Source organism: Chitinophaga sp. Cy-1792 (assembly GCF_011752935.1).
GTDB lineage: Bacteria > Bacteroidota > Bacteroidia > Chitinophagales > Chitinophagaceae > Chitinophaga.
Genome location: NZ_VWWO01000001.1, coordinates 2537543 through 2652885, shown reverse-complemented (window position 1 = coordinate 2652885; position 115343 = coordinate 2537543). Strand labels below are relative to the sequence as shown.

General features: G+C 44.7%; 95 protein-coding genes and 3 tRNA genes (2 of these 98 running past the window's edge). 56 read left to right on the top strand and 42 right to left on the bottom strand.

The features are described 5' to 3' along the window. Positions 1-1577: the end of a translocation/assembly module TamB domain-containing protein gene (locus tag F3J22_RS10835; RefSeq protein WP_167016986.1), read on the top strand. It extends 3217 nt beyond the left edge of the window; only the last 1577 of its 4794 coding nucleotides appear in the window; the start codon falls outside the window, past its left edge; it ends in the stop codon at positions 1575-1577. 89 nt (positions 1578-1666) lie between these two features. Here F3J22_RS10835 and F3J22_RS10830 read toward each other — a convergent pair whose 3' ends face one another. After that, positions 1667-2869 (bottom strand): bifunctional 3,4-dihydroxy-2-butanone-4-phosphate synthase/GTP cyclohydrolase II, encoded by a 1203-nt coding sequence (locus tag F3J22_RS10830; RefSeq protein ID WP_167016984.1) that lies wholly within the window; start codon positions 2867-2869, stop codon positions 1667-1669. Positions 2870-3296: 427 nt separating this feature from the next. Here F3J22_RS10830 and F3J22_RS10825 point away from each other — a divergent pair, with 427 nt between their 5' ends. Next, positions 3297-6530, top strand: a complete 3234-nt coding sequence (locus F3J22_RS10825) for a carboxypeptidase regulatory-like domain-containing protein (protein ID WP_167016982.1) — start codon at positions 3297-3299, stop codon at positions 6528-6530. Between the two features lie 237 nt (positions 6531-6767). Continuing rightward, the gene (locus F3J22_RS10820; RefSeq protein ID WP_167016980.1) at positions 6768-8027 is read left to right on the top strand and encodes a M12 family metallopeptidase; all 1260 of its coding nucleotides are present in this window, start codon (positions 6768-6770) and stop codon (positions 8025-8027) included. Between the two features lie 66 nt (positions 8028-8093). Here F3J22_RS10820 and F3J22_RS10815 read toward each other — a convergent pair whose 3' ends face one another. The 6 genes from F3J22_RS10815 to F3J22_RS10790 form a co-directional block, all read right to left on the bottom strand. Then, positions 8094-9719 (bottom strand): serine hydrolase, encoded by a 1626-nt coding sequence (locus F3J22_RS10815; RefSeq protein ID WP_167016977.1) that lies wholly within the window; start codon positions 9717-9719, stop codon positions 8094-8096. A 49-nt stretch (positions 9720-9768) separates the two neighbouring features. Continuing rightward, positions 9769-10581, bottom strand: a complete 813-nt coding sequence (locus F3J22_RS10810; protein WP_167016976.1) for an AraC family transcriptional regulator — start codon at positions 10579-10581, stop codon at positions 9769-9771. A 68-nt stretch (positions 10582-10649) separates the two neighbouring features. After that, positions 10650-10925 (bottom strand): hypothetical protein, encoded by a 276-nt coding sequence (locus F3J22_RS10805; protein ID WP_167016974.1) that lies wholly within the window; start codon positions 10923-10925, stop codon positions 10650-10652. Positions 10926-10932: 7 nt separating this feature from the next. Continuing rightward, the gene (locus F3J22_RS10800; RefSeq protein ID WP_167016972.1) at positions 10933-12372 is read right to left on the bottom strand and encodes a radical SAM protein; all 1440 of its coding nucleotides are present in this window, start codon (positions 12370-12372) and stop codon (positions 10933-10935) included. Next, positions 12365-13126 carry a prolipoprotein diacylglyceryl transferase gene (locus F3J22_RS10795; RefSeq protein WP_167016970.1) on the bottom strand — a complete coding sequence of 254 codons (762 nt, stop codon included), beginning with the start codon at positions 13124-13126 and terminating at the stop codon, positions 12365-12367. Before F3J22_RS10795 ends, F3J22_RS10800 begins: the two co-directional genes overlap by 8 nt. Before the next feature lie 117 nt (positions 13127-13243). Then, entirely contained in the window at positions 13244-14557 is a 1314-nt protein-coding gene (locus tag F3J22_RS10790; RefSeq protein ID WP_167016968.1) for a M12 family metallopeptidase, read from the bottom strand. 263 nt (positions 14558-14820) lie between these two features. On the opposite strand from F3J22_RS10790, the gene F3J22_RS10785 reads away from it, so the two are divergent. Then, entirely contained in the window at positions 14821-16350 is a 1530-nt protein-coding gene (locus F3J22_RS10785) for a sulfatase (protein ID WP_167016966.1), read from the top strand. A gap of 21 nt (positions 16351-16371) precedes the next feature. Next, positions 16372-17838, top strand: coding sequence for an OmpA family protein (locus F3J22_RS10780; RefSeq protein ID WP_167016964.1), 1467 nt, complete (start codon positions 16372-16374; stop codon positions 17836-17838). Here the strand turns inward: F3J22_RS10780 and F3J22_RS10775 are convergent. Continuing rightward, positions 17810-18586, bottom strand: coding sequence for an esterase family protein (locus F3J22_RS10775; protein ID WP_167016962.1), 777 nt, complete (start codon positions 18584-18586; stop codon positions 17810-17812). The two genes, F3J22_RS10780 and F3J22_RS10775, sit on opposite strands and share 29 nt — an antisense overlap. A gap of 61 nt (positions 18587-18647) precedes the next feature. Here F3J22_RS10775 and F3J22_RS10770 point away from each other — a divergent pair, with 61 nt between their 5' ends. The 7 genes from F3J22_RS10770 to F3J22_RS10740 all read left to right on the top strand — a co-directional run bounded on the left by F3J22_RS10770 (position 18648) and on the right by F3J22_RS10740 (position 25332). Next, positions 18648-19355, top strand: a complete 708-nt coding sequence (locus F3J22_RS10770) for an alpha/beta hydrolase-fold protein (RefSeq protein ID WP_167016960.1) — start codon at positions 18648-18650, stop codon at positions 19353-19355. Between the two features lie 4 nt (positions 19356-19359). Next, positions 19360-20316 carry a RimK family alpha-L-glutamate ligase gene (locus F3J22_RS10765; RefSeq protein ID WP_167016958.1) on the top strand — a complete coding sequence of 319 codons (957 nt, stop codon included), beginning with the start codon at positions 19360-19362 and terminating at the stop codon, positions 20314-20316. A gap of 45 nt (positions 20317-20361) precedes the next feature. Continuing rightward, positions 20362-21462, top strand: a complete 1101-nt coding sequence (locus F3J22_RS10760) for a carboxylate-amine ligase (protein ID WP_167016956.1) — start codon at positions 20362-20364, stop codon at positions 21460-21462. Between the two features lie 182 nt (positions 21463-21644). Beyond that, complete coding sequence (locus tag F3J22_RS10755) at positions 21645-22529, top strand: type 1 glutamine amidotransferase (protein WP_167016954.1); 885 nt, start codon at positions 21645-21647, stop codon at positions 22527-22529. Positions 22530-22541: 12 nt separating this feature from the next. Beyond that, positions 22542-23744, top strand: coding sequence for a hypothetical protein (locus F3J22_RS10750; protein ID WP_167016952.1), 1203 nt, complete (start codon positions 22542-22544; stop codon positions 23742-23744). Positions 23745-23797: 53 nt separating this feature from the next. Further along, positions 23798-24901, top strand: coding sequence for a hypothetical protein (locus tag F3J22_RS10745; protein ID WP_167016950.1), 1104 nt, complete (start codon positions 23798-23800; stop codon positions 24899-24901). 41 nt (positions 24902-24942) lie between these two features. Then, entirely contained in the window at positions 24943-25332 is a 390-nt protein-coding gene (locus tag F3J22_RS10740) for a RidA family protein (RefSeq protein ID WP_167016948.1), read from the top strand. An 80-nt stretch (positions 25333-25412) separates the two neighbouring features. On the opposite strand, the gene F3J22_RS10735 is transcribed toward F3J22_RS10740, so the two are convergent. The 5 genes from F3J22_RS10735 to F3J22_RS10715 all read right to left on the bottom strand — a co-directional run bounded on the left by F3J22_RS10735 (position 25413) and on the right by F3J22_RS10715 (position 28586). Beyond that, positions 25413-25718 (bottom strand): rhodanese-like domain-containing protein, encoded by a 306-nt coding sequence (locus F3J22_RS10735; protein ID WP_167016945.1) that lies wholly within the window; start codon positions 25716-25718, stop codon positions 25413-25415. Between the two features lie 47 nt (positions 25719-25765). Further along, entirely contained in the window at positions 25766-26578 is an 813-nt protein-coding gene (locus F3J22_RS10730; RefSeq protein WP_167016943.1) for a PASTA domain-containing protein, read from the bottom strand. A 36-nt stretch (positions 26579-26614) separates the two neighbouring features. Beyond that, on the bottom strand, positions 26615-27604 hold the full coding sequence (locus F3J22_RS10725; RefSeq protein WP_167016941.1) for a D-alanine--D-alanine ligase: 990 nt from the start codon (positions 27602-27604) through the stop codon (positions 26615-26617). 135 nt (positions 27605-27739) lie between these two features. Then, entirely contained in the window at positions 27740-28087 is a 348-nt protein-coding gene (locus F3J22_RS10720) for a 4Fe-4S dicluster domain-containing protein (RefSeq protein WP_167016939.1), read from the bottom strand. A gap of 151 nt (positions 28088-28238) precedes the next feature. Further along, positions 28239-28586 carry a 4Fe-4S dicluster domain-containing protein gene (locus F3J22_RS10715; protein ID WP_167016937.1) on the bottom strand — a complete coding sequence of 116 codons (348 nt, stop codon included), beginning with the start codon at positions 28584-28586 and terminating at the stop codon, positions 28239-28241. A 93-nt stretch (positions 28587-28679) separates the two neighbouring features. On the opposite strand from F3J22_RS10715, the gene F3J22_RS10710 reads away from it, so the two are divergent. Both F3J22_RS10710 and F3J22_RS10705 read left to right on the top strand, forming a co-directional pair. Next, complete coding sequence (locus F3J22_RS10710; protein ID WP_167016935.1) at positions 28680-29678, top strand: acyl-CoA reductase; 999 nt, start codon at positions 28680-28682, stop codon at positions 29676-29678. A 269-nt stretch (positions 29679-29947) separates the two neighbouring features. Further along, positions 29948-31534, top strand: a complete 1587-nt coding sequence (locus tag F3J22_RS10705; protein ID WP_167016933.1) for a trypsin-like peptidase domain-containing protein — start codon at positions 29948-29950, stop codon at positions 31532-31534. Positions 31535-31790: 256 nt separating this feature from the next. Here F3J22_RS10705 and F3J22_RS10700 read toward each other — a convergent pair whose 3' ends face one another. The 3 genes from F3J22_RS10700 to proS all read right to left on the bottom strand — a co-directional run bounded on the left by F3J22_RS10700 (position 31791) and on the right by proS (position 37078). After that, complete coding sequence (locus tag F3J22_RS10700; protein WP_167016931.1) at positions 31791-32552, bottom strand: LytTR family DNA-binding domain-containing protein; 762 nt, start codon at positions 32550-32552, stop codon at positions 31791-31793. Continuing rightward, complete coding sequence (locus F3J22_RS10695; RefSeq protein WP_167016929.1) at positions 32549-35485, bottom strand: two-component regulator propeller domain-containing protein; 2937 nt, start codon at positions 35483-35485, stop codon at positions 32549-32551. The genes F3J22_RS10700 and F3J22_RS10695 overlap by 4 nt, the downstream gene beginning before the upstream one ends. Positions 35486-35602: 117 nt before the next feature. Next, positions 35603-37078, bottom strand: a complete 1476-nt coding sequence (gene proS / locus F3J22_RS10690; protein WP_167016926.1) for a proline--tRNA ligase — start codon at positions 37076-37078, stop codon at positions 35603-35605. Between the two features lie 281 nt (positions 37079-37359). Here proS and F3J22_RS10685 point away from each other — a divergent pair, with 281 nt between their 5' ends. From F3J22_RS10685 to F3J22_RS10670, 4 genes are all read left to right on the top strand, one after another. Further along, complete coding sequence (locus tag F3J22_RS10685; RefSeq protein ID WP_167016924.1) at positions 37360-38448, top strand: hypothetical protein; 1089 nt, start codon at positions 37360-37362, stop codon at positions 38446-38448. A gap of 155 nt (positions 38449-38603) precedes the next feature. Then, complete coding sequence (locus F3J22_RS10680; protein ID WP_167016922.1) at positions 38604-40172, top strand: OmpP1/FadL family transporter; 1569 nt, start codon at positions 38604-38606, stop codon at positions 40170-40172. A 263-nt stretch (positions 40173-40435) separates the two neighbouring features. Then, positions 40436-41023, top strand: a complete 588-nt coding sequence (locus tag F3J22_RS10675; protein WP_167016920.1) for a hypothetical protein — start codon at positions 40436-40438, stop codon at positions 41021-41023. A gap of 388 nt (positions 41024-41411) precedes the next feature. Beyond that, positions 41412-42023 carry a hypothetical protein gene (locus F3J22_RS10670; RefSeq protein WP_167016918.1) on the top strand — a complete coding sequence of 204 codons (612 nt, stop codon included), beginning with the start codon at positions 41412-41414 and terminating at the stop codon, positions 42021-42023. Positions 42024-42263: 240 nt separating this feature from the next. On the opposite strand, the gene miaA is transcribed toward F3J22_RS10670, so the two are convergent. The 5 genes from miaA to F3J22_RS10645 all read right to left on the bottom strand — a co-directional run bounded on the left by miaA (position 42264) and on the right by F3J22_RS10645 (position 47091). After that, a complete protein-coding gene (miaA, locus tag F3J22_RS10665; protein WP_167016916.1) occupies positions 42264-43163 on the bottom strand; it encodes a tRNA (adenosine(37)-N6)-dimethylallyltransferase MiaA in 900 nt (299 codons plus the stop codon). Between the two features lies 1 nt (position 43164). After that, entirely contained in the window at positions 43165-43746 is a 582-nt protein-coding gene (locus tag F3J22_RS10660) for a plasmid pRiA4b ORF-3 family protein (RefSeq protein ID WP_167016914.1), read from the bottom strand. A 123-nt stretch (positions 43747-43869) separates the two neighbouring features. After that, the gene (locus tag F3J22_RS10655; protein ID WP_240155035.1) at positions 43870-45306 is read right to left on the bottom strand and encodes a CCA tRNA nucleotidyltransferase; all 1437 of its coding nucleotides are present in this window, start codon (positions 45304-45306) and stop codon (positions 43870-43872) included. A gap of 69 nt (positions 45307-45375) precedes the next feature. Then, positions 45376-45948, bottom strand: a complete 573-nt coding sequence (locus F3J22_RS10650) for an L-threonylcarbamoyladenylate synthase (protein ID WP_167016912.1) — start codon at positions 45946-45948, stop codon at positions 45376-45378. Between the two features lie 9 nt (positions 45949-45957). Then, positions 45958-47091 carry a glycosyltransferase family 1 protein gene (locus tag F3J22_RS10645; protein ID WP_167016910.1) on the bottom strand — a complete coding sequence of 378 codons (1134 nt, stop codon included), beginning with the start codon at positions 47089-47091 and terminating at the stop codon, positions 45958-45960. A gap of 93 nt (positions 47092-47184) precedes the next feature. On the opposite strand from F3J22_RS10645, the gene F3J22_RS10640 reads away from it, so the two are divergent. After that, positions 47185-47997 carry a 2,3,4,5-tetrahydropyridine-2,6-dicarboxylate N-succinyltransferase gene (locus F3J22_RS10640; RefSeq protein ID WP_167016908.1) on the top strand — a complete coding sequence of 271 codons (813 nt, stop codon included), beginning with the start codon at positions 47185-47187 and terminating at the stop codon, positions 47995-47997. A gap of 215 nt (positions 47998-48212) precedes the next feature. On the opposite strand, the gene F3J22_RS10635 is transcribed toward F3J22_RS10640, so the two are convergent. The 3 genes from F3J22_RS10635 to F3J22_RS10625 all read right to left on the bottom strand — a co-directional run bounded on the left by F3J22_RS10635 (position 48213) and on the right by F3J22_RS10625 (position 52543). Then, positions 48213-50582: an ABC transporter permease gene (locus F3J22_RS10635; RefSeq protein ID WP_167016906.1), complete on the bottom strand. Its 2370-nt coding sequence runs from the start codon at positions 50580-50582 to the stop codon at positions 48213-48215. 154 nt (positions 50583-50736) lie between these two features. After that, the gene (gene fabF / locus F3J22_RS10630; RefSeq protein ID WP_167016889.1) at positions 50737-51978 is read right to left on the bottom strand and encodes a beta-ketoacyl-ACP synthase II; all 1242 of its coding nucleotides are present in this window, start codon (positions 51976-51978) and stop codon (positions 50737-50739) included. 10 nt (positions 51979-51988) lie between these two features. Beyond that, positions 51989-52543 carry a TetR/AcrR family transcriptional regulator gene (locus F3J22_RS10625; RefSeq protein ID WP_167016887.1) on the bottom strand — a complete coding sequence of 185 codons (555 nt, stop codon included), beginning with the start codon at positions 52541-52543 and terminating at the stop codon, positions 51989-51991. 162 nt (positions 52544-52705) lie between these two features. Here F3J22_RS10625 and F3J22_RS10620 point away from each other — a divergent pair. From F3J22_RS10620 to F3J22_RS10605, 4 genes are all read left to right on the top strand, one after another. Next, positions 52706-52789, top strand: a tRNA-Leu gene (locus F3J22_RS10620). 878 nt (positions 52790-53667) lie between these two features. Continuing rightward, on the top strand, positions 53668-54861 hold the full coding sequence (locus F3J22_RS10615; RefSeq protein WP_167016885.1) for a hypothetical protein: 1194 nt from the start codon (positions 53668-53670) through the stop codon (positions 54859-54861). Then, positions 54858-57242: a hypothetical protein gene (locus tag F3J22_RS10610; RefSeq protein ID WP_167016883.1), complete on the top strand. Its 2385-nt coding sequence runs from the start codon at positions 54858-54860 to the stop codon at positions 57240-57242. The genes F3J22_RS10615 and F3J22_RS10610 overlap by 4 nt, the downstream gene beginning before the upstream one ends. A 94-nt stretch (positions 57243-57336) precedes the next feature. Continuing rightward, the gene (locus tag F3J22_RS10605; protein WP_167016881.1) at positions 57337-57900 is read left to right on the top strand and encodes a hypothetical protein; all 564 of its coding nucleotides are present in this window, start codon (positions 57337-57339) and stop codon (positions 57898-57900) included. Between the two features lie 17 nt (positions 57901-57917). On the opposite strand, the gene F3J22_RS10600 is transcribed toward F3J22_RS10605, so the two are convergent. From F3J22_RS10600 to F3J22_RS10580, 5 genes are all read right to left on the bottom strand, one after another. After that, on the bottom strand, positions 57918-58226 hold the full coding sequence (locus F3J22_RS10600) for a hypothetical protein (protein ID WP_167018396.1): 309 nt from the start codon (positions 58224-58226) through the stop codon (positions 57918-57920). 327 nt (positions 58227-58553) lie between these two features. Further along, on the bottom strand, positions 58554-61037 hold the full coding sequence (locus F3J22_RS10595) for a chondroitinase-B domain-containing protein (protein ID WP_167016879.1): 2484 nt from the start codon (positions 61035-61037) through the stop codon (positions 58554-58556). A 356-nt stretch (positions 61038-61393) separates the two neighbouring features. Further along, a complete protein-coding gene (locus F3J22_RS10590; RefSeq protein ID WP_167016877.1) occupies positions 61394-61990 on the bottom strand; it encodes a CPBP family intramembrane glutamic endopeptidase in 597 nt (198 codons plus the stop codon). 344 nt (positions 61991-62334) lie between these two features. Further along, positions 62335-62769, bottom strand: coding sequence for a hypothetical protein (locus tag F3J22_RS10585; protein WP_167016875.1), 435 nt, complete (start codon positions 62767-62769; stop codon positions 62335-62337). A 150-nt stretch (positions 62770-62919) separates the two neighbouring features. Next, positions 62920-63804, bottom strand: coding sequence for an NAD(P)H-binding protein (locus F3J22_RS10580; protein ID WP_167016873.1), 885 nt, complete (start codon positions 63802-63804; stop codon positions 62920-62922). Positions 63805-63886: 82 nt separating this feature from the next. Between F3J22_RS10580 and F3J22_RS10575 the strand changes: the two genes are divergently transcribed. After that, positions 63887-64282, top strand: a complete 396-nt coding sequence (locus F3J22_RS10575; protein ID WP_167016871.1) for a helix-turn-helix domain-containing protein — start codon at positions 63887-63889, stop codon at positions 64280-64282. 124 nt (positions 64283-64406) lie between these two features. Further along, positions 64407-65813, top strand: coding sequence for a hypothetical protein (locus F3J22_RS10570; RefSeq protein ID WP_167016870.1), 1407 nt, complete (start codon positions 64407-64409; stop codon positions 65811-65813). A gap of 52 nt (positions 65814-65865) precedes the next feature. Here F3J22_RS10570 and F3J22_RS10565 read toward each other — a convergent pair whose 3' ends face one another. Then, entirely contained in the window at positions 65866-67938 is a 2073-nt protein-coding gene (locus F3J22_RS10565) for a beta-L-arabinofuranosidase domain-containing protein (protein ID WP_167016868.1), read from the bottom strand. A gap of 319 nt (positions 67939-68257) precedes the next feature. Between F3J22_RS10565 and F3J22_RS10560 the strand changes: the two genes are divergently transcribed. Beyond that, positions 68258-69034 (top strand): alpha/beta hydrolase, encoded by a 777-nt coding sequence (locus tag F3J22_RS10560; RefSeq protein ID WP_167016866.1) that lies wholly within the window; start codon positions 68258-68260, stop codon positions 69032-69034. Between the two features lie 59 nt (positions 69035-69093). Here the strand turns inward: F3J22_RS10560 and F3J22_RS10555 are convergent, their stop codons facing one another. Together F3J22_RS10555 and F3J22_RS10550 are read right to left on the bottom strand one after the other, a co-directional pair. After that, on the bottom strand, positions 69094-70014 hold the full coding sequence (locus F3J22_RS10555; protein ID WP_167016864.1) for a hypothetical protein: 921 nt from the start codon (positions 70012-70014) through the stop codon (positions 69094-69096). A 386-nt stretch (positions 70015-70400) separates the two neighbouring features. Further along, positions 70401-71726 carry an ATP/GTP-binding protein gene (locus F3J22_RS10550; protein ID WP_167016862.1) on the bottom strand — a complete coding sequence of 442 codons (1326 nt, stop codon included), beginning with the start codon at positions 71724-71726 and terminating at the stop codon, positions 70401-70403. A gap of 123 nt (positions 71727-71849) precedes the next feature. Here F3J22_RS10550 and F3J22_RS10545 point away from each other — a divergent pair, with 123 nt between their 5' ends. The 3 genes from F3J22_RS10545 to F3J22_RS10535 are packed head-to-tail and all read left to right on the top strand — an operon-like array spanning position 71850 to position 75554. Continuing rightward, positions 71850-72710: an AraC family transcriptional regulator gene (locus F3J22_RS10545; RefSeq protein ID WP_167016860.1), complete on the top strand. Its 861-nt coding sequence runs from the start codon at positions 71850-71852 to the stop codon at positions 72708-72710. Positions 72711-72745: 35 nt separating this feature from the next. Continuing rightward, entirely contained in the window at positions 72746-73540 is a 795-nt protein-coding gene (locus tag F3J22_RS10540; RefSeq protein WP_167016858.1) for a response regulator transcription factor, read from the top strand. Between the two features lie 55 nt (positions 73541-73595). Then, entirely contained in the window at positions 73596-75554 is a 1959-nt protein-coding gene (locus F3J22_RS10535; protein WP_167016856.1) for a M1 family metallopeptidase, read from the top strand. An 89-nt stretch (positions 75555-75643) separates the two neighbouring features. Here the strand turns inward: F3J22_RS10535 and F3J22_RS10530 are convergent, their stop codons facing one another. Beyond that, entirely contained in the window at positions 75644-75799 is a 156-nt protein-coding gene (locus tag F3J22_RS10530) for a hypothetical protein (RefSeq protein WP_167016854.1), read from the bottom strand. Positions 75800-75897: 98 nt separating this feature from the next. Further along, entirely contained in the window at positions 75898-76230 is a 333-nt protein-coding gene (locus tag F3J22_RS10525) for a hypothetical protein (RefSeq protein ID WP_205195176.1), read from the bottom strand. A gap of 225 nt (positions 76231-76455) precedes the next feature. Here F3J22_RS10525 and F3J22_RS10520 point away from each other — a divergent pair. The 7 genes from F3J22_RS10520 (at position 76456) to F3J22_RS10490 (ending at position 83236) form a co-directional block, all read left to right on the top strand. Beyond that, positions 76456-76539, top strand: a tRNA-Leu gene (locus tag F3J22_RS10520). Positions 76540-76776: 237 nt separating this feature from the next. Continuing rightward, positions 76777-77442, top strand: a complete 666-nt coding sequence (locus tag F3J22_RS10515) for a hypothetical protein (protein WP_167016850.1) — start codon at positions 76777-76779, stop codon at positions 77440-77442. A 337-nt stretch (positions 77443-77779) separates the two neighbouring features. Beyond that, a complete protein-coding gene (locus F3J22_RS10510) occupies positions 77780-78481 on the top strand; it encodes a sensor histidine kinase (protein WP_167016848.1) in 702 nt (233 codons plus the stop codon). Next, on the top strand, positions 78435-79208 hold the full coding sequence (locus F3J22_RS10505; RefSeq protein WP_167016846.1) for a LytTR family DNA-binding domain-containing protein: 774 nt from the start codon (positions 78435-78437) through the stop codon (positions 79206-79208). The genes F3J22_RS10510 and F3J22_RS10505 overlap by 47 nt, the downstream gene beginning before the upstream one ends. A gap of 472 nt (positions 79209-79680) precedes the next feature. Then, the gene (locus F3J22_RS10500) at positions 79681-81264 is read left to right on the top strand and encodes an arylsulfatase (protein ID WP_167016844.1); all 1584 of its coding nucleotides are present in this window, start codon (positions 79681-79683) and stop codon (positions 81262-81264) included. Positions 81265-81398: 134 nt separating this feature from the next. Continuing rightward, positions 81399-82076, top strand: a complete 678-nt coding sequence (locus tag F3J22_RS10495) for a TIGR02117 family protein (RefSeq protein WP_205195175.1) — start codon at positions 81399-81401, stop codon at positions 82074-82076. Positions 82077-82132: 56 nt separating this feature from the next. Beyond that, positions 82133-83236 carry a hypothetical protein gene (locus F3J22_RS10490; RefSeq protein WP_167016842.1) on the top strand — a complete coding sequence of 368 codons (1104 nt, stop codon included), beginning with the start codon at positions 82133-82135 and terminating at the stop codon, positions 83234-83236. 45 nt (positions 83237-83281) lie between these two features. On the opposite strand, the gene F3J22_RS10485 is transcribed toward F3J22_RS10490, so the two are convergent. Continuing rightward, positions 83282-83716: a hypothetical protein gene (locus tag F3J22_RS10485; protein WP_167016840.1), complete on the bottom strand. Its 435-nt coding sequence runs from the start codon at positions 83714-83716 to the stop codon at positions 83282-83284. Between the two features lie 118 nt (positions 83717-83834). Further along, the gene (locus F3J22_RS10480) at positions 83835-84689 is read right to left on the bottom strand and encodes a YXWGXW repeat-containing protein (RefSeq protein ID WP_205195174.1); all 855 of its coding nucleotides are present in this window, start codon (positions 84687-84689) and stop codon (positions 83835-83837) included. Positions 84690-84953: 264 nt separating this feature from the next. On the opposite strand from F3J22_RS10480, the gene F3J22_RS10475 reads away from it, so the two are divergent. Further along, positions 84954-85334 (top strand): VOC family protein, encoded by a 381-nt coding sequence (locus F3J22_RS10475; RefSeq protein WP_167016838.1) that lies wholly within the window; start codon positions 84954-84956, stop codon positions 85332-85334. Positions 85335-85363: 29 nt separating this feature from the next. Here the strand turns inward: F3J22_RS10475 and F3J22_RS10470 are convergent, their stop codons facing one another. Both F3J22_RS10470 and F3J22_RS10465 read right to left on the bottom strand, forming a co-directional pair. Then, complete coding sequence (locus F3J22_RS10470; protein WP_167016836.1) at positions 85364-87289, bottom strand: gamma-glutamyltransferase family protein; 1926 nt, start codon at positions 87287-87289, stop codon at positions 85364-85366. A gap of 46 nt (positions 87290-87335) precedes the next feature. Further along, positions 87336-87830, bottom strand: coding sequence for a DinB family protein (locus tag F3J22_RS10465; RefSeq protein WP_167016834.1), 495 nt, complete (start codon positions 87828-87830; stop codon positions 87336-87338). 125 nt (positions 87831-87955) lie between these two features. Here F3J22_RS10465 and F3J22_RS10460 point away from each other — a divergent pair, with 125 nt between their 5' ends. Continuing rightward, complete coding sequence (locus F3J22_RS10460) at positions 87956-88789, top strand: class I SAM-dependent methyltransferase (RefSeq protein WP_167016832.1); 834 nt, start codon at positions 87956-87958, stop codon at positions 88787-88789. A 15-nt stretch (positions 88790-88804) separates the two neighbouring features. Here F3J22_RS10460 and F3J22_RS10455 read toward each other — a convergent pair whose 3' ends face one another. The 3 genes from F3J22_RS10455 to F3J22_RS10445 all read right to left on the bottom strand — a co-directional run bounded on the left by F3J22_RS10455 (position 88805) and on the right by F3J22_RS10445 (position 92728). After that, positions 88805-90448 carry an acyl-CoA dehydrogenase family protein gene (locus F3J22_RS10455; protein ID WP_167016830.1) on the bottom strand — a complete coding sequence of 548 codons (1644 nt, stop codon included), beginning with the start codon at positions 90446-90448 and terminating at the stop codon, positions 88805-88807. A gap of 55 nt (positions 90449-90503) precedes the next feature. Next, complete coding sequence (locus F3J22_RS10450) at positions 90504-91418, bottom strand: hypothetical protein (protein ID WP_167016828.1); 915 nt, start codon at positions 91416-91418, stop codon at positions 90504-90506. 296 nt (positions 91419-91714) lie between these two features. After that, complete coding sequence (locus F3J22_RS10445) at positions 91715-92728, bottom strand: YafY family protein (RefSeq protein ID WP_167016826.1); 1014 nt, start codon at positions 92726-92728, stop codon at positions 91715-91717. 105 nt (positions 92729-92833) lie between these two features. Between F3J22_RS10445 and F3J22_RS10440 the strand changes: the two genes are divergently transcribed. The 15 genes from F3J22_RS10440 to F3J22_RS10370 all read left to right on the top strand — a co-directional run bounded on the left by F3J22_RS10440 (position 92834) and on the right by F3J22_RS10370 (position 111385). Beyond that, positions 92834-94339 carry a TROVE domain-containing protein gene (locus F3J22_RS10440; protein ID WP_167016824.1) on the top strand — a complete coding sequence of 502 codons (1506 nt, stop codon included), beginning with the start codon at positions 92834-92836 and terminating at the stop codon, positions 94337-94339. Between the two features lie 454 nt (positions 94340-94793). Continuing rightward, positions 94794-95387 (top strand): RNA polymerase sigma factor, encoded by a 594-nt coding sequence (locus F3J22_RS10435; RefSeq protein WP_167016822.1) that lies wholly within the window; start codon positions 94794-94796, stop codon positions 95385-95387. A gap of 133 nt (positions 95388-95520) precedes the next feature. Further along, positions 95521-95829, top strand: coding sequence for a helix-turn-helix domain-containing protein (locus tag F3J22_RS10430; RefSeq protein WP_167016820.1), 309 nt, complete (start codon positions 95521-95523; stop codon positions 95827-95829). A 168-nt stretch (positions 95830-95997) separates the two neighbouring features. Next, positions 95998-97149, top strand: a complete 1152-nt coding sequence (locus tag F3J22_RS10425) for a FecR family protein (RefSeq protein WP_167016818.1) — start codon at positions 95998-96000, stop codon at positions 97147-97149. Positions 97150-97322: 173 nt separating this feature from the next. Then, the gene (locus F3J22_RS10420; protein WP_167016816.1) at positions 97323-100643 is read left to right on the top strand and encodes a TonB-dependent receptor; all 3321 of its coding nucleotides are present in this window, start codon (positions 97323-97325) and stop codon (positions 100641-100643) included. Positions 100644-100653: 10 nt separating this feature from the next. Further along, positions 100654-102273, top strand: coding sequence for a RagB/SusD family nutrient uptake outer membrane protein (locus tag F3J22_RS10415; protein ID WP_167016814.1), 1620 nt, complete (start codon positions 100654-100656; stop codon positions 102271-102273). Between the two features lie 253 nt (positions 102274-102526). Next, on the top strand, positions 102527-103294 hold the full coding sequence (locus F3J22_RS10410) for a metallophosphoesterase (protein WP_167016812.1): 768 nt from the start codon (positions 102527-102529) through the stop codon (positions 103292-103294). Between the two features lie 89 nt (positions 103295-103383). Continuing rightward, positions 103384-103740, top strand: a complete 357-nt coding sequence (locus F3J22_RS10405) for a hypothetical protein (protein ID WP_167016811.1) — start codon at positions 103384-103386, stop codon at positions 103738-103740. A 75-nt stretch (positions 103741-103815) separates the two neighbouring features. Then, complete coding sequence (locus F3J22_RS10400; RefSeq protein WP_167016810.1) at positions 103816-104268, top strand: DUF3347 domain-containing protein; 453 nt, start codon at positions 103816-103818, stop codon at positions 104266-104268. A 121-nt stretch (positions 104269-104389) separates the two neighbouring features. Continuing rightward, positions 104390-106576: a multicopper oxidase domain-containing protein gene (locus F3J22_RS10395; protein ID WP_240155034.1), complete on the top strand. Its 2187-nt coding sequence runs from the start codon at positions 104390-104392 to the stop codon at positions 106574-106576. Between the two features lie 98 nt (positions 106577-106674). Beyond that, positions 106675-107121 (top strand): AAA family ATPase, encoded by a 447-nt coding sequence (locus F3J22_RS10390; protein ID WP_167016808.1) that lies wholly within the window; start codon positions 106675-106677, stop codon positions 107119-107121. Next, positions 107111-107878: a tRNA(His) guanylyltransferase Thg1 family protein gene (locus F3J22_RS10385; RefSeq protein ID WP_167016807.1), complete on the top strand. Its 768-nt coding sequence runs from the start codon at positions 107111-107113 to the stop codon at positions 107876-107878. The genes F3J22_RS10390 and F3J22_RS10385 overlap by 11 nt, the downstream gene beginning before the upstream one ends. Positions 107879-107918: 40 nt before the next feature. Next, complete coding sequence (locus F3J22_RS10380; RefSeq protein ID WP_167016806.1) at positions 107919-109823, top strand: AAA domain-containing protein; 1905 nt, start codon at positions 107919-107921, stop codon at positions 109821-109823. Positions 109824-109918: 95 nt separating this feature from the next. Continuing rightward, positions 109919-110002: transfer RNA gene (locus F3J22_RS10375), tRNA-Leu, on the top strand. A gap of 297 nt (positions 110003-110299) precedes the next feature. Then, a complete protein-coding gene (locus F3J22_RS10370) occupies positions 110300-111385 on the top strand; it encodes a site-specific integrase (RefSeq protein ID WP_167016805.1) in 1086 nt (361 codons plus the stop codon). Positions 111386-111655: 270 nt separating this feature from the next. Here F3J22_RS10370 and F3J22_RS10365 read toward each other — a convergent pair whose 3' ends face one another. After that, complete coding sequence (locus tag F3J22_RS10365) at positions 111656-111889, bottom strand: helix-turn-helix domain-containing protein (RefSeq protein ID WP_167016803.1); 234 nt, start codon at positions 111887-111889, stop codon at positions 111656-111658. A gap of 447 nt (positions 111890-112336) precedes the next feature. Between F3J22_RS10365 and F3J22_RS10360 the strand changes: the two genes are divergently transcribed. The 3 genes from F3J22_RS10360 to F3J22_RS10350 form a co-directional block, all read left to right on the top strand. Further along, complete coding sequence (locus tag F3J22_RS10360) at positions 112337-113077, top strand: sensor histidine kinase KdpD (RefSeq protein ID WP_167016801.1); 741 nt, start codon at positions 112337-112339, stop codon at positions 113075-113077. Positions 113078-113678: 601 nt separating this feature from the next. Further along, positions 113679-115082 carry an AAA family ATPase gene (locus F3J22_RS10355; RefSeq protein ID WP_167016799.1) on the top strand — a complete coding sequence of 468 codons (1404 nt, stop codon included), beginning with the start codon at positions 113679-113681 and terminating at the stop codon, positions 115080-115082. Beyond that, positions 115069-115343, top strand: the 5' end (the start) of a protein-coding gene (locus tag F3J22_RS10350) for a DUF4435 domain-containing protein (protein WP_167016797.1). The gene runs 634 nt beyond the window's last position; only the first 275 of its 909 coding nucleotides appear in the window; its start codon is at positions 115069-115071; its stop codon lies beyond the right edge, outside the window. The genes F3J22_RS10355 and F3J22_RS10350 overlap by 14 nt, the downstream gene beginning before the upstream one ends.

The window sequence follows — 115343 nt, the reverse complement described above, 5'->3', positions numbered from 1 at the left end:
AGCTGAAAGTCAATGTAGACGATAACCTGATCGAATTCGGGCAGTTTACCGTTATCGATAAATATGGTACCAAAGGCGTAGCCAACGGCTATATCAGCCATGACCATTTTGATAAACTCAACTTCGACTTTGACGTAACAGGCCGGAAATTCGTTTTCCTCAATACCAATGCAAATGATAATGACCTGTTTTATGGAGACGTAATTGCAGATGGTAAAGTGTATTTTTCAGGCCCCCTGAACGATTTACAGCTGCACGTACTGGCACGCCCGGTAAGTGGTACGCATTTCTATCTCCCCATCTCCGACAGTAAAGATATCGGCAAGTACGACTACATTACGTTCAAGTCGTATGGTACTGAGATTAAAGAGAATAAACGCAAGAAAGACAATACCAAGCTGACTGTTAAACTGGATATTGCCGCCAATCCGGATGCGCAGATCGATGTTATCCTCGATGCCACTACCGGTGATGTCATTTCCGCAAATGGTACGGGTAACCTGCAGATCATCGCCAATACCGACGGCGATTTCACCATGTTCGGTAACTATGAGATCAGCAACGGTTCCTATAACTTTACCTTCCAGCGCGTAACTTCCTGGAAATTCGATATTGAAAAGAACAGCAGCATCAGCTGGAATGGTAATCCCAGCGATGCCAAAATGAGTATCACGGCCAAATACTCCCTGCCTAAGGTGAGTTTATATAACCTCGTAGGCCAGGCCGCTACGCTGGCTGCGAATGACAAGCTGGCTACCCGCTCCGAAAAAGTGGATGTGCTCATCAACCTGCGTGGTGCACTGATGAAACCGGATATCACCTATTCCATCGAGCTGCCGGACGTAGGTACGATGTCGTACGAAAGTGGTGTGGCCGCCAAGCTGAAAGAAATTAACAACGATCAGAATAAGGCGCTGTTGCAGATTTACGGTCTGCTGATCGCCAATCAGTTCCTCCCCGATGATGCCGGCGGTGGTGCCAACGTGGGTATCACTGGTAAAAACAGTGTGGGGCAGGCATTATCAGCGCAGGCATCTGCCATCCTTAACAATATTACCGGCGCCCTGCTCAAAGGCAGTGGCATAGGTATTAACGTGAACTACCGCGCCTACAACGTAGGCGGCTTGCCGGATAACTCTTCGGTAGACCGTAACCAGGTGAGTGCCGGTGTTACCAGTACCTTATTTAATAACCGTTTCCGGCTATATGCCGGTGGCGACTATGACTGGGGCAAAACAGCGACCTCTGCCAGCACAAACCGCTTTGCGGGCGACTTCCGCATTGAGTACCTGCTCACCCCTGATGGCAGGTTCCGTATCAATGCCTTCAGTAAATCAGATTATGACGTATATAACCTGAACAACCGTACGAAATCGGGCCTGGGCATCAGCTACATCCGTGAATACGACCGTTTCCTGGAGTTATTTAATCATAATCGCCGGAATCAGCGGGATTCTATCAGGAAACAGGAGATAGAAAAGGACAGCACCGTACATCCTGTCGGGACAGCTGAGCCAGACAGCAGCAAGCATGTAAAGGAGACCGCACAGCAGGAAAATCTGCATAAGAATAAATAGGATCAGCCTTCGGCAGATGATATAAGCGGATAAAAAAAAGCAGACCATATATTATGGTCTGCTTTTTTTATATATGGATAAAGCGGTAATTAGCCTTTCAGGATTTCGTGTCCCAGTTTATCTCTTTTTGTTTTGAGATAATTTTCGTTGTGTGGGTTGGGATGGATTTCGATAGGAACATTTTCTACGATTTCCAGTCCATATCCCAGCAGGCCTGCGCGTTTGCGTGGGTTGTTGGTGATCAGACGCAGCTTGCAGATATTCAGGTGACGGAGGATTTGTGCGCCTACGCCATAATCACGTTCATCCATTTTAAAGCCCAGTTCGAGGTTGGCCTCAACGGTGTCGCGGCCTTCTTCCTGGAGTTTGTAGGCACGGAGTTTATTCATCAGTCCGATACCACGACCTTCCTGGTTCATATAAAGGATAAGTCCTTTACCTTCTTTTTCGACCATCTGCATGGCAGCGTGGAGCTGTTCGCCACAGTCGCAGCGCAGTGAATGGAGAATATCGCCGGTAACGCAGGAGGAGTGAACACGTACTAAAACGGGCTCATCTTTTTCCCAGGTACCTTTTTTCAGGGCCATGTGGATTTCTCCGGTATTTACCTGTTTGAAGGCGATGAGTTCGAAGTTACCGTATTTGGTAGGCATCTGAACGCTTACCCCCTCTTCGATCAGGGTTTCCTGATTGAGGAGGTAAGAGATCATGTCTTTTATACTGATGAGTTTCAGGTCGAATTTGGTAGCGATCTCGCGGAGTTCCGGGAGACGTGCCATGGTACCGTCTTCATTCATAATTTCGACGAGTACGCCGGCAGGTTCGAAACCGGCCAGTCGGGCCAGGTCGATGGTAGCTTCTGTGTGGCCTGAGCGGCGTAAAACGCCACCGCTTTTGGCTTTCAGCGGGAATATATGGCCAGGTTTGCCGAGGTCTTCCGGTTTTGTCGCCGGGTCGATCAATGCCTGGATGGTTTTTGCTCTGTCGTGTGCGGAGATACCGGTTGTACAACCGTGACCCAGGAGGTCAATGGAAACGGTGAAAGGGGTTTGATGTAGTGCGGTATTATCTTTTACCATGAGGTCCAGTCCGAGTTCTTCACAGCGTTCTTCCACAAGGGGAGCGCAGATGAGGCCACGGCCATGCATACTCATAAAGTTGATGATTTCAGGCGTTACGTTTCGGGCGGCAGTGATGAAGTCTCCCTCATTTTCGCGGTCCTCATCGTCCACAACAATAACCAGTTTACCGTTTTTTATATCTTCTATTGCAGCTTCAATTGTATCTAACATAAAATATCCTTCTTCGATCAAGTAATAAAGAATGCCGCAAAGTTACGACTATTCAGCGAGGAAAACCCAGGCAATACGCTTTGGTTTCTGTCTAAAAAAACAGCTGCTTTTATGAATATTATGCAGGAATATTTTAAAACATATTTTTCAATTTGCAAATGAGGTCAGCTATAACAAAGTGAACTTATTGAAAGTTCAATAAAAAAGATTGTCTTATGCATAATCAAATTTATCAATTTGACGACTGCTAAATTTTAGCAGGAAAATTATACAAACCTATTGCAGGAATTTACTTTTATAAAATGCTTTCAATTTTTTGTTGGACCTGTGAGTTATCAACAATGGGCTTAACAATTAGTTAATATTGAGTTAAAGTTTAACGGTGAGAATGTCGCATCTTTGCGCCATGAATCAAATTTCCGAACTTATGGGATTTAGAAAATTACTTTTAACATTTTCTTTATTACTAATTACGCTCTTTACTTTCGCCCAGGTGACCACAAGTAGCCTGTCCGGTGTTATCACCGACGCTAAAGGTCAGCCATTGATCGGCGCCACTGTTAAAGCGACCCACACACCTACTGGTACTATCTACGGTACCACTACAAGATCAGGAGGAGAGTACACTATCCCTAACATGCGTGTTGGCGGACCTTACAAAGTGGAAGTATCCTTCATCAGCTATGCAACCGAATCTTTTAACGACCTGTACCTGAGTCTGGGTACGCCACTCCGTTTGAATGCCAAATTGAACGAGGGCTCTACCAGCCTGAAAGAGGTAAGCATCACTGCCAGCAAAGCAGTTGCTACCGGTAACGGTGGTACCGCCATGAACGTTAACCGTTCTACACTGGATGTGTTACCTACTGTAAACAGAAGTGTACAGGATTTCGCTCGTCTGAGCACCCAGGCTTCCGTATCTACCAACGGTAAAGACGGTTCACCAATGGGTATCTCTTTCGGCGGTCAGAGTAACAAATACAACCAATTCGCAGTAGATGGTGCGGTTGCCAACGATGTATTCGGTTTGTCTGCTTCTGGTACCAATGGTGGCCAGGCAGGTGCAAACCCTATCTCTATGGAAACGATCGATCAGCTGCAGATTGTACTGAACCCATATGACGTTAAACAAAGCGGCTTCACCGGTGGTGGTATGAACGCGATCACTAAAAGTGGTACCAACGATTTCCACGGTGCTGCTTATATGTTCCTTCAGAACCAGTCAATGGTGGGTAAAGCTCCGGATACCACCAAATCCAAATATGGTGATTTCTCCAGCAAAACTTACGGTGCTTCCTTCGGCGGTGCGATCATCAAGAACAAACTGTTCTTCTACGCCAATGCTGAAAGAAGTGAAAGAAACAACATGGCTGATTTCAACCCGGCTACTGGTGCTTCTAACGTAACAGTTGCTGAACTGCAGAAGATTTACGACTTCGTAAAAACTACCTACCAAACTGATCTCGGATCATTCACTGACCAGGAACGTAAGAAAACTTCTACTTCCCTGTTTGGTCGTATCGACTGGAACATCAACAGCGTTCACAAGCTGACCGTACGTCACAACTATGTGGATGCAAGCGATATCAACCTCACCAGAAGTGTTTCCAGCGCTAACTTCATGAACAATAACTACGCGTTTCCTTCTAAAACAAACTCCAGTGTTATTGAGCTGAACTCCAGCTTCTCCAATAAACTGAGTAATACTTTCCGCGTAGGTTACAATAATATCAAAGATAGAAGATCTTACCTCGGTAGTCCGTTCCCGAACGTTACCATCAATGATAACGGTCGTACCATCAACCTGGGTTCTGAATTCTCTTCTACTGCCAACGCACTGGACCAGTCTATCTGGACTATCACCGATAACGTGACCATGTACCATGGTAAACATACCATCACTGTTGGTGCAAACGCAGAATTCTACAAAATCAAAAATACCTTTATCCAGGGTGCTTTTGGTGCTTACACCTACGATTCTATCAACGGTTTCCTGAATGGTCTGAAACCAAGACAATACCAGATCAACTATACCACTGCTGACTCTACCCTCAGAGACGGTATCGGCTTCAAAGCTGCACAGATCGGTTTCTATGCACAGGACGAATGGAATGTAAGAAAGAATTTCACCCTGACTTATGGTCTGAGAGTGGATATTCCTGTATTCCCAACCACACCTCCTGATAACGTAGCATTCTCTAAAGATCCAACTATCGTAGGTTACTCTACCACTACCATTCCTAAATCAACTCCTCTCTTCTCACCAAGAGTTGGATTTAACTGGGATGTTACTAATGATGGTAAAACTACTATCCGTGGTGGTGCTGGTATCTTCACCGGTCGTGTACCATTTGTGTGGATCTCCAACCAATACGCTAACTCCGGTAACGTATACACTAACATCTCTCTGAGCGGTAACGCACTGCCTAATAACTTTGCTTTCCGTTTCAATCCTAATGATCCATTCTACGGTCAGTATTCTTACCAGAACCTGAAAGACGCGGGTGCAACTTTGACCAGCCGTCCTTCTAACATCAACCTGACTGATAAATCATTCAAATTCCCTCAGCTGTTCAAAACCAACCTCGCTGTTGAAAGAAAACTGCCTTGGGGTATGACTGCTTCAGTAGAAGGTAATTTCAGCAAAACTATCAACAACGCCATCTGGCAGAACCTGAACGTTGTTCCTTCTGTTACCAACGGTGTACCTGATAGCGTATCACTGGGTGGTGGCTTAATGCGTCCTAAATGGAAACAGGCTACAACTGCCTGGGGCCAACAGGTATTGCTGATGAAAAATACCAGCGAAGGTTATGCATATAACATCTCTGCTGAAATCAGCAAAGTTACCAGAAACGGCTTCTTCTTTAAAGCTGGTTACTCTTACGGTGACTCTTACGGTATCAATGATGGTACTTCTTCTACCGCAGGTTCCAACTGGCGCTTCAGCCCTAACGTTAATGGTCTGAATAACCTGGAACTGGCACGTTCTAACTACAGCATGGGTAGCCGCGTACTGGGTGTGGTTTCTAAAGCATTCAAATACGGCGATCCTAAATACAACCTGAAAACTACAGTTACCCTGTTCTACAACGGCCAATCCGGTGTTCCTTACTCATGGGTATACTTCAACACAGTTGATCCAACCGGTGACGACTTACAGGCAAGTGGCAACAACGATCTGATCTACATTCCTAAAGCTTCTGAAGTAGCTACCATGAAGTTTGATCCTATCTCCACAAGTACTTACAGCCGCACTGAAGCTCAACAAAGACAAGATCTGGAACGCCTGATCTCTAACGATAAATACCTGAGCAAACACAGAGGCGAAAATGCTAAGAAAAATGCTTCCCGCACTCCTTTCGAAAACATCTTCGACCTGAAAATCGCTCAACAGATCGGTTTCAAACAACACAAACTGGAAATCACTTTCGATATCCTGAACGTTGGTAACCTGCTGAACAGCGACTGGGGTAAAACTTACTTCATCGCCAACAACGCAGCTACTCCACTCACCTTCAGAAGTTACAGCAATGGAACTCCTGTATTCCAATACGACAGAAGAAGAGTTGTAAATGGTTATGGCCAGGAAACGCCATACTACATCAACAACTTCACCGCTCGTTGGAGAGGTCAGCTGGGTGTTAGATATAGCTTCTAATTTCCAATAAAGATTATAACAAAAAGGCCGTCTCTACCAATAGAGACGGCCTTTTTGTTTATCCATTACCCACACGCAGATACTTGAAAAGTTCTTCTTTCAACCATTAAAAATAATAGGGAGCCGCCCCCTGCATTTACCCCGGAAAGCAAAAAATTAATATCAATCTCCCCCGTCTTTCAGTTATTTTGATAACCTGTACTGCAATGTCAACCCACATTAACTCAAACGAACTCTATGAAACTATTTTTTGTACCGTTAACCATTAGCATTTTGTTTTTAAGTGCTTGTAAGAAGGATGTCACTGTACAACAAACTTCAACTCCACCAACGGAAAAATCAGGCATAGGCCCAAGAGCCGCTTTCTTCCACCAGGACAGAGAAGCCGACGAAATAATAGAATTGAAGTCTGCCGGCAAACCACTTTACATTGAGCGATTTGGTGATAAATATGTACTGGAAGGGGATATCGTACTTGGAAAGGAACAGTTGGAAATGCTCAGACAAGGCAGCAATGACCAAAACGCGAGAAACTATATCGCTGGATTTGCTAAAAGATGGTCAGGCATTAACCCGACAAATAAAAAATCAGTGATCCCTTACACTGTCAATGGTAATGTTACTGCCCAGGGACAATGGCAAATTACCAATGCAATTTCTGAATGGGAGTATTATACGAATATCTCATTTGTTCCAAGAACAACCCAGACAGATTATGTTGAATTTGTACTGAGCACAGTTAATGACTCTCCAATCGGAAGACAAGGAGGTAAACAAATCATCAACTTCATCCAGAGTGACTGGTATGGTTCCCTGGCACATGAAATCGGACATGCCCTGGGAATGTTCCACGAACAAAGCCGTGCAGACCGCGATAACTATATCATTATAAAGTGGGATAATATTAAGGAAGCCAAGAAACATAACTACCAAACGTATATTGCACGGGGATATAGCGGGTATGATTTAGGTACGTTTGATTTTAATTCCATTATGCTTTACGGCTCCTTTACAGATGACCTGAATTTTGTGATCAATCCTAGTTTGCCACAAATGACCAAATTAGATGGCAGCACCTTTGACGCCAATCGTTGGGGACTTTCCAGCGGTGATATTGAGACGATCGCATACATTTATGGTCCTCCATTTGCACGCATCGAAAAAATTAATATTTACGACAATGAAGATCCTTCAGGTTTAGGAGGATATAATGCCAGAGATGAATTTATCATCAAATTCTACCAGGATGCTGCAGGTACCATCCCGTATACACTCAACAGCTCTAAAAGAGTTAATATCAGCGTATACAGAACCCAATGGGTAGCAAGTATGAACCGCTACTGGGATTATACAGATCCATTACAAGTGATAATACCGGCAGGTGTGCAATCCTATTCTCTCGGAGAATATGACTCCTTTGAAAACAGCTACCTCGGCTATGTGTCAGATGGTGTTAATTACCAGATGGGAGTGAACGAAGCCTATTTCACCAGATAATTTTAACCAACATTGCGTACAGCAGGCAGCACCCTTTTCAGGATGCTGCTTTTTTATTTTATCAGTCTATTTTAATACCGCAGGTAAAATATAATCCTTCATCATCCTGTCTACCTGCGAATGTGCATACGGCTGCCCATAAGCACTGGCAGTAACCACAATTACCAACGGCTGATCTTTAAATACGAAAATCTTATTTCCACCATTTCCTGTACAATACCAGGTTTCATAAGTCTTTCCGCCTACCTGATATTGTTTGTTCCAGAAAAGATAACCGTAATATTCCCCTGGTTTTCCCGGGATCTGCTGATATTTTGTAAATGTTTTCTCCACCCATTCTCCCGGTATTAACTGCCGCCCCTTCCATCTTCCCCTATTCTTATACAGCAAACCATAGCGCGCAAAATCCAATGCACTCAACCGGATGCCTCCTGCTGTATTAGGCACATGTTGTGGGGTATATTGCCACTGATAACGGATATCCAGTGGCCCGAATAACTTGTCTGCTGCATATTTCTCGAGTCCGCCAGGAATGGTTTTGTTCAGTATATCCCCCAATACCACCACGCCTGCTGTGAAATAATGCCAGTCGTATTTACCGCTTTTTATTAATGGTAAGTCCAGCGCAAACTTTATCCAATTTTCCGTTGGGTACATGTTCTCTTCGTTTCCAGGAGAATTATCATCGTTATCATCTCCGTCGAAAGCAGCATGCATGGTCAGTAAGTCCTGCAGTGTGATGCGGGCCTTTTCTGCCGAATAATTACTGAAGGCCTGTAAGGAATAGAAATTGCTTAAGGGTAGGTATTCGTCGTTAAAATAGCCCTCTTTTATAGCTATTCCCAAAAGTGTAGATGTAAATGATTTTCCCACAGAGCGGGGATCGTGTAATGAATCCCTGGTATCGCCATTAAAATACTCTTCTACCAGTATCTTCCCATTCTTTATAACTATTACACTGTTTATTTTTCTGAATTCTCCCTGTTTTATCCTGGCTTTTAACTCTTTTATCCTGTCTTGATTGAAATGTTCTTTTGATGCCTTCAGTTCTTTGAAAGGCTGAATGACATTCAATTGAACTTTCCTTACGTCCACGGCCGGATGCCTGTTTACCACCAAATCCAGGTTGCCTGCTGCGATAATCGCTCCTATGGTATCCCTCAAATAAGGACGTATTTCTAATCGCAACAGATGCCTGCCATCTGTCAAAGCGCTGTCGCCGCCGTTATATAGAAACCGCCTCCAGAAGAACTGCGTCCACCAGCCATTTTCCGCTGCATTATCAATTAAAGGCTTGCGTATAACAGTTTCACTATCCCTTACCGCCGGCAATGGCGCCCCCTGAATACGGGATGCATAAATCAGCCGCTTATCTACAAATATGGAAAACTGGTATCCTCCTATTTTATGGAGACTGTCGGCCGGTAATTCAGGACCTAACTGATGAAGATAGTTAGTTAAAGAATGCGCCATGAATGCAGTGAAAAACAAGTCGCTGGTGTTAGTCAGCTCATAGGTTTGCAGAAAATCCTGCGCCGATGATCCAGTTAAGGGAACCTCCTTCGCCGTAAATCTTACCGCTCCTATATTACTTTCATGCAAAGGGGTTTTTACGCCGGCATCTGGCACAAAGCCTTGTGATAACAGCTTTCCGGGTATAAATATCAAAAGGAGAATAAAATAGCATTTCATATTTTAAAACTACTGTCATCCGTTTATTAAAAATAGAAGATTCTTAACATTAGCGTGTCGGGTGCAATAATTTCCGGAACTGCAACGGGGTTATCTGATGAAAAACTTTAAAACTGCGTATAAAATGGCTCTGGTCCGAGAATCCACAGTCATATGCTACGTCGGTAAGTGATACATCGCTGGCTGACAATAACTTCATCGCTTTTTGCATCCGTACGGCCCGGACAAATTCTCCCAGAGAAACACCATAAAATCTGGAAAATTCACGGGAAAGGTGCACGGGGTGCACGTTTGCAATGCCCGCCAATACTGTCAGACTGAGTTCCACTGATCCGGCAGATAACAATTCCTCCATATTTTTCAACCATTGCGGTTTTTGCTTTTCAGCAATGGTCTTTATCTCCCCTATCCTGCCAAATATCTGCACCAGCAACACATCTATTGCCAGCTGTGATTGGATACCAGATAATTTCATCTCCCTGAAAATCTCATATATCCATTGCTTTACCACAGGATCATTTATCCGGCTGCTTCCTGCGCTGACATTGCTGTTGATACCAGCAGCGGCAAACCACGATTCATGGACTTCTATATGAATACCTCGGGTATATTTATCTGATGCGATGTTATAATGGGCATCATCCCAGTTGTGAAAAAGCAGGTCGCCCGAGACGCACTCATAGGATTTTTTCTTGTTGGCTTCTGTCATGCCGCCTGCCAGCAGGAAAGTAAAGTAGCGGTTTTCATGATAATGCCAGGGCACCCTCGGCTGCGTATACACTGTATCTGTCAGTGTAAAGCCAGGCAAATGAATAGCTTCATTTGTCGAACCATAGAACTTTCCTGCAGGCGACATTTTCATACTAAAAGGTACGATTTCCGGCAGAGAAATAAATTCATCCGGTTAAAAATCATCTCCCGGTATTTCAATTACATATGTCCCAATTTCAAATTTGACAGTATCAGGCCACAGGTAGAAAAACCAACTACTGCAATTACCAGGCTGGATAAAAGCATTACTTTCCCCCATTCATTTTTGTCATTTACCATCACTGCTATCAGCCCTCCTATAAAATATACTGCACAAATAACCATCAACAGTATTCCGGCGCCGATTACACCGCCGTCTGGAATCAAACATATCAACAATAATATGCCCAGTGTAATACCGGTTAATTGCAGAAATTTCTTAGTAAAATTGCTCATATTCCAGTTATTTTATCGGGTCAGATATAATCTTATTCGTTGGAGTGAGTACCGCCTGACGCTCTGCCTGTAACTGTTTCAGATACTCTTCCTTATCATCTCTGTAAAATAAATTCATGGTTTCAAACGGAATAATACGGCCGTCTTTATGTAGAATATGTACGCAGGATTTCTTAATGGCCCTTACATCAAAATCATAGGCATCCAGGAAACGCATGATCACAATCCTGAACAGATTGGTATAATCCAGTCCGGGCGCCTGTACCTGTGGCAGGCAGCACAACAATGACTGCATATCGTTCACGGCAGCATCGGTAGAAATCCCTGTACTGAATATCTTCAGCACATGCTGATGCAGGCGCTCGTCCTGCTCATAGACAATGGTATTTTTGCTGTTGTTCAGCAATACGGCCGGATCTACGTAGCGTGTCAGCGGAAATACCTGGCCATCAATTTTCAATGCATAGGCCATTGCCAAAGCGTCCGGATTACAAGGCACTGGAATAATATCATTGCCCTGCCATATCGGCGACTGCTCCAATATCCGCTGGCGTACTTCCGTCAACGTTATACGGTCTGTTGCAGGGTCAAAATCGTCTGTACGACCCGCCACCTGCACCGGCTGGAACGTAACACCACGCACGCAGCGCTGCTTCAGTGCAAAATCAATAATGGCGCCCATCTCATCATCATTCTGGCCCTTTTGTAACGTCACCACCAGCGTAGTACTGAGATTCACTTCATTCAGGTTTTCCAGCGCCTGACGTCGTATATCCGTTAAATCCTTGCCACGCATGCGTTCCAGCACTTCCGGCTTAAAGGAATCAAATTGCAGGTAGACTTCAAAATCCGGCAGGTACGTAGCCAGTTTCTTCGTAAACTCCTTGTCTTTTGCAATACGGATACCATTGGTATTTATCATCAGATGCCTGATGGGCTTGGTTTTGGCAATATCCAGAATTTCGAAGAACTGCGGGTGCAGGGTAGGCTCTCCACCGCTCAGCTGCACCACATCAGGCTGCCCTTCATTGGCCACAATGATATCCAGCATCTGCTCTATCTCCTCCAATGTCCGGTGACGGCCATAATGCGGGGATGACATAGCATAGCAGGTAGGACAGGTAAGGTTACAGCGGTCTGTCAGCTCAATCACACTCAGACAGCTGTGCTGCTCATGGTCCTGGCATAAACCACAATCATACGGACAACCATAATGGGTTTCCGTATTCGTTTTGCAGGGCGCCTCCGATGGCTTATTATAGTTGCGGGTATTTTTGTAATAGTCAATATCAGTAGCTATCAGAACTTTTTCGCGGCCATGCTCCGGACAGTGTTTTACCATAAACACCTTATTATCTTCAAAAATCACCTTTGCATCTACTCTGCGTAAACAAGTACTACAAATACTTACCGTGAAATCGTAATAGGTGTAATTCTTTTCAGGCATATTGCTCTTTTTTTAATAATCGTGATGGAAAAATGATCACCCTCGCATAATAAACCAATCCCAGCAAACAGGCTATCTGTATAGAACCTAAACCTCCCGGAAACCGGTATCCCGGCTTGATAAAGTCCAGTAAAAAGCGAAACAGCAAATAGGCGATCATAAATAGTTTAAACAATGCACCCGACTCCAGTACAAATCGTTTACTTATCAAGTGCAGCGTTATCCATAAAATTATCAGGAACACAATTTCATAAAGTGAAACAGGATGACGCAGGATGTGATCGCCCAGGTCCATGCCCCATGGCAGCGCTGTTGGCAGGCCATAGGTCTCTTCATAAACACCCATGGTAAAACATCCGATTCTTCCTATTATAATAGCCAACATCAAAGGATATACGAAAAGATCACCGGTGGAACTCCGCTCTCCTACTATCTTCTTAATACCTTCTACTCCTATTAGTCCACCGAGAAGCCCGCCCACTATTGTTTTGCTTTTGTAGATGTATACCAGGAGATTACCGGCAGATGAAAATCCCGGCGGATACTCAAGTGCCCCGAGCAGGCGGCTGCCCAGCAAAGCCCCGAACATGGCCCCTATAATCGCCCAGATACGGTTGGAATCATGCACCTGATCGCCCTGGCGCCGACGCAAGAAAAGGAAATAGCGAAACCCAAGGAACATGCCCAGCGTTTCAGTGAGAGTATGCAACGGGAGTTGCAACCCACCAAGGGTTATCGTGACAGGAAATACCAATAATTATCAGATTTGTATACAATTTAGGAATTTTATGTTCAATTTGCGCAGACTACAGCCAAAACAAAAAACCCCAACCACGAAAAGGTTGGGGTGTAATAACTGAAAATAAAATCGTTATGATTTGGTGTAAGTAGGTAATAAAATGCACCCTACCCAATCGATCAAATTAATAGATTCCCCAGCCATATTCCCATTGGAATAATCCTGCAGATAGATTTTCCCCCAGTAATAATTGGTTGAATTTGGATTAAGGCGATAATTCCAGGCCATCACTTCTCCATTTGTTGTCTGACGGTATGTATAACCAGCACCGGCTGGAGCTGTTGTTGGAATAGTGCATGCCTGATCCTTGTAGAACCGGATGTACAAATCTGCTTGGGTCCAATATCTATCCCAGTCAATAAAGTAATCTCCATAATTCTCCAACTCTATTCGTGCATATACAGGAGTAGTGTTATATAGCATATTATAGATATCAACGTCCCCTTGTGAAAGGCCATCACGTTGAGCAGAAAAAGTGGTACCATCTTTTCTGGTCATAGAATAAGGAGCTCCAGGTTTTAGAAAGGCCGATGAAGGGTACAACATTACTGAGTTAAAATCAAGCGTACCAAGAGCTAAACCATAAATGGTTGTATTTATTACCTTATCAAATTGCGGCAGCTTTTCCGGGTCAATGTTGTTCGGATAAACTGTAATATAATTATCCCGGTCATCACGACACTGCTCATGGTACAACCCAAGTGCATGACCAATTTCATGAATTGCATTACCTGTTGTGGCTCCTGGTCCTAAATTAACTATTGTCAGACCATTTGCTTTGCCTATTGAGTTAGTAAAGGCCCCTGGCTCGTTAGATTTGAAATACACATAATCGCTCTGGTTAGTACGTGGAACAAACTGGATGTTAGTAACATTCATCCAATGCGCGATAGCATTATTAGCTCTGGATACGTCCGCAAAATTATTGTCGATGGTATAATACACCGTCCTATTAGGCCACAATGATTGCGGCAATGGATTGCCAGTTCGGTTAGTTTCACCCGAAAGCATCCTCGGTAACGGCAACTTGTTTTTCACTAGCATTGCCCCCGGCGATTCTACATGATGTAATCTTGAAACTTTTGCAGCATCGCCAATAGCAACCTGAGCATAACTGTTTTTTAATGACTGGAAGGCATCTTCAGTATATACGACATCTCCACCGAAAATGTAATTGCCTCCGGACTTCAGAAAACTCATTACGGGTATTCCAACTTTATCCGTAATATTTATATGCTCACCAGTTGCAACTGGATACCCCTCATAATTAATTACTTCAGCAGATGGTTTATTTGCTTCGGAAACATCGTGAGCTACTTCTTTTTTACAGGATACAGAAATAAAAAGTAACAGCAGTACCAGAAAGGACTTCAATTTAACAAACATGATTCTTGTTTTTGAGAATAGGGAAATAAAATTTACGCTATGAGATTAGGTTAACTGATTAAAGGTAAGGGAGCATTACACGTTAGCAAAATTAATTATACACCTGGATAACTTAATTCCACAATATCATTCCACCAAGGGTTATCGTGACAGGAAATACCAATAATTATCAGATTTATATACAAATTATGCATTTTGTGCGCAACTTAAACGGATAATAAACTAATCTTACCATCCGTTATTTACCTGATCAACCACATTACATGAAATTTCTGGTACCCGCATTTACCTTGTTGTTGTCATCTTTTGTACTGTCTGCACAAAATTCCCCAGCCAGCCAGCGTCCCAATATTATCTTGTTCCTGGTAGATGATATGGGCTGGATGGATACCTCACAGCCATTCGGCGACTCCGTGATGCCCCTTAACAGGAAATACCATACGCCCAATATGGAGCGGATGGCCAGAGAAGGCCTGTTGTTTCATCAGGCATATGCCAATCCCGTTTGCACACCTACACGTACTTCCCTCATCAGCGGCATGAGCTCCGCCAGCACACATATCACCAACTGGACATCTATCACTCCCAATCAGGCTACTGATTATAAAGATGATCAGCTGGAGGCACCACAGTGGAATGTCAGTGGCATCAGCAATGTCAGGGAATCGAATACCTACCTTTGCCCCAAGCCGCTGCCACAGCTGCTCCGCGATGCAGGGTACTTTACCATCCATGTAGGCAAAGCACATTGGGGTAGTCTGGGGACACAAGGCTCCGACCCGATGAATCTGGGCTTTGTTGTGAATATCGCCGGCTCTTCATTAGGCCATCCGCAAAGCTATTATGGTGAACAGAATTTCGGGAATATGCCCGGCAAAACCACGTTCAATGCGGTTCCCGACCTACAGGCTTTCTATGGTAAAGACACCTTCCTGACCCAGGCGCTGACCCAAAAGGCAATAGCAGCCATGCAATACCCTATCAGCCATCAGCAGCCCTTCTTCCTTTACCTGGGACATTATGCTGTTCATCTGCCTATACAACCAGATAAAAGATTCCTGGACAAATACCTGGCCGCAGGCCTCGACTCTACCGAAGCCAGCTATGCCACGCTGATAGAAGGCATGGACGAAAGTCTCGGGAATATCCTGGATTTCCTGAAGGCAAAAGGTATAGAGAAAAATACAGTGGTGATTTTTATGTCAGACAATGGAGGACTTGCCAACAGCGGCAGAGGAGGAATACGTAACACACAGAATGCGCCACTCCGCGCCGGCAAAGGGTCTCCCTATGAAGGCGGCATCAGGGTACCGTTGATGGTGAAATGGCCAGGGGTCGTGAAACCCGGTACCAAAACCAATAATTATGTGGGCGCAGAAGACTTCTTCCCTACCGTGCTGGATATCGCCGGCATAAAACCAATCACCGCTATAGATGGCATCAGCTATCTGGGCATCCTGAAAAATCCTGGTATTAAAATAAATGACCGTCCACTATTATGGCATTACCCTAACCGATGGACAGTAAACGAAGATGAAGGATACGCCTGGTCAAGCGGTATGCGCTATGGCAAATGGAAAATCATCTACCTCATGAAACAACAAAAACTGGAATTATACGACCTGGAGCAAGACCTCAGTGAACAACATGATCTGTCGGCATCCAATCCCCAAAAGCTCGCAGAACTGGCCAAACGCTGGACCCTTGTCCTAAAACAGCGGGGGGCAGAACTGCCTGTCTGGAAAAATACTGGGAAAACCGTAGCATGGCCGGATGAACTGATCAATAAGTAAAATGTCTATTCACCGCAACGTATGAAAACTATCCTGACGACTTTCGGATTACTGTTATCCACCCTATTGCAGGCACAGAACCTAATACCCAATCCTGGCTTTGACGACGTGAACATCTGCATTGAATATACGGCCAAATGTGCGCCCCAGGCCTGGACGCCCACAGCGCCCTTTTTCAGTAAAATAATGTACGATGGCGATAACCCTGTCAGCAACCATAAAGTGACGCTGCCAATGGAAATCTACACTGATCCCAATAACCGACCTTATTACAAAACGCAGCTGCTCAATCCCATGCGGAAAGGCACCCGCTATAAGGTAGAAGCCTATGTTTTGGATAACAGATATACTTCCTGCTTCCTGGATATCAGGCTGGATACAGCAGAAACCTTTCAGGACCTGCCACTGCGACTACCGGTACCCCCTACACTGAGTTTTAACAGGGATACCGGCAAATATGTGGCCGTCAGCAAGACCTACATTAAATTTGAACAGGAAATCAAAGCGGGAGATAATTACCGGTATATCGTGCTGGGGAATTTTCACGAAGGCAATACCGTAAAGGGCTCAAACAATATCTACACCTATATCGACAGCATTGCCATTACACCGCTGGATAACCAGCCGTATAATGCACATACCGCCGACAGCATTAAACAACTGCTGTATAGTGACCACTGGCGCCATTCATATAGCAGGCCGGCCATGCCCATGCAGGGTGGACAACTGAAAGCAAAAATAGTATTGCCAACAAGAGTAATACAGCACAGCGGCCGCTGTGATACAGTAGTGCTGGCATCAGAATTTTTCAGCGGTAACCGTAAAGATATCAACTCCGTATATGCGGACCAGTTAGGGAATACCTTTCTCCTTAAACCGGAAAATGTAAAAGAAAAGATCATCATCTCCGGTTATTCTTACCTAAAGCCCAATCCCCGCTATAATGAAATCATCGCCACAGACAGGGCCAATGAAGTAGCCAATTACCTGGTCTATAAAAAGGGTTTCAGCTTCGATGACTTCATCATCAAAGGTTATAGTAAGCCCAGGGAAGGGATGGATACCGTAGAAATGGTGGAAATTATCAGCTGCCAGCCGGCGCCGGAACCTCCGGCTACACCTGTCACCAGAACGGATACCTTACTGATACCGGATGTATTGTTTAAGTTCGATAGCAGCACACTCAATCAGCGGCTGTACGCCTCGCTGGATAGTATCCTGATGCTTATTCCTGATAAGCCAGGCATACAACTGGCCATCACAGGGCATACAGACAATAAAGGCACCAATATCTACAACGAGGAATTATCCTTAAAAAGAGCCAATGCTGTTGCAGCTTACCTGCGTAGGAAGAAACCTGCCGTGAGTATACTTACCATTAACGGAATGGGTGAAACCATGCCTGTTGCGGATAACAGTACGCCTCAGGGGCGGCAGAAAAACCGGCGGGTAGAAATTATTATCTTCTATCCCCAGGAGCAGGATTAAAGTAAGGAAGACTGAACATCTCCTCCAGGGCCAGTTTCCAGGTAACGGGATGATGGCGGCCACCCTGAATTTCGAGGTAGGAGATATCGGTATGCATCTCGTAGCCTTTGGCCAGCAGTTCTGTGATCAGATCTTTGGTATCATCAATACTGTCGATGATACCGTTGTTGTTACGGTCTGCCAGTTCATCTGCGGTACCGCATTCAAAGAAGAAATGCAGGCCGGCTTTAAACTCACTGTTGCGGATAACGCGGTGCATGATGCGGTCGGACAGATCACTGTAACCTTCTCCCAGTGGCTTGTCGCGCCACCAGAAGGAGCCAGACATTACGCCGGCAAAGGAAAACTCAGTGGCATGGTTCCAAACGATATCCAGGGCAGAGAGTCCGCCCAGCGACCAGCCGGCGAAGCCCAGTGGCAGCGTTTTCCATTCCGGCTGCTGCTCGTAGAGTGCCGGCAGCAGGTCGTCCATAATAAAGGAAGTATAGTTGCCGGCAGCGGCGCCCTCTCCCTGAAAGTTAGGAATACCTGCTACGCCATACTCCTGCAGCCGTTGCGGGCCGGCGTGTATCCCGACAACCACCACCGGAACGTCCATGTTAATTAATAATGAAGAAATGTCCATATCACGGAGGTCCTGACCGTCGTTCATTAGCAGTACAACAGCCGGTTTCCCTGTATAATCGTAAATATCCACTATCACATCCCGCCGGAGTTGCGGAGCATAAATGAAAACATTTCTGGTCATAATGGAAAGGTAACAAATATCAAATCACGAAACTTTTTTAAATTTAAGCAAAGGAAATCCCGTGATCGAAAACTTCTATAAATGGCATTCCCCTCATCTTGACCGGGAATTTGAAATGCTGACGTTTGGACACAGCGGCCTGCCACTGCTGTTATTTCCTACGTCGATGGGCCGCTATTACGAAAGTAAGGACCGCGGCCTGATAGACGCCATTCAGTGGTTTATAGAAGAAGGGAAGATAAAAGTCTATTGCCCCGATAGCTATGACGCCCAGAGCTGGTACAATATCAAAATCCCGGCAGCGGAAAGAGCGTATAACCATAACCGTTACGACCGCCTGCTGATGGAAGAAGTACTGCCCCGGATGCAGGAAGAAACCGGACATCAACGGATAGTGGCTGCTGGCTGCAGTTTTGGCGGATTTCACGCCACTTCTTTCGCCTTCCGGCACCCCGAATTGGTATCCTACCTGTTTAGCCTCAGCGGTACCTTCGATATCAAATCCAGGGTAGACGGACATTACGATGAAAACGTATATTACAGCAATCCGGCAGATTTCATGGCAGACAACAACCACGAAGCACTCTGGCGTATGGGCATCGTACTGGGAGTACCTTCCAGTGATGTTACCCGCCACCAGAACGAAAGTATGTCGGGCATCCTGGCAGCCAAAAACATTACCCACTGGCTGGACGTTCGCCCGGAAGGTACCCACGACTGGCCTACCTGGCGTAACATGCTGCCCGGATATCTCTCATTAATCAGATAAAAACATGAAAAAGATCGGCATTTTGTTCGGACAGGAAAACACCTTTCCACAGGCTTTTGCAGACCGCATCAACCGGAAAAACCCCAGCGGGATCTTTGCCGAATTTGTTACCCTCGACAAAGTACTGCAGGGACAGGCAAGCGAATACGCCGTTATCGTTGACCGCATTTCACAGGATGTACCATTTTACCGGGCATTCCTGAAAAATGCTGCCGCTACCGGCACCGCTGTCATCAATAACCCCTTCTGGTGGAGCGCCGATGATAAATTCTTCAATAACGCTCTCGCTGAACAGATCAACGTGACCGTTCCCAGAACAGCCCTGCTGCCTTCTTATCAGCATCCGGACAATACCAACGCCAAATCTTTCCGTAACCTTATATTTCCCCTCGACTGGCAGGGCATTTTCGATTATGTCGGCTTTCCTGCCTACCTCAAACCCTACGATGGCGGCGGCTGGAGGAATGTTTACCGCCTCGCGGATAAAGAGGAGTTCTATAAAGTACACCAGGAAACAGGACAGCTGGTAATGATGCTGCAGGAAGAAATCGATTTTAACGCCTATTACCGCTGTTATTGCATCGGAGGCAAAGCCGTCCGTATCATGCCGTATAATCCACGCCATTCGCACCAGGATCGTTATAAAGCAACCTTTGAGATAGATAAAGGAGTTTTAGCAGAGATAGAACGAGCGACCATCGCCCTGAACCAGTACCTGGGTTATGATTTTAATACAGTAGAGTTCGCTGTAAGAGGAGATGTTCCCTATGCGATCGACTTCTGTAACCCGGCCCCGGATGCGGATATACATTCCATCGGCCAGGAAAACTTCGAGTGGATAGTGGAAACCAGCGCTCAATATGCCATAGAAAGAGCCATGGCACATGATTGGAGCAAGGACAACCTTACCTGGGGTAAATTTATATCTCCCGGTATCATTAAAAAAAATTCAGCCGAATAAATTAGCAACATACATTTGCAGATAAATTAAAAAGTAAGGAGCATTATGCGCAATGCGTTCACGCTGGGTATAGAAGAAGAATACATGGTAATGGACCCCGTTACCAGAGAGTTGAGATCGCATGAACAGAAGATCGTGGAGCAAGCCCATAAGGTGATCCGTGATCAGGTTAAAGCGGAATTTCACCAGGCGGTAGTAGAAGTAGGCACACAGATCTGCGCCAACATCCATGAAGCGCGGGAAGATGTTGCCCTGCTTCGCAGAACCATCAACCAGATTGCCGGCGACCTCGGCTTCAGCATCGGCGCCTCCGGCACCCATCCTTTCAGCCACTGGCAGCAACAGCTGATCACCGACCATCCCCGCTATTTCGAAATCGTCAACGAAATGCAGGATGCCGCCAGGTCTAACCTGATCTTTGGACTCCACGTACATGTAGGTATGGAAAACAGGGAAATGGCCCTGCATATCGCCAATTCTGTCCGTTATTTCCTCCCGCATATCTTCGCACTGAGTACCAACAGCCCCTTCTGGGAAGGCCGTAATACCGGCTTTAAATCGTTCCGTACAAAAGTATTCGATAAGTTCCCGCGTACCGGTATCCCGGATTACTTCGCCAGTATCGAAGAATATGACAAATACATCAACCTGCTCGTTAAAACCAACTGTATAGATAATGCCAAAAAAGTCTGGTGGGACCTCCGCGTTCACCCATTCTTCAACACTGTTGAATTCAGGATATGTGACGTGCCGATGACCCTCGATGATACCATCACCCTGGCAGGACTCTTCCAGGCTGTCTGCGCAAAAATCTATAAACTGCGCATGCAGAACCTGAACTTCATCATCTACAACAGAGCACTGGTGAATGAAAATAAATGGCGCGCATCCCGTTATGGAATCGATGGAAATCTCATCGATTTCGGAAAAGAAATGGAAGTGAACGCCCGCTCCCTCATTTACGAACTCCTCGATTTCATCGACGATGTAGTGGATGAACTGGGCAGCAGAGAAGTCATAGACGCCACCTCCCGCCTCATGGACAGGGGTACCGGCGCCGACAGGCAATTAAAAAAATTCGAAGAAACCAACGACCTCGTTGCTGTTACGGATTACATCCGTGAACAGTTCCTCGCAGGTTGTTAAAATACCTTCTAACATTGTGTGGTGGCGTCCCGCCGGCGGCGGGACGCCACCACACAAAAAGGGCGGATGCCGAAGGCGTCCGCCCTTTTTGTGTCCGGAAATACAAACAACAATCTATTTATTCTATGACGCTCCGCGAGAAAAAGAAAGCACTACCGCCGCATATTTTGTAATTTTGCAGTATGCGAACCATTAAGATAGCAGTACTGGATATGTATGAAGGTGTACCTAACGAGGGTATGCGTTGTATCCGGGAGATATTGACAAAATATGCAGAGATGCATTCGCTGTCTCTGCAGTTTGATGAATTTGAGGTAAGAATAGCCAGGCAGGTACCAGACACCAACTACGATATTTATATCTCTACTGGTGGCCCGGGAAGCCCGGTGGATAGTGAAGGATCAGCATGGGAAACAGCTTATTTCTCCCTGATAGAAGACCTGATGAAATGGAACCGTGAAGAAGATGTTAAAAAGCCGGTCCTGTTTATCTGCCATTCGTATCAGATCATGTGCAGATATTATAAACTGGGGAATGTATGCAAACGTAAATCACCGGCATTCGGTGTATTTCCGGTACATAAAACAGCTGCAGGCATGCAGGAAAAAGTATTCAGCGCCCTGCCAGATCCTTTCTACATCGTAGATAGCCGCAACTGGCAGGTGATAGAGCTGAATGAAGATAACCTGAATGCCATGGGCGCTCAGGTACTGGCCATAGAAAAAGAAAGGCCCCACGTACCGCTGGAACGTGCCACCATGTCTATACGGTTCAACGATCATTTTATCGGTACCCAGTTCCATCCGGAAGCAGATGCTGCCGGGATGCGGATGTACCTGCTCCAGGAAGAGAAAAAAGAACAGGTCATCGCTCATCATGGTATCGAGAAATATGAAAGCATGATAGAACAACTGGAAGATCCTGATAAAATCATGCTCACACACGACCGGTTTATTACTGCCTTCCTCGATTATGCTATCTATGGTGAACTGTCTGAGCGACTGGCTGCCATCGAAAGAAGTGTGCAGGTAGCCGCCCATAATGATGATGAAAATACTTTCTTCTAAGATTGAATGCTTATGATCCCGTCTGTAAGAAAAGCCTATAACGCAAACTTTAGTGAAGAGCAATACCAACGGTTTCTGAAAGCCATCGCTGAAGATGCCGGTACCGCTCCCGCTTTCAGGATTGCAGAAACACCGGTGTTCGTACCGGCAGACCTTACCGCAAAACTGGTACAGGCCTGCGAAGAAGTCGTGAACGTAATATTACGCCCCGACTTCAAAGACCTCACGGAGAATGCCATTCCGCACGGACTGAGAGTGCCCAACGAAAATGATCATCCGCATTTTATCGTTATAGACTTCGCCGTAACAAAAAATGAAGCGGGTGTACTGGAGCCCCAGCTGATTGAACTGCAGGGCTTCCCAACCATGTTTGCCTTCCAGCACGTGATGGCCAAACAATTCAGGGCTAATTTCAACATACCATCCAATCTTAACAACTACTTCAACGACCTCAATGACGAGCAGTATTATGCGTTGTTAAGAAAGATGATCATCGGAGACCATAAACCCGAAGAAGTGATCCTCCTCGAGGTAAAGCCGGAAGAGCAAAAAACAAAAATCGACTTTTATATAACGGAGAAATATCTCGGCATCCGCCCGGTATGTATCACTACGCTGATCAAAGAAGATGATCACCTGTTTTATATGCGGGATGGTGTACTGACACCGGTGAAACGTATCTATAACCGCATCATTTTCGATGACCTGCACCAGCAGGAAGAAATGCTGGGGCCACACGTCGACCTCTTTGATGATCTTGATGTGGAATGGATCACACACCCCAACTGGTTTTACCGTATCAGCAAATATACCATGCCACTGCTGCACAGCGAATTCATACCTAAAAGCTGGTACCTGAATGAACTGCCGGTAGTGCCTGGAGACCTGGAAAATTATGTGTTAAAGCCCTTATTTTCCTTCGCAGGCAGAGGAGTAAAAATAGATGTCTCCCGGGAAGATATCGACGCGATAGAAGACCCGGAAAACTGGATCCTGCAGCGAAAAGTACAATATGCGCCGGCGATAGAAACACCTACCGGACCAGCCATCTGCGAAATACGCATGATGTATATCTGGCCGGACGATGCGGCAAGGCCGATATTGGTACATAACCTGTCCAGGCTCAGTAAAGGCAAAATGATTGGCGTAGGCTTCAATAGCAACGACACCTGGGTAGGTGGCAGCTGTTGCTTTTTTGAGTCGCTGCCAGCTTAATACGCGCATTGCCTGCGCACTACTATCCTATATTTGACCCAAATACCTGTGAAATGTTTAGTAACCTTGCCATTGATGTTGCTTTAGGACTTGTATTCATTTTTTTACTGTACAGCCTGTTTGTAACAATACTACAGGAAATGATAGCACGCGTCTTCAGCCTGCGGGCGCGTACCCTTTCCAAAGCCCTCCGGCGTATGCTGGACGGAGATCCCCGACGCAACGACCTTGGTTTCTTCGGAAGATTTACGCTCTTTACCTGGTTCTACGAGCGCGGCTGGAGTGTGGTTCATTTCTTCTTCCCCTTTAAATACAGTCCCATCCTCCAACAGTTCTACGCCACCTCCTCTATCCGCTATCTTGGTGAAAATACCGCCGCTTCCAGACCTTCTTATATCAGCCCTGCTATCTTTTCCCAGACCATGGTACATCTGCTAAGAAACAGTACCACCGCCCGGAATACCGACCAGCAAACCATTCAGGCCGCTCTAGATGAAAATAGCCTGCACTTCAATGATGCAACGCTGACGTATATACGAAATATTTTTACAGATGCCGGCGGCAATACAGACAGGTTCAGGGCCTTACTGGAAGACTGGTTCAACGAAACCATGAGTCGCGCCAGCAGCTGGTACCGCAAGCATACACAAAGCTGGCTGCTGATCATCGGTTTCTGTATCGCCGGGATTTTCAATGTAGATACCATCGCCATTGCCAGAATACTGATGAAAGATAAAACCGTAAGGCAGGAAATGGTGCAACTGGCCTCCAGTCGCAGTTATGCCATGGCGCCCATCGTAGATACCCTGCAACAGAAACACGTCATGTATAAGGATAGTGCCTTCTTCCGGCAAGACAGCTCCCTTCGTGTATTCGTTGGCGATACCTCGGTGATCGGCGTATATGCTATGCTGCGCGCAGATGCCGGCGATGCCAGGAATGTACTGGGCATCCACCGCGAATTCAGTGCGGCGCATCCATACGGCCTTTCGCACCCGCTGCAGCAAAATGGCTGGATAGTACTCGCCGGATGGCTTATGACAGCCATGGCCATATCGCTGGGGGCGCCTTTCTGGTTCGATTTGCTGGGAAAAGTAGTAAAATTCAGGAACACACCGGCAGATAACAGCGCCGGAAGTATGCCCTCAAAACCGTAGAAAAACAGCGATATTCTTTAATTTTGTCAAAATAATATGCCATGACACGAATGAACTATTCCTCAGGTGCTACCTGGGAAGAAAAAGTGGGTTATTCAAGAGCAGTAAAAGTGGGAAACACGATTGAAGTTTCCGGCACTGTTGCAGAAGATCAGGGCAAAGTGGTGGCTCCGGGTAACGCTTACGAACAAACGAAATTTGCACTGGCAAAGATCGAATCTGTTTTAATACAAGCTGGCGCCAGCTTACACGACGTGGTAAGAACACGTATGTTTGTAACAGACATCAGCCGCTGGGAAGAATTTGGACGTGCTCATGGTGAATTTTTTGCGGCTATCAAGCCTGCCACTTCAATGATTGAGGTAAGCAAGCTGATTGATCCGGGATACCTGGTAGAGATTGAAGTAACAGCGATTATTCATAATAAATAATACAGCTATCGTATTTAAATAAAAAACGGTCTCTACTGAGTAGAGACCGTTTTTTTATTTAAAATTATCTTTTTACGGTATTAACCGTAGATTTCTCTCCATTTCAGCATACCACCTACCAGGTTGTTCACGTTGGTGAAGCCTTGTGTTTCCAGCAGCATAGCAGCCTGACCGCTACGGTTGCCACTACGGCAGTAAACGATCACTTCTTTATCTTCCAGGCCTTCCAGTTCATCGATCTGCATCATCTGGATCTGACCCAAAGGAACATGAATACCACCGATATTGAATTCTTCACGCTCATGTGGTTCTCTTACATCCACCAGGATCAGTTCTTCTCCCGCATCCAGGCGCTTTTTAACATCTTCAGCTGTTATGTTTTGCATAAAATTATCTTTTTAATGATTGTTTTTACAAAATTAACCAATTCTCACTATTCCTGGGTAGCTGGCTGTTGGGCAGCGGAATCTTTTACAGGTTTAGTGGCACTGAGGTAGAGGTCTACGGATTCTCCCGCTCTTACCATATTAAAATCTCCTATCTCGTTTTTGCGGGTAGGATATTGTTTGTAGATAAAAGCATTGGCGGTATCACTCACACCCGGATCGATGATAACGGTACCAATATTCAGGTTGCTGGCACTGAGAATTTCTTTTGCTTCCGCATAGGAAAGACCAATGAAGTCAGGAACCGGATTTTCCGTGTTACCACGGCCACTACTGAGAATCAGGGTGATGTTGGTGCCTTCGGCCACCATAGTACCCGGTTTCAGCGGTTTGCCATTCAGCAGTTGCTGCAATACGGTATTGGTCGCAAAGTCAGGTTTGTAAATGGTGTCTCCCACATTCAGACGCAGGCTTTTCAGCACCATTTCGGCACTGCGGAAAGTCAGCCCTTCCAGTTCCGGCATAGCCACCATCGGTGCTACCGTTTTGTTTACGGTTAGATGGATGGTACGGCCAATTTTTACTTCCGCACCTTTGTCAGGGGTTTGTGCCCATACTGCCAGTGGCGGAATACTATCGATGTATATCGAATCTCTTACTTCAGCATCAAATCCGGCAGCTTCCAGTTTGGCAACTGCTTCTTTAATGTTCAGGCCCTTCACATCAGGCACGGTCATACTTTTACCGTGTTTGGTAATTATGCCTAACAGGGAAAAGAAAATGATCGCCAGCAGAAAAAACAGTGCAATTACTGCCAGCAGATTGACTATAAAAGAACGTTTCGTAATAAAATCAAACACAGTTTATTACATTAAAAGTGATAAATCAGTTACAGGTTAGTGTGCCATTGCCTCTTCCAGCAGTGCGCCATAAAACTCTTGCAAAGTTTTACCTGCAGCACGTACCTGTTGCGGAACCAGGCTGTTTTCAGACTGGCCAGGCATTGTATTCGCTTCCAGGAAATACAGCTTGTCATTTGCCTCATCGTAGATAAAGTCTATACGGACAATACCACGGCAGTTGAGCATATAATACAGCTTGGAGGCGGTTTGTTCCACCCTTTCCTTCAATCCCTGCGGAACAGGAGCCGGTGTAATTTCGTTGGTAACACCTGGTGTATACTTCGCTTCATAATCGAAGAATTCCTTGGTGCTCACGATTTCAGTGATAGGCAGTACGTGCAGGTCGTTGCCGGTACGATACAGTCCTATGGTCAGTTCGCGGCCTTTGATAAATTCTTCAATCAGGATCTGGGAATCTTCCCTGAAAGCTTTATCAATGGCTGGCTGCAGCTCTTCTGCAGTTTTAACTTTAGACATACCTATGCTGCTGCCACCTTCTGCCGGTTTAACGAACACGGGTAAACGCAGTTGCTGCAGGATATCTTTCACATCATAAGGCTGATTGCTGAAGATATGTGCAGATTTGGAAACATTTACCACATTCAGGGCAGCCACTACTTTATTGCAATAGCTTTTGTTGAAGGTCAGTGCTGAAGTTACCATGCCACAGCTGGTATAAGGGATACCCAGCATTTCAAAGTAGCCTTGCAGACGGCCATCTTCTCCTGGTGTACCATGAATACCAATAAAGACACAATCAAATTTGATTTTATTGCCGTCTATCAGCAAAGAAAAATCATTCTTGTCGATTTCGTGGGTTTTACCGTCGGCAGCCGTATGTGTCCAGCCTTCACGTGTTACCACCACTTTGTAAACTGCATACTTGCTGCTATCCAGGTTATTTTCGATGGTAACAGCACTTTGTACTGAGATTACATATTCTCCGGAATATCCGCCGGCAACTAAAGCAATATTTTTCTTCATAAGATGTCTTAGCAATAAAGCGGGTAAAGTTAAGGAAACTTTTCGGCCGTACAAGAGGCGGCGGTCAGGGCCGGTATAAAATATATAAGGCCGCCTCTACTGCGTAAAGACGGCCCTTCCATACCTGGAAAATTCCTAAACATGCAGCTTTTCCTTCTTTTCCAGTAGTGCAGCTACGGTTTCCTGGTACATTTCGTCCGGCACACAGCAGTCTACCGGGCAAACGGTCGCACACTGGGGCTCCTCATGGAATCCCTGGCACTCGGTGCATTTGTCTGGTACAATGTAATAATAGTCGTTGCTGAGCGGGGAATGTAAGCTGCCGGCATCGGTGGCAGTCCCGTCGTGTAGTGTAATCTGGCCATGGAGCGACGTTCCGTCTGCCATTGCCCATTCTGTCCCGGCTTCATAAATAGCGTTATTGGGACATTCCGAAATGCATGCGCTGCAAACGATGCACTCGTCCGTAATTTTTAATGCCATAGGAATAAGATTTAGTTATTAAGCTATGTCGGGGCCAAGATACGGTTTTGCCGGGATTTAACGTGTCAGTATATACGAATGGAGGGGCTATATAATAAAAAAGCCGCTCCGGCACCACCCGGAACGGCCTAAGCTTCCTTGAATATATTAATTAGATATGCAGTTTTTCTTTCTTAGCCATCAGTTCATCCACTGTTTCCTGGTACATTTCGTCCGGAACACAGCAGTCAACTGGGCAAACAGCCGCACATTGTGGCTCCTCATGGAAACCCTGACATTCGGTACATTTATTTGGAACGATATAGTATGTATCTACGCTCACAGGTGCATTACGATGGTCAGCATCCATAGTGGAGCCGTCCATCAGGGTGTACGCACCTTTAACGGTTGTACCGTCAGACATGGCCCATTCCACTCCGCCTTCGTAAATTGCATTGTTTGGGCATTCAGGTTCGCAAGCGCCACAGTTAATACATTCGTCTGTTATCTTAATTGCCATAGAGTAAACTTTTTATTTAAGTAGTAAGCCATTAATTTTGTGGACAAAAATAAAATATTCCCGGTTTAATCAAGCCATTATTTATAAAGATTCATGAATATAGCAGAAAAAGAAAAAGCGCTGGTACGTTTGGGCGAATATCTTGCCGGAAACAGCCCTGAATGGGAAGAGGTTAAGGAGCGGGCTTACAGGGCCAACGGATGGTTTATCCCGGCATTCATCGATAATGCGCTGGAAAATATCTGCCAATACTTCCTGGAACCTGCAGCCCTGCAACAATGGCTGGCCGCATATCCTGCCGCCGCCAATGAAAGGACTCCCCGCAAAGTAGGCATCGTCAGTGCCGGTAATATACCGCTGGTGGGCTTTCACGACTGGTTATGCGGATTCATCAGCGGACACCAGGTTAAACTGAAACTCTCCAGTAAAGACGACATCCTCCTCAAACATATCCTTCGGAAAATGGAAGAATGGTACCCTGCCATTGCCGGCCAAACGGAAATCCAGGATACCCTGAAGGATTGTCAGGCCTATATCGCCACCGGCAGCAACAACTCTGCCCGCTATTTTAACTACTATTTTGCCAAATACCCGCATATCATCCGCCATAACCGCACCTCCGCAGCCATCCTTACCGGACACGAAACGCCGCAGGAACTGGAAGCGCTGGCCGATGATGTCATGCTCTACTTCGGCCTGGGATGCCGTAACGTTACCAAAGTATTTGTGCCGGAAGGCTATAACTTCCAGCCACTCCTGGATGCCCTCAACAAATATGAGTATCTGATGGACTACCACAAATACAAAAACAACTTCGATTACCAGCTGGCCCTGCTGCTGCTGAATAATCACCCGTATATCACCAATGGCAGTATCCTGCTCCATGATGCTCAAAGCCTCTTCTCCCCACTGAGCGTACTGCACTATGGCTTCTATAACGATCAACAATCGCTCGCTGCAGAATTAGGACAGGACGAAGTGCTGCAATGCCTTGTAGGTAAGGATTATACACCTTTCGGCCAGGCCCAGCAACCTTCCCTCAGCGACTATGCCGATGGGGTAGATACCATGGCATTCCTGCTTGAACTCTGATTTTCAGCAAAGTAATTATACCTCCCCTTTTCTGCCCGGACACTAACAAAATGTCCGGGCAGTTTGTTATCTTGACATATAGTAAATGAATCATTGTCAGCCCACACCAGCATGACGTTTAAAGTAAATTAACGATTGATATAAAAATCTGTTAAAGTGAACGTTATAGTGGATATTTCATTAAACACGACCATTAAATTTGTATCGAAGGCATATTAATTGACCTGACAGGAGCATACAAATTTAGTTTCAGCTAAACACACTATAATATGAAATTCAAGCAAATTGTTACAATTGTCCTTATCAGCTTTGTGACTGCTTCTGCCTCCATATTTGTGTACAGCAAATATTTCCAGACAAGGCAGACAGGTATCTTTCAGAATGGATCCAACGACGTCCCCGTTAACTATGCCCGGTATATGCCCGGCACTGAACACACAGCATCCGCTTTAGCTCCGTCCGACTTCACCACCGCAGCCAAAACTGCTGTGCCGGGAGTAGTGCATATCAAAACGAAAATCAACCCACGCCAGGTAACCAATGGTAACAATCTGCAACGCAGACGCTCCATATTACAGGACTTATTCGGTGATGATTTCTTCGGTGATGAGTTTAATGGTGGCGGAGATGGCCGCAAATACTATGTTCCGGGCCAGATGGCCTCCGGTTCAGGGGTCCTGATCTCCGACGATGGCTACATTGTTACCAACAATCACGTTATTGATGATGCAGACGAAATCTCCGTATCCCTCTCCAACAGCGGCAAAACCTATACTGCCAAACTGGTAGGCGCTGATCCAAGCACCGACCTGGCTGTGATTAAAATCGAAGGCACCGGACTACCTTACCTCCTGTACGGTAATTCGGACAACGTCGACATCGGACAGTGGGTACTGGCAGTAGGCTATCCTTTAAACCTGGATGCCACCGTAACCGCCGGTATCGTGAGCGCCAAATCCCGCACCATAGGTATTAACAAAGGCCGCGGCGGTAGCAGAAATACAGCGATTGAATCCTTTATCCAGACAGATGCCGCAGTGAACCAGGGCAACAGTGGCGGCGCCCTCGTCAATACAAGCGGTGAACTGGTAGGTATCAACTCCGCCATCGCCTCTCCTACCGGCTCCTACGCAGGTTATTCCTACGCAATCCCGGTAAACCTGGTGAAGAAAGTCGTGAATGACCTCATGAAATACGGTAACGTACAACGTGCCTACCTCGGCGTATCCTATATGCCTAGCTCCGTAATCGCCTCCCTCTCTGATGATCAGCTGAAGGAACTGGGCGTAAAAAGGGATGCTCCCGGCGTACAGGTGACCGAAGTAGTGGATAATGGCTCTGCCAAAGCTGCCGGACTCAAAACCGGTGACGTCATTACCAGGATTAATGGTATCGCCATCGCAGGCCCTTCCCAGATGACAGAACAGATTGCCCGCTACAAACCAGGCGATAAAATCAGCATTACCTATCTGCGTAATAACAAGGAATATACGTCAGACAATGTAGTGCTGCGTAACCTCCAGGGTAATACCGACGTGGTGAAAACTACCGCGCTGGACAAACTGGGCGCTGATCTGAGTGCCCTGGATAAAGACGATGCCCGCAGGTTAGGTATCCGTGGAGGTGTATGGGTGAGCAGTATCGGTAACGGTATCCTGAAGAAACAGACCACCATGGCCCCTGGCTTCCTGATTATCAAAGCCGGAGATATCCCTGTGAGCAGCCCGGAAGAACTGGCCAAAGTGCTGGATAAAAAAGGTACCGTGCAACTGATCGGACTCTATCCGGAGAAAAGCACCAATATCTTCTATTATAATATCCAAACCGGTGCTACTACCGCCAGCGAAAGCTTCTAAACCTTTTACCAGAGATATTCCAATACATAAAGAAGGCGCTCAATTGAGCGCCTTCTTTATCTTAAGCAATACCTGTTTTGCTTGAAAAAACTTTACAGGCAATCAGCCATATCTATGAAAACCCATGTTCAAAATAAGATATATATATGATTTACCCCATGCATTTTGGTGAATGCTGATTTTGGCCTAGGGAAAGCATAAAAAAGCCGGTTAATCGTTATGATTACCGGCTTTAAATATTTATAAAAAAATTAAATTATAGATTAATCACACCTTTCAGCTGAGTAAAGAATTCATCTTTCTTACGGGAAGAGATAGGAATATTCTTCTGGTCGCTCATCACAACGGCAGTACCTAAACCTTTGATAATCTTAACAATATGGTGAATATTGATCAGGAAAGATTTGTGTACGCGATAGAACCCTTTATCTGAAAGCATTTCTTCGTATTCTTTCAATGACTTGCTGATCAGGTGGGAAACGTTATTGATGAGTTGGATTTTGGTATAGCTATCGAAGGCCTCGCAGTAGATGATATCTTTCAGGTCTATCACATTGTAACCATCATTTACCGGGATTACAATTTTGGAAAACGCATTGTCATTGTTTTTGACATAGTCTTTCAGGATAGAAGCCAGTTCATTGAGGCGGCCCTTTTTGCTCTTCTTAACTTTTTCCAGGGCATCTTCCACCTCACTGACCTTGATCGGTTTCAGGAGATAGTCCAGTGCGGCAAATTTAATGGCCTGCAAAGCATATTCCTGGAAGGCGGTGATAAAAATTACTTCGAAATTCAGGACAGGAAACATTTCCAATAGCTGGAAGCCGTTGTGCGGCGGCATTTCAATATCCAGGAACAGAACATCTATGGGGTTGTTCTTAATCATTTCTGCCGCGTCATGGATATTCTGCGCCTCTCCTACTACTGTAACATCTTTACAGTAGTTTTCAAGGATGTTGCGCAAAATATGAATGTTGCGGACTTCATCGTCGACAATGGCAGCTTTTATATTACTCATAACATCTTAACAATGGGAATCAGGATCTCAACTAAGGTACCTTCCTTATTGCCAAAACCTGATTTCAATTTATCAATAATTTCTAATTTACCATTATTTCCATTAAAGGACTTAATAATCTGCAAACGCTCTCTGATTACGCTGAGCGCGGTTGATTCATGTTTTACAAGTCTTGAACTCTTTAATGTATTGGACTTATCCCAGCCTATTCCATCATCGTCTACGGAGCAGTATAATAAATCCTGCACCATTTCAAGTCTTATTTCCAGGCATCCGCTGCTGTTTTTTGGTGCCAGCCCGTGTTTGATAGCATTTTCCACGATGGGTTGAATGATCATCGGCGGAATATAAATCGTATAGTCTTTCAGTTTATCCTCCATGATAAACCGATAGCTGAAAGAGTGTGCGAATCTGATTTTTTCCAGTTCAAGGTATCGGGTCAGAAAAGCGATTTCTTCTTCCAGTGAGATATAGGACTTTCTTGAATTATTCAACATCTGACGCATCAGCGTGGCAAAATCCGCCAGAAAATTAAGTGCCTGTTTTTCTTCTTTTTCAAGGATCAGGTGCTGTACAGAATTCAGCGAATTAAATATGAAATGCGGATTCATCTGGTTGGTGAGCGCCTTGGCTTCCAGTTCGGCAATTCTTCTGTTGTATTCCGTTTTACGTTTCTCTGCCTGCTTAATCCGCCGTACAATATAGCGCAAAATTATCAGTATTACCAGCAATCCTAATAATAAAAGTATTCCGCGTGCCCACCACTGCTGGTACCAGCGCGGCAGAATATTCACGTTGATGGTCAGTGGCTGCGACCAGTCGCTCTTATATTTTCTGGCCCTTACCATCAGCTTATACGTACCTGGCTGCAAATCAGGGAAAGGTATAATATTAGACATGGTGGTCACCCAGCCACTGCTGCTATCGGTGGTAAAATTGTACTGATATTCCACCAGGTCCGGCAAATCGAATACAATGGTCCCGAACTCGGCTTCAAAGGAGGCCTTGCGCTGGTAAAGGTGCACGAAATCCCTCCCTGGCAGGAAAGTACTGTCGCCATACCTGATATTACTGAGATAGATGACCGGCGGAACGGAATCTATCGGCAGATGATCGCCCTGGAAATAGCATAAACCGTTACTGGTAGCTATATACAGCATACCATCATCGGAATAGACGCCCCTGATATCATCAGAACTGAGCCCATCGTTGGAAGTGATATTCCTGACAATATGCTGTGTTTTGACGTCTATAACAGAAACACCCTTATTGGTAGCCACATAGAGGCTGCCTCTCCCGTCGTAGTAAAGCTGCTGGCAGATATCACTGGCCAGATCATTGGCGGTAGACAGGTGCTTCACCACCGAATCGTGGTGCATTACATAAATGCCCTGATCACTGGTACCTATCCAGAGGTAACCATCAATCCATTTCAGGTCTTTAATGCTTTGCTTCAGGTGGGTATTATTACCGGGCCTTACGAGCTGGCGGTTGTTATCGTCGCAATAGTATAAGCCGTTGTTGGTACCTACAAAATAGGTAGAATCATCGATACAGGCGATAGAGGTAACCAGCATATCGAGGTCGTTGATGCTGTAGTTATCCAGACAAATCACCTGGTTTTTGGCGGCTATACGAATTTTCCCTTTCGGCGATACGTCCACTTCTTTCAGCATCTTCACCTGTTTCAGCAAAGCGGGCTTCTGGGTGAGCGTATTAAACTTGAACAGGCCATTGTCTGTACCAATCAGCACTTCATTATCCCTGTAAGGGAGAATGGCCAGCAGACTATTTCGCCCGGTGGTGGTATCCAGCGTGAACTGACGGATACTCCCCTGTTCGTTCATGGTATTGAGAATACCCGCATTCTGCCCGATCAGCAGGAGATCATTTTTTTTGTCTTTGTAGATGCTGAAAATCGAGTGGGAATAGAGTCCGTTGGTATTATCCAGGTAAGAGAAGTAGAAATTTTTATACGGGATATAGTATACGCCGTCTCCGAAGGTGGTGATCCATATATTCCCATCCCTGTCTTTCAACAGCGAGGTGATATAGTGGTTTTGCAGCAGGCTGGTTACTTTTTTCTCTCCCTTGAAGAAATTTTTAAGGAGATATAAAGCCTTTTGTGTACCTACCCAGAGGTTATTACCATCCAGGCAGATGTTGGAAATATCTTCCCTGATACCCCATTCGGCACCGTTGAAAAAGCATACGGCTTCTTTGGTAGTGAAAGAATAGATCGTATTTTTTACGATTACCAGTGGATGGTTTCTGAGGAGTGACCTGAAGGCGGTATCATCCAGTGGTACAGTCGGAGCAGGTAAAATTCGCTGGTCTGTATTGGTATTGGGGTCCCTGATGGATTCCAGGTTAAAAGCCGTCTGCAGGGGTTTGAATATCGAATCATTGCGCAGCATGAAGTAGATATCACTTTGTGTAGCCCCGAGCTTATCGTAGATGATTTGTTTGCCGTTATATAATAAGATGCGGTTGTTGGTATTGAGGAACCACATATACCCTGCTTTGGTTCCTTCGAAGGCGTATTGAATATAATGACTTCTGGGATTGAAGGTCAGGGAGGTGTCGTTGTCTTCGTTGTGGATGACGGAATTGGCGTAGAAGGAAGGTTTGCCGTTGAGGGTAAAAAACCAGACTCTTCCTTTCGAGTCGGCTGCCAGCCGGACTACATCATTATCGGTGAGTCCGTCTTTTTTGGCGTAGTTGCGGAATCTTTTTCCGTCAAACTTGCTGACGCCGGTGGGTGTGGCGAACCAGATAAATCCGTCTTTATCCTGAACAGCCGCATAAACAGTGGCATTGGCCAGTCCGTCCTTAACGTTATAGTTTCTGATCATCAGCCCCTGGGAGCTGGCGGCAGTACTCACGCAAAAGAAGGCCAGCATCCAGAACGGTATGTAGCGGATAAAGGGCATCGGATAAATTTAGTGGTTTCTTTTGAATGCGGGGAAAGAAATTATAAATAATTGCAATGAATTACTGATTTACAGGATGACATTCCTATAAATCAGTAATTCATTATATATAATGATCTAGTAAGCTCTTGCGAAAAGCACTCTTTCTTTAGAAGGTTTTCCGGTAAGTACGCAAACGCCGTCTTCCTGCGGATTGTTCAGCGGGATACAGCGGATGGTAGCTTTGGTCAGCTCCTTGATTTTCTCTTCTGTTTCGGAGGTACCGTCCCAGTGAGCGGAGATGAAACCAGTTTTTTCGTCCAGGACTTTCTGGAATTCTTCGAAAGTATCTACGCGGGTGATATGTTCGTCGCGGAAAGCCTTTGCTTTATTGAAGAGGTTCTGCTGGATATCTTCCAGGAGCTGCTGCAGACGTTCAGCCAGGCCATCCAGTGGCATGCTTTCTTTGGTTTTCTCGTCGCGGCGGGCAACTTCAGCTACGCCATTTTCGATATCACGGGCGCCGATAGCTACGCGAACAGGCACACCTTTCATTTCGTATTCAGCAAATTTCCATCCAGGGCGCTGGTTATCGCTATCATCGTATTTAACGCTGATACCTAAACGTTTCAGTTCCGCGATCAGTGGATTTACTTTTGCGTCGATGGTTGCTTTCTGTTCTTCACCTTTAAAGATTGGAACGATCACCACCTGCAGCGGAGCGATTCTTGGTGGCAGTACCAGTCCCTGGTCGTCGCTGTGGGTCATGATCAGCCCACCGATGAGGCGGGTAGAAACGCCCCAGGAGGTAGCCCAAACATATTCCAGTTTATTTTCCTTATTGGAGAACTGTACGTCAAAAGCTTTGGCGAAGTTCTGACCCAGGAAGTGGGAAGTACCGGCCTGCAGTGCTTTACCGTCTTGCATGAGGGCTTCGATACAATAGGTATCGATGGCACCGGCGAAACGTTCGTTGGCGGTTTTCACACCACGGATAACCGGCATAGCCATGTATTGTTCTGCGAAGTCGCCGTAAACATTCAGCATCTGCGTAGTTTCAGCGATTGCTTCTTCAGCAGTAGCGTGTGCGGTATGACCTTCCTGCCAGAGGAACTCAGCAGTACGAAGGAAGAGGCGGGTACGCATTTCCCAGCGAACAACGTTTGCCCATTGGTTGATGAGCAGCGGGAGGTCTCGATAAGATTGTATCCAGTCTCTGTAAGTATTCCAGATAATAGTTTCAGACGTAGGGCGAACGATGAGTTCTTCTTCCAGTTTAGCGGTAGGATCTACAACAACGCCACCGCCGTTCGGATCGTTCATGAGGCGATGGTGAGTAACAACAGCACATTCTTTAGCGAAGCCATCCACGTGAGCTGCTTCTTTAGAGAGGAAGCTTTTGGGGATGAATAACGGGAAATAGGCGTTCTGGTGTCCGGTATCTTTAAATTTACGGTCCAGGATGTCGCGCATGGCTTCCCAGATTGCATAACCGTGTGGTTTGATAACCATGCAACCCTTTACGGCAGAGTAATCTGCCAGTCCACCTTTCTGCACCAGGTCAGTATACCATTTGGAATAATCCTGGGACCGGGCGGTGATCTCTTTACTCATAGAAAAATAATATAATTTATATATGCTTGTTGCTTAGCTAAAAGATTATTAATTTATCGAGCTATAAAAATTGTTTATATCAGGAAAAACAAATAATAAATTGGCTTAATTTTTGGATAATATTCAAAAAGAAAATGCTACAAACCTACGTGAAAATCATAAAGAGACAAATATTTGCACCAAAATAAAAGAGGGATGTCGGCAAATTGTAACTTTACGTCGATAAATTCCGTTAAAATAGAGTAGATTTACGTACAGATCACGCTTAAATTATATTTCAAATGAAGCCTATATCATATTCTATCATGCTGGCCGGAATCCTTGCCCTGGGGGCATGTTCCAGCGCCTATAAAACGGCGTCTACCCCGGATGATGTGTACTACTCACCGAGGCAGCGTCAGCAGACACAAGGCTACGCTACCAATAACCCATCCAATGGCAATACCCGCCAGGACGATAATACTTTTTCTGCTGTGCCTGCATCAGAAGACGACGGTGGTACCTATGTAACCTACAGTGACGAGCAGGGAGATTACGAACGCCGCCTGGACCGCTTCGGTGGTGGTGGCAGCAGTTACTCCGGTAATTACATGGACGGCTACAATGCCGGGTATGTTGCCGGCAGCAATATGAGCTACAGCATGTCTATGGGCTACGGATACGGTGGTTATGGCATGGGCTACGGCTATCCTTATTCCAGCTTCGGTTATGGCTATAGTCCATACTGGGGTTCCAGTTTAAGTCTGGGCTTCGGCTGGGGCATGGGTGGTTACTATAACCCATGGTACTATGGCGGTGGCTGGCCTTATTACTCCTACTACCCTTACTATGGCTACGGCTATGGTTATCCATATTATGGTCACGGTTATTATGGCGGCGGCGGTTACTATGGCCACGGTGCTTATTACAGCCGTTCCAACTATGTACCGGTAAACAGGGTGAATAACTTCAACCGTCCTGACGGTTCAGGTGGTGTACCTCGTCCATCCAGAGGTGGTTATCAGCCAGTATATTCCAATACAGGCAATGGTAGTGGTTATTCCCGCCCAAGCAGGGTTAACTATCAGCCATCCAATACCAGCAACGGTACCAGCAATGGCAGTTACACAGCACCATCCACCGACAGACCACGCAGGGTATTCCAGCAGTCTGGCAGTGAAAGACCTGTATACCAGAACAGCAACAGCAACAGCGGCAATAACAGCGGTTACAGCCGTCCTTCCAGAACAGAATACAGCAGACCACAAAGTCAGCCTTCCTATTCTCAGCCTAGCTACAGCGCACCTAGCGGCGGTGGCGGCGGCGGAAGAGTGAACAGCGGCGGCGGTGGCGGTGGTGGTTATTCCCGCCCTTCCAGAGGTGGTCGTTAATTATACTGAAATAAGCGTAGCCTGAAAAACTACGCTTATTTTTTATACCCACATTCGAAGAGAACTATAAGACACGTTTATAGCCAACAACTGATAGCAAAAGGTTAAGCAATCATTTATTCCTCAGCAAATCGCATTTATTTAAGATCTAGCATATGATTAAGAGTATCTATCCTCTTTTGGGAGGGTTGTTTTTATCTGTTTCCGCCATGGCACAGACTCCTTCCGGAGCCCTGCTGCTCTCCAATCTGGACCCGGTCGGAACAGCCAGGACACAGGCATTAGGAGGCGTTTCAATAGGTTTGGGTGGTGATTATTCCTCCGCATATTCAAATCCTGCAGGTATCGGCTTTTTTAAGACAGGAGAATTTCTGATCTCTGCCGGTGTAGGCATTACCGGCAATAAAACCAGCTATCTCCCCTATGCTGACCCACAGGATACCAAAGGCAGCAGAACAAATTTCCAGCTCCCTAATTTCGGGATTGTTTTCGCCAACAATAGGAACAACAGTAGGGATACCTGGAATAACTTCAGCTATGCAATAGGTATGAACCGCCTGGCAAACTTCAACAACCAGGTAAATATCGGTGGTGTAACCAGCACTACTTCCATCACGGAAAACTGGATCGATGATATGTGGGCCGCAGGTATGGACCCACAATATGCTTCTTCTATCGGGGCAGCCCTCGCATGGGACCAGAAACTGATCAGCCAGTTCACCAATTCAAAGGGCCAGACAGATCTGATTTCACAGGCATCACCTGCAAGGCAGATCCAGACGCCTAATCCACTAACCGCCATTTATCAGTACGCAAATATCAAAACCACCGGCGGTATTAACGACTATAACTTTGCCATGGGCGCCAATTACGGCGATCGCCTGTACATCGGGGGAAGTATTGATTTCCCTAGTGTAAATTATAAAGAAACCATGTCGGTATCTGAAATTGATAACGACCCTGCTGCCAAATCCAATAAATTCGGTTACCTGGATTACAACCAATATACCACCATGACAGGTGTGGGTATCAGCGGTAGCCTGGGTATCATTTATAAAGTAGCTGATCGTTTCCGTCTGGGAGGTTCTTTCCACCTGCCTACCTGGTATAATATGAACGTGAAACAGAGCGGCGACCTGACTACCAATACAGAAAACTGGAATGGTGTACAATCCGGCAGTGCAGCGGCCAGCGGCTATTTGAAAGATTTCAGCTACAGTGTAATGGCTCCTTTACGCGCAGGCGTTGGTGCATCCTACTTCTTCGGTAACCTGAAAGATCCGAAGAGCGTAACCGGTTTCCTGGCGGCAGACTACGAATATGTGAACCACAAGTCTTCTAAATACAATTACCCTGACTATAAAGATGCACAGGATGCTGCCAATGCAGGCATCAAACAGCTGTTTACCAGTGCATCCAACTTCAGAGTTGGTGGTGAACTTAAATTTCTGTCGCTTTATGCACTGAGATTAGGTTATGCAGAAACCGGCAGCCCATACTCCAGTGATTCCTACAATATGAATATCAAAGCCGGCCGCAAAACATACAGTGGCGGTTTAGGTGTACGTACCAAGGGTATTTATGTAGATGTCACCTACAGCTATACACAGGCGAAAGACTACTACCAACTGTATACTACTGAAATCGCTGACCTGTATCCTCCGGCTGCCTTGCTGGATTATACCAGAAGCAATATCATGGCTACTGTCGGCTTCAAATTCTAATCTAACTAATTAAAATAGCCGAAAGCGGAGGCAACCCTGGGTGGTTGTCTCCGCTTTTTTTATCTACCTAAAACCTTTAACAAAGCTGCTACAACAAAGTAATTTCCATAGCTGTTACAGTAGTAAGATTAACCTCCAAAAGATCAGCTAACGCGACAACAGCCCCTTGTACTTATTAGCATAGTTATATTTATCTCAAAATAAATCATCACTTATCTCACAGTACTACTTACCAGATTATTCATCAGAAAAATCAAAGCATTATGACAAAACAAATTTTTCTTGCTTTAGCTGGTATACTATTGATCCATACCGCTACTGCGCAGACTACAGTTACGCAGTCTAAGAAAGACATCAGGAAGGAAGAGAAGGCCTTAAAGAAAGAAGAGAAGCCGGAGAAAAAAGAACAGAAGAAAGAAATGAAGAAACTGGAAGGAACGGAAGTCAGTAAGGAAACGCAGGACCAGTTTTATGAAGACTTCGGCCAGGTGGCTGTCTCCAAATGGCAGCGTGACCCATACCTGGACCTGGTTTACTTTACCAAAGACAATGCGAACGCCATTGCCTATTATGATGCCGATCATAACCTTGTAGGTACCGTATACGACAAAACCTTCGCGGATCTGCCTGAAAAGGCACAGAAATATATTGATACAAAGATGACAGACTTCACTAAGGGGAAGGTCATTTATTATAAAGATAATGAGCTGAACGACACAGACATGATCCTTTACCGTACGCAGTTTGATGATGCAGATAACTACTTCATCGAAATGGAAAAAGGTGGTAAAACGAATGTTTATGAAGTGACACCTTTGGGAAACGTTACTTTCTTCAGTGTAATTGAATAAAAAAATATTGGGCTGAGCAGCTAACCTGTTTGTTGTTCAGCCCCTTTGTAAACCCGCTACTATGTTAGCTTTTAAACGAAAAAGAATGAAGTATGCAAGCAGTACAGCTGGCATAGTTGGCAATTTTTTAACAAAAATGCCGGAACAATACGGAAACAACAGCTGTTATACCTTCTGCAATATCATTAAATGAAAATCCAGATTAATCGAAAGATCTGTTGACCCGCAATTCTAAAGCGCCGATAGCCCCGATTTAAGACTTACAGACTCATCATCGCGATCTATTATGCATTATTTGTTAACCGTATTCACGAACAGTTTTAACTATCCGATTTTTTTAAACTATCCGAATTTCTAATTAACCGAAGTATCGAAAATCCGATTTATTATGAAAAAGCTATTTTTTCCTGTGATAGCAGGGGTGCTATTCGTGCACACTGCTGTTGCTCAAAGTAACACTGATCCAGCAAGTGTGGCATTTAATACTCCATCTGCCATCTCATCCGCTACCCCGGCCGCTCCTGCTGTTTCCTCAAAAGCCATGTCGCGTGCCGATAAAAAAGCAGAAAGAAAAGAATTGAGAAAGATAGTAAGTGCGCAAACGCAGAACCAGTTCTATTCTGATTTTGGAGACATCAACGTAGCTAAATGGGAGCGTATGCCTTACTTCGATAAGGTATTTTTCGAAAACGACAGCGTTAGTGCATGCGCCTTTTATGACACAGACTCAAAATTAGTAGGCGTAGTGTACAACAAAACCTTCAGTGATCTTCCACCAAAAGCACAGGATTATATTAATGACAAGATGGGCGAATACACTAAAGGAAAAGTCATCTATTACCACGATATGACCCGGTATAATAACAAGACGGTTCGTGATCGTAGTCAGTATGATGATATAGACAACTATTATATTGAAATGTCCAGGAATGGTAAATCTGCCATTTATGAGGTTACCCCTGTTGGAAGCGTGAGCTACTTTAATACATTATTGCATTAAATAGATTGATGGAATTGCGGCTCGATTAATCCCTAAAAGAGGGTGTTTCAAAAGTAATATCAATAATGCCTGGCATGTGATCTGACCAAGGTATATTTTACCCAAAGTTGGATTTGCAACCGATACCTCCGGTATCGGTTGGTCGGGTTCCGCGCTGCGCGCGGGGGGCTTTCGCCCGATATTTACTTTTGAGACATCCTCTTTATTTTGGAGGTAGTTTGTATAGTATATTGACGTAGATTACAGCTGGGTTTGGATCCATTTTTCCATTTCTTCTCCTTCTCTGGCATCGAACCATTGGTAATCCTTATCCTTCCGGAACCAGGTCAGCTGGCGTTTGGCGTATTGCCTTGTATGCACTTTAACATCCTCCAATGCCTGCTGGAGTGAGCAGTTGCCATTCAGGTAGCTGAAGATTTCGGTGTATCCTACGGTACGCAGTGCGTTATGGTTGCGGTAAGGCATTACAGACTTCACTTCTTCCTCCAGGCCGGCTTGTTCCATCAGGTCCACCCTTTTATTGATATTGGCGTGGAGCAGTTCTTTGGGCAGGGTGATGGCTGTTTTGATGATGCGGAAGTCGCGCTGTCTTTTAACAGCGGTACGGAATTCCGTAATGGATTTGCCGGTAGCTTCGAGTACTTCCAGTGCGCGCATGAGCCTTGCCGGGTTTTGTATTTCGGCGGTGGCATAGAATGCGGGATCTCTGTTGCTGAGTTCTTCCTGGAGCCATGGCAGGCCTTTTTCCGCGAACTGTTCCATGATGGACTGGCGGGTGGCCGGTGGTATTTCCGGCATATCGTCAATACCTTCCGCGAAGGCTTTGATATACAAACCGGTGCCGCCGCACATGATGGCTACGTCGTTGTGCCGGAAGATATCGCTGGTGTATTGCAGGGCCAGTTTTTCGTAGAGGCCTGCATTGACTTCTTCGCGGATGCTGTGGGAGTCAATAAAATAGTGAGGCACTGCTGCCAGCTCTTCAGGAGATGGCTTTGCAGTGCCTATGCTTATTTCTTTATAACATTGCCTGGAGTCCGCCGAGATAACGGAGGTATTAAACAGTTTTGCCATTCGTATAGCCATGGCCGTTTTTCCCGATGCAGTGGGTCCTGCAATTACGATAACAGTTTTTTGCATATTAGAACATCAGGTCATCCGCTTCGCCCATTTCCTCCGCCTGGTCGCCGGAATCTTCACCTTCGCTTTCTTCGCCTTCTTCACCAAAACCTTCCTCGTCCATGCCCTCTTTATTGAGGTCATATTTTTCTTCCATTTCGACGAGTTTGTCGCCAACGAGGCCTTTGGTACCATATTGACTAGGTGCCAGGCCTTCTTTGCGAACGCAGGCAGGGTAAGAAAGCTTAATATTTTCTTCCTTGGAAACACCGATCAGTTCCACGAGGAAAGTCCAGTTTTTAGCGAAATCGTATACGTAGATAAATTTCTGGTTAGGATCTTTCACGGCGGCGCCGATGGGAACTTCCGCCATTAGCAGTGGTTCAACTTTGCGTGGGGCATTATCCTTTTCGAGGATAATTTCTCTGCCACGTTGCCAGTTATCGTTGCTACGGAAGAATGTTGCTTTATGTTTGGTGTCAAATTCGAACGCTTGCAGGATTGCCTGGTGAAACTGCAGGAACATCTGATCAGGCTTAATAACTATATCTCTGTAAACGCTTTCGTCTTCTTCCCAGTAGACTCTGAATTTCAAAACCGGCATGACAAATTAGGTTATTAGTTAGTTAGATAAATATATAAAGATTTAACACTCGTTGCAGAGTATTGTTGTTAAGTTAATATCACTTCCTGAAACAACAGTGCCAATATTGTAAAAATACCAATTTTATTTTACAGGGGTCAGGTTGTATTCCTTTGCTTTTTCGAGCATGAAGTTATAGGCTGCATCGTAGGTATTTGGGATTACGCCGTCGAGAATAGCTTCTCTGATGGCCGTTTTCAGATCTCCTACCACGCGGCTTGGTGTCAGGTTGAATGTTTCCATAATCATTTCACCTGTTACCGGGGGCTGCCAGTTTCTGATACGGTCCGTTTCTTCCACTTCCTTCATTCTGGCCCGTACCAGTTCGAAATTCTCCAGGTAGCGCTTTACTTTCGCTTTGTTTTTGGAGGTGATATCGGCATCACAGAGGAGCATCAGGCCGTCGATATCTTCACCGGCATCGAATAACAATCTTCGGATAGCCGAGTCAGTTATATTTTCTTTGGTGAGGCTGATGGGTCTCAGATGCAGTTCTACCAGTTTTCTGACCTGTTTCATTTTATCTCCCAGGGGGAGTTTGAACCGGGTAAAGATGCGGGTTACCATTTTGCCACCAACGGCATCGTGGCCGTGGAACGTCCAGCCGTGGCCGGGTTCAAACTTTTTGGTGGCTGGTTTGCCGATATCATGCAGCAGTGCAGCCCAACGGAGCCAGAGGTCTTTGGTATGTTCTGCGATATTATCGACCACCTGTAATGTATGGTAGAAATTATCCTTATGTCCTTTTCCTTCATACATCTCTACGCCTACCAGGTCTATCATCTGCGGGAAAATAATTTTCAGCAGTCCTGATTTATACAGCAGGTCGAGGCCTATGGAAGGTTTTGGAGACAGGAGGATTTTATTGAATTCGTCCGTAATTCTTTCCTGGGAGATAATTTTTATCCGTTCTGCATTTTCCTGGATGGCAGTAAAAGCTTCCGGGACAATGGTAAATTGCAGCTGGGAGGCGAACCTTACGGCGCGCATCATCCGCAGCGGGTCGTCGCTGAAAGTCTGTGCAGGTTCCAGCGGGGTACGGATTATTTTGGCGTCGAGGTCTTCCAGGCCATTGAATGGGTCGAGCAGGGAGCCATAGTCTTCTTCCCGGAGACTGATAGCCAGTGCGTTGATGGTGAAATCGCGGCGGTTCTGATCATCCTGGAGGGTTCCTGCGGTTACTTCCGGATTTCGGGAGTCGCGGTGGTAGCTTTCTTTTCTGGCGCCGACCATTTCTATTTCGAAGTCGTGCCATTTAACCTGGGCGGTACCATAGGTTTTAAAGAAATTGACAGGGATATCGGGGCCAAGGTATTGGGCTACTTTGTGTGCTAGTGCGATACCATCGCCGACGCACACCACATCCATATCCTTCGTTCTTCTGTTCAGCAATTTATCGCGCACAAAGCCTCCAATCAGATAGGCCGGCACGCCTAAGTCCTTGGCTGCCAGTGCTATCTTTTCCAGTACTTTTCTTTCCTGCAGTGAGCAGGGAATATCCATCGGCTTGTTGCTTATCATATTAAAATTATCCAGTTAGGGTTGGTCCGTTCGCGAAAACCAGGGCGCAAATGTAAGAAATAAACGCCTTTAGTCGCGAATAATAGAGATAGAACCGTCTTTATGGATCTTAATTATCCTGGAAGCCCTGGCAGCGGCGGCCTCAGACTGCCGGTATTTCACGACATAGTCTACCCCGTTGACGATGGCCGGGTCTACCTCCTGAAAAGCGGCTGGTGATGGCTGTCCGCTGATATTGGCGGAGGTGGAGACCAGTGGTTTACGTAATCTTTTGATCAGGTGGCGGCAGAACGGATCTTTTACGATACGGATGGCGATACTGCCGTCGGTATTGATAACATTGGGGGCCAGGCCCAGGGCGCCTTCATAGATGACAGTAGTGGGGCGGTCGAAACCGGCGATCACGTCGGCGATGTCGGGGCGCGGGTTGGCAACAAAATGGAGCAAATCGCGGACATCTGCCAATAAAATTACCAGACTTTTGCTTTCTTCCCGTTGTTTCAGCTCATACACCTTTTTAACTGCCGTCTCATCGGTGGCATCGCAGCCGATGCCCCAGATGGTATCTGTAGGGTAAAGGATAAGTCCGCCTGTGCGTAATACCGGCAAGGCGGCGGTGATATCATCTTCAAAAATCTCCATCTTCACAAATTATTTTAACTGGTTATAGACATTCATCATTGCAGCAGCACATTTTTCCGGCGTAAAACGCTGTGCGTGGATAAACCCTTTATTGCGGAGGGTTTCCGCGAGTCCGGGTTTTTGCTGGATTTTCAGCATAGCATCTGCTATGGTAGCCGGTTTGAGCGGATCTATATAGATGGCGGCATCACCAGCGGTTTCGCCAAAGCAGGAGCCTTCGGAGGTAATCGCAGGCGTTCCGCTCCAGAGGGCTTCCAGGATGGGAATGCCGAAGCCTTCGAATAGCGAAGGGTATACAAGTGCCACGGCTCCCTGGTACAACAGGGGAAGCTCCTCATTGTCCAGGCGGGCTTTTTCGTTAAGAAAAATCACGTCATTGGACATTTTATTGGCTTCCAGCCAGGCTTTCACCTTTTTCTTATAGCTGCTGCCGCTTCCCAGCACTACCAGTGGCAGGCGTTCGGCCGCACTGAGTGTATGCATCGCCGTTACGATACCCAGCAGATTTTTGCGTTCTATTAAAGACCCTACATAGAGGAAGTATTTTTCCGGCAACTGGTACTTATGGCGGAAGGCCTCCACCACCGTTTTCGGGTGGATGGTGGCAAATGCCGGGTCACAGCTCTGGTAAACCACTTCTATTTTTTCTGCAGGCGTATTATAATAAGTAATGAGATCTTCTTTTGTCTGGATGCTGATGGCGACCACCTTATCCGCGTACTGACAGGCGTAGCGGGCTTTACGGCGGTAGGTCAGGACATCGATCGGATTATATTGCTGCGGGTAGCGTTCAAAGATCAGGTCGTGCATGGTCACCACTGATTTCACCCCGCTTTTATGGATACCGAAGGGTATTTCGTGGCTAAGGCCGTGGTATAGTGCGATATTCTTTTCCTGGAGGTCAGGGATCAGGTATTTCGTTCTCCAGGCAGATTTGAACCATTGGTGCCATTTTTTCTGAGGGGTAACCAGGTGCATATCAGGATGTTTTTTCCAGTTGTACATAGTGGTTTCCCTTGGTGCGAACAGATAGTAATCATTTTCGGGATAACCAGCGGCCAAAGCATCTATCAGGCTTCGGCTATAGTTTCCCAGACCGGTATTGTTTTGAAAGGCGCGTTTGGCGTCGAATCCGATTTTCATGGCTGCAAAATAGTGAATTCGATTAACTGTTCTGCCTATGGCAACAATTGCATGAAACAAAAAATCGCATTATGTTTGCAAAAAAATTAGAAGATGGATTTACAACAACAAATACTGGCTGCCTGGGCAGATCGTAGTCTGTTACAGGAAACAGTGTATTCAGATGCAGTCAAAACGGTTATAGAAGCGGTTGACAAGGGTCATCTGAGAGTTGCTGAGCCTACCGCTGACGGCTGGCAAGTGAATGAGTGGGTAAAGCAGGCCATCCTGATGTATTTCTCCATTCAGCCAATGGAAACGATGGAACTCGCTCCTTTTGAGTTTTATGACAAAATGAAATTGAAGACCAACTATAAGGACCTGGGCGTTCGCGTGGTACCTCATGCAGTGGCACGTTATGGTGCTTACATTGCAAAAGGTTGTATCCTGATGCCTTCATACGTAAACATTGGTGCTTACGTAGACGAGGGAACTATGGTTGACACCTGGGCCACCGTAGGTTCCTGCGCGCAGATCGGCAAGCACGTTCACCTGAGCGGCGGTGTTGGTATCGGCGGCGTACTGGAGCCACTGCAGGCTAGTCCGGTAGTCATCGAAGACGGTGTTTTCGTTGGTAGCCGTTGCATCGTAGTAGAAGGTGTAAGAGTAGAGAAAGAAGCAGTACTGGGTGCAAACGTAGTATTGACCCAATCTACCAAAATCATTGATGTTAGTGGTCCTGAGCCTATCGAATACAAAGGCCGTGTACCAGCCCGCAGCGTGGTAATTCCAGGTACTTATACCAAGAAATTCCCTGCAGGTGAATACCAGGTTTCCTGCGCACTGATCATTGGTCAGCGTAAAGCATCTACCGACCTGAAAACTTCTCTGAATGATACCCTGCGCGAATTTAACGTAGCGGTGTAATCTTTCAGATCATCTTACTTTATAACTAAAAAAGCCATCTTTCGATGGCTTTTTTAGTTTACTGATATTTTTGCAACCGACACCTTCGGTATCGGTTGGGGGGGTCCGCGCTGCGCGCGGGGGCTTTCAGCCGATAATTAGCATTAAGACATTCTCTGTTTTGTTCCGTCTCTACCAGGTAGAGAGCGGGGGCACTTCGCTTAACATAAATTTCATTACTCTGCTTTTAAGCTTTTTGCAGGATTAATTAAAGCAGCGCGTACCGATTGTGTACTTACTGTTGCCAGCGCAATGAACATGGCTACCAGCGCGGTTGCCAGGAATACCCAGGCATTGATGGTGATACGGTAGTCGTAATGTTGCAGCCAGTTTTTCATCAGGTACCAGGCAAACGGACTGGCGATGATGCAAGCCAGGAGTACCAGCCAGATAAACTCTTTCGACATAAGTATCCAGAGCTGCGTGGTGGTGGCGCCCAATACTTTCCGTATGCCGATCTCCCTGGTTCTTCTTTCTGCCATAAACATAGCCAGGCCAAATAAGCCAAGGCAGGAGATCAGGATAGCCAGCGCAGCAAACAGGGACGCAATTTTCGCAACCTGTTGTTCCATTTCAAATTTCTTTGCAAATTCAGTGCTGGTAAAGGAATAGGAAAAAGGTACGGTAGGATTATATTTTTCAAAAATCGGTGTAGCTGCTGCCAGCACAGCTTTCATGTCCGCATTAGCTTTGGGGCGCAGGAATACGGAGTTATAGGCATCCTTTGTATACAGGACTATCAGCGGTTCCACCTGGCTGAACGGATCTGTCAGCAGCACATTATCCACCACCCCTATCACATGTAATTCTTTACCATTCCATCTTACAATTTTGTCCAGGGGATCTTTAAAACCCATTACTTTCCTGGCGGCCTCGTTGATAATAATACTGTTGGAGTCGGTCGCAAACTGAGCAGAGAACCCGCGTCCCTGTCTGAACTTCAGTCCTACGGTTTTATCAAAGTCGAAGTCGGACATAATAGCACCGATGGCGATATCCACATTCGGGTCTTTGCCAGCCCAGTCAAAGTCGCTCCAGATATTGTAAATGGCCGTCATGGGCTGTGAGGCATGCGCCACCGCTTCAAATTTGCCAGTATTCATTAAATCCTGGCGCAGGGCCGTATAGTTCTTATTCAGCTCTTCGGTGGCCGTTACATTGATCAGGTTATTGGGGTCATAGCCTACTTCTCTGGTCTGCCCGTGTTTTATTTGCTGATAAACAATTACCGTGCAGATGATCAGTGCAGCAGAGATGGCGAACTGTGAAATTACCAGCGTGCGGCGGAACCAGCCGGAGGCCGCCGTCAGCTTCATGGTGCCTTTGAGTACATCCAGTGGTTTGAAGGAAGACAGGTAGACCGCAGGATAGATGCCTGCGATAAAACCTGTGCCCAGACAAACTCCCAGCATGATCAGTATCAGTTTGATATTGACACTGTTCATATGAATGTGGTCAAAGCCAACATTGGAGAGTAGCGGGAAGAGTAATACCATGAGTATCAGCGCGAAGAAAAATGCGATCACTGCCGTCAGCATTGATTCAGACAGGAATTGCACCATCAGCTGGCGGCGGGAGGAGCCGGCGGCTTTACGCACCCCTACTTCCCTGGCTCTTTTCGCCGACCTGGCAGTGGTGAGGTTCATGAAATTCATGCAAGCCACCAGCAGAACGAACAGTCCTATGATGGTAAATAATCTTACGTAGGAGATTCTTCCGCCTTCCAGCTGCCAGTTTTTGTAATTATCGTATAGGTGTAGTGTTGGCAGTGATTGTATGGTCAGGAGGCGGTTTTTAATAGTAGCATCTCGCTGAGAAGGCAGGTAGGCGATCTTTTTTGCGAGCGCATCCAGGGAAGAATTATCTTTTACCTGGACAACATTCATAAGAAAGTTGTTACCCCAGTTACTTCTGTTTCTTGCTTTGAACGGATCTATCTGTATCTGGAATTCGTATGCGCCCAGGAAGTCAAAGTTATAGGTAGAATTTTCAGGAATATCTTTCAGGATGCCAGCAATCAGCATATCGTATTTACCGTTCAGCTTCACTGTTTTACCGATGGGATCTTCGTTGCCGAAGAGCGCTTTAGCCATGGATGCTGTTACCAGGATGCTGTTGGGGTCCTGGAGGGCGGTCCGGGTATCTCCTTTTTCCAGGGGGAAGGAAAACATCTTCAGAAAATCCGGATCAGCATACATACCGTTTTTGATAATTTTCTTATCGCCGGCCATGATGCTTTCCGGATAAGACCAGGATACGCGGGAGTTATAGGCGACTTCGGGGTAGTTGGATTTCAGTTCATAGTAGAGTGCCAGTTGCGTAACCGGCTGGGAGTTGCGTTCGTGGTTGAACTCCGTATGCTGCATTACCAGGCCGATTTTATCTTTATTAACGTGAAAGTTATCAAAGCTTTTTTCGTGAAGTACCCACATGTAGATGAGCAGGGCGAATGCCATGCCCGTTGCCAATCCGAAAATATTTATGAACGACAGCATTTTATTCTGCCGGATATGACGCCATGCTACTTTCAGGTAGTTGGTAAGCATAAGAAAGAATTGTTTAGGGTAATTATGATATACCCTGTGGGATTCAACAAGAATACCAGAAAGCTAAAATATTGAATATCAATAAATTACAACAATCTGTTGTATTGATAGTTGTCCGCTATCAATACAACAGCTGTTCAGAAATGGACAGGTATTATATCTGTCTGAAGATAACGATTCCGTTATGTCCACCAAAACCGAAAGTATTGCTCATAGCTACGTTGACGGTTTTTTCCAGGGCATTTCCTGTAACGATCTGAATACCATTCGGGATGGCGGGATCGAGGTGTGTGGTATTGATGGTAGGCGGAATGATATTGTTGTTTATACTGAGAATAGAAGCGATGGCCTCTATGGCACCTGCGGCACCCAGGAGGTGGCCTGTCATCGATTTTGTAGCACTTATATGCAAATGCTCGGGATCCTCTCCAAAAAGGCGGGAAATGGCCTTTATTTCACTAAGGTCACCTACCGGTGTGGAAGTGGCGTGCGCATTGAGGTAATCGACCTGATGCGCGTTCAGGTTAGCATCCTCGAGCGCGAACTGCATGGCTTTGAAAGCACCGAGACCTTCCGGGTGGGTAGCAGTCATATGGTAGGCATCCGCTGTCATGGCGGCGCCGGCTACTTCTGCGTATATTTTGGCGCCTCTGGCTTTGGCATGTTCATATTCTTCCAGGATGAGGGCAGCAGCGCCCTCTCCCATCACGAAGCCGTCGCGGTCGACATCAAACGGGCGTGAAGCCGCCTTTGGATCATCGTTACGGGTGGACATGGCCTTCATGGCGGAGAATCCGCCTACGGAGGCTGGCGTGATGGGTGCTTCAGAGCCGCCGGTGATCATCACTTTGGCTTTGCCCAGGCGGATATAGTTCAGCGCATCCATGATGGCCGTGTTGGAAGTAGCGCAGGCAGATACCGTTGTATAATTGATACCCATGACCTTGTAGCGCATGGAGATCATGCCGGAGGCCATATTGGCGATGAGTCGCGGTACGAAGTAAGGAGAAAAGCGGGGATTGAAGTCGCCCTCCACGTATTCCGTCACTTGTTCCTCGAAGGTTTGCATACCACCTTGTCCGCTTCCCCAGATAACACCAGTATCGAAGGGATCCATGGCGGAGAAGTCGATGCCGGCATCCGTCACAGCTTCGGCGGCAGCGGAGAGGGCATATTGCGTAAAGGGATCGGTTTTACGGATTTCTGCTTTATCCAGTGCCTGGGTAGAATCATAGTTTTTTAATTCGCAGGCGATTTTTGTTCTGAATCGGGAGGCGTCGAAATGGGTAATGGTAGCGGCGCTGCTGGTTCCGGCGATGAGGTTGTCCCAAAAGGATTTAACCTCATTACCCAGCGGTGTGATAGCACCAATACCGGTAACTACAACTCTTTTCATATGATTAGATTTAAGGCAGGATGTCGTCCAATAGCTGGCGGGTGATCCTGGTAAATTTATCGGGGCCCAGTACTCTGGAGAGCAGGAGGCCAGACTGAAGATTAGTGATAATCAGCAGGGCGCGGTTTTCGGCACTGCCGTTGAAGCTGAAGTATTTTTTCTTTCTGCCGTTTTCGAGGCAATTCGTGAGCCATTCGAGAATATCCTTTGCCATTTGTTCCACTTTTCGCTGCAGGGGTTCTTCGAAGGTGAAGAAGTCTGGTGCGAGAGAACCCATTAGGCAAACATTGCCGGCGCGACAATGTTTGTTAAAGACCTCACAAAGATTTTTGAGTTGCTGGTCTTCGGGGAGCTTTGCCCATTTTTCCGCGTTATGGTGGAAGCTGTTTGTTTCTGCATCTACTACGGTAACGCCGAGGTCTGTTTTGGAGGGAAAATGGTAGTGAACGGCAGCGTTTTTAATATCCAGTGGCACGGCAATATCCTTGTAGCTAAAGTCATTAAAACCTTTAGTACGAACGAGCTTGTCTGCCAGCGCTACTATTTTATCTTTTGTTTCCGACATGGTATTCTCAGTTATCCGCTGCAAAAATACTTACTTACCAGTAAGTAAGCAAATATATTATTCGTATAGTCTATGTCGTTAGTCTTCAAGCATTTTTTAAAAATATATTTGGCAGAATGAAATCAATCCTTATCTTTGCAGCCCTGAAACACAAAATCAGTTGCCCAGATGGCGAAATTGGTAGACGCACTGTGTTCAGGTCGCAGCGCCTGCAAGGGTGTGCTGGTTCGAATCCAGTTCTGGGCACTAGAAAAGGTTGTAAGTATTTGACTTACAACCTTTTTTGTTTGTGTCAATGTCGTTTTTGTCCGGTTTTTTCCGCTTTTATTCACCAATCACGACACAAATTTGACACACGACATGACACACGCCCTTTCTCTCCAAAGCTACTGTCTGCCGGCATTTTGACAGTATGTCAACACGGCATCTGTGTTGCTAAAAAATTCTTTCCTTCACTTTTTTCCGCGTTCTCCCGATCTTGAAAATTGGCTCAAATCCTTACTGACACGGCATGTTATTAGTGCCAATGGTTGTACTTTCAAAATCATTGGCGCATGAATTTCCTGAAACGTAAGAACACAACCGGCGATAAAACGTAATACTATTACGACTTTGGCCGCGTCCGGCCACTGGCATCTTCGTATATACGAAGCCGAAAAATCAGACACAGAAGAACCATAAAGAGACTGGCCCATTATACTAATACAATTTATAAATCTCTTTGGTTAGGAGCGATGTAAGTTACAACTACGATTACACCATATACTTTACACAGTTATCTTAACACTCCCTAAAATAATGAGTAAACACGAGAGATTAATAGAGATAAAAGAATTCCACTCACCGTGCATTGATTCTTTTAAACTATGTTGATTTTCAATATTTTATATTAAATTTTAATTAAACTACCTCTAATTTAACCTCATACCTTCGACAATGGATAGTCTTTTTTTCTATTTATTAAAATCAATCGTAAATTCATCAAATATTGCCATATTGGTAATCAATATTGAATGGTATAAGTTTTTAGAATGAGAATATGAAACAACTCTAATTAGTAACAAGATTAACAGGTAACAATTAGTAATTAGGACAAGGAGAACATAATACGGAAAATGGAATTTATGAATACTATAGCAATACCTCGCAGAATAGGATTTGCGGAGATTGAACAGGTGATAACTGAACTAGATAGACTTACCGAAGGTTGTAATCTCGTGCTACCAAGAAGGTTTGAATATAGAGGTTTTGGAATTCAAATTTCACTCATTCAAATTGTTTTTAAATGGATGAGAACTGGAAGTTCAGGAGCATTAGTTGTTCCAATAGATCAGAATGACCCAAAAGGTCTTAAAGAATTCGCCGAGTCTTTTCTCGGATATATCATTCTATTAACGGTTTGGAAAAATGTTGACATCATAAACGAATCTGGGGAATCGATTAAACTAAATTTCCGACCATATACCTCTGAAATGAACAGGAAAATTGAGTTTTTCGATGAAGAATTACCTAACAACGAGATTTTCATCCCATGTTTTGATCATTACTCAAAGTCAAAAGGGCTCTCCCATTGGCTCTATCCTGACTACGAGAAATTTGCCGACGCTCCATCAGTATTGGATAATACCATTTATCGTGCCTTCCAGCGTTTAGGAAAAATCTATAAAGGAAGGCTCAATTCAGCGATATCTCCAGTTGAGGACGACATTGAAAAAATTCTTTGGGAGTTATTGAAGAATACTGATGAGCATGCGCGACATGATTACTTGAACCAGGTAACCCTTTCCCCCAATAGCCGTGGTATGTCCATGGAGATTATAAGAAGTAATCGAAAAAAATTTACTGAATATGCCAATCATGAAGGCTTAAAGCACTATTATGAAAATGCTGCAGACAAGCAAGACAGCTTCTTTCTTGAGATTTCAGTATATGATAGTGGTCCGGGGTTAGTGAAAAGATTTTTAGGAAAACATTGGGCCAACGATATTGATATAAACGAGGAAGTCAATGTAGTAAAGCAATGTCTAAAAAAGGGAGCAACATCCGTAGACACATGGAAAGGAAAAAATAAAGGCTTTGGTCTAAATGCGGTTCTTGAACTCCTTACTAAGCTAAATGGATTTCTGAAAATCCGGACTAATCGATGTTCACTATATCGAGATTTGATTAGGTACCCACATGCTGAAGTTGAAAACGCTTCTGACATTGTACTATTTGATTGGAGCACGAATTCCGAGACTGAATTTACATCAATGAATAATGTCGAAGGAGCTGTTTTAACAATGGCGTTCCCCTTACCCCAAAATAACCATGAATGAGGAAGTGTTTTATCTATAGTTTCACAACAGAAATAGCAGAACCAGGGCAAGGGAAAAAACTCCAAAAGGTACTAGTTATTTTTTTTCCTTATAAAAGCCTAATGTCCGATATTTCAGATATCCAGGTTCAACTAAGAGAATATTTTTTCAACAATACTCTGCCAGACAAGGTATTTGTTATATGTTTTGATTATAACAGAGACGACGTTCTAAAACTGTTCGAAGCAGGCTCTAGCCTCCACGGCTTCATTCCTAAGTTCGACATTGATCATACAAACAACAACCTTATTGTAGGCTGTATTACGAAGAACGGCAAGATAGAATCCGTTTTAGGAACAGTTCCTGACAGTCCATTGTTGAGAGAAATGTTGAATCGTGGATTAGTAAAAATATTTAATGAGCGAGGCGGACTTATAGTTTCCCAAAATGGTGCTCATCACTTTGTATTCCCGTCGGGAAAGCATTGTGACCGATTCTTAAGAACTGGAAATGTCCTCATAAATGGAGCTGAAGTACTTTTTATTGCAGCTAATATTGTCCTCCATTTTAAATGTACGACCTTTAAAAACATTTATTGCGACACCAGTTCCATAAACTCCTTGGCGTTCGCATTTATATCAATTCTCAAAGAACTTGGCGTCACAATGGACATTGTGCATGTCGAGAGTTTCGGATCCTATGAACTGTTTGAAAAATCCACGTTCAAGGCGAGCAGAAACAGCTTGTTTTTAATCTCCTCGTCTACTTCAGGAAGTATCTTAACACGGATGACAAGTAATAAAGCGCAAAATATAGCGCTTGAAAACATTGTTGTCATCTACGGTCTTTCTGTCGAACAGCAATATGCAGATCAGGTTCTTTGTGATTTGTCAGTTGACAAGAATACTAATCCGGAAGGCTTAGACAAATTTGTGAGCTACAATGTAAAGAAAGGAGATCAATGCAAACTTTGTCATGATGGTTCAACACCAATAAAAGTAGAGGGGGACGTATTCCTTCTTGAAAAGCCAAACGTCAAGGGGCATAGGATTACAATTAATGATCAGCCTGCATTTTTGAAGTCCTTTGGCGATTTTTATCGCAGTTCGAATGGGGACCAGAGTATAATTCGGGCATTTCATAAGGAAAGCAGTCCGAATGATAAAAGGTATGAGGTTTACATTAACCTGGATGCGCTCTTTGAGAAATGGCCCGCTAGAAAAAGTGATCCTTTCTTGTTTAAAGGCATATTTGAAAAGCTGGAGAAGCTTGTCCTACAAAACATCCCTGCTGCTCTAAAATATATGGTAGTTCTTCCGGACAATGCTTCATATATGCTTGCGAAGATAATTGCAGATATAATTAGAGAGAATGGGGTCAAGTTCGAAGACGAAAAGATTCTCCCAATAAATGAGTTGGGTAAAATTAACAAAGATGATCAGGGAGCAATTGCAGTAGTGAGTTCGTCAATCGTCACTGGAGGGAACTTACTTTATCTGAGCCGAGCACTACGAGAATACGAAAAGACATATCGCAGGATGTTTTTTACATTCTTAATGCGTACTGAAGGGAAGGAACACCTTGAGTTTCTAGAACTAAATCTTGGCCAAGGGGAGTTTGGACGCGGAACACATAAAATTGTAAATGTCGAAACCATATATTGTACGCAAGAGGCGATCAAAACGCCTTGGCATCTTGAACTAGACTTTGCAAAGGAGTTTCAGGAATTCGCCGAAGGAAAAGATGGCTTTGACACAGCAAGAAAACACTTCGAAATCCGTGAGAAGGAACTAAATGAGTGCGGAACGAAGTTCGGACTAGACGCTACGCTGTTTTTTCCATCATTCACCGGCAATTCACTAAAGCTTAATAATGGCTTTGCATTTGCCCCCCCAAAGAGAAATTTTGATTATGCAACACAATCGGAAGTATACTTCATAATTGATTCTATTCTTAATGAAATGAGATCAAAAAAGACTTTATCGCAAACGGAATATGTGCGAAACCTTATTGAACCTGGAAACTTTGTCCGGTACAATGACGGGATCATACAAGCTTGTATATTGCGTGCGGCGACTCGAGAAGAACTAAAATATCATCTTTCAGATGAAATGTCAGCGCAAATACAGGCTATTTTAGGCGATATGATCTTGCATCTCGGAGATGCCCACGCCGAGGCAGTCACAGAATTTTTCTATGCCATCTGCATTAAAAAACTTCGGCTACCTGAAGATGTGATAAAAGACTGTATTACCTTGCTTGAAAGTCAAGAGATTTATAAAAAAAATGATTCCATCCTTCACGGATTAGTTGGATTTATAAAGATCAAAGTGTTAGAAACGCAGGATATTGCTGTAAAATTTAAGGATGTTGACAAAGCTATTATAGAAATGAAACTGTGACATGAGGGACAGAATCCCTGCCTGTTGATGGTTTTTAAGACATACCCAAGTTAGAGTAAAATTATTCCAAGTTTTAAGTGATAAACTAATTTTAATGAGTTATAAAATTCCAGTTTTTCTGAGTTACCCAAAGCCCTATAACAAAGCGCAAGAGATATTCATAACCAAGGTAAGTGTTTACTTGGAATCGAGGGGGATGGTAGGCAGAACTCTAGGCGTTACCGATTATGACATACAGGAACCTCTAACAGCAATTAGAAGGTTAATGTTAGAGTCCAATGGACTTATTACAATAGCGTTAAGGAGAAATCTAATAATCAATGGAAAAGGTAAACCCGACAGTGATATTGGTGAGAAGGCCTATGACCTAAATGAACAATGGTTTACTAGTCCTTATTGTCAAATTGAACCAGCTATGGCCTTTCAAATTGGATTGCCAATATTGATTTTTCGAGAAAAAGGAGTAGTAGCGGAAGGACTACTAGAAAAAGGTGTAATCGGAAACTACATGCCTGAAATTGATATAGATCGTCATAATCAGGATGATAATTTTGATAGATATTTCGCAGGACATGAGTGGCAACAAACAATAGGTACTTGGGAAGCTCTTGTTCGTACAGTTGTTGTAAACAAAGGGAAACCTCCAAAACTTTTCTAGCTAACTAATACGGTATTTTACATTACTTTTTTTATGTCGACAGGTGAAGAAGTGCCAAAAAGTGTGTGAAAGAAACATGCTTCAGGATCATATTCAGCAAGCTCAGCATCTTTGATACCCAGTACATTCCTGGCGAATTCAATCACCATGTGTTGGAAACCACCACAGGTTCCAAATGTCGGAACATTGTGCTCCCTGACAAATTCAATCAGCTTCAAGGCACCTGCCATACTTTTATATGGACTGCCAGGCGCAATCCAGAATCCACTATATTCTCTGATAATCGCCTCAAAATCATTTTCGATGATATCCGTAGAAACCCTCAGCCACCAATTTGAGCCCTAACTTATTGTTTACCTGCTCAATTGCATCGTTGGTTGCTGCATGCGGCCTGAAATTTTCATTAAAATCTCTGATGATAGCTAATATTAACCATATTATTATGCATTTTTTCTTTCTGAAACACAGTTCCATAAGTAGATAGGAGAACTTTACGTAGTCAACTACATTTATTATAAATGTATAGTTATTCCAGAATAATTTTATTTCTTTTGAAAAATACCTCCTCCACTTCTTCCCTAAAACACCACGGGAACCACAGCACCTCCCGGCACCGCAGTTCCCGTAAGAAAAAGCATTGTTCCACCTTATTACTATTGCCGGCTAATACGGCCTGTGCTTAGCTTGCCTTCATTATTTAGAATTAGCAGGTAACTACCACCGCTCAAAGCAGACAACGGCACCGCATAGGTATGTCTGCCGGCAGGAAGTTTTCCTGCCATTACATTCCGGATATATCTGCCACTTACATCATATAGGTTCAGCGTTACACGAGCAGGTTGTTTGAGGGTAAACGACACGGTGGTCTGCGCACCGGCAGGATTTGGATATACTTCCAGTGTCTCCGTTACCATTGCAGTTTTGGCAGACAAAGCAGTAGCATCGGCTGAGGTCAGGCTACTGGCGGTGATGACCTGTACTTCTGCATAACTGTTCCAGAGGTTAATGCTGTTGCCGTGCCCGATAATTCGTACATACTTGCCAGATACCGCACTGAAATTGAACGTTTCCAGGGCCGTAGAAGTGCCACTGCTCACTAGTCCGGTGGCAGCAGTGGTAAGGTTGCTGGTATCATTCCCCACCTTTACATCGAAAGTACTGGTGCGGCTGGTACCACTGACAAAAGCGATCTTTACGCCCGTTACACTTTGCGTACTTCCCAAACAAAGCTGTATCCACTGGCCGTTGCCATTGGCCGACCATCGGGTATTCAGATCATTGTCCAGGACATTGGCAGGCACATTGCCATCATCCGCGCTGGCGATTACCGGCGTGCATCCATTGTCGGAAACAATCTGTACTTCGGTGAAACTGTTCCAGGCATTCAGACTATTTCCATGACCTACAATACGTATATACTTTGCCGATACAGGTGTAAAAGAGAAGGTTTCCAAAGTCCGGGAAGTGCCACTGCTTACCAGGCGGGAAGCTACGGTACTAAAGCTGCTGCCGTCGGTACTGGCAAGAATATCGAAAGTACTGGTACGACTATTACCGTTATAGAAAGCGATTTTTACGGCGGAAACACTGGTGATGCCATCTAAGCAAAACTGTATCCATTGTCCGTCGCCGCTGGCAGACCAACGGGTAGCCGTATCTCCGTCCAGCACGTTTGCTGCCACATTCCCATCATCTGCGCTGGCACTTGCAGGCATGCAACCCGTCGGTATGCCGGTGCCATTTACACCTACCATGGTAGAATCTAAAATACGTGCAGTAACAGTAGCAGAAGAAACTTCATCTGCACCAATGTCGAAAGTACCGGTACGGGCCTGACCATCCATATCTGTATTCAATGTAGTATATGAGCCGGTGGCGGCATCGATAGCCGGGCTACCAGTCTGCAAATGGTAAGTACCGGTTGCATCTCTTGACAGCAAAGGATTAGCTGTTGTATAGGTTCCTGCAGGAACTGCGCCAACGCCATTAGTACTGTACAGTAAATTATTACTCCAGGTAGGATTGGTATAAGGTCCGGCAATAGAGGCTGCAGGGCCCCCACCTTGTATAATGTTGTTCACAAATGTGGTATAGGTTGCGCCCAAACCTCCGCTGCGACCACTCTGCACATAGTTTGTAGCGCAATTAACAAGCGTGTTAAAAGCAATCAGGCAACGGTCAGGTCTGTCGTGACTGGTAAGTGCAGCACCATCCGCGACTTCCCCATCTCCATTCCCGATGTTAATTCCCGGACTGCAGTTTTCGAAATAATTGCTATAAATTTTATGGTCATCACCAAAAATCCGGATACCTTGTGTATTCAGAAAATAGTTGCCATACACCACACAAAAATTGCCATGACGCAACGTAAACTGGGATACACAATCTTTGATGGTATTATATCGCAAGGTGACAGCGGACGATTTTACTGAGATCATTTCATTCTCCCCCTGGCAGGATTGAAACAAATTATATTCTACAATACTGTTGGAAGAGGATAAGCTGTAACCACTCAACCCAAACTGCAATGTTTCTGCACCATTGGCGGTTTGCGGTTGCTGATCATAAAAGTAATTGTGATGAATGTAGAGACGTTGTGCAATCTGGCTCCCGCTACCGCGAACGGCAATGAAACGTCCCATTGCATTTTTGTGCTGAAAGGTATTATAATCTACCTCATGATCGCTACCATTCAGCAACAGGTTTTCACCATCGCCGGGTGTTTCAAATACATTGCGGGTCCAACGGCAGAAACTTGTGCCGGCAGCCATAGTGGCCTTTGACGCATTAAATTTAAATACGAAACCTTTGATAATAATATATTTCGCCGGACTCGCTATGCTAATACCGGCCGTACCATTGATTTCTACACCTCCAATTGTTTGTGCCTGGATGGTAATAGGCAAAGCAGCTGTTCCCTGCTTGCTAATGGTGATGTTGGAACTGGCAGTATAAACGCCATTGGCCAGAATGATTACATCTCCTGCTACCGCATTATTGATGGCGGTTTGCAGCGCAGATAAAGAAGAGACATTGACAGTAGCAGCAGATAATTGCATAGTACAGCATACCGACAGGATCAATAACAGCCACCTGTGGGCATGACGGGTTAACCGTGTGTAAATTACGGGGATCATTTGGGTGATTTTAAGATGATGATTGATTCAGGTTTACACAACTACTCCATTGTGTGACAAGACTCACACACTATTCTCATAAAGTGGAACAAACGTTTTTCTATCCTGAAATTAGTAAAAAAAATTAGAATTGCAAACGATTGCATAAATCAGCCATTTTAGCCCCAAATACGCTACAGCAAAGTATTAGAAGGTAAATTTACAAATAATATTTCTTTCGCTATTTATGGTGCTGTTTTAACATAAAAGTTTGCTATGAGTTTTTTATGTAGAAGATGGATGTGATTCGCTAAAACAAAAACGTCTGTAAGCAATGCTTACAGACGTTAGCTATAAATCTTCTCAAAAAATACCAATTAAAATATCATCGCCAATGCCTGCGGAAAAACATTAAACAGGTTATGGAATACAATTGGCAACACAATACTTCCTGTCCTTTCCCGGAGCCAGCCGATAACCAGTCCGATTGCGCCTGTAATAAGTGCCGGCGCCAATGCAAAATGTATCGCTGAGGCATCATCGAAATAAAAGGAATGTCCGCCGCCAAAAATAACCGCCTGAATCAATAGTCCCCAACCCACACTGGCGCCGAGAATCCTGACTCTGGAGATAAATATCTTATTCAGCAATCCCAGGATAATCCCCCGGTAAATCAATTCCTCCGACAGTCCTGGCATTGTTAGTTCATACCAGAATTTCTCAGCGTTGAAATGAATACTCTTAATTCCACCGTCAGTACTGATATCCCACCATTGCAGTCCGATACCCAACAAGCAAACAATTATAAATGCAGGCCAGGAAGAACGCTCTACTTTCCATTCGAAACCTGCTTCTTTTCTTGTCAGGAAAGATGTACACAGGATAAATAGTACTCCCCATAATATACTCAGGAATTTCCCCTGCCAGTTCCAGTCTAACTGGTTGAGGAATTTTAAAGGCAGATTAGGTAACATTGTTACCGCTGTATCCAGCAGCAGAAGCCCCAATAACAACGGGATCAGTTTTCGATGAGTCGTTTTTGCAAACAGACAGCATAATAAAATGACTACAGCACAAAATGCAATGCCAATCAACGAGATAATAATTGTTTCTTTCATTGGTATAATAATATCGCACCAAGCTAAAAAAATTTCTGCACTAACGCAACGGGGTATACGTATTTTCACTTAAACAGGTGGTGACAGTATTCGAACAATCAGGATTCCTCCAGACTATCTTAAAATTAAAATCAGCTACTACCTGTTGTTACAAATAAGCATGGCTGCAAGATTTGGAATCTGCAGCCATGATTATTTAATTATACTGTACCAATGGTACCAATCTCTCCGGCAACGGCTGTTCTCTTTTTATACTTGAAATAGGCGTAAATATTAAAGCCCAGCCAACAAGGCACCGCCACCAGGAGGATATAATAAAGACGTAATCCCAGGCAAAACATCAGATACAGACTCAGGTAACCTATGTTAATACGCATTGTTGCCAGCAGAAAGATCAATCCAGGTATCACATGTGTAAAAATGAACAAGATGCTATTTAGCTTGATGGCTCTCTTCCGCTGAAGCATCCTTTTCTTATTAAAAGCATATGCTACCGTACGTATTATGCGCCGCGTATCCTCCTCCTCCAGTCCTTTTAAGAGCAGCATGTTGTGTAACTCTTCATCACTTTTGTAGTGATCGGTCATTCCCAATACATATTGTACATTTTCGTCGAGTTCTTCCTGGGTAAGCATAAAAAAATTGGTCGTTGGTTAAATATAGGATTCGATTATTAAATATAAACATTTAACAATATATATTAATCCATCACAACTCCAATATGTTTATACCCTTACCAGTACAGGATATGTACAGAATCAGCAATACTTTTCTACTTATCTTGATCACACAACTTCGTTATATGCAAATGCAAATTCTTTCGCAAATGCATCAAATTTTATTTTTCCGGATAAGGTAGTTCTCTCTTCAAAATATGGTTTTAGTATACTCCCGTTTTGTAAAGCCTTGCCCATATCTATGACATAGGTGGTGGCCATTTCTGCTGTCATACCCTGCTGTACCAGACTTTGCAGCATGGCATCATCCGGAAATCTCACCCAGTTCAAATCAGGATTGCCAATAGCAGCCCCTAAATGTTGTGCGATTTCTTTTCCTGTAACTTCATCACTCACGATATACTTATAGGATTTACCGTGAAAATTCCGGTGATGCATGGCCTCAAAGGTCGCTGCTGCAATATCCTGCGGGTGCGACAATGCCAGCACGATGTCTGCATCAAAATTATTACCGATAATATGCTGCTGTTTTATCAGGTCGATGAAACCGTAGAAATTGGAATAGAACATACCAGGGCGCAAGTGCAGCACGTGTGCAGCCAGTGCACTGAAACGGTTCTCATTATGATGGTTTGCACCAGCAGGACCAGGGCCATCGGGCAAATGCGCTCCTATCCCACTCAGGTTTACAACAAAAGGAACATTGTTATTTTCTATTGCGGCTGCATAGATTTCGCCTACGCTTATAATCTGTTCTCTGGTACCATAGTTTGGCGGTACCATCGTATATACTGCGTCTACACCCTGAAAAGCGTTGTTAATAAAATCGATATCATCTACCTTGCCTATCAAAGGCGTTGCACGGAGCTGCGCAATAGCGTCCGCCCTTTCTGCATTGGAGGTAATTACATTTACTTCATGTCCGGCTGCTATCAATTGCTGAACGAGGACGCGGCTGATATTGCCTAAGGAACCAGTTATTGTTGCTTTCATTTTTGTCGTTTTTAAATTGCTTGTACAAAAGTAGATTTGTACTTACTTTTGTACAAGTACTTACCCTTTAGTATGTATAACCATGACAGCAATTAAAGCGACATCCGTCATCCAGGAAAATAAGACAAACGCCTTTGCAGCCTGCCCTGTAACATTTGTAATGGAGCGGATTGGCGGCTACTGGAAACCCATTATCCTGTTCAACTTACTAAGCGGCACCAAGCGGTACAGCGAATTAAAAAAGACGATCTCCACCATCACGGAGAAAGTGCTGATACAACAACTGAAGCAGCTCGAGGCAGACGGACTCGTAATACGAAAATCCAAACCGGTAGTACCTCCTTATGTCACCTATGAGCTTTCCGCTACCGGCAAGGCTTTACGACCTACATTATTTGAGATGGCACAGTGGGCAGTTAAAAACGGGGGTAAACAGTCGAAGCAGTTTAAAAAACAGATGGCGGATTTCCCGGAGTAGTTACAATTTCAATATCAGTTATACAACAGCCAGACAAAGCAACGTCGGGCATTTGCCGTTCATAGAAAATACCATATTGGCAATCCGCGTTGAGTATCTTTATAAAAAGAAAATTGTCGGGACTATGCATCAACTAAAATTCGGCCTGTTGATTTTTATGTGTATCAGCAATTTTACACTTCATGCACAAACAGGTAGCATACAGGATATGCCTGTCATAAAGGAGGAAATAAAATTCGTACAGCCCATTAAGTGGTCCCGGTTCAGGTCTATGCCGGCAGGAACGCCTCAACGCGTTCTCATGGGTAAAATTCTATTGAATACGAATAAATATGCACTCACAACCTGGTGGGAGAAACGCGGGTTCGCCGGCATCCCTTTCCAGCAATATTTAGACCTGCAAGGCATCACAGAACATAAAATCCGCCCTGTTGCCGCAGAAGCAGAGGCCCTGGCTACTTCACTGAAGACAGGCTTATATCAGCCGGCATACACAGGCATTTCCGTTAAAGAGGCCACTGATAAAACGTTACAGCTCATCAGGAGTCTGGCACATGCACACCTTGCCAATACACCCAATGGCTGGGGAAAAGCCTGGCAATCGCCTTTATGGGCGGCCTATACGGCTTTTGCTGCCTGGTCTATGTGGGATAACCTGGATGCCTATACGAGAAGTGAGGTACTGGCTATGATAAATACGGAATGCAGCTGGGTTATGAGTAACAAAGGCACACCTGCAATAAAAACGTACAGAAATAAAGCCGGAGAGATTATCAGTCCGGGAGATACCGGTGCGGAAGAAAATGCCTGGGATGCCTCCATACTAGGCGTAGCATGTGCCATGATGCCAGCATTGCCGCAGCAGACAGCCTGGAAGGAGCAACTGATCAGGCTTTCCCTCAATGCCATGGCCCGGCCATCGGATGTAGCCAGTAAAGAACTATATACCGGTATCACGCTAAGCTCGTGGCTTACCGGGTCTAACATCAACGAAGATGGTACGGTTGTCAACCACCATTTCATTCATCCGGATTATATGACTTCGCCATATGAGCTGAATTCCACCAAGTTCTTCTGGCTGGCGGGACTTCCTGTACCAAAGGCTTTTGCACTGAACAGCGATGTTTTATTTCATGCTTTTGCAGACCTGAAATTCAATGCCAATGACAGCATTACCGGAGGACGCGTGCAAAGTCCGGGTGGCACCATTTTCAAAAGTGGATCAGGGGAAATTTTCTATCCGATAGGAACAGACTGGGGACAATTGCGCAGGATGAATTTCGCCCTGTTTAACTGCTCTGCTACGGTGTTTACCAATGATTCACTGGTAAGAAACCGCGCTTCAGATTGGGAACTGCGGCAGGCACAGGTGGTGCTGGATATGCAACATCGGTTTACGGACGGACATACCTATGCCGGCAAACAGGAAGATAGCTATGCCTCCTGCGAAGAATGGGTCGCTGATGCCTCCATGACGGCCTACATCCTCGAATCGCTGAAAACACTGGGCAAACCGGTGTTTGCCAATTAATAAAAGTTATTTGAAAGCTCGTCTCTACTAAGTAGCGACGAGCTTTTATATTTTACCGGGTTACCGGGAAAGCGGTAATTCTTAACCTCGCGGCGCCCATAGGAATCAGCGTTATTGCTTCTTCTTTTGCGGCAGTTGCCACAGGGCTTTGCGGCAGCACGGCTGTCAGTCCGGTGGAATCCAAACCCCAGGCAGGAATTCGTTTACCCTTTGCCGTTATTTCTACCGGTGCATGACCTGTAGCGAACGGATTATTATCTGCCGGCCAGGGTTTGGCATGAACAGAAAACGACTTTTCAGGATGTTGGCTGTCTATTACCAGGCCATAATTCCATGGTGAGCCGGCAAAGATTTCATACGATGGCCATTTGGCCGGATCGGCACCCTCCTGCCATTTGGAATCCCATATAGCAGTAGCTTTGCTATCTTCTTTATTAAAATCCTCCCGGATCTTCAGGGAATAGGTTAGCGGCCCGTAGTTTACACTGACACTATGTTTATTTTTCTCCCATGTTCTTACCTGTAATGCCATAGGTAGTTTTAGGGAGATAATATCCCCGTTTTTCCAGACATGCTCCAGTTTGATATACTTCCCTGCTATAGCATTTTTCATAACGATGCGGCCATTTACTGAAACACTGCTGTTGGTCGCCCATTCAGGGATCCGCAGGTACAGCGGGAAAGCTACATTTTTCTCCATCGACAGCCTGATATTCACCGCATCTTCAAAAGGGTATTTTGTAACGGAGCGGAAGGTAACGGTAGTACCATCGCCCACCTGCGCTGAAACGTCCCCTTCCAGGTAATGCTGTGCAGCGATTCCGTTATCCGGAGTCGCCATCCAGCTATGTTCCAGGTAGTATACCCAGCCCGCAGCATGGTTATGCTGGCAACAACGGCTGCTGAATGGGTTCATCATCAGGAAAGGCCCTTTGTTATCGATTCCGGGATGGTGATTTTTGCTATCGCTTATGGTCATATTGGGAGCGGTCAGGTATCGCAGGGCTTTGTAATCAGGCATAAAGGCCGCCGGGAAGGTATTAAAAGCCACATCTTCTGCATTATCCGCCCAGAGCGGGTCGCCGGTGATCCCCAGCAGCATGTTATCAGAGGTCATTTGTTCCACCATACCACAGGTTTCAACGGCCTGTCTGGGGTCATCATATCCTTTACGAACATTCTCATCTCCGCCGAACATACCACCAGGTACTTGTCCGAAGCCTTCCCTTATCAGTCTGAAGTTATTATAAGTGGCGGCCAGATCGTTTTGATTACCGCTTTGCAGGAAGTATTGGGCGGGTTCCCGGAAGCACTGCGCAATATTTACGTTATGCCAGTTGGGAAGATTGTCTTTTTGTCGCCAGTTGGCGGTATTGCGGTCGATTTTTGTGGCGAGGTCCAGCAGGAATGCATCGCCTGTTCTGTTGTACAGCCAGTAAACGGATGAAAGTTCATCGCCACCGCGACTGTTTTCCCAGTAGTCTTCCAGGAACTTATCATCCGGGATGGTGAGTTGCCATTTGAAGTACTTCGTCATCAGATCTAGTACCCGCTGATCTTTTGCGTATTCATAATAAGACTGCAGGCACCACAGCATGGGCATATTTGTCCAGAGGTCGCGTTTGCCGGCGCCTTTTTCCACATTGGGGCCGAAGTCGCCGTTATCACGCTGGTTGTTCAGCACGGCTTCTATCCAGAACTTAGCAGCCGCGATCATATGCTGATCTTGGAGTACGTAGCCGATATTTGCATACCCTTTGAGCCAATAGGGCAGTTCCTCCCATCCATAGGTACCTTTGCCTTCCTTATTAAGCCAGGCATTATCTTTTTTAGATAACCAGATACTGATTTCACCAAGATGACCGGTGAGACCGTCTCTTTGCAGTTCCAGCTGCTTTTTTAGCCAGCCTCCCGGGGCAAAGGCCGTGACCGGCAGTTTGATAAAATACTGCGGTTGTAAGGGCTGTTTATTACTTGTGTAATAAGTATTTACGGATGTAGTTACCGGTCGGGCAACTGTTGATACCTGTAAATCATCTTTATATACATTTTTTACAGCAGCAAAACCGGAGAATACGATGATACCAAGGGCTGCAGGTAATAATTTGAAGTTGTATTGTGGCATATACTACTAGCGGTTTTATACAGCAGGCTGCTGCCATGTTTTCATAACGAGGATACGTGGTCATCTAAAATAATAAATAATACCAGGATTTTACACCCGTTTATTTTTATTGAGATAATGCGGAGGTTGGTTATCAGGGAGATGCCGGTCAGTCTTTATAAGAAAATAATTACCGAATTTTGCATTCATTCATCATTTCAGTTTAAAGGGGAAAAAATTACAAATAAGCGGGAAAATCCCACACACGCACTCATCTTGCATCTTCCCATCTTTGTATCAACAAAACAAAAACAAACAATCACCTCAAAAATCAGAAAATATGAAAACGAACTCCTTAAAACTCAGATTCCTGGCAGTAGTATTTGCCCTGGTTGCTGTAGCAGCTTTCTCCCTCAAAGCCAGTGCACAAAAGATTAAAAACGTCGTATTGGTACATGGCGCATTTGCGGATGGTTCCGGTTATAAAGGCGTATATGAGGCCCTAACCAAACAAGGGTATCATGTTACGGTAGTACAAAACCCGCTGACATCCCTGGAAGACGACGTCACTGCTACCAAACTGGCGCTGGACAAGCAAGATGGCCCGGTAATACTGGCAGGCCACTCCTGGGGAGGAGCGGTAATAACACAGGCAGGAAACCATCCCAAAGTAGCGGCACTGGTATATATCGCTGCATTCCAGCCAGATAACGGAGAAACCGCCTTACAATGGTTTCAGACAGTCAAACCAGCCCCTGAAAACGGTGTATTACCTCCGGATGCAAATGGTATCGTTTATTATGACCGCGCAAAATTCCATGCAGGATTCTGTGCTGATTTAAGCAAGGAAGAAGCCGAATTCATGTATGCCTCACAAGGTGCATTTTATGGAAAATGCTTTACCACGCCGATTACAGATGCAGCCTGGAGAAACAAACCTTCCTACGGTATCGTTGCCACTGAAGATAAAAGTATTGCACCTGAAATAGAACGTAAAATGTATCAACGTTCCAATACAAAAATCACTGAAATAAAAGGTAGTCACGTGGTATATATTTCACAACCACAGAAGGTAGCAGAAGTAATTATCAAAGCCGCCAGAGAAGTGAGCAAATAAGACAACTGTATATTCAGCAACAAGCGGCCTGTAAGTTAAACTTACAGGCCGCTTGTTTATTATTTACCGGTAACGAATGTTGCCATTTTAGGGATCATGTGAGCGAGACATACACCGATATTAAATGCTGCGGTGAAATTCTGCGCTTCTGTTTTCACGTTGCCATTGACATCCTTTCCATTTACGTCGGCGTCAAAATATCCTTCACGATCAGTGATACCTGACATAAACACGAACGGTGCATTGCAGACCAGGCGGATGACACCATGCGTTGTTTCCACAGAGCCTACGGGCAGCTTATTTCCTGTAGCAGCCAGCTTATTCAGGCCTTCCGTATCTGAGGTGGCGTAATCTGCATAATTGGTAATATTCACCACGCTGACGCCTATATAGTTTTTATCGGCCATCACCTGGATATTATCCGCCGGATTATTGAAAGGCTTCAGCAAATGGGCGCCTATTGCCTTTGCAGTGGTGTCGTCCAGGAGTTTAAAGAAGTCAGGCGAAATAGCAGAAGAAAGCACCTTTTCAAAGTCTTGCGGGTCATCCCATACGCTTTGCGGGTTTTCTCCTTTAGGGTGAAAGTTATGAATGAAAATATTGCTACCCATCGTTACACACCCGTTATTATTGGTGTTATTGAGTCCCAGCGCAGCAGTACCTAAAGCTACCACCAGGTCAGGCTGCTCCGTACGGTATTTCAATATCTTCGGCAGGCTTTCATGTTTACCCTGTGAACTGGAAGGATTCCATTTTGCATCCATGATATCCTGGATACACCATAGTTCGATGGTAACGTTTTGAAAAGTATCCCAGACAGCACGTGGCTGGGCGGTTCCAGGTTGAAAAGTCCAGGGATAGTTGATACGCGAAGGATTGGGCAGTTCTGCGGGGCGCATTTTTACATTCAGCAAAGCATTTAAAATAGGTTCTACTTCCCACGATTTGTTACCAATTAACAGGACTCTTTTAATACTCATGATCTGGAGTTTTTTTTTAAAAAAAAAGAATGGAATAATGAGATGAGGATAGCTGCAGGATGCAACTTCAGATTTCGCAGCTTATAACATCGGGAGCGGGGAAATGTTCAGGGGTGTAAAACAATTTTTATGCTGGTGAGATAATTACATTTTTATTTCGATACCAAGTAAACTGAATAATTTGTATAATTCAGCAACTCCACGTCTGGGGCTTTTGGGGTTGTAACTTCCACGCCTGGAAAGACCTTGCCACTTCAAGTAAAAAATCATTAAATAGAGGTACCGGATTTTCAAAAGATCTTAGTTTATCCAGGTACCATTTTTCTGTTTCACCATCCACCACAATCGCATACACCTTTCTGCCGGTACCTTTTTGGGGTCTGTTTTTATTTCTCATGGTGGTTATGAATATAATAATCGCTCAAAGCTGGCACAGCCCCAAGTTTACCGGATTTGTAGGCATTAAATACAGAAAGGGTATCTCTCACTACACTGCTGTCAAAATCGCTCAGTTCGTAAAGCTCAATACCGCCCTCGTTTTTTCTTTCTGTAAACCAGATAGCATCTTCCCGCAGCATATCTCTTTCCATGAGCAGTTCGCGATGATGTGTGGTTACAAGCAATTGAGATTTGGTTACATTCACAAGAAACAGCAACAGGAAATGTTTAATAAGATCGGGGTGCAGGGAAGATTCCAATTCATCAATTAAATATACCTGCGGCAATTCCAACATCTTGCTCAATACCCCACTAAACTGAAAATATCTTTTAGTACCCTGTGATTCCTGATCATAGGGTAATTTATATTTTTTTACTTTGTTATCTTTTTTGATTGCATGCTCGAATAACACCTCTATTTGTTCTATTGTATCTGCATCGAATATGCCTGTATTTCTAACGGTTGCTGCCAGCTGCCGGCTTAATAAATTCGCCAGCTGCTTCACGTTTTCGTCTACCTGCTGCACCTTCTTCTCTACAAAAATATCCACAATACCCAAATCTGCCTTTTTTAGAAATTGTAACACATTTAATCTGCTGTGCACATTTTCTGAAATATAATCGTTAACATCATAAAACAGGTTGGTACCAGGTTGAATCCAACCATTTAGTACATCAATAAACCATTCTGTGGCCTCTCTCATTTCTACAGAGTCCACATTTGTTCTCAGGAAGGTACTTAATACCAAATTGTTCCAAAGCGTATTGGTTATAAGCGTATTTGCCTCCGCTTTTTTAATTTTTATCTTACTTCCAAACTTTATAGTAGATAGTTGCCTGTCGGCATTTGTAGCTCTTTCAAATACCAGCGCCTTATTCGGGTTATAATGGATCAGTTTTTCCTGCAAAACAGCATCTCTGCTTACAGCAATTTCGTATAGATACTTACGCCCGTTGCTGACAAACTTCAGTGAAAAGGTAGTAGGAGCCTGCTGCGTTACTTCATCAAAAAGAAACGGTTCAAATTCCAGCTTTTCTGTCTTTTGCACCACAGGATGTAAAATCATACTTCTAAGTAAAACCAGCGCCTGCAGGATGGTGGTTTTCCCGGAACCATTTGCCCCGTAAATAACTCCCAGTTTAAGCAATTTAACGCCTGGCATGGGTGATATCAGATAAAAATCCTCTAGTCTTTTTGAATTCTCCGGTTCAAAGGTAAGTGTAACCTTATCTTTGATCCCTTTAAAGTTCTGTATCGAAAATTCAATAATCATACATTTTTTAGTCTAAATCTGTAAGTACATTACGAATTTACATAAAAAACACATAAAACACACCCTTTAAACATCTTCCACATTTTCGTATATTCGGTTCCCCACCCGCAAATCGCTAAAAATATGAAACTTAAAATATCAGATGCCAGAACAGGCGGAGAGCTCCTTCTTTTTAAAGATGAACACGGATTTGACAGGATGCCCTACATCCGCGATAAGTTTCATAAATACTTCACCATCGTATGGAATCCCGGCGAAGACCAAACCGTTACCATCGACGGCAACGAAAAAGAATTCCCTTCCAACTCCCTGCTGACACTGCTCTTCAACCAGACTTTCAGCTTTGAAGACGCTTCCACCCTGATCGCCTGGCAATTCAACCGGGAGTTTTACTGCATCATAGATCATGACAGTGAAGTCAGCTGTGTGGGGTTTCTCTTTAGCACCACCGATCACCTGCTTATACTGCTGGAAGAACATGCACAGGAAAAATTAAAACTCCTGTCTGACATCTTTATAGAAGAACTAAAAACAGCAGACCATATCCAGCATGAAATACTGGTAGCACTGCTTAAAAGGTTAATCGTCTATATAACCGGACTGGCTAAACTGGATTATGTTCCGGGAAAAAAGATTGATGAATCGAGGTTTCATACCATACGGAAGTTTAACTTGTTGGTAGAAGCACATTTCAAGTCGGAACATATGGTGAACTTCTACGCACAACAGCTCTTTAAATCTCCCAAAACTTTATCGAATCTGTTCGCGCTCTTCAATCAAAAATCACCATCACAGATCATACAGGACAGGATCATCCTGGAAGCGAAAAGGCTGTTATCCTATACGGATAAGTCGGTAAACCAGATCACCTATGAGCTGGGATTCAATGATGTCCCTTATTTTTCTAATTTTTTTAAGAAGAAGTGCGGTCAGTCGCCCTCCGAATTCAGGAATATTTTACCTGCAGAAAAGCTGGTACAATAAGCACTCAGCTTCCCTGAAAAGAGTATCTTTATAGTATGAGTATTGTTTTGTCTGCCGGACACTATTTTGGTAAAGAACAACAGTGTAATGATGCTGGGCTGTTCCGACTAAACATTACCGACTATCAACCTGAAACGCTTATCCAAAAACATTATCATGAAAATGCCTATCTAAGTATGCTGCTCAGTGGCGGCTACCGGGAGATAAGTACTAAAAGCGAAGATATCATACTTCCGGGTGAAGTACTGTTCCGCCCTGCCGGATATACACATGCCAACCATTTCCATGAACAACCCGGGCGCTGCCTTAACATAGAATTCAATCATGAAGCATTAAGGGAAATCCTGCCGGATCACCAGCTGCCTGCGTCATTGCAACATTTCAGGGCAGGTGTACTGGAAGACCTCTACAAACTGCTCTATCATTTTTTTCATGACCCCAATAGTGATTTATCGGAGGAATATATCCTGCATTGTCTTGCCGACATGACCGCCGTTGTGATTCCTTCCCGGCTGCCATGGTTCGGCACAGCACAAAAAATACTGGAGAACGACTTCGATACACACCATACCATCAAATCACTGGCCGCGGCTGTTTTTGTACACCCCATCTACCTCGCAAGAGCCTTTAAAGAACGTACCGGCCTCACCGTTGGTGAGTACCAGCTAAAAATGAGGACCCGCCGGGCCTTACAATTACTGATCACCACTGCTTTGCCGATAGCAGATATCGCCTACGCAGCGGGATTTGCTGATACCGCACACCTGATACGCTCCTTTAAATCGAAATACCGCACTACTCCCCTTCAGTTCCGGCGATTGCTGAAATAGTTAATCTGGTACAATTTTTTTCGAACCGGCTGGCGTTTCTTTGTAAAAAAAGAACATGCGCCGACTAATAGCCCTGCTTTATTTGTTATCTCCGCTGACGCTGTTTGCATGGCAGCAGCCAGACTACCAGCTTCATGTCAATGCAGACCCGCAACATAAAAGCTTTACGATAAAAGGCACCCTTACCTTTGAAATCACCCCGGATTTTGCAGACTCCGTTTCTATTACCATCAGCAAATCCAAAGGCCCCGCAGACGTACAATTAAAAGGCGCCGCTGCCAGCATGGATACCAGTCTTAATAGTTCCGGGGATATCGTATACCACTGGCGGTTCAGGCATCCGCTGAAGCCCGGGACTAAGTTAACCTTCAGTTATGCCTACGACCGTGGGGATGCTCCGGCGTTTCAGTATTATATGGACAGCAGTTTTATAATGGCTGGCGGCTATGGCGCTGCATGGTATCCTCAGCTGATGTTGCGTGCTGCTGACGGTACGGAAGATTGCAGCCGTGCAACTGCTACCATTCGTGTAACCGTTCCTGTTGGCATGATGCCCGTAATGGCTGCCAGCAAGGTTTCCAATAACAAAGAGACCTATGAATTCCGATATACCAGACCCGATATTTTTTCTTTGTATATAGGGAGATATACCCGCAGCGAATACCAGGACAAGATCCCATTCTATGTTTATAGCATGAGCAATACCGGCAATCACGACGATATCTGCCGAAAATCAGCCGCAGTGCTGGATTACCTGACCACACTTTTCGGCGGCCTTGATATTCCGAATTTCTCTGTCATCGAATTTCCGGATGTGGTATCAGAAAAGACAGGCATTGGCGGAGCCAGCATCTTAGGTGGCGTAGTGATGCCTGCCAGTGCGCTCCGAACATTCAATTACGGCCTCTTCGGCCATGAAATCGGCCATCAGTGGTGGGGAAATAAGGTGCTGGCCAAAGGCAGTACCGGAAATGATATGATGTCAGAAGCCATGGCGCAATATGGCTCACTACAGGCAGTCATGCATTTTGACAGTGCCCATGCCATGCATTACCGCACCACCGGCTATCCCGGATACCTCCCCGACCAGAGTGGCATAGGCTACCTGAAAAATGTAGCTGCCGGCAATGATGAACCACTCCGGCAACTTACTAACGGCAACGGCCATATCCTTGGCGACAGCAAAGGGTTTCTCGCCTGGGAACTGTTGTCCAACATCACCGGCAAAGCTACATTCCATAAAGCCCTGCAAACAATCGGTGATAAATACAGCAAGACAGGTATCAGCTGGAATGAATTCCTTCAGGAAATAGCTGTTGCTTATGGCAGCGACCTGCAATGGTTCTATCAGCAATGGTTTGACCGCGGAGGCGCCCCTAAATGGGAAAGCACCTGGCAGCAGCAGGATAAGATATTGCGTCTCCACATCACGCAGCAAGACAGCCTGTACCAGCTACCGCTGGAGGTTTTGATTACCTGCAGCGATGGTTCCACTACCTTGCAGCATATCCAACTGCAACATTCCCGGGATGAATTTCAGCTTCCGGTGAGGGGCACCGTAACTTCGGTGAAGGTTGATCCATTTTTTAAAGTGCTGCATTGGGATGAAACCCTTACCCCAATGGCTGTTGCGCAGGCAAAGGTGATACGTGTCATCAATCTTCGGATACAGCAAAAGCCTGAAGAAGCTGCAGCGCTGGCAAAGTCTTTCCTGGCGGAAGGCATCCCTGATGATCAGTACGGTGTTGTTTTTTCGCTGAATTTCCATCTGGGAAGGATCAGCACCGCAGCAGGAAAACCGGCGGAAGCGCTGACATATTATCTGAATGCGCTACAGTGTGCCTCCCGTCCGGCGGAATTGCTGGCATATACCTATTACCGCATTGCGCAGCTGGCTGCTTCCACCAACAACAGCGAACAATTGGAGTGGGCCTGCAGGAATGCCCTCATTGCCGATGAGGCTAACAACAAGTATGATAATATAGAAGAGAAAATAAAGCAGCTGAGAAAATAATTCCCGGTCCAGATAAGCAAAACAAAAGCCTGCATTGATAATCAATGCAGGCTTTATTCATATATGCGTTACCGTATTTCCGGCAGCGCTTAACATCCACGGCAGCTAAGCAGCATGGTATGAATCGGATCACAAGGGTTGTCAGGATCAGCGGTGAGCCGGCCCCCACCAGCTTTATCTATTTTAATCAGACCTGCGATCCGGATTTTGTTTAACTGTAATTTTCGTACTACCTTCTTTTTCATAATTATGTGATTTAAAGGTTATGGAAACAGGTAACCAAATTAAGCAATACGGTGGGTTCACTGCCTCACGTAAAGAAGGGATTTTACTGCGTGATATTTTATTTAGCAGGGAATGTTTTATTAAGATGATCTAAAACAGTATTTGTCCAATCCTGGTCTTCCTCAGCAATAATTAGTGTTTTAAAATCATGGCGTTCGCCTTCCATGGCTACTCCGGGAGAATCATCTACATGAATATTAATATTAAACGCAGGCGGATATTTGGAGATATTCCCTCCCATTGTTCCCAGTGTTTTATCATGAATTGCTTTGTTTATTATTTTGTTGATGCCGATGCCGTAGCTCAGAAACAGCTGTCTGATATAGCGCGGTTTCCTGTAGGATGTAGTGTAGATATAGATTTCCCACTGCCTTTTCTTAAGTTCCTTCATAAGAGGTATGGTTCCTGCCCTCAGCTTTTCGCGACAGATTAGTCTTTGCAGTATATGCTGCGGCGTTACCGGAAACCGTTTCATACCAGGTATAAGGGTATCATCCAGATCGAATGAAATGATCATTGGAAATTTTTTTTTCAAAATAATCAGATTCAATGCAAAATAAATTTTGAAAATAAAAATGAGTGCTTATCTTTGCAACCCTGAAACACAAAATCAGTTGCCCAGATGGCGAAATTGGTAGACGCACTGTGTTCAGGTCGCAGCGCCTGCAAGGGTGTGCTGGTTCGAATCCAGTTCTGGGCACTTGGAAAAATCCTGTCTCTACTCAGTAGAGACAGGATTTTTTGTTTACGGTTGTCTTATTTTGTCTTTTTCATTCACCCATCACGACACAAATCTGACACACGAGATAAGCCTACTTTTCTCTCCCGAACTGCTTCCTTTATCTCTTTTCACCGGATAATATCCCACTTCGTCGGAAATCAGTTCGCCAAAACGCTGCTATGCTGTTCTTTTGAAAGAAAATAAAAGGAATAGCAAATGGGAAATTTACACCAATTAAGTATTTTGCTACATATTCTGGCGGGTAGCGGGGCTTTAATCATCGGAATGATCGCCTTTCTTGCAAGAAAAAATACTAAACAACATACCAGGTACGGCTTCGTCTTCGTATGGTTAATGGCTATAGTGGTGATAACAGCACTATTTGGCGTGTTTGTATTCAGAAGAAATACATTCCTATTAGTATTGACCATGCTTAGCGGATATAATTGCTTTAGTGGCATACGAGCAATTTACCTGGGAGGACAGCAACCCCGGTTTATCGATTATTTGGTGCCTGTTATTGTAATATCATCGGCTACATACTATTTATATTATATTAATAAGATTGGATTATACTGGTCACCTGCTGTTATTTATCCTACAATAGGCGCATTATTTGTGCTGACTATATACGACGTATGCAGGGGATGGATGCCAATAACGTTCTTACAAAAATCTTTTATTTACGAGCATGTTTATAAAATGATTGCAGCGTATATGGCGGCAGCCTCCGCATTTAGCGGCACAGTATTTCCTCAACTCAAGCCATATAGCCAGATTTTACCTAGTTTATTGGGATTCGGATGGATAATGATTATTTTCATATCACTTCGCAAAAGAAATTTGCCAAAGAAAAATAATCAGTTAAAACAAGTATATTAAAATGCGCCTCGTCATAAAAATCCTCTCCATATGTATACTTATAGGGCTGGCGTTTGGCTTATATCTGTATTTTACAATAAACCATCGTCCTGAGCAGATATATATAAACGTGGTATCAAATATTTGCATTGGAGGGTTATTATGCATTTTGATTTATAAGCGTCAGTATTTTACCTGTTATTTGCAAAATCCTGCCGGAAAAATCATTATCATCCTATGTTTGCTCATTCTGGTGGCATTGGCTGGATCTGAGCTCACCTTGTTGCTCCGTGCGCTCCTCTGGTCCCGTCAACCATTTAAATTATTCAGTGGAGGAAATATTTATATACTGAATACGATGATAGTAATTGTCATAGGTATTCCTATGTACGTAAGTGAAGAATGGCGCAGTCAATTAAACAACCGCATTTTACAGCAGCAATACCGCCTGTTACAGTTAGAACAGCAACAAACGCTATTTGAACTGGAATTACTCCGTGCTAAAATAAATCCCCATTTTTTATACAATGTGCATAATTCCATTGCAGGACTGATTTCTACAAACCCGCAAAAGGCAGAACAACTGGTGATCCTGTTGTCAAAATTCTTCCAGTTTACCATCAGTAAAAACAGTAATGCATTTCATACGATTAGTGACGAGGTGGATATTATCAGCACCTACCTTCATATGCAGCAAATTCGTTACGAAAGCCGGATGAAATTCAATATACAGGTAGATCCTGCTGCCCATCATTTATCTATCCCTTCATTTATATTGCAACCGCTTGTTGAGAATGCGGTAAAACATGGTATCGAGCGCAGTTCAGACAAAGGCGATATAAATGTAAATATAAAATTATCGGGAGATAATATTGTCATCATCATACATGATACCGGCCCGGCATTTCCTGTCGAGCCATCATCAGGTATAGGCTTACATATGGTAATGAATAAATTGAAATTGCTGTATGCTTCAGGGTATGATTTTGAATTAATCAACTTTCCTTCAAAACATGTACGACTCAGTATTCCAGGAAGAGATCAGCACCTTGATTGCTGATGATGAAACTATTGCCATTCAGCGTTTGCGGCAGGCATTGCAGGCATTTCCACAAATACGTATAATTGGTGAAGCGCATGATGGACCGTCCGCTGTAGCGTTTATTAACGCGCACCAACCTGCCCTTGTATTTCTGGATATCCGAATGCCAGGATTTGATGGTTTTGATGTATTAAACCACCTGACTTATACTCCAATTGTTGTATTCGTTACAGCTTATGAAGAATATGCCGTAAAAGCGTTTGAAAAAAACTCATTGGACTACCTGCTCAAGCCCTTTGATGATGCCCGGCTGGCAGCCACCATCAAACGTTTAACGCAGCGTAAAATTAATGATGCAGATCTGTTGGTAAAGATCAAGCAACTCCTGACTGCACAAAACAATACGAGTATTATCAGTACCATACCGGTTAAATCAGGCAATAAAATTCAATTGGTACAAATTGACGAAGTATTATTTTTCGAGGCAAAGGATAAATATGTTGCGATGCACACCACCAATGGAGAGAAGCTGATTGAATACTCCCTTAGCTATCTGGAAAGCAGGTTACCAGCCGGATTCGTGCGTGTGCACCGTGGATTCATTGTAAATAAATGCAGGATTTATGAAATACAGAAGTACTTTAAAGGAACTTTTATTATCGTGATGCAAGATACCAAACACACAAAGATTAAAAGTGCTTATTCCTATTACGAAGCAATTAAAGAAAAGCTATTGCTGCCCTAGTTTTTCACGAGATGAAAGAACAATAGTTAATAATAAAATTAAATACGTTGTAAGTAATTCACCTATTAAGGTGACAGCTATACGAAAATTGAACTTTTAATCGGCTCTACTGTTAAGCAATTAATCCCCCTCCTGACCATAAGCAGCAATTAGCAAACAGCATCATCACGAAACCCGATTTCCCGGTAAGTGTTCCTAAAAAGGAATGTTATGTTGCATGCTATTTCCTGCTTTAGTTCAGTAAGCAGTCACTTTTACGGAAAAGTTTGTATACCCCTCCCATGGCATCATTTTCATGCCTCTTCAACAAACGTATTGCTATTTATCAGTCATAATAACGTATTGAGCAAACCTGCCGGGCATCATTTTACCGGTTACCAACAAATCCTGCATAGCTCAAACGGGCCACCTACGTAATCCCCACGCTTCCCCTTCGTTTATCCACCATTTTACAACACCAAAATATTAACAAATGAAACGCCTGTTAGTAAAGCAGTTAGCACTAACTTCCCTGCTGATTACTGCGCTTATCAGCATTTGTTCCGCGCAGAAAAAGCCTAATATCCTCGTCATTTTCGGGGATGACATCGGACAAACCAATATCAGTGCCTATTCTTTCGGGGTAGTGGGTTATATGACGCCCAACCTCGATAAACTGGCACATGAAGGCTTGATGTTTACAGATTATTATGCAGAAAACAGCTGTACCGCCGGCCGCGCCACCTTCATCACTGGTCAGAGTCCCAAGCGTACAGGCCTGTCTAAAGTAGGGATTCCCGGAGCACCGGTAGGCTTGCAGGACAGAGACATCACCATTGCCCAGGCATTGAAACCATTAGGTTATATGTGTGGTCAGTTTGGCAAAAATCACCTGGGAGATAAAGATGAATACCTGCCTACCCGCCATGGTTTTGATGAGTTCTTCGGCAACCTGTACCACCTGAATGCAGAGGAAGAACCAGAGCACCCTACCTGGCCTAAAGACGATCCTGCCTTCACCAAGGCCAATACACCAAGGGGAGTCATCCATAGCTGGGCAAATGGTAAAATTGAAGATACCGGCCCGCTGACCATCAAAAGAATGGAAACCATTGACGACGAAACTACCGGCGCCTGCATGGAATGGATCAAAAAACAGGTACAGGAAGGAAAGCCTTTCTTCTCCTGGATGAACTTCACCCGTATGCACCTCCATACACATATTCGCCCATCCATGCTGGGACGCGCCGGCATGCCAGGCAACTTCTATGCAGACGGTATGCTGGAACTGGACGACAACGTAGGTAAACTGACGAAATTACTGGATGATCTTGGCATTGCAGATAATACCATTGTTATCTTCACTACCGATAACGGCCCTAACCAGTTTAGCTGGCCAGATGCTGCCACCACGCCATTCCGCAGCGAAAAGAACACCAACTGGGAAGGCGCCTACAGAGTGCCGGCATTTGTTCGCTGGCCAGGACATATCAAACCAGGTATCACCAATGAAATCTTCTCTGGCATGGATTGGTTCCCTACTCTCCTCGCAGCCGCAGGTAATACTTCCATTACACAGGACTTGCTCAAGGGCACCAGCGTAAGCGGAAAATCCTACAAGGTACATCTGGATGGATATAACCAGCTGGACTTCCTGACAGGCAAAACCAACAAGAGCTTCAGGAAGGAATTCATCTACTTCAACGATGATGCACAACTGGTGGCTATCCGGTATGGCGACTGGAAAACAGTGTTCCGGGAGCAGTCTGCCCCTGCAGGTTTTAACGTATGGAAAGATCCTTTCATCCTGTATCGTGTACCCAAGCTGTTCAACCTGAGGATGGACCCAATGGAGCGAGCGGACCAGTCGTCCGATGTATATTATGCATGGCTGGTAGATAACGATTTTCTTGTTGGTCAGGGTAGTTTCCATGCCATTGAATTCCTGGAGACATTCAAGGCATACCCGCCATCTCAATTACCGGCCAGTTTCTCCCCTGATGGTATTGAAGCTGAAATTGACATGATCAATTCAGCCAGGCTGAAAGTAAATGCACCAGGCTCCGGTATGAAATAATACCTCCTTTCAAAATATATGAAAACGCCTGTTAGTTAATGCTAACAGGCGTTTCCATTTATATCTTCCCCATAAATTTTCTCTGTAAACAAGATTTTATCACTACTTTGTTGATCTTGTAAAACAGATATCCTTTGAAGAAATTCCTGAAAATTGTTGGGATTACATTTTTATCCTTTTGCCTGCTGATCGGACTATACCTGCTGTCAGCGTTTATCCTTTCCCGTATGAGCACTTCTAAAGAACAGGTGGCCAATGCGGACATACCTATCTACATCCTTACCAATGGCGTTCATACGGATATTGTAGTCCCTGTACGCACCACGGAAATAGACTGGAGCACCCTGATTCCTTTCAGCAATACTACTGCCAACGACAGCAGCGCACAATTACTGGCCTTCGGATGGGGAGACAAAGGCTTTTACCTGAACACACCTGAATGGTCAGACCTTAAAGTCAGTACGGCTTTAAAAGCAGCCTCCGGTCTCAGTACCGCCGCTATCCATGCTACCTATTACCGGCAGTTAAGAGAAGATGAGGACTGTCGGCGTATCATGATAAGTAAATCACAGTATGATCGTTTAATCGCCTACATCAAAAAGAGTTTTAAAACCGGCGCAGACCAGCTGCCAGTCAAAATAGATACCCACGCCAACTATGGGAGCACAGATGCTTTTTATGAAGCGCGTGGCCACTATAATATCTTCTTTACCTGCAATACCTGGGCAAACAACGGGCTAAAAAGCTGTGGGCAAAAGGCCTGCCGCTGGACGATTTTTGATACAGGGATATTTTATCAGTATAGGAAATAAAGAATGTAATTTTAGTAATCACCGATCAACAGCTTTAAAATCCGAACCTATTCCCTATGCAAATAGCCACTTTTGACAAATGTGTTAATGAAATAAAACAGAACGGTAACCTGCCTATTGTACTGGAAGCCTTGTGGGATGGAGATACCAATGGCTGGTATCTGTATTTAAGATTATATGCAGAGAGAAAGACTTTCCTCAATAAGAAACTTGAGCACTATGATCTTGGGGTAGTCAGTTTAGGGAATGATGCAAGGCTATTCACTGGAGAAGAACCAGCATGGCCCGAAGCAACGCTGGCTAAAGCGCTGGGCAAACATGCCAATGAAAAATACGGGATTACATTCTATTTCCCCTCGCCTGATGAACCTGATGATGATTGCCCATCGTGGACACAGCGTCACCTGGCTATCAACTGTGCAGATTGCAATAAGTTGATTATTCCCACGACCAGCCCATATCTGTCTAAAGACGCATGCTATAACTGCCATCTTAGAAGGGAATCAAATGATAAACTCCGGAAAGCGGCACCCTGTAACGAAGGATTTCATTTATATATCTCAGATGGAAATAATGAAGAGCGTAACGCTTACTCCACCAATTTTGAAGGTCTTTCACTGGCTCCATATATTCAACATCTGGTTGATATAAAAAACCCAAGCGACGTGATTAACATTATAATCATTCCTACAGCGGGATTGCCGGAGATTATCGGCAAGTTAGAGGAATCGCTGGAACACCACTTAAGCAATTTCTCCGAAGCACCTGAACAAAAATTGTCAGGATATGCCCGCCATGTAACAATAGCAAACTATAAAGGGAAAAGCTATCGGCTGTTAAATCATCCAATGTACCGCCCGCATTACGAAATAAGCGATTTAATAGACACCCTGGAAGAGCTGAATCAAACGTATGCCAGTAACAAGCACTTTAAAGTGATTTTCAAAAATGGTATCAACAGCAGAGATGACAGTATTTTACGATTCATCTATTATGTTTCAAAAGGTTCGGCCACCATTTCCGATATCGAAAAACGCTATACCGGCGTGCTTTCTACAGAAGAAATCACCAGTACACTACATAAACTGCAATCACTACAATGTGTTGAAATCATAGATAACACCGTCTCCATATTACAGAAAGGCCGATATATCATTTAATAATAAAAACAAAGACATCGCTTCGCAGCGATGTCTTTGGAAAAATTAAAAGTAAATATCTACATAATCGACTACATTATTTCCTTCACAGTTATCCATTTCCTGCAGGCGCCAGTATTTACGCGCTCCTTTTGCCAGAAAATGATAAGTTCCCTTCTTGTCACATACCTTGCCATCATTAACACCACTGTAACGGGTACTGATACTACCTGTAAACAACAGCTCCTGTGGCGTTTGTACTTTAATAACTCCGTCGATCGTAACAAAATCTTTTTTGTCTGCACTGTACTGGTCCCCTTTGATATTGTAGGTACCATCTGTATTTTTTGTGATGGCAACTTTACCCGGATGATCCCATGAAATCCACTGTAAGGTGAAGTTATGTTTTCCTTCTCGTAGTTTTGGCGCAGACTGCGCAAAGCTATTGTAGCTGATCAGCAAAGCCACCAATAAAGACCAGGTTAATTTTAATTTCATCATGCTATTTATTTAGAATCCTGAGATAACCATCAAAGATACTCAATCAGGATACCGAAACAAACAGCATGGCCCGGCCATTTTAGTAGTCGGGCCATACACATAATTTGTCCGTATATACTTAACCGTGTCTGCCACCACCGCCGCGGCCGCCACCGCCACCGCCACCATGGCCAAATCCCATAGACCGGCCACCAGCATCGAAGCGTTCACCACCAGGCATACTCATACTATGCACTGCCGGACCTTGTCCACCATTATGGAACTGTCCTTTTTCATTCCAGTTCTGTTCGTGCTGAATCTGTTGCTGACGCGGTGCTGTACGGGCATCTACCCGCATTGCTTTTTCTTCATCCCTGTTAGGTCGGGAACTGATACCATTAGGACCGTTGAAACTTGTCCTGTTGCGGACGTTATTGTTGATATTGACATTATTGACATAGGTATTATGAATACCTCCACCTACATGCCATACAGCGGTATTATACATAAAGTGTCCACCTTCCCAGCGACCTCCGTAGAAGCCTGTACCAAAGTATCCGAAACCATAGTTAATACCACCATAGTAACCTACTCTTGGTCCCCAGTAACCGGGGTGCCATCCGTAGAAACTACCGTAGAAACCCCAGTAACCTGGCGTCCACAACAGTCCTATCGAAGGAGGCAGTACCCATACACCGGGTACCCAGTAGTAACCATTCGCTCCCCATGCCCAGTAACCAGGGCACCAGAGATAACCATCACCCGGACAAGGAGGCTGTACATAGTCCGGCAATGCAGGAGGCGCCTGTTGTGCCTGGACAGTAACGGTGGTTTGATCCCCGTTATAGTAAGTAGCATCCTGTGCATATATCGTATTTACAGCCAGTGCGCAGACGACAAGCAGCAACAGGAATTTACTTTTACGTAACTGCTCAGTTGCAGGTGGTCCTGCCCGAAACAGTCTGCCTTTAATTATCATTGCTAGCTTATTCATTTTAAACGAGTTTAAGTTGCTTTAACCAAATATTCCATTAAAATAAAATTGCCTATTTTTTTATGCAGATGATATAAGCGTAATCATCTCCATTAAACTTTCTTATTGGAACAATTTTTAACTAAGAAGGTTTACCGTATAACACCTGCATAACATGAATTTTAACGTTCTGTAAATAACATACACGACTATATGGGATATGGTACCCATCGCTTTTTGAATGAAAAAATTACGCTAGATTTGGATTACCCAAAACACATTGCCATGCTTGTATTCAACGCCGTTTTCAGCAGTTTTTCCGTAGATGACCTGGACCGTGCCAAAGCATTTTACCAGGACCTGTTAGGCATCCAGATCGAAGAATCGCCGGCTCCCATGTCACTGCTTACATTGAAGCTTCCTGGCGGACATACGGTGATGATCTACCCGAAACCCAATCATCAGCCTGCAACATTTACCATTTTAAATTTTAAGGTAGATGATATAGATAAAACTGTTGATGAGCTTATCAAAGAAGGAATTGTATTTGAGCAGTACAGCGGAGAAATTAAAACAGATGCGAAAGGAATTATGCGGGGTAACGGGCCAGCTATTGCCTGGTTTAAAGATCCGGCGGGAAATATTCTTTCAGTATTAGAGGGGTAAAAATACCCCGAAGGGTGGTAAGGCCGGGGTTACCAGCCTATACCATAGTCTTCTCCGTGGTTACTGCTACCTCCCCAAATGGTGCCATGCCTGGCATCGAGGAAAATAGCATTTATCGGGCCGCTGGTACGATCACCAAAGCTAAGATGATACCCCATCTGCTCCAGTCTGGTACGGGTAGCGGCAGGTGTTTGTGTATTCAGCAGGATACTTCCCGGTCTGGGCTGTCTGTCTTTTACGGTAGTGCCTCCCAGTGATAGCCATAACTGATTGGTATTGATATTGGCAGCCTCAGTAGCCTGTTGTACCGTCATTCCGAATTCTACCACATTAAGGAAGAACTGCAGGAGGTTCTGGTCCTGTGTATCGCCGCCCTGTACACCAAAGCAGAGGAACGGCTTACCGTCTTTCAGGGCCAGGCTTGGCGTCAGCGTTACGCGCGGGCGTTTACCCGGAGCGATTACATTAAACGGACATATGGCAGAATCCAGGACAAAGCTTTGTGCACGCTGGCTCATACCAACACCCGTTTTACCAGCGATACATGCCGGCAGCCATCCGCCGCTGGGAGTTATTGATACCACCCAGCCATCTTTATCAGCAGCTTCAACACTGGTGGTGCCACGCCACAGACGGTCCATATAGGCGCTATCGGCATCATTGATCGCAATTAAATTGGTATCAGGTTTAAACAGCAAGGTTGCATCATGTTTTGGTACAAAGCCACCAGGCTTTCTGCCGTTGGTGGTATCCATGAGGTCCTGTCTTTCTTTGAGGAAGTGCAGGTACGGATTGGGTTTGCCCATGAACTCATATGGATCACCGGGACCAGCCAGCGGATCGTTGTGATCAGGATTGATCTCCCTGGCCCTGGCTTTTGCATAGTCTTTACGCAGCAGTCCCTGGATAGCCGGATTCTTATTGAATGCCGGATCTCCATAATAAAAATCACGGTCAGCAAAAGCGAGGTTCATGGTTTGGTACAGGGTATGTATATACTGCGGCGAATTATATCCCATGGCTTTTAAGTCAAAATTTTCGAGGATATTCAGGCTTTGCAGCAGCATAGGTCCCTGTGTCCATTCCTTCAGCTTATAGACCTCTATTCCCTTATAATTGACATGCAGTGGTTCTTCTTCCTGTGGTTTCCATCGGGCAAGATCTTCCATGGTAATGAGTCCGCCCTGCTCCTGGCAGCCACGTACAAATTCCCTGGCGATATCTCCTTTGTAAAACCTGTCATATGCCGCCATGATAGCTTCTTTGCGACTTTTATGATTTTTCAGGGCAGCAGCTTCTGCTTCTACCAGCTTAGTGAGGGTATTCAGCAGGTCTTTTTGCACGAATAGCTCACCTGCTTCCGGTGCTTCGCGCTCCTGTCCTTCGTGGGTAAGAAATACAGCACGGCTGTAGGTCCATTCTTTCAGGTATTTTTTACCACGCTCAATCATGTTGGCCGTCTGGGCTTCAATTGGATAGCCGGCGGCCATATCCATGGCTGGCGCCAGTACTTCTTTAAGACTCATGCTTCCGTATTCTGCCAGCATATAACAGAGCCCGCCTACGGTGCCTGGTGTAACTGCTGCCAGTGGCCCGTATTCAGGGGGGAAATCATACCCTCTGGATTTGTAAAATGCCGGTGTTGCGCCTGTAGGAGCTACGCCGAGTGCATTAATCGCAATGACTTTTTTTGTTTTAGGATTGTAGATCAATGCCTGTGTTTCGCCGCCCCAGCTGAGCACGTCCCACATGGTACAGGTGGCTGCCAGCATGGCGCAGGCTGCATCTACCGCATTACCGTTACGTTGAAAAATCATGGCGCCGGCAGTAGCTGCCAGCGGTTTACCGGTTACTGCCATCCAGTTTTTACCGTGTAATGGCGGCTTTTGTGTTTGCTGTGCATTAACGGTTACTACAGCACAAATCAGCAGAATAGATAAAATGTAAACCCTCATGGCTGAAAAATAGTAAAATCAGACAGAAATACATATACCACTAAGGTTATGGCTGACAAAGCACCCGGACTGTTACCAGCAGCTGCCCGGTGTGTCGCATGGTATGCTCGGCGGCATGAAACAGCAATCCCTGTACTGTGGAAGGCAGCTGCTTACGGCCAATTCCGCGAAAATCAGTCAGGGTATTTTCTGCTGTTGCAGACAACTGCTCCAGCGCTTTATTCGTTTGTGCGTTGTAGTGATCCAGCAGTTCCTGTAAGGTACCCGTATGTGATTCTTCTGCCTTCAGGTAATCCATCTGTTCAGGGGTGAGCAATGTACCTTTGGCATAGGTAAAAAGCCTGTCCAGCACACCAGCCAGATGCTTCAGGTGAAACCCCGGAGAGGCAACACCGGAGGGCTTATCCCACAGCTGCTCTTCCGGGAAGCCCATCATCAAACGATTGATCTCTGACCTTGCCTGTAAAAGCGTGTGGGCAACAGGCTGCAGCAATGCCGGAATATTTTCCACCGGCCCACGCATCCAGTATTCTGTATCCATGGTGTAAGTTTTATACAAGTTAATTTATGCAAAAAACAGCACAATACAGGTATCCTAATTAAATATCTGTCACTGAAATATCAATACAGCATTTATATTTTAGTTTGTCTGTCAAACCAAACAACATGAAAGACCATTTAAAAGTTCCTGCAACATCCACCCTGGTTTTAAAATATTCAGGAGAAATCTATCATTCTGAAAAAGAGCAAGCCTATCTGCAAAACCTTACCTACAGCGAAATCACTGAATTAGCAGCTGAGATAAACAAGACATGCCCTCCATTGGGAGAAATGATCGTTTTACGCAAATATGCCGTTCGCAGATTCCTTGAGTACTGGCTGAGTAACGGCAAATTCCAGGTATGTATTCTTGCTGCAGGCGCTGAACCATTATCTGCCTATCTAACTACACATCTTCATAAAAATATCATTCATATTTTTGAAATCGACCGCGGTCATCTCGACCTGAAAAAAGAATTATATCAGCAGCTGGACATTGACAGTTCGAATATCAGCTTTATCCAGCAAGACCTTCGGGATACCGGGACCTTTTGGAACAACCTGGTACAGCATGGCTATGATCCGGCACAACCAACGCTTATTACCTGTGAAGGGCTGTTACCTTATATTGGTAATGAGGATTTTGTTAAAATATTGAAGCTATTTATGACGCATGGCAAGCAAAACAAGGTCATCTTTGATAGTGCCATAGATATTAATTCCGTTCGCGAATTTAATCAAACCTACCATCAGGGCATCCTGGATATAATGTGTAAATTTATTAACGGAGATATCAATAATAATAGCCGAAACACTATACTTGAACTGCTACAGCAGCTGCAACCCGAAAATATTGTTGTGGAAACAATGGCTGAAATAGAACTGAAAATTCGCGGCAGGCAAACAACTTTCCACGAAACCGGTGACGGCTTGGAAGAAATGGTTTCCCTGGATCTTTGACGAAGCGTATTTCGTTTAAGAAGGCCTGAATGTCTGTTCTATGATTGTAGCAACGGTATTCCCGTTGACGGTTAATGTTCCCCACATTTGTCCGTTGTTTCCTGCCAGGCGGTGTTCACAGAATGCGTTTGCTATCGATGGATCTACCGTATGTATCAGCTCAATGGCCTGCATCGCCAGCGCCATATGTGTTGCAATACTTCTGGCATTGAATTCCAGGTTTTGTTGATTTATCAGCAGCGATTTAAGCTGGGAGAGATGATTATCCAGGAGTGGATGTAATCCTCCGGCCTGTTCGAAATAACTGGTAACGGCTTCCATACTGCGGGGTTCCCGCTGCATGGAGCGCAGTATATCCAGTGCCTGGATATTCCCGGAGCCTTCCCAGATAGCATTTACCGGCACATCCCTATACAGGCGTGGCAGGATAGATTCTTCCACGTAGCCGTTACCACCCAGGCATTCCAGCAGTTCTCCCATGGCCAGTACGGCGCGTTTGGTGTTCCAGAACTTACCAACGGCCGTGGCTATACGCATCAGGTGCATTTCTGTTTCATTATGCGGCGCTTCGTCGAAGCCTTTTGCCAGTCGGAAAGCCAGGGTGGTAGCTGCGATGGACTCCAGGCAGAGATCTGCCAGTACATTTTGCATCAGGGGTTGATCTATCAGTCGTTTACCAAAAGTTTTGCGATAGTGGCAATGGTGAATCACTTCTGCCAGGGCGCGCTGCAAAGTAGCGGCGGAGCCGATAGCGCAGTCGAGGCGGGTATGCCTGACCATTTCCATGATATTGGCCACTCCCCTGCCTTCTTCACCTATTATCTGTGCCCATGCACCATGGAACTCTACTTCTGACGAGGCGTTCGACTTATTACCCAGCTTGTCTTTCAGCCGCTGGAACCAGAGCTGGTTTTTAGTACCATCTGGCAGGAAGCGAGGCACCAGAAAGCAGCCCAGGCCTTTCTCCGTTTGTGCCAGCACCAGGAATGCATCACTCATGGGAGCGCTGCAAAACCACTTCCGGCCGGTAATTATATACGCATCACCGTTAGGAACAGCGCGGGTGATATTACTACGTACATCGCTGCCGCCCTGTGGCTCCGTCATGGCCATACCAAAGGTTACGCCTGATTTTTCATACCAGGGAATATGACGGGCATCATAGTTATTGGACAATACCAGTGGCAGCCATGCTTTGGCGATATCCGGCTCCAGTTGCAGCGACGGTACTACGGCGAAAGTCATGGTAAGCGGACAGCTGGTGCCTTCATCTATTTGTTGTTTGAGGTACGATAAAACGGCGTGTGCCATATATCCGCCGGGACGGGCCGTATTCCATGCCGTGGAATGGACACCGTTACGGATAGAGATATCCATCATCTGGTGATAGGCAGGATGAAAGCTGATGGTATCTTCCCGGTTACCAAAGCGGTCGTGGGTATGTAATACAGGCAGGTTCTTATTGGCGATAATACCTGCCTGCTGCATTGCTGCACTGCCCATTACTTCACCAAATGCTGTTGCATGCGGAATTGCCAGGTTGCCGCCCCAGGCTTCCAGCAGCTGCCGGAGCAAAGGATTGCTGGTAAAGGAATTGTAGTTTTCCAGTACTGGAGTTTGGTTCAGGGAGGTATTGAAGTCAAAGTCAGGAATGGACATAACCGTAAGTTTTGGCTATCCTAAATTTAACGAATATTCAGCAGCGAGGTAACTCCTATAACTTCTTTCCTGTTGCCGGATCAAAAAATTCCATCCAGGGTATATTCAGGAGGCCCGGTCGCTCCCGCACTTCAATCTTATAGCTTACCGGCATCTTATCATACTGTGCATTAAGTATCCAGAATTCTTCAACACTTTTCTCTTTCCATTTCACTTTAATATAATACTTTTTCAAGCTCCCTTTCCCCAATTCTATATGCTTATCAACGATTATGCCTGTATAGGAGACCGGACTACTTTTATCCAGCGCATTATTGGTATAATAAATCATATAGTAACCACCCCAGAGGAAACAAAGCCCATAGAATATAAAAAAGGCGAATTTTTGCTGGTAGGGTATGTTTACCTGGTAACTAACCAATAAATAGCAGAGAAACAGGAAAATCTCCAGTAATAACGTATATCCCCACAAGCCCCAGGATGACTTGATATGCAGGCCTTGTAAACTCCCAAACATGGCAATGCATGCATTTATTAAAAAGTAAGCGCATGCACTCAGTATTACAATACCCAGTTGCGGCGAATCCAGCATGGAAACACCATCAAAATACCAGATAGCAAACAGCTGCAACAGGTTCAGGGAGCACAACCCGTAGAACAACCAGGGCTGCGTTTCAGTCACATAACGTGTGTCATTAAAATATAGGGCAGCCAGCCACAATGGTAACGGCAGGCAGATCATCACAATATAAAAGATCTTCGCCTGTTTCATCCTTACAGCTGCACGTTCGCGGTCCATTCCTTCAAAAGGGATTTTGTAAACTGGCGGTGGTTCCTTCTTTAATTTCAGTGCATCCTCCATCCAGGCAATGATTTCCTTATAGCCATCTATATCGTAACTAATATAAATAGTACGATCACCTTTACCTAATAGCCGCATACCTTCTTTCTCCTGATAAATGCGGGTCATTTCACTTTTGAGTATCTCTATTTCTCCCCTCCCTGAGCGGCTTTTAATTCCATTATCGTCTATTATGATACAGTAGTCCAATCCCGTGGGACCGCCTCGCATCAGATACAGGCAAATAAGACAAACAATGTTCAGACCCAATTTCAACAGGAACGACCAGGGTGTAAACCAAAAAGCTATAGCCAGGCCAATAAAAAAAAGCTTTCCCATTTGCACAGCAAATGCCATCCCCATCTTGTGACTTTCCGAATACGTATATTTTCTCTCCATACAGCTATAGGTTATGCTACAATTATTTATTCATTATACAAATCAGTGCCTCGTCGCAGCTTATCTGAAATTCTTTTACTTAATAACCTAGGACTCAGGACCTTCATGCCGTCAGCAAAACCCAGTATCTCCCTTTCCAGCTCCAGGTTTAGCGTAACATGCATTTCAATGACCATTTCATCCTCTGTTGTTTCGAGTATACGCTGACTCTTATGCAGTGGCTTGGTAGCTACATATGGAATATGCTCCCCTTTCACGGCAATGACTACACGTGCAGGCGCCTGGTTCATTACCGTAGGGCCAATTGTATTTTCATAGTAGGTTTCAGGGGTATGCCCGTTATTCCGGGGCCTGTACAACTTATCCTTGTTAATGTTGATTTCCACAATCCTATCCAGTGCCAGTGTTACCATGACTTCTTTACTTCCATGATTGCCCACCACAAACCACCTGTTTTTGAACTCTTTCAGCCAGGAGGCATGGAATTCCATCCATTTAGGCTCCCGGGCTTTAAATGACTGGTAGTTCAGCTCCAGTACCTGTTCATTGGCGATTGCCTCATAGATAACATGCAGGTGGTCCAGCCCCTTCAGCCGGTCATTCTTCTCAAAATCAATAATGGTACGCTGGTTATGGGAAGATGCATATATATGTCCCTCCAGCTTTTGGACTACCTCATTCAGGTCTTTGAAATGCGAGAAGCCCTTGAACTGCTTTAACACCTCTACCGCTTCGGTCATCTTACTAAGATCATGATCGCTCAGGGGAATATTGGTGATACTATAATCCGGGTCTTCATATTTATAAAACTTCTTCTCTACAATAACAATAGGCGCATTATATCCCAGCTTATCGCTGCGCATCATTTGTATGTCTGCCTGGATGGTGCGGCGGCTGATACCCTTTTCTATACCCTCATAATCATATAAGGCCGTGGATACCTTATCGATAATATCTTCTAAAGTCCAACGGCGGCGACGGTTTCTAAGGCAGGCGTCTATTGTTTTATATCTTATCAGGGCATTTCTGTTAACGGGCATGGGTGAAATATTTTTCGAAAAATAAGATTTTTTTTCATCTACGCAAAAAGACTGCGCACATGTACTTGCATCTTTGTATTGTCAATGAAACAAAAACAAAATGCTATGAAATTCAACTTAATGAAAAGAAAAAACGGCGGGGTTACCAACCATGAAGGGTTCAAAGCGTATGCACTGAATACAGAGATGGAGCTTTACAGCAGCGTTGTAACGTCTTCATTAAGTGATCAGTTCTACGAAAGTGGCGCTGAGCGTATGGATCGTATTAAAGCCCTGTTACAGGAAGCAGATCCTGCATTTATAGCTAAACTGGCGGTATATGCCCGTGAAAAGATGTACCTGCGCAGCATTCCGATGGCGCTGACAGTAGAGCTGGCGAAACGTCATAAAGGAGACGCGCTGGTGAGCAAAACTGTGGCCAGAGTGGTGCAGCGTGCAGATGAAATTACCGAGCTACTGGCCTGCTATGTGCAGTCTAACGGCCGCGTAGATACGAAAAAACTATCCGGATTAAGTAAGCAGTTACAAAAAGGATTATCTGCTTCTTTCAACCGCTTCGATGAATACCAGTTTGCGAAATATAACCGCGACACCGCCATCACCCTGCGTGATGCCCTGTTCCTGGTACACCCTAAGCCTAAAGATGAGGCACAGCAGCTGTTGTTCAACAAAATTGCACAGCAGCAGCTGGAAACACCTTATACCTGGGAAACGGCGATATCTGCCGTGGGACAGCAGCGGTATGCGTCTGAAACGGCCAGGCAAGCGGCAGTCAGACAAACATGGGAAGCGCTCATTACAGACAGGAAACTGGGCTATATGGCGATGATGCGTAACCTCCGCAATATGTTGCAGGCTGATATCAGCGCTGCGCATATACAGCAAGTATGTGATACGTTGTCTGATCCGGCGGAAGTACAGCGCTCCAAACAGCTGCCATTCCGTTTCCTGGCGGCCTACCGTGAACTGAAGGCAGTACCGCATGGCCTTACGGGAAAAATACAGCAGGCGCTGGAAATGGCCTTACAGGCCAGTGTAGCCAATATGAAAGGTTTTAACGCTGATACAAAAGTGGTAATCGCCTGTGACGTATCCGGCTCTATGCAACGACCTATATCCGCAAGAAGCAAAATCCTGAGCTACGATATTGGTCTGATGCTGGGAATGCTGCTGCAGTTTAAATCACAGCATGTGGTAAGTGGTATGTTCGGCGACACATGGAAAATTATCCAGATGCCTACCAACCAGATCCTGGCCAGCGTAGATGAATTCTATCGCCGCCAGGGAGAAGTGGGATATGCCACCTTTGGCTACAAGGTAATAGAAGACCTGATCAACCGTAACTATGTTGCTGATAAGGTAATGCTATTTACAGATTGTCAGCTCTATGGTGATAAGACCCTGCAAAACGCCTGGAACAGGTACAAACAGATTGCGCCTCAGGCTAAATTGTACCTCTTCGACCTGGCGGGATATGGAAATACGCCGATAGATATCCTGGCCAATGATGTCAACCTGATTGCGGGATGGAGTGATAAAGTATTTGAAGTGCTGGAAGCGCTGGAAAACGGCGAAGATGCACTGTCACATATCAACAATATCACGTTGTAACATCCATTGTTTGTTTAACCCTGACATCCATAACTTCTGCCATTCTAAAAAACGGAAGGTGTCGTTTTACTGAGTTACTTCCTGTCACGAAATCAATCTCAGTAAGTTTATCACCCTTCTTGTATGCGGTAAGTGCCGTTGTAGTGAGATACTTCAACTTCAATGAACGGCAGCATCAGCTGCCACCCTCACCACAGTTATTGCCTTACCGCTTTATTTCATCTTTGTTTAACCTATATTCTCAGAAGGTGTCGTACTGTTGAGATACTTCGCTAAAAAAGGCTTAACAGGCTTTTTACCCTTCTAAAATCTGTATGCAGCCGGCGTCTTCTCTGGAGATACCGGCTGCTTTTTTACAAGAAAAGTACAATCTACTACCAGCTTTAAGCAATTCAATATCAGGTTTGCATTTAACTTTTTAATTACTTTGGAATAAATACCAGCATTCACGTTATTGATAAACTTACCTGAAATCCACGATGAAAGAGGACTCCTGCTCAGGATGTCCGGCAATGATCAGTCAGCGTTCAAAGCGCTGTATGATAAATACCATCATGCCCTATACCGTAAAACCTATTTTATTTTAAAGTCGGCCGGCGAAACGGAAGACATCATCCAGGAAGTATTTATTACCCTTTGGGAGAAGCGAAAAGATATTGATGCTGAAAAGCCATTGGGGCCCTGGCTGTTTACCGTTACATTTAACCGTACAGTCAACCATCTTAAAAAGTCACTGCGCGAAAAGAGCAGGTTACAAGTGGCCTTGTTGCTGTCGGACAATGAATCCGGGGTACACCTGGAAGAAGCCCGGCTTCAGTTACTGGAAGCCGCTATCAGCCAGCTTTCTCCACAAAAGAAAAAAGTATTTCAACTCTGCAAGCTGGAAGGAAAAACCTATGAAGAAACGTCGCTGCTGATGGGGATTTCGAAGTATACCGTTAAAGAATACCTCAGCGAAGTGATGGCCAGTTTAAGGGAGTATGCGCGGAAACATCCTGTTTATGATACTTCGCTGACACTTATCGCTTTTCTATATTTCATACATTAATACATATCTGTAAATAAAAAATACTTCTAAAAATTTAAAATCAGTATTTAAAAAGTTTCACTTTAGGTAAACTTTTAAATATATTTGATAAGTGAGTTTAATGAATATCCAGCATTGAAAATTAAGTGTGAATATGAAAAAGAAAAAGACTAATCTAACCACCCTTGATGCATTTGTAGATAAACACCATGGTAAACGAGGTTCTAAAAAACGCGAGGAATTTGAAGCCGGATATGAAGTATTCAAACTTGGATCTCTATTACAAGAGGTAAGGCTTGCCAGAGGTTTAACGCAAGAAGAATTAGGAGCCAGAGTAGGAAAAAACAAATCTTATATATCTAAAATTGAAAATGATATAAAAGAAATCAGGCTTTCTACTTTACAGGAAATAGTTGAAATCGGATTAGGGGGTAAAATCAGGCTATCTATTTATTTTAATTGATTTACAATCAATTAGAATCGGAAGAAAAAAAGCTTCTCAATTTAAGATGAAGCTTTTTTTCTATTTCTGTCATTACCACACTATATTTTTTTAAATAATTTTTCTGCCGATACCCCCCCGATTTTTTTATCCCGTTGTATCTATTATTAAATAACTGTAGTTCATCTCTTGGAAAACAATTCAGAAAAACTCAGACGAATACTTCAATCGGCCCACAGAACGCCGGAAGAAGAAAAATGGCTGCAAACGTATCTCGAATCCGGCGACATACATGCGCTGAAGGAACTTGCTGTCAGGGAGTTTGAGCAAGAGATGAACCACGGAGCACCATTGCCGGCGGAGACTTCCGCCAGCATCTGGGAGGCTATACAGCAGCGTACACACGTTCCTGTTATCCCTATCACCACCCGTCGTAAGTATACCTATGTATGGTGGGCTGCAGCAGCTATTGGTGCGCTTTGTATTGCCTGGCCTGTATTTCATCAGCAGCAGTCAAAACATATGGCCCCGGCCATCGTCAATATCAGTCCTGCCGCCAATAAAGCAGTGCTGACGCTGGCAGATGGTTCTACAGTAACATTGAGTGATACCGGGAGTCAGGTGATCAGTACCGGCAGCACACGCATCAGGCAAAGCCATGGCGCGCTGGAATATAATGGTGAAGGCAAAGACAACGCCATCGCCTATAATGTTCTTACAACGCCCAAAGGCGGCCTGTTCCAGGTAGCCCTGCCCGATGGCAGCCATGTATGGCTAAACGCTGCCTCCTCATTGAAATACCCGACTACGTTTAAGGATAAACGAATAGTGGAACTTACAGGACAAGCCTACTTTGAAATCGCTGCCGATGCCAGTATGCCATTCATCGTGAAATCGGGCGACATGGACGTGCAGGTGCTTGGTACCAGCTTTGATATCATGGCTTATGCAGATGAAGCCAGCATCAACACCACGTTGATACAGGGCGCCGTAGTGGTGAAATCCGGCGGGAAGCAATATCCGCTGAAACCAGGCCAGCAATCTGTACGGAATAATGACACTAAAGCACTGGATGTAACTGCTGCCAATATAGAGCAGGTACTATCCTGGAGAAATGGGCATTTCGAGCTGGAAAACACAGACCTGCCCGCCTTTCTGCGACAGTTGTCCAGGTGGTACGACATAGAAATTGAAAGCAGTCCGGCCATGAATACCAATAAAAGGTTCGGTGGGCAAATCGGGAGAGATATGGGCCTGAATGAAGTATTGAAAGTGCTGGAGCTCTATGATATTCATTGTAAACTCGAAGGAAGAAAATTAACGGTCCTCTCAGTAAAATAAATCAGAAAATAACAGATACAGTCAACCAAAACATCGAAATCTAAGCCTGACTTTCACTGATACAATTTGTGAGCATTACTATCATTTTGTTTACTGTTTAAAACTTGCAATCGAATGAAAATTATTTATCCATCTTAATATCAACTATAGTCTTCACCAAATTCCACTGATGTATGTTTCAGAATTTCACCGCAGGACGCCCGGTACAACCGGAGCTTCCAGGCCTGCTATTGCCCGGACATTCCTCTCCGGGAGGCAGATATGAAAAACGCAGAAAATTTCAGCGAATGATGCGAATTACCACCTTATTGATGCTGTTTGCATTGATGAATGTTTATGCAACCGGCGCTTCACAAAACATTACACTGACAGCTAAAAATGAGCAGTTAAAAACTGTATTGAAAAAAATTGCCAGACAAGCCGGCGTTTATATCGTGTATGAAGAACAGGAGCTGAATACATTGGCACCTGTAACGATAGAAGTAAAGGAAGTACCGCTAAAACAGGCGCTGGACCAATGTTTCAGGAACCAGCCACTGATGTATGACATCGTCGACAAAACCGTGGTGGTAAAAAAGAAAATGGCTGCCACCCCCTCCTTCGCCTCTCCTGCTGCGCCCCAACAGGAAAAAACTGTGCGCATTCTGGGGCGTGTTCTGGAAGCCAAAGATCCTCCCGGACCTTTGATGGGCGCCAACATTGCCGTTAAAGGAACTTCTAAAGGGGTAACCTCCGATATCGATGGCGTATTTGAACTCCACGTTGCCAAAGGAAGTACCCTGATGATCTCTATGATCGGCTATAAACCACAGGAATACCTTGTTGCCGACGAGCAGGCCAACCTGATCATCTCCTTAAAGGAAGACCTGAAAATGCTGGACCAGGTAGTAGTTACCGGCTTTGGTACACAACGTGTAAAAAATATAGCCAGCTCCGTTAGTACGGTGAACATGGAAAACGTGAGAAACAAACCGGTTACACAGTTATCTCAGGCACTACAGGGCGGTTCTACCGGTATCCAGGTATCACAAACCACCGGTGTAGTGGGAGAAGACAAAGCGAATATCCGTATACGCGGCGTGGCAACGATGTTAGATGCGTCACCGCTGGTACTGGTAGACGGTGTTCCTTTCGACATGAACAACCTCGATCCCAACACTGTTGAAAGCATTACGGTACTGAAAGATGCGGCCGCAGCTTCCATGTATGGCGCCAGAGCCGCCAACGGTGTAATCCTCATCACCACCAAACGTGGTGTGGCAGGGGTTCCCAACATCGAATACAATGGGTATTATGGTATGCAGTCGCCACAATACATTCCTGACTTCGTGGATGCAGCTACGTGGATGCGTATGAACAACGAAGCCATGGCTAACTCAGGTGGTAACCCAATCTATTCTGATTCCACCATTATGATGACCGCCTCCGGTAAAGACCCCGTGAAATATCCCAACACCAACTGGACCGACCTGGTACTCCGGAAAGCAATTCCTATCCAGCAACATTCCATACTGGTTTCTGGTGGTAATACCGCCGCCAGGTTTGCATTGGCCATCAACCAGACTTTACAGCAGGGACACGTGAAAAACTCCGATTTTTCCCGAACCACCGTTCGCGGAAATACCACGGTAGACCTGACAAAAAAGTTCTTCATCTACATGGACCTCTTTGCTTCCAGGAGTCAGCAGATAGAACCTTATGCCAACAAAAGACTAACAAAAGATATCTATACACGCATTTACACGGTACCACCTAATATCATTTCCAAATATCCTGACAGAGCGGACAACCCAGGTTATACCTATTACGGCTCCTATGGTGAAAGCTGGAACCCGGTAGCGATGCTTGAAAAGGGAGGCCGTAACAGTAAAACACGCGATGAAGCCTTACTCAATATCCGCCCGCAATGGAATATCCTTCCGGGACTTACGCTGAAAGGACAAGCCAGCTACCGCATCACCGGAGGTATTGACAAGGCAGACCAGGAATCCTACATCTTCTTTGACTACTATACCAACCGTACTGCAGGCGTTAACTATCCTACTGTGAAATCCGCTGCACTTACGGCAAGAGAAAGTTATCTCTACCTTGGTGGTAATCTCGATTACTCCCATGATTTCGGGAAACACAATGTAAACGCCATCGCGGGTTATACACAGGAACTGAGAACGTATGACTCCTGGAAAGATGTAGCGCTCCGCTCCGTTTTCGGGAAAGCATTCTATTCCTATGATCAGCGCTACCTGCTGGAAGCCGGTATCAGAAGAGACGGGTCTTCCCTCTTTGGCATAGGCCATAAATGGGGCATCTTCCCATCCATGGCACTGGGATGGAATATAGATAAAGAGAAATTTTTCAATGTCAATTTCGTAGATGCGTGGAAGTTAAGAGGAAGCTGGGGTATACTTGGTAATAACAACATAGACCCTTATCTGTACCAGACAACCATTGACGCCACCAACGGTACAGAAACCGTGATAGGCAACCCCGATATTACGTGGGAAAAGACAAAAGAGCTCAATTTCGGAACGGATATCAATTTGAAAAAAGGCTTCAGTGTTACTGCCGAATGGTACGACAAAGTAACCTCTGATATGATCATCACCCCTAACCCCGGCTACACCGGTGCAACGGGAATTGGCAAAGATAACAAAGGCGCACCACTCAACGTAGGCAGCGTAAGGATCCGTGGTGCAGAACTAAAAATCAACTATCACAAACTCATTAATCGTGATCTCAGTTTTGATGCCGGCATCGGTTATTCAAAAACTAAAAGCAGGATATTGCATCTCATCGGTGGCGACCAGCCTATCATCAGTGGCAATACCATCATGTATGTTGGTGGGGCGCTGAAAGAATACTATGGTTATGCCACACAAGGCCTCTTGCAGGCTGCAGATATCGCAGATAATAAAGTCATGAAGCTGACCGGTCAGCAGGCCGGAGATATTCACTTCGTCAATACCAATGGTGATACCCTCATCAACAATAGTGACAGGGTACCGCTGGGAAATACCGAACCAACGGATATCTTCTTCCTTAATCTTGGTTTCCGTTACAAAGGCTTTGATTTTGCGACGTTATTTTCAGGCGAAGCGGGTTCTCCGCTGTTCTATACCGGCAACCTCTCTATCCCGTTGAATATAGGTAGTGAGAGCGGTACACCGCAGAAATCCCAGCTCGATTACTGGACGCCGACGCATACCAATGCTACCAGACCTCGCCTGACACCTACACCAGGAACAAATGGCAACTTCTCTGATTTCTGGCGTGTAAACGGAACGTTTGTCCGTGTACGTTATATCACAATGGGCTATACGCTGCCTTCCGAAATGACAAGAAGAATCAGGGCAAAAATGTTGCGCATTTACTTCAATGCACAGAATCCATTCACCTTCTCTGCCGTGAAGCTGCTCGACCCTGAAAGTGGAGGCGACCAGAATACCGTGCCATTGTTGAAATCCTATACGCTGGGTATTAATCTGAAATTCTAAAACGGACTACATGAACAAGCTGCATAAATCCATAATTACCTCGCTGATGGCTAGTTCCATGCTATTCAGCTGCTCAAAGGATTATCTCACACGAGATAATCCAACCGCCACCACGGATGCTAAATGGTGGCGGTTGGAAACCGATCTTTATAATAACCTGGAAGTGATATATGTTAACCAGATGTCGCCGGGGCCATTACTCACTTCTGCTACCTATCAGGCTAATTGCCGTATGCACATGTCTGGCATCACGGATGAATCGGTATTCAGGGCCAACTTCGGCAGCTGGAGTGCGTATCCGCAGGGAGCTGTCACTGCATCAGATGGTTATCTCTCCGACACCTACCGCCAGAATTACATAGACATACGTAATGCCTGTCGCATCCTGGAGAATTATTCCCGGGTGTATATGGAGAATACTACCGTGAAAGAACAGCGTGCTGCGGAAGCCAGGGCATTACGTGCCAGGGCACACCTTAACCTGTTCCTGTTCTTCGGTCCTATTCCTATTGTAGATAAAAGCCAGGACCCTACCGCACAGGCCATTAAGCGCAATACCCAGGAGGAGGTCGTGAATTTTATTACCACCGAACTGGATAAAGCAGCGGATATACTGCCGGCTACCTATTCTTCTACAGATGCCTATCGTATGTCCAAGGGAGCCTGTTATGCGATGCAGGTGCAACTATACCTCAGTTTGAAGAATTATGCCAAAGTGATTGAATATGCAAAGAAACTGATGGCATTAGGTGTATATGACTTACACTATTCTACCAAAGCGGGTGTCAATAGCTATGCACAGCTGTTTAGCTATGACGCACTGGAAAATAAAGAGCGCATTATTTTCAGGCGTACCGGCTGTTCCGGCGCCTTCTTCCGGCTGGCACCGAAAAGTCTTTCCGGCCAGGCCTGTAACGGCCCTACCGCCGCTATGGTAAATACTTATGAAACCAAGCAGGGAAAGACCTTACAGGAACTGGGACAGGATAGTCTGATGGTATACTGGAAAAACCCGCTATATAAAAACAACCGCGATCCGCGACTGGAAGCCAGCGTTTTAGTACCAGGCCAGACATTTGTCAATCGCTTACTGGACCCATTCTCTGCCGGATCTACTGATCCGATCGGAGCGGCACAATCAACGCAGACAGGCTTCTGGGTGAAAAAATATGTGGACCCTGCAGATGTTTCCAGGAATAATGCCGGCACCATGAATTTCATGATCACCAGGTATGCAGAGATATTATTAAGTTATGTAGAAGCATTGGTAGAATCAGGCGACTGGCAGAACCCGGATGTGGTCTTATATCTTAACAAAATCAGAAACCGTGCAGGAATGCCGAATGTAGATGTAAGTATCTACAATACGCAGGATAAAATACGTGAATTATACCGGAGAGAAAGAAAAGTAGAACTGGCATTTGAGGGTACCCGGATATTTGATATCAGGAGATGGCAGATAGGACCAGACGTATTATCCGGCCCTACGATGGGCGCCATCAATCCCGGTACCGGCCAGCCGGTAGTAGTGGAAACCAGGATTTTTAATCCTAAAAGGGATTATCTCTGGCCTATACCACTGCAGGAACTGAACGCTAATAACCTGATGCTCCAGAATCCAAACTGGTAATCAATAATATTTAAACAGTATACTAAACAAGAGCCAACGGCCTTTCTACCAGTTTCGTTTGTTACCCCAGGTTTGCGAGAGCCGCCCATGTTCGGGCGGCTTTATTTTTTGTGTGAACAAATAGTTATCCTTACTTAGCTTAACATTGACATTAAGTAGGGTGCTTACATTTAGATAACAGAAGAACCTTACACCAATCGGTATTTAAAACCCTCATCATTTATGACACCTTCACTATTAAACCATCTTTATTATGCCTACCAGAACCTTTGTAATAGGGGATATTCATGGTGCATTACTGGCACTTAAGCAATTACTCCTCTCTTTGTCGCTGCAGCCTTCAGATACTTTAATTTTCCTGGGCGATTATGTTGACGGCTGGCCGGACAGCGTCGAAACCATTAGCTTCCTGATACAATTATCCAAAAAACAGCCCTGTATTTTTCTCCGTGGTAACCACGACCTGTATTGCGAGCAATGGCTCAACACCGGTACTCCAGATCCCTCCTGGCTCCAGAACAAAGGCCATCAAACACTTAATAGTTACCAATCATTCTCTCCAGACATCCGCCGGCAGCACCTGCACTTCTTCCAGGATTTATTAAATTTTTATGTAGATGACCAACATCGGTTATTTGTGCATGGCGGCTACGTTTCCGAGCAAGGTCCGGTATACGACAACGCCAACAACCTATGCTGGGATCGCAGTCTGTGGGAACAAACCCTGGCAGCATTTAAAAGGCAGGAAGCCAGTGGTCCGGCCAGGCTCCGGCTATTCAGCGAGATCTATATCGGGCATACCCAAACGGTAGCATCAGGGAGCGAACGCCCCATGCACCTTTATAACCTCTGGAATGTGGACACCGGTGCCAAAAGCGGGCTGTCCGTCTCCGCATTACAGCTGGAAGATCACAGCATTCATCAGAGTCACCACGTGCGCTGGCATTATCCGGGATCGGCCAAACTGAAGGCGCAGCCAGGCGTCGTATTTAACCTGGCCAGCTACCTGAATCCCCGGTAATCATCTTACCAAAATTATATAAATCATACCCTGAATTATATAAACAGCAGCACAATAGCCTGGCATATCTTTGGGATGTTAATTCAACTATGAAACGAAGCATTACCATAAAAGCATTGAGCCTGTTGCTGATCTTCAGCATCCATATCCTGACAGGGTTTACCTGTGCCGCGATCATGCAGGTGAAAGCGCAGACAAGCCACCATCACGGCCATCAGCATTGCTGCTCCGAAGATATGGTGAAGTTCAGTCTGCTGGACAAAATGGTAGATGCCAGTTTACACGTGGCCGCAACACCGGGCCATATTACACCTACCTTCACAGACCATCCCGAATTTAGCCAGGCCCCCGCCCTGCTGGAAACCGGACAACGATATTTAACCAACCATACCAGACAATTACCCGTTAAAGACATCCGGATAGTGATCAGAAGTTTTCAGATTTGATGTTGATACACCCGTTAATCTCTTACTATTCTACCCATTTTTTTATCAACATAAAATTTCAAAAACTTACACTATATGAAAAAAGTATTTCTTGCAATGGCAGCACTGTTCCAGCTTTCAACAGCATTTGCACAGGATAAATCCGGATTACTGACACATTACTACGAAGTAAAAGATGCACTGGTGAGTGGCAACAGCAATGCCGCGGCTACCGCAGCTACCGCGCTGATCACTGCTGCTGGCAACAGCACTGACAAAGCAGTACAGGCCTCTAAAGACAAACTGGTAGCCGATGCACAGCAAATTGCCTCCGGTAAAGACCTCGCACAGCAACGTGAGCAGTTCAAACAGTTATCTGCCGACATGTACACGCTGGCAAAAACTACCAAACTCTCCGAGCAGCCTGTTTATCAGCAGTATTGCCCAATGAAAAAAGCCTCCTGGCTGAGTAGCAGCAATGCCATCAAAAATCCTTACTTCGGCAGTCAGATGCTTACCTGCGGTAAAGTTGCCGACACCATCCAATAATTTTTTCTTCAACATTTTAGCAGGTGAACGGGTTGTATAGCTGTTCACCTGTTAAATCCTGCCCCTTCAGGCAATATCTATTTTCATCTTTATGAAACAGTTTTTGTTATATATAACCCTTATGGTTATTGGAAGTCAGGCTATAGCCCAGGCACCCAAAACGATAAGATACGATCTGTACGTAGGCGACACCATGGTTACCTATTCCGGTAGAATGGGACATGCACTGGCCATCAACGGCACTATTCCGGGCCCCACCCTCGAATTCACAGAAGGCGACACCGCGCTGATATATGTTCATAACACGCTAAAAGAAGAGACCTCCATTCACTGGCATGGCATTATTCTTCCCAATGAACAGGACGGGGTTTCGTACCTCACCACCAGTCCTATCAAGGCCGGACAAACACATGAATTTAAATTTCCTATTGTTCAACACGGCACCTACTGGTACCACAGTCATACGATGTTCCAGGAACAAAGCGGTATGTATGGCGCATTGATATTTCATCCGCGGAAAAAAGCAGCTATCCCCGAAAAAGTATTGCTGTTAAGTGACTGGACAGATATGCACCCCCACCAGGTAAACCGGTACCTGCATAATGCCAACGACTGGTTTGCCATCAAAAAAGGTTCTACACAAAGTTATACAGAGGCGATCCGTCAAAAACATTTTGGCACCAAAGTTACCAATGAATGGAAACGCATGAATGCCATGGATGTGAGTGATGTGTATTATGAGAAATTCCTGGCCAATGGCCGGCTGGCAGATAGTATGCCCCAGCTCAGGGCCGGAAGCAAGGTAAGACTGCGTATCATCAACGGAAGCTCCAGCACCTATTTCTGGCTGCAGTATTCCGGCGGCAAAATCACCGTTGTTGCCAACGATGGCGCCGATGTGGAACCCGTGGAAGTAGACAGGCTGATAGTAGGCGTATCCGAAACGTACGACATCATAGTAACCGTGCCCAAAGACATGAAGTACCAGCTGCTGGCTACAGCAGAAGACCGTACCGGCGCTACCGGTCTCTGGCTGGGAAGTGGCATGGAAATGCCCATGCAGCCCATGCCTAAGCTGAAATATTTCGAAGGCATGAAGATGATGAATGACATGATGAAGATGAATGGCGACCTGGATACCAGCACCGGTATGCAGATGAGTAACCAGACCATGGATATGAACACCGTCATGTACCCTGAGATTACCGGCGATGACAAACCCGCTGCCAAAGCGGAAAGTACAGCACCCGGCGGACACGCAGGCCATGATATGGGCGATATGAACATGGGCGGTGGTGATATCGTTACACTGAACTATGGCATGCTGCGCGCACCGGAGAAAACCACGCTTCCTGCCAATGCACCGGTAAAGGAACTGAAGTTCGAGCTTACCGGTAATATGAACCGCTATGTATGGAGTATCAATAACAAAACCGTTTCAGAAGCGGATAAAATACTGATCAAACGTGGTGAAAACGTGCGTATCATTCTCTTCAACAACACCATGATGCGCCATCCGATGCACCTTCATGGGCATTTCTTCCGGGTATTGAATGGCCAGGGTGATTATTCTCCGCTGAAAACCGTGCTGGATATCATGCCCATGGAAGTAGATACTATTGAATTTGCGGCCACAGAGAGTGGCGACTGGTTCTTCCATTGCCATATCCTGTACCATATGATGAGTGGAATGGGCAGGGTATTCAGTTATGAAGATTCTCCCCCAAACCCTCAGATTCCTGATCCGGTGAAGTCTTTCAGGATGATCAAGCGTGATGACCGCATGTTACACTTTATGGGCCGTGTAGGCCTGGAAAGCAATGGCAGCGACGGGGAGCTGATGCTGGCCAACACCCGTTACCGCCTTACCACCGAATGGCGTGTAGGCCTTAACGATAGACATGGCTATGAAAGTGAGAGTCATTTCGGAAGGTATATAGGTAAGATGCAGTGGCTGTTTCCGTATATAGGCTGGGATGTACGTTATCGTAAGATGAATGATACAGAAAAAAATCTCTTTGGTCAGCAGAATACCAAAGATTTCCGCCAGGTATTTCATGTCGGCTTACAATACACATTACCGATGCTGATTGTGGCGGATGCTTCTCTGGATACGGAAGGCAGGCTGCGTGTACAGTTAAGCCGGGAAGATGTGCCTATATCCAGGCGTTTGCGCTTCAATTTCATGGTGAATACCGATTATGAGTATATGGCAGGCTTCCGGTATATTGTCACCAAAAATCTGGCTATATCTACCCATTACGACAGTGATATGGGATTTGGAGCTGGTATAACGTTGAGCTATTAATATATTTCCAGGGATTCATGGATTTCCGAAGCAAAATGAGAGGGCCTCTGTGGGGCACTCTCATTTTGCTTCAAGAAAAAAAACTATATTCATCCCTTATGGAAGCAATCATATTCTGTGGTATACAGGCTACCGGTAAATCTACCTTTTACCAGCAACACTTTTTCAACAGTCATGTAAGAATCTCGCTGGACCTGCTTTCCACGAGGAACAGGGAAAACCTGTTCCTGGATGCCTGCTTTAATAGTTTCAAAGCTTTTGTGGTAGATAATACCAATACGACCATGGCAGAACGGAACAAATATATTCTTCTGGCAAAAGAAAATAAGTACAGGATAAAATGTTATTATTTTAAATCTGAACTGGAAAAATCCCTGCAGCGCAATAGCCTGAGAACCGGAAAGGCGCTTATTCCCGAAAAAGGTGTGCTGGCGGCCTACAAACGACTGCAGATACCCACCTATGAAGAAGGATTTGATGAGCTGTATTATGTATCTATTCAGGATAACCAATTTGTAATTAAAAACTGGGAACATGAAATTTGATGAACTGGATGGGAAGATGCGCAGCTTTGAGACCCACCACGACAGAGCCGTTATGCCTGAAATGTATGTAGTAGCGCGCATAGATGGACGTGGATTTACCAGGCTAACCAAAGAGAAACATGATTTTGAAAAGCCTTTCGATGAAAGGTTTCATGACTATATGCTGACCACCGTACAGCATCTGATGAATTGCGGTTTTAATATCGTGTACGGCTATACGCAGAGCGATGAAATATCATTGTTATTTCATCTGAATGAAAATGCCTTTAGCCGGAAGGAGCGTAAATGGAATTCTATCCTGGCGGGAGAAGCCAGTGCTAAATTTTCCCTGTTACTGGGCGACCTGGCCAGCTTTGACTGCCGGTTGTGTGAATTTCCCAACAGCGGTCTGGTAACAGATTATTTCCGCTGGCGTAATGAAGATGCCCACCGGAATGCGCTGAGTGCACATTGTTACTGGCTATTGCGAAAGCAAGGCAACTCAGCCACGGAGGCCACACAGCGCATCAACAGGTTCAATACCGCCGATAAAAACGAACTTCTGTTTAGTAACGGCATCAATTACAACGACTTGCCAGCCTGGCAGAAAAGAGGCTCAGGCATTTACTGGAAAGACGAGGAAATCAATGGTTTCAATCCCGTTACACAGCAAACGGTGAATACTATCAGGAAGAAATTATATATTAATAAAAATCTGCCATTCAGCGAAGAATACAGTAAATTAATAAATAATATTATAGAGATTTCTGGGAGATAGCAGCCCATGTTAACCCTTAACTTATTAGTATCTTTGCAGGATGGATTATTTTAAAAAGCTGCTTGGGCTGTTAAAAACAGAACGGGAAGAAGACCAACGCAACTATCAGGCTTTAACGGAGAGCACATCTATACAGGAGCGCAGGGCTAATGGCCTGGCGTGGTACCCCATCGCGATACGTGGCAGTGAGATGAGCCGCGGTGATTATCTGACCGTAGAAGTAGAACGCACTACCAACCAGGAATTGCCACATCAGCTTCGTGCCGGCACTTCTGCACTGTTTTTCTCCAACCACGACCGTAAGCAGGACAAACAGGAAGGCGTGATATCCTGGGTAGGTGGTAATCGCCTTAAAATAACCTTACGAACGGATGAACTCCCGGAATGGGCAGATAACGGCAAACTGGGGATAGATCTCCTTTTCGACGACAATAGCTACGACGAGATGGTAAATGCCTTAAAACAGGCTGATACTATCGCTGACGACCCTAAAAAAGGCCGCCTTGTGCGGGTATTGACAGGTCAGGCGGCACCATCTTTCAGAACAGATATTTCTCCGGTACATATTCCAAAGCTGAACGAATCTCAAAATGCGGCGGTGAATAAGATTTTATCGGCAGCAGATGTGGCAGTAGTACATGGCCCTCCAGGTACCGGTAAAACCACTACACTGGTACAGGCCATCAAAACACTGTACCAGCAGGAAAAGCAACAGATACTCGTAGTAGCGCCCAGCAATACTGCTGTAGACCTTTTAAGTGAAAAGCTGGCAGAGGAAGGCATGAACGTATTACGTGTCGGGAATCCTGCGCGTGTATCAGAGAAATTACTTTCCCTCACCCTCGATAGCAAAATGACCGGCCATAGCGGCATAAAAGAGGTATCGCGGCTGCGTAAGCAGGCGAATGAATTCCGTAATATGGCGCATAAATACAAGCGTAATTTCGGAAAAGCAGAACGTGAGCAAAGAAAAGCACTGTTTGACGAAGCCCGCAAAATCATCAAGCTGGTGGAAGATACAGAGCAATATGTAGTAGAAGATATTGTCGCGAAAGCACAGGTAATTACCGCTACGCCGGTAGGTGCCAACCATTACACGGTAAGACATTTAAAATATAATACGGTCATCATTGATGAAGCCGGACAGGCATTAGAGCCTGCCTGCTGGATACCGATCCTGAAAGGAGAACGCGTCATTTTTGCCGGCGACCATTGTCAGCTTCCGCCGACGATTAAGTCGAACGATGCTGCTGCAGCAGGTTTGGCGGAAACATTACTGGAAAAAGTAGTTAACCTTTATCCGGAAGCGGTAGTATTACTGGAAGAGCAATACCGCATGCATACAGCTATTATGGGTTATTCTTCCGGTGTTTTTTATGGCGATAAGCTAAAGGCACATGCCTCTGTAGCCTCGCACCTGCTGTTTGATACCGATGTGCCGCTGGCCTTCATAGATACTGCCGGCTGTGGCTTCGACGAAAAAACAGAAGGCACCAGCACCACCAATCCGGAAGAGGCAGCGTTCCTGTTCAGGCACCTGGAGCTGGTGGCAGATACCCTGGTACCGCACTACAAGCCGGAGAACTTCCCTACAGTAGCCATCATTTCTCCCTACAGGCAACAGATTGAGGTACTAAAAGAGCAGCTGGCGCATTATCCTGCGTTACAGCCTTATCTCTCCCGTATTACCATCAATACCATCGATAGTTTCCAGGGACAGGAAAGAGATATTGTATATATCAGCATGACCCGTAGCAATACAGAAAGTAAGATTGGGTTCCTGTCAGATATCCGTCGCATGAACGTAGCGATGACCCGTGCCAGAAAGAAACTGGTGATTATCGGTGATAGTGGTACACTGTCTCAACTGCCTTTCTATGCTGATTTCATCAAGTATTCAGAGGCTCAAAACGGCTACCAGAGCGCCTGGGAGTTTGCAGAGTAACACAACAATTTCATTTTCAGCGAGAAAAGTCAAAAATAAATTTGGCAATATTAAATTCCTGCGTATCTTTGCGGTCCTGAAACACAAAATCAGTTGCCCAGATGGCGAAATTGGTAGACGCACTGTGTTCAGGTCGCAGCGCCTGCAAGGGTGTGCTGGTTCGAATCCAGTTCTGGGCACGTAAGAGGCTTGTAAGTAATTGACTTACAAGCCTTTTTTCATTTAGTCAAGTGTCATTTTTAACGATTTTTTCTGCTTTCATTCACCAATCACGACACAAATCTGACACACGCACTTTCTCTCCAAAGCTACTATCTACCGGCTTTGGGGTAGTATGTCAACACGGCATCTGTGTTGATAAAAAATTCTTTCCTTCACTTTTTTCCGCGTTCTCCCGATCTTGAAAATTGGCCCAAATCCTTACTGACAAGGCATATTATTAGTGCCAATGGTTGTACTTTCAAAATCATTGGCGCATGAATTTCCTGAAACGTGAGAACACAACCGGCGATAAAACGTACTACTATTACGACTTTGGCCGTGGTAAGGGGCAACGTCCGGCCACTGGCATCTTCGTATATACGAAACCGAAAGACCAGACACAGAAGAACCATAATAAGCAGGCATTGGCTTTATTGGAGGTAAAGAAAAGTCAGGCTATCATCGAGCAGCAATCGATAGGTACCGCCTTTATACCTGCACATAAGTTTAAAGAGAACTTTCTCGACTATTACGAAGAGTATGTAAGCACTAATAAGCGTGATGGCAATCGTCATCTGGAAAGTAGCCTGAAGCAATTCAGGCTATTTCTCAATGCAGACTTTATTTCCCCTGGTGACATAACAGAAAACACCTGCAAGGCTTTCCGTAGGTTCTTGTTAGATAAATATACCGGAGAGACGCCCGCCGATTACTATACCCGGTTTAAATGGGTACTTGCTGCTGCCACAGCTGACGGCTATTTAAGAATCAACCCTACCGAAAAGGTTACTGCTAAATCAAATCCCAGCGTCCGGCTAAAAGAACATCTGGAAGTTCCTGAATACCTGGAGCTGTTGAATACACCCTGCACAAACGAAGAGGTAAAGGATGCCTTTATTTTCTGTTGCTATACCGGGTTGCGATGGGTAGATGTTAAAAAACTAAGTATCGGCCAGATTAACGGAGTCAAACTAACTACGCGGATCATTCAGGCTAAAACAGGCTTACCGGTTACTTTAACGCTGCATCCTATCGCGCGCATGGTCGTTGAGAAACGCAGGTTCTCCGCTACCGGCCTATTGTTTCGTTTACCCACAGCAGATGGGGCTAACAAAGTGCTGGAAAAGTGGATAGCAGCAACTGAGATTGGGAAATATATTACATGGTCGTGCGCCAGATTGAGTTTTGCGATTCTGTTGAAAGATAAACTGGTAGATGATCCAACGATCGCTTATTTAATGGGGCATAGCACTACAAAGCAGGTGCAGAAAACATATAAAAGACATCGACCAGCAGATCAGCAAAGCACTATCGATCAATTGCCTACGCCGGAGCTGCTGCCGTATTTTTTGATGCTGTGAGCGCATCCCCGCCCTTCATTATCCCGTAGCGACCAGCAATTCACTGTGGAGGCCGGAGTAACGTGTTTGGAAAAAAATACTACCCTGAACTATGGCTGAGATATAGCAGTAGGGCACATCAAAAATTTGAAATGTTCGGCAGTGTAGTGCAGGAGCGGGTGGAGATTTTTTTTCAGTACACCCGAAGGGCAAGCCGGCGCGAAGCAGAGGCGCAGCGTTACGTAGGCTCGTAACAGTGGATTATTTTTGTGGAGGGGAGAATGAAGATTTTTACATGTGATCCTCAACTTTTTTATAAAATGCAGATACGGACAACCCAAAGTACTTGCATAACGCGGAAATTGTACTAACGGTCGGGTTAGCCTTGGCAGTCTCAATTCTACCTACATGAATATTGGTATCGTTATAAACCTCTTCCTGGCTCACATCCTTTACCTCTCGTAAATCCTTCAGGACGGCGGCGATGCCTTTTAACAGCTTATTATCTCTTATTTGTGTTGCCATTTATACAATATGGCAAGAAATAATTTTTTCATTAATGACGAATATGTCATTATTTTATTTATATTCGTACTGTGAGAGGAAATTATTCATTCATCAAAACAGCTGTGCTTATGGCGATATGATTTGAGTATTATTCTGATTATTAATATTTTTGCGATTCTTCAAATAAAGATATTTTGAAGCATTTCGCTTTTTACCTTGCTATAGAAACGTAGGAAATTTCAGAGCACAAGGTGATAAGTGTAAAGGCTCATGCTGAAAAGGCGTGGGCCAACTTATCTGTGTTCGGGCTTCCTACGGCCTCTATAGCGGAGAGTTGGTTCTACGCCTTTTTCGTTGTTATACCTTACTGCCAGCTCTCCCTTCCATCTACTTACTCTTTTACTTTTTCCGGTTGAAAAACGGGCCGGGATGTTCATGTGATCGTTCACCTCAAAGGTTATATTTATGCAAAATCCAACTAAAGTAAATGCCAGTCAGGAATCTTTCCGGTCCGCCAGTACTGATTGGCTAAGAGAAGCATTTATTGGCTTGTTAGCCCATGAATTGAAAGGCCAACTGGCCGGGATCACTCAGGCATTAGATGCAATTGAGTCTTACAAATTGCCGGATGGAGCCATTAAAAGTGAAGCATCCGACTACTTTGACTTCGTAAAGGCAATTACGAATAATGCCCTGAATGTCTACGATAATATGCTGGGCATGGCGCAAACAGGAGCGCTTATCTCCAAAGAATTGATAGAAATTGCGCCCTTCCTACACAACTGTGTTGCTCCATTTATGATAAATAAAGGCATTACAGGTGTCGATCTGTCAGCAAGAATTCACATCACACCAGGAACAAAAGTTGAGATAGACGGCATCAAAACGCAACAGATAATCTGCAACTTGCTGCACAATGCCTTTAAGTATTGTGGTACTGGCACCACCATTTATTTCTACGTGCGTATCATGGGTGGCAACCTGAAATTCCACGTCACCAGCTACGGGATGACTATCCCAAGGGAACAACACAAAGCAGTTTTTGAACCATATCAGACACTGGAAAAGGGCAAAGCGGGTGTTGGTCTAGGGTTGTACTTATGCAAAAAGTACTCGGAATTGTTAGGCGGAAAGATCTCCGTTCATAGTAGAAACGGCATAACCAAATTTAACGTATCCCTTCCCGTAACCATGAAAAACCAGTGACCAATATGCACCAGAATTTATTGAATGACCTTCAGAAATTGTTTGCCTCGACACCAATATTATTACGGGATCGTGTATGTGAAGGATGTGATTGGAGTCTTTCGACCTATTACAGAAAGTCTAAACCGTATGACGATCAGCAGGAGAAATCACCCTTTCCCATCAGCATAAGTAATGCAGAAAAGGAGATGATTAAACAAACCGCCAGGGAAATAAAGGCGTCAATTAACCGTGATCTTGATAAGATTTTGATGTACTGATCTTTATTAAACAGCCCTGAAATTGGCTCAAGAGTGAGCCAGTTTTAGGGCTAAATGTTTTGTTTTCCCACACATAAAGCCGCGAGTTCCGAGCGGCTTTTTTCATCCAAAGCGGCCGACTGCGGAGGTTGCTTTCATGTTCATTGTGTAACAATGATACAACTTGCTGGCGCATTAACAGGCGCCTTTGTGTATAGCAAAAAACGTAATTATAAATTGTTTTGTAATAAGGAATTACAAACTTTGGTGATGGGAATATTAATTTTTTTATTTGCATCTTTTTTAGGTATCTTACTAAATTAGGCTTAATCTAAAATTAGATATTGGTAAACTAGCCAAATATGAATAAAATAGGAATTGAGCGTATTCGCATACGGAAATTTTTAGACCAATATGACATTGATATTCCCCTTGATGGTCCGATGAAAATTTTCATTGGAGAAAATGGAATGGGAAAAACTCAAATTCTTAATATCATTTACTACATTCTAAGCAGAAATTTCAGCAAGTTACGCGATTATACATTTGAAGAAATTGAGATTGTATTTGATAAAAAGAATTCGAGTTTCATAAATAAGGAAATCCTTAATCATAAAAAATATAAAAGCTCAAAATCTCTGGTAGCCCGGTATCAGTATGAAAAAATTGTTGATATTGTGGGATATTATCACCTTGAAAACCTCTTTAGCAAGTTTGAAAATGAAAGACCCTCTAGAAATAAAATTCGGGAGTATCTATCTGAAAATAATTTTAAACAAAAATACAATGTAAATGAAGATCTAATTTTAGAATTCATTGAAGATTACTTTTATTTAAACGTTAAGTATTCTCCAAGTTCTGGTGATTCATTTGAAAAAGAGTTGGACGTAATTGATAGGATGATTAAAGAGAGAATAGGCAATTCCAATATTCTCTACTTTCCAACTTTTAGAAGAGTTGAGGAAGAATTGAAAAACCTTGGATATGATGAAGAGGCTTTTAAAAAAAATAAAGAAGATAATCGTCTGATCCACTTCGGAATGGACGATGTGCAAAAACGTTTTGATACATTTACTGGAATAATAGATAGACTTTCAAAAGAAGGATTTGCGAAACTATCGGGTGAGATTTTAAGCCAATTAGTTAAGGGAATACCAAATACAAACCCTGCTTTTATACAAAAGTTAAATGGAAAGGATGTTCAGATAATCCTGGAGCGAATTGGTAAGGAAATGAGTATAGAAGATAAAGAAAAGATCCTAGCAATGATCAATAACAAAGAAGTTAAAGATCAAGATCCTTTCCTCCTCTATTTCTTGGAAAAACTTTTTGATATTTATGATCAACAACGTGAATATGACACCCAGATTAAGGCATTTCAGAGCATATGTAATTCTTATTTGGTGCACAAAGAAGTTTATTATGATGAGAGTGGAATGAAGATTTATATTAAAAATACTATAAATGACTCTAAGATCCAATTGAGCAAACTTTCATCTGGCGAAAAACAAATAATTTCAATACTATCAAGGATTTATTTGAGCATGAAAGATCAAACATTCATTGTGTTATTTGATGAACCTGAATTGTCATTATCCATATTTTGGCAAAGAAGGCTGCTTCCGGACATAGTAAATTCTAACAAATGTCCATATTTACTTGCGGTAACACATTCTCCCTTCATATTCGAGAATGAACTTGATAGGTTTGCAATAAGTCTACAAGAGTATTACACCCCTATATTACATGACAATGACGGCAGATGATTTGAGAAAGGCTAGAGAAAATAATCCAAATGTTGCCTACCAAACATTTATTAAACATGTAGGAGAAGATAAAAAGGGATATTTTTATTTTATTGAAGGCAAGGATGCCCCATATTATAATCTTCGTGTCAAGAATAGATTAGATAAATTGCAGTTGTTTCCTATTCAATGCGGAGGCAAAAGCAAAGTTTTAAAGGTATATGAGCTTATAAAAAACCACGAAGTTTATCTAAAATATAAGATTGGCTATTTTGTAGATCT

Coding starts and splice junctions, on each gene's coding strand:
- F3J22_RS10550 (WP_167016862.1), bottom strand. CDS start 71,726: ATGATTATTGAATTTTCGATACAGAACTTTAAAGGGATCAAAGATAAG.
- F3J22_RS10470 (WP_167016836.1), bottom strand. CDS start 87,289: ATGAGGGTTTACATTTTATCTATTCTGCTGATTTGTGCTGTAGTAACC.
- F3J22_RS10790 (WP_167016968.1), bottom strand. CDS start 14,557: ATGTTTGTTAAATTGAAGTCCTTTCTGGTACTGCTGTTACTTTTTATT.
- F3J22_RS10455 (WP_167016830.1), bottom strand. CDS start 90,448: ATGTCCATTCCTGACTTTGACTTCAATACCTCCCTGAACCAAACTCCA.
- F3J22_RS10580 (WP_167016873.1), bottom strand. CDS start 63,804: ATGAAAGCAACAATAACTGGTTCCTTAGGCAATATCAGCCGCGTCCTC.
- F3J22_RS10735 (WP_167016945.1), bottom strand. CDS start 25,718: ATGCAAAACATAACAGCTGAAGATGTTAAAAAGCGCCTGGATGCGGGA.
- F3J22_RS10525 (WP_205195176.1), bottom strand. CDS start 76,230: ATGAAGGAACTTAAGAAAAGGCAGTGGGAAATCTATATCTACACTACA.
- proS (WP_167016926.1), bottom strand. CDS start 37,078: ATGAGTAAAGAGATCACCGCCCGGTCCCAGGATTATTCCAAATGGTAT.
- F3J22_RS10590 (WP_167016877.1), bottom strand. CDS start 61,990: ATGTTACCTAATCTGCCTTTAAAATTCCTCAACCAGTTAGACTGGAAC.
- F3J22_RS10390 (WP_167016808.1), top strand. CDS start 106,675: ATGGAAGCAATCATATTCTGTGGTATACAGGCTACCGGTAAATCTACC.
- fabF (WP_167016889.1), bottom strand. CDS start 51,978: ATGAAAAGAGTTGTAGTTACCGGTATTGGTGCTATCACACCGCTGGGT.
- F3J22_RS10720 (WP_167016939.1), bottom strand. CDS start 28,087: ATGGCATTAAAAATTACGGACGAGTGCATCGTTTGCAGCGCATGCATT.
- F3J22_RS10775 (WP_167016962.1), bottom strand. CDS start 18,586: ATGACCAGAAATGTTTTCATTTATGCTCCGCAACTCCGGCGGGATGTG.
- F3J22_RS10805 (WP_167016974.1), bottom strand. CDS start 10,925: ATGAGCAATTTTACTAAGAAATTTCTGCAATTAACCGGTATTACACTG.
- F3J22_RS10810 (WP_167016976.1), bottom strand. CDS start 10,581: ATGAAAATGTCGCCTGCAGGAAAGTTCTATGGTTCGACAAATGAAGCT.
- F3J22_RS10535 (WP_167016856.1), top strand. CDS start 73,596: ATGCGCCGACTAATAGCCCTGCTTTATTTGTTATCTCCGCTGACGCTG.
- F3J22_RS10765 (WP_167016958.1), top strand. CDS start 19,360: ATGAAAAAGATCGGCATTTTGTTCGGACAGGAAAACACCTTTCCACAG.
- F3J22_RS10395 (WP_240155034.1), top strand. CDS start 104,390: ATGGTTATTGGAAGTCAGGCTATAGCCCAGGCACCCAAAACGATAAGA.
- F3J22_RS10660 (WP_167016914.1), bottom strand. CDS start 43,746: ATGCCGGTTTTGAAATTCAGAGTCTACTGGGAAGAAGACGAAAGCGTT.
- F3J22_RS10415 (WP_167016814.1), top strand. CDS start 100,654: ATGAACAAGCTGCATAAATCCATAATTACCTCGCTGATGGCTAGTTCC.
- F3J22_RS10755 (WP_167016954.1), top strand. CDS start 21,645: ATGCGAACCATTAAGATAGCAGTACTGGATATGTATGAAGGTGTACCT.
- F3J22_RS10815 (WP_167016977.1), bottom strand. CDS start 9,719: ATGAAATGCTATTTTATTCTCCTTTTGATATTTATACCCGGAAAGCTG.
- F3J22_RS10490 (WP_167016842.1), top strand. CDS start 82,133: ATGCAAATAGCCACTTTTGACAAATGTGTTAATGAAATAAAACAGAAC.
- F3J22_RS10365 (WP_167016803.1), bottom strand. CDS start 111,889: ATGGCAACACAAATAAGAGATAATAAGCTGTTAAAAGGCATCGCCGCC.
- F3J22_RS10780 (WP_167016964.1), top strand. CDS start 16,372: ATGAAAACTATCCTGACGACTTTCGGATTACTGTTATCCACCCTATTG.
- F3J22_RS10635 (WP_167016906.1), bottom strand. CDS start 50,582: ATGCTTACCAACTACCTGAAAGTAGCATGGCGTCATATCCGGCAGAAT.
- F3J22_RS10745 (WP_167016950.1), top strand. CDS start 23,798: ATGTTTAGTAACCTTGCCATTGATGTTGCTTTAGGACTTGTATTCATT.
- F3J22_RS10715 (WP_167016937.1), bottom strand. CDS start 28,586: ATGGCAATTAAGATAACAGACGAATGTATTAACTGTGGCGCTTGCGAA.
- F3J22_RS10560 (WP_167016866.1), top strand. CDS start 68,258: ATGAAAACGAACTCCTTAAAACTCAGATTCCTGGCAGTAGTATTTGCC.
- F3J22_RS10820 (WP_167016980.1), top strand. CDS start 6,768: ATGAAACTATTTTTTGTACCGTTAACCATTAGCATTTTGTTTTTAAGT.
- F3J22_RS10655 (WP_240155035.1), bottom strand. CDS start 45,306: ATGATAAGCAACAAGCCGATGGATATTCCCTGCTCACTGCAGGAAAGA.
- F3J22_RS10420 (WP_167016816.1), top strand. CDS start 97,323: ATGTTTCAGAATTTCACCGCAGGACGCCCGGTACAACCGGAGCTTCCA.
- F3J22_RS10450 (WP_167016828.1), bottom strand. CDS start 91,418: ATGACCCGCATTTATCAGGAGAAAGAAGGTATGCGGCTATTAGGTAAA.
- F3J22_RS10430 (WP_167016820.1), top strand. CDS start 95,521: ATGAAAAAGAAAAAGACTAATCTAACCACCCTTGATGCATTTGTAGAT.
- F3J22_RS10625 (WP_167016887.1), bottom strand. CDS start 52,543: ATGTCGGAAACAAAAGATAAAATAGTAGCGCTGGCAGACAAGCTCGTT.
- F3J22_RS10385 (WP_167016807.1), top strand. CDS start 107,111: ATGAAATTTGATGAACTGGATGGGAAGATGCGCAGCTTTGAGACCCAC.
- F3J22_RS10475 (WP_167016838.1), top strand. CDS start 84,954: ATGCTTGTATTCAACGCCGTTTTCAGCAGTTTTTCCGTAGATGACCTG.
- F3J22_RS10750 (WP_167016952.1), top strand. CDS start 22,542: ATGATCCCGTCTGTAAGAAAAGCCTATAACGCAAACTTTAGTGAAGAG.
- miaA (WP_167016916.1), bottom strand. CDS start 43,163: ATGCAAAAAACTGTTATCGTAATTGCAGGACCCACTGCATCGGGAAAA.
- F3J22_RS10645 (WP_167016910.1), bottom strand. CDS start 47,091: ATGAAAATCGGATTCGACGCCAAACGCGCCTTTCAAAACAATACCGGT.
- F3J22_RS10830 (WP_167016984.1), bottom strand. CDS start 2,869: ATGTTAGATACAATTGAAGCTGCAATAGAAGATATAAAAAACGGTAAA.
- F3J22_RS10640 (WP_167016908.1), top strand. CDS start 47,185: ATGGATTTACAACAACAAATACTGGCTGCCTGGGCAGATCGTAGTCTG.
- F3J22_RS10760 (WP_167016956.1), top strand. CDS start 20,362: ATGCGCAATGCGTTCACGCTGGGTATAGAAGAAGAATACATGGTAATG.
- F3J22_RS10515 (WP_167016850.1), top strand. CDS start 76,777: ATGGGAAATTTACACCAATTAAGTATTTTGCTACATATTCTGGCGGGT.
- F3J22_RS10500 (WP_167016844.1), top strand. CDS start 79,681: ATGAAACGCCTGTTAGTAAAGCAGTTAGCACTAACTTCCCTGCTGATT.
- F3J22_RS10370 (WP_167016805.1), top strand. CDS start 110,300: ATGAATTTCCTGAAACGTGAGAACACAACCGGCGATAAAACGTACTAC.
- F3J22_RS10400 (WP_167016810.1), top strand. CDS start 103,816: ATGAAAAAAGTATTTCTTGCAATGGCAGCACTGTTCCAGCTTTCAACA.
- F3J22_RS10460 (WP_167016832.1), top strand. CDS start 87,956: ATGAAAGACCATTTAAAAGTTCCTGCAACATCCACCCTGGTTTTAAAA.
- F3J22_RS10670 (WP_167016918.1), top strand. CDS start 41,412: ATGAAAAAGCTATTTTTTCCTGTGATAGCAGGGGTGCTATTCGTGCAC.
- F3J22_RS10725 (WP_167016941.1), bottom strand. CDS start 27,604: ATGAAGAAAAATATTGCTTTAGTTGCCGGCGGATATTCCGGAGAATAT.
- F3J22_RS10710 (WP_167016935.1), top strand. CDS start 28,680: ATGAATATAGCAGAAAAAGAAAAAGCGCTGGTACGTTTGGGCGAATAT.
- F3J22_RS10615 (WP_167016885.1), top strand. CDS start 53,668: ATGAATACTATAGCAATACCTCGCAGAATAGGATTTGCGGAGATTGAA.
- F3J22_RS10705 (WP_167016933.1), top strand. CDS start 29,948: ATGAAATTCAAGCAAATTGTTACAATTGTCCTTATCAGCTTTGTGACT.
- F3J22_RS10380 (WP_167016806.1), top strand. CDS start 107,919: ATGGATTATTTTAAAAAGCTGCTTGGGCTGTTAAAAACAGAACGGGAA.
- F3J22_RS10405 (WP_167016811.1), top strand. CDS start 103,384: ATGAAACGAAGCATTACCATAAAAGCATTGAGCCTGTTGCTGATCTTC.
- F3J22_RS10595 (WP_167016879.1), bottom strand. CDS start 61,037: ATGATCCCCGTAATTTACACACGGTTAACCCGTCATGCCCACAGGTGG.
- F3J22_RS10485 (WP_167016840.1), bottom strand. CDS start 83,716: ATGATGAAATTAAAATTAACCTGGTCTTTATTGGTGGCTTTGCTGATC.
- F3J22_RS10605 (WP_167016881.1), top strand. CDS start 57,337: ATGAGTTATAAAATTCCAGTTTTTCTGAGTTACCCAAAGCCCTATAAC.
- F3J22_RS10570 (WP_167016870.1), top strand. CDS start 64,407: ATGCATCAACTAAAATTCGGCCTGTTGATTTTTATGTGTATCAGCAAT.
- F3J22_RS10585 (WP_167016875.1), bottom strand. CDS start 62,769: ATGCTTACCCAGGAAGAACTCGACGAAAATGTACAATATGTATTGGGA.
- F3J22_RS10685 (WP_167016924.1), top strand. CDS start 37,360: ATGAAGCCTATATCATATTCTATCATGCTGGCCGGAATCCTTGCCCTG.
- F3J22_RS10610 (WP_167016883.1), top strand. CDS start 54,858: ATGAGGAAGTGTTTTATCTATAGTTTCACAACAGAAATAGCAGAACCA.
- F3J22_RS10480 (WP_205195174.1), bottom strand. CDS start 84,689: ATGAATAAGCTAGCAATGATAATTAAAGGCAGACTGTTTCGGGCAGGA.
- F3J22_RS10800 (WP_167016972.1), bottom strand. CDS start 12,372: ATGCCTGAAAAGAATTACACCTATTACGATTTCACGGTAAGTATTTGT.
- F3J22_RS10545 (WP_167016860.1), top strand. CDS start 71,850: ATGAAACTTAAAATATCAGATGCCAGAACAGGCGGAGAGCTCCTTCTT.
- F3J22_RS10465 (WP_167016834.1), bottom strand. CDS start 87,830: ATGGATACAGAATACTGGATGCGTGGGCCGGTGGAAAATATTCCGGCA.
- F3J22_RS10555 (WP_167016864.1), bottom strand. CDS start 70,014: ATGAGTATTAAAAGAGTCCTGTTAATTGGTAACAAATCGTGGGAAGTA.
- F3J22_RS10825 (WP_167016982.1), top strand. CDS start 3,297: ATGGGATTTAGAAAATTACTTTTAACATTTTCTTTATTACTAATTACG.
- F3J22_RS10575 (WP_167016871.1), top strand. CDS start 63,887: ATGACAGCAATTAAAGCGACATCCGTCATCCAGGAAAATAAGACAAAC.
- F3J22_RS10355 (WP_167016799.1), top strand. CDS start 113,679: ATGAATAAAATAGGAATTGAGCGTATTCGCATACGGAAATTTTTAGAC.
- F3J22_RS10540 (WP_167016858.1), top strand. CDS start 72,746: ATGAGTATTGTTTTGTCTGCCGGACACTATTTTGGTAAAGAACAACAG.
- F3J22_RS10510 (WP_167016848.1), top strand. CDS start 77,780: ATGATAGTAATTGTCATAGGTATTCCTATGTACGTAAGTGAAGAATGG.
- F3J22_RS10700 (WP_167016931.1), bottom strand. CDS start 32,552: ATGAGTAATATAAAAGCTGCCATTGTCGACGATGAAGTCCGCAACATT.
- F3J22_RS10695 (WP_167016929.1), bottom strand. CDS start 35,485: ATGCCCTTTATCCGCTACATACCGTTCTGGATGCTGGCCTTCTTTTGC.
- F3J22_RS10360 (WP_167016801.1), top strand. CDS start 112,337: ATGCAAAATCCAACTAAAGTAAATGCCAGTCAGGAATCTTTCCGGTCC.
- F3J22_RS10650 (WP_167016912.1), bottom strand. CDS start 45,948: ATGGAGATTTTTGAAGATGATATCACCGCCGCCTTGCCGGTATTACGC.
- F3J22_RS10505 (WP_167016846.1), top strand. CDS start 78,435: ATGTACGACTCAGTATTCCAGGAAGAGATCAGCACCTTGATTGCTGAT.
- F3J22_RS10530 (WP_167016854.1), bottom strand. CDS start 75,799: ATGAAAAAGAAGGTAGTACGAAAATTACAGTTAAACAAAATCCGGATC.
- F3J22_RS10440 (WP_167016824.1), top strand. CDS start 92,834: ATGAAATTCAACTTAATGAAAAGAAAAAACGGCGGGGTTACCAACCAT.
- F3J22_RS10740 (WP_167016948.1), top strand. CDS start 24,943: ATGACACGAATGAACTATTCCTCAGGTGCTACCTGGGAAGAAAAAGTG.
- F3J22_RS10410 (WP_167016812.1), top strand. CDS start 102,527: ATGCCTACCAGAACCTTTGTAATAGGGGATATTCATGGTGCATTACTG.
- F3J22_RS10785 (WP_167016966.1), top strand. CDS start 14,821: ATGAAATTTCTGGTACCCGCATTTACCTTGTTGTTGTCATCTTTTGTA.
- F3J22_RS10680 (WP_167016922.1), top strand. CDS start 38,604: ATGATTAAGAGTATCTATCCTCTTTTGGGAGGGTTGTTTTTATCTGTT.
- F3J22_RS10445 (WP_167016826.1), bottom strand. CDS start 92,728: ATGCCCGTTAACAGAAATGCCCTGATAAGATATAAAACAATAGACGCC.
- F3J22_RS10675 (WP_167016920.1), top strand. CDS start 40,436: ATGACAAAACAAATTTTTCTTGCTTTAGCTGGTATACTATTGATCCAT.
- F3J22_RS10565 (WP_167016868.1), bottom strand. CDS start 67,938: ATGCCACAATACAACTTCAAATTATTACCTGCAGCCCTTGGTATCATC.